Annotated in this window: 125 protein-coding genes, 1 tRNA gene and 1 other annotated feature (1 of these 127 only partly in view); of the genes, 25 read left to right on the top strand and 101 right to left on the bottom strand. The window is 36.5% G+C overall.

The window, feature by feature from the left end:
* The 3 genes from VF726_RS09215 to VF726_RS09205 all read right to left on the bottom strand — a co-directional run.
* Positions 1-143, bottom strand: the start of a protein-coding gene (locus VF726_RS09215) for an MFS transporter (RefSeq protein ID WP_440167548.1). 1135 nt of this gene lie to the left of the window's left edge; the window shows 143 of its 1278 coding nt (coding positions 1-143); the start codon lies at positions 141-143; the stop codon falls past the left edge of the window.
* 117 nt (positions 144-260) lie between these two features.
* Positions 261-872, bottom strand: coding sequence for a superoxide dismutase [Mn] (sodA, locus tag VF726_RS09210; protein ID WP_001052031.1), 612 nt, complete (start codon positions 870-872; stop codon positions 261-263).
* A 221-nt stretch (positions 873-1093) separates the two neighbouring features.
* Positions 1094-1167 (bottom strand) — tRNA-Ile (locus tag VF726_RS09205).
* Positions 1168-1409: 242 nt separating this feature from the next.
* Here VF726_RS09205 and VF726_RS09200 point away from each other — a divergent pair.
* The 3 genes from VF726_RS09200 to ispG all read left to right on the top strand — a co-directional run bounded on the left by VF726_RS09200 (position 1410) and on the right by ispG (position 3874).
* Positions 1410-2168: a DUF1189 domain-containing protein gene (locus tag VF726_RS09200; RefSeq protein WP_440167545.1), complete on the top strand. Its 759-nt coding sequence runs from the start codon at positions 1410-1412 to the stop codon at positions 2166-2168.
* A gap of 72 nt (positions 2169-2240) precedes the next feature.
* Positions 2241-2606 carry a hypothetical protein gene (locus VF726_RS09195; protein WP_440167543.1) on the top strand — a complete coding sequence of 122 codons (366 nt, stop codon included), beginning with the start codon at positions 2241-2243 and terminating at the stop codon, positions 2604-2606.
* 164 nt (positions 2607-2770) lie between these two features.
* Positions 2771-3874 (top strand): flavodoxin-dependent (E)-4-hydroxy-3-methylbut-2-enyl-diphosphate synthase, encoded by a 1104-nt coding sequence (gene ispG / locus VF726_RS09190; protein ID WP_075308387.1) that lies wholly within the window; start codon positions 2771-2773, stop codon positions 3872-3874.
* Between the two features lie 81 nt (positions 3875-3955).
* Here the strand turns inward: ispG and VF726_RS09185 are convergent, their stop codons facing one another.
* The 4 genes from VF726_RS09185 to VF726_RS09170 all read right to left on the bottom strand — a co-directional run bounded on the left by VF726_RS09185 (position 3956) and on the right by VF726_RS09170 (position 7109).
* Positions 3956-4369 carry a Fur family transcriptional regulator gene (locus tag VF726_RS09185; protein ID WP_001054512.1) on the bottom strand — a complete coding sequence of 138 codons (414 nt, stop codon included), beginning with the start codon at positions 4367-4369 and terminating at the stop codon, positions 3956-3958.
* A gap of 13 nt (positions 4370-4382) precedes the next feature.
* Entirely contained in the window at positions 4383-5216 is an 834-nt protein-coding gene (locus VF726_RS09180; protein WP_098667280.1) for a metal ABC transporter permease, read from the bottom strand.
* Complete coding sequence (locus tag VF726_RS09175; RefSeq protein WP_440167540.1) at positions 5216-5986, bottom strand: metal ABC transporter ATP-binding protein; 771 nt, start codon at positions 5984-5986, stop codon at positions 5216-5218. Before VF726_RS09175 ends, VF726_RS09180 begins: the two co-directional genes overlap by 1 nt.
* Positions 5987-6230: 244 nt before the next feature.
* Entirely contained in the window at positions 6231-7109 is an 879-nt protein-coding gene (locus tag VF726_RS09170) for a YitT family protein (protein WP_000435958.1), read from the bottom strand.
* Between the two features lie 150 nt (positions 7110-7259).
* Here VF726_RS09170 and VF726_RS09165 point away from each other — a divergent pair, with 150 nt between their 5' ends.
* Complete coding sequence (locus tag VF726_RS09165) at positions 7260-7514, top strand: DUF2624 domain-containing protein (protein WP_048531205.1); 255 nt, start codon at positions 7260-7262, stop codon at positions 7512-7514.
* Between the two features lie 26 nt (positions 7515-7540).
* Here the strand turns inward: VF726_RS09165 and VF726_RS09160 are convergent, their stop codons facing one another.
* Complete coding sequence (locus tag VF726_RS09160) at positions 7541-8437, bottom strand: deoxyribonuclease IV (protein ID WP_166701786.1); 897 nt, start codon at positions 8435-8437, stop codon at positions 7541-7543.
* 136 nt (positions 8438-8573) lie between these two features.
* On the bottom strand, positions 8574-9884 hold the full coding sequence (locus VF726_RS09155) for a DEAD/DEAH box helicase (RefSeq protein WP_048531209.1): 1311 nt from the start codon (positions 9882-9884) through the stop codon (positions 8574-8576).
* 180 nt (positions 9885-10064) lie between these two features.
* Between VF726_RS09155 and vrrA the strand changes: the two genes are divergently transcribed.
* Entirely contained in the window at positions 10065-10811 is a 747-nt protein-coding gene (vrrA, locus tag VF726_RS09150; protein ID WP_440168287.1) for a VrrA/YqfQ family protein, read from the top strand.
* A gap of 89 nt (positions 10812-10900) precedes the next feature.
* A complete protein-coding gene (locus tag VF726_RS09145) occupies positions 10901-11851 on the top strand; it encodes a 4-hydroxy-3-methylbut-2-enyl diphosphate reductase (RefSeq protein ID WP_078417927.1) in 951 nt (316 codons plus the stop codon).
* A gap of 40 nt (positions 11852-11891) precedes the next feature.
* On the opposite strand, the gene VF726_RS09140 is transcribed toward VF726_RS09145, so the two are convergent.
* From VF726_RS09140 to gpr, 32 genes are all read right to left on the bottom strand, one after another.
* Positions 11892-13013 carry a Nif3-like dinuclear metal center hexameric protein gene (locus VF726_RS09140; RefSeq protein WP_440167537.1) on the bottom strand — a complete coding sequence of 374 codons (1122 nt, stop codon included), beginning with the start codon at positions 13011-13013 and terminating at the stop codon, positions 11892-11894.
* Positions 13010-13717, bottom strand: coding sequence for a tRNA (adenine(22)-N(1))-methyltransferase (locus VF726_RS09135; protein WP_440167535.1), 708 nt, complete (start codon positions 13715-13717; stop codon positions 13010-13012). Before VF726_RS09135 ends, VF726_RS09140 begins: the two co-directional genes overlap by 4 nt.
* Positions 13718-13882: 165 nt before the next feature.
* A complete protein-coding gene (cccA, locus tag VF726_RS09130; RefSeq protein ID WP_048531220.1) occupies positions 13883-14239 on the bottom strand; it encodes a cytochrome c550 in 357 nt (118 codons plus the stop codon).
* A 385-nt stretch (positions 14240-14624) separates the two neighbouring features.
* The gene (gene rpoD / locus VF726_RS09125) at positions 14625-15752 is read right to left on the bottom strand and encodes an RNA polymerase sigma factor RpoD (protein ID WP_000764063.1); all 1128 of its coding nucleotides are present in this window, start codon (positions 15750-15752) and stop codon (positions 14625-14627) included.
* A gap of 59 nt (positions 15753-15811) precedes the next feature.
* The gene (gene dnaG / locus VF726_RS09120; RefSeq protein ID WP_440167532.1) at positions 15812-17608 is read right to left on the bottom strand and encodes a DNA primase; all 1797 of its coding nucleotides are present in this window, start codon (positions 17606-17608) and stop codon (positions 15812-15814) included.
* 82 nt (positions 17609-17690) lie between these two features.
* Positions 17691-17822, bottom strand: a complete 132-nt coding sequence (locus tag VF726_RS09115; protein WP_279588524.1) for a hypothetical protein — start codon at positions 17820-17822, stop codon at positions 17691-17693.
* A 637-nt stretch (positions 17823-18459) separates the two neighbouring features.
* Entirely contained in the window at positions 18460-19272 is an 813-nt protein-coding gene (locus tag VF726_RS09110) for a pyruvate, water dikinase regulatory protein (RefSeq protein WP_440167530.1), read from the bottom strand.
* Between the two features lie 29 nt (positions 19273-19301).
* Positions 19302-19934, bottom strand: coding sequence for a helix-turn-helix transcriptional regulator (locus tag VF726_RS09105; RefSeq protein ID WP_000583758.1), 633 nt, complete (start codon positions 19932-19934; stop codon positions 19302-19304).
* A gap of 106 nt (positions 19935-20040) precedes the next feature.
* The gene (gene recO, locus VF726_RS09100) at positions 20041-20787 is read right to left on the bottom strand and encodes a DNA repair protein RecO (RefSeq protein WP_000487010.1); all 747 of its coding nucleotides are present in this window, start codon (positions 20785-20787) and stop codon (positions 20041-20043) included.
* Between the two features lie 33 nt (positions 20788-20820).
* Positions 20821-20964 (bottom strand): YqzL family protein, encoded by a 144-nt coding sequence (locus VF726_RS09095; protein WP_000883923.1) that lies wholly within the window; start codon positions 20962-20964, stop codon positions 20821-20823.
* Positions 20965-21140: 176 nt separating this feature from the next.
* Positions 21141-22046, bottom strand: a complete 906-nt coding sequence (gene era / locus VF726_RS09090) for a GTPase Era (RefSeq protein ID WP_048531222.1) — start codon at positions 22044-22046, stop codon at positions 21141-21143.
* Positions 22039-22437, bottom strand: a complete 399-nt coding sequence (locus VF726_RS09085; protein WP_001086294.1) for a cytidine deaminase — start codon at positions 22435-22437, stop codon at positions 22039-22041. Before VF726_RS09085 ends, era begins: the two co-directional genes overlap by 8 nt.
* A gap of 100 nt (positions 22438-22537) precedes the next feature.
* Complete coding sequence (locus VF726_RS09080) at positions 22538-22891, bottom strand: diacylglycerol kinase family protein (RefSeq protein WP_048531224.1); 354 nt, start codon at positions 22889-22891, stop codon at positions 22538-22540.
* Entirely contained in the window at positions 22888-23358 is a 471-nt protein-coding gene (ybeY, locus tag VF726_RS09075; protein ID WP_048531226.1) for an rRNA maturation RNase YbeY, read from the bottom strand. Before ybeY ends, VF726_RS09080 begins: the two co-directional genes overlap by 4 nt.
* Positions 23355-25499 carry an HD family phosphohydrolase gene (locus VF726_RS09070; protein ID WP_440167526.1) on the bottom strand — a complete coding sequence of 715 codons (2145 nt, stop codon included), beginning with the start codon at positions 25497-25499 and terminating at the stop codon, positions 23355-23357. The genes ybeY and VF726_RS09070 overlap by 4 nt, the downstream gene beginning before the upstream one ends.
* 192 nt (positions 25500-25691) lie before the next feature.
* The gene (locus VF726_RS09065) at positions 25692-26651 is read right to left on the bottom strand and encodes a PhoH family protein (RefSeq protein WP_166701780.1); all 960 of its coding nucleotides are present in this window, start codon (positions 26649-26651) and stop codon (positions 25692-25694) included.
* 3 nt (positions 26652-26654) lie between these two features.
* A complete protein-coding gene (gene yqfD, locus VF726_RS09060) occupies positions 26655-27854 on the bottom strand; it encodes a sporulation protein YqfD (RefSeq protein WP_440167524.1) in 1200 nt (399 codons plus the stop codon).
* Positions 27855-28030: 176 nt separating this feature from the next.
* A complete protein-coding gene (gene yqfC / locus VF726_RS09055) occupies positions 28031-28324 on the bottom strand; it encodes a sporulation protein YqfC (protein WP_440167522.1) in 294 nt (97 codons plus the stop codon).
* 108 nt (positions 28325-28432) lie between these two features.
* Positions 28433-28876, bottom strand: a complete 444-nt coding sequence (locus VF726_RS09050) for a GatB/YqeY domain-containing protein (RefSeq protein ID WP_048531234.1) — start codon at positions 28874-28876, stop codon at positions 28433-28435.
* A 15-nt stretch (positions 28877-28891) separates the two neighbouring features.
* Positions 28892-29065, bottom strand: coding sequence for a 30S ribosomal protein S21 (rpsU, locus tag VF726_RS09045; protein WP_000048061.1), 174 nt, complete (start codon positions 29063-29065; stop codon positions 28892-28894).
* A gap of 413 nt (positions 29066-29478) precedes the next feature.
* A complete protein-coding gene (gene mtaB / locus VF726_RS09040; protein WP_000108686.1) occupies positions 29479-30831 on the bottom strand; it encodes a tRNA (N(6)-L-threonylcarbamoyladenosine(37)-C(2))-methylthiotransferase MtaB in 1353 nt (450 codons plus the stop codon).
* A 6-nt stretch (positions 30832-30837) separates the two neighbouring features.
* Positions 30838-31587 carry a 16S rRNA (uracil(1498)-N(3))-methyltransferase gene (locus VF726_RS09035; RefSeq protein ID WP_440167518.1) on the bottom strand — a complete coding sequence of 250 codons (750 nt, stop codon included), beginning with the start codon at positions 31585-31587 and terminating at the stop codon, positions 30838-30840.
* Positions 31588-31732: 145 nt separating this feature from the next.
* Complete coding sequence (gene prmA, locus VF726_RS09030) at positions 31733-32671, bottom strand: 50S ribosomal protein L11 methyltransferase (RefSeq protein WP_166701777.1); 939 nt, start codon at positions 32669-32671, stop codon at positions 31733-31735.
* 28 nt (positions 32672-32699) lie between these two features.
* Positions 32700-33815 (bottom strand): chaperone protein DnaJ, encoded by a 1116-nt coding sequence (dnaJ, locus tag VF726_RS09025; RefSeq protein WP_016086237.1) that lies wholly within the window; start codon positions 33813-33815, stop codon positions 32700-32702.
* Between the two features lie 193 nt (positions 33816-34008).
* Entirely contained in the window at positions 34009-35844 is a 1836-nt protein-coding gene (gene dnaK / locus VF726_RS09020) for a chaperone protein DnaK (RefSeq protein ID WP_073516545.1), read from the bottom strand.
* Positions 35845-35870: 26 nt separating this feature from the next.
* The gene (gene grpE / locus VF726_RS09015; protein ID WP_440167515.1) at positions 35871-36437 is read right to left on the bottom strand and encodes a nucleotide exchange factor GrpE; all 567 of its coding nucleotides are present in this window, start codon (positions 36435-36437) and stop codon (positions 35871-35873) included.
* A 114-nt stretch (positions 36438-36551) separates the two neighbouring features.
* Positions 36552-37568, bottom strand: coding sequence for a heat-inducible transcriptional repressor HrcA (gene hrcA / locus VF726_RS09010; protein ID WP_440167513.1), 1017 nt, complete (start codon positions 37566-37568; stop codon positions 36552-36554).
* Positions 37569-37701: 133 nt separating this feature from the next.
* Positions 37702-38841: a radical SAM family heme chaperone HemW gene (hemW, locus tag VF726_RS09005; protein ID WP_440167511.1), complete on the bottom strand. Its 1140-nt coding sequence runs from the start codon at positions 38839-38841 to the stop codon at positions 37702-37704.
* Between the two features lie 51 nt (positions 38842-38892).
* Positions 38893-39267 (bottom strand): winged helix-turn-helix transcriptional regulator, encoded by a 375-nt coding sequence (locus tag VF726_RS09000; RefSeq protein WP_001293536.1) that lies wholly within the window; start codon positions 39265-39267, stop codon positions 38893-38895.
* A gap of 150 nt (positions 39268-39417) precedes the next feature.
* Positions 39418-41241, bottom strand: coding sequence for an elongation factor 4 (gene lepA, locus VF726_RS08995; RefSeq protein WP_144612543.1), 1824 nt, complete (start codon positions 41239-41241; stop codon positions 39418-39420).
* 210 nt (positions 41242-41451) lie between these two features.
* Positions 41452-41814 (bottom strand): YqxA family protein, encoded by a 363-nt coding sequence (locus VF726_RS08990; RefSeq protein WP_440168284.1) that lies wholly within the window; start codon positions 41812-41814, stop codon positions 41452-41454.
* Positions 41814-42917, bottom strand: a complete 1104-nt coding sequence (gene gpr, locus VF726_RS08985) for a GPR endopeptidase (protein WP_440167509.1) — start codon at positions 42915-42917, stop codon at positions 41814-41816. Before gpr ends, VF726_RS08990 begins: the two co-directional genes overlap by 1 nt.
* Before the next feature lie 181 nt (positions 42918-43098).
* Here gpr and rpsT point away from each other — a divergent pair, with 181 nt between their 5' ends.
* A complete protein-coding gene (rpsT, locus tag VF726_RS08980; protein ID WP_001274011.1) occupies positions 43099-43356 on the top strand; it encodes a 30S ribosomal protein S20 in 258 nt (85 codons plus the stop codon).
* An 83-nt stretch (positions 43357-43439) separates the two neighbouring features.
* Here the strand turns inward: rpsT and holA are convergent, their stop codons facing one another.
* A complete protein-coding gene (gene holA, locus VF726_RS08975; RefSeq protein WP_087956985.1) occupies positions 43440-44450 on the bottom strand; it encodes a DNA polymerase III subunit delta in 1011 nt (336 codons plus the stop codon).
* 346 nt (positions 44451-44796) lie between these two features.
* On the opposite strand from holA, the gene VF726_RS08970 reads away from it, so the two are divergent.
* Positions 44797-44931: a YqzM family protein gene (locus VF726_RS08970; RefSeq protein ID WP_000997609.1), complete on the top strand. Its 135-nt coding sequence runs from the start codon at positions 44797-44799 to the stop codon at positions 44929-44931.
* A 30-nt stretch (positions 44932-44961) separates the two neighbouring features.
* Here VF726_RS08970 and VF726_RS08965 read toward each other — a convergent pair whose 3' ends face one another.
* The 3 genes from VF726_RS08965 to VF726_RS08955 form a co-directional block, all read right to left on the bottom strand.
* Entirely contained in the window at positions 44962-47283 is a 2322-nt protein-coding gene (locus tag VF726_RS08965) for a DNA internalization-related competence protein ComEC/Rec2 (RefSeq protein ID WP_440167504.1), read from the bottom strand.
* Positions 47284-47297: 14 nt separating this feature from the next.
* Positions 47298-47855: a ComE operon protein 2 gene (locus VF726_RS08960; RefSeq protein WP_440167502.1), complete on the bottom strand. Its 558-nt coding sequence runs from the start codon at positions 47853-47855 to the stop codon at positions 47298-47300.
* Between the two features lie 63 nt (positions 47856-47918).
* Positions 47919-48518: a helix-hairpin-helix domain-containing protein gene (locus VF726_RS08955; protein WP_440167500.1), complete on the bottom strand. Its 600-nt coding sequence runs from the start codon at positions 48516-48518 to the stop codon at positions 47919-47921.
* A gap of 77 nt (positions 48519-48595) precedes the next feature.
* Here VF726_RS08955 and comER point away from each other — a divergent pair, with 77 nt between their 5' ends.
* Positions 48596-49423, top strand: a complete 828-nt coding sequence (gene comER / locus VF726_RS08950; RefSeq protein ID WP_440167498.1) for a late competence protein ComER — start codon at positions 48596-48598, stop codon at positions 49421-49423.
* Positions 49424-49594: 171 nt separating this feature from the next.
* Here the strand turns inward: comER and VF726_RS08945 are convergent, their stop codons facing one another.
* The 8 genes from VF726_RS08945 to VF726_RS08910 form a co-directional block, all read right to left on the bottom strand.
* The gene (locus VF726_RS08945; protein WP_048531264.1) at positions 49595-50344 is read right to left on the bottom strand and encodes a class I SAM-dependent DNA methyltransferase; all 750 of its coding nucleotides are present in this window, start codon (positions 50342-50344) and stop codon (positions 49595-49597) included.
* Positions 50341-50697: a ribosome silencing factor gene (gene rsfS, locus VF726_RS08940; RefSeq protein WP_048531266.1), complete on the bottom strand. Its 357-nt coding sequence runs from the start codon at positions 50695-50697 to the stop codon at positions 50341-50343. Before rsfS ends, VF726_RS08945 begins: the two co-directional genes overlap by 4 nt.
* On the bottom strand, positions 50694-51263 hold the full coding sequence (gene yqeK / locus VF726_RS08935; protein WP_440167495.1) for a bis(5'-nucleosyl)-tetraphosphatase (symmetrical) YqeK: 570 nt from the start codon (positions 51261-51263) through the stop codon (positions 50694-50696). Before yqeK ends, rsfS begins: the two co-directional genes overlap by 4 nt.
* Entirely contained in the window at positions 51253-51822 is a 570-nt protein-coding gene (gene nadD / locus VF726_RS08930; protein WP_440167493.1) for a nicotinate-nucleotide adenylyltransferase, read from the bottom strand. Before nadD ends, yqeK begins: the two co-directional genes overlap by 11 nt.
* 137 nt (positions 51823-51959) lie before the next feature.
* Positions 51960-52253: a ribosome assembly RNA-binding protein YhbY gene (yhbY, locus tag VF726_RS08925; RefSeq protein ID WP_000955224.1), complete on the bottom strand. Its 294-nt coding sequence runs from the start codon at positions 52251-52253 to the stop codon at positions 51960-51962.
* 5 nt (positions 52254-52258) lie between these two features.
* Complete coding sequence (gene aroE / locus VF726_RS08920) at positions 52259-53092, bottom strand: shikimate dehydrogenase (protein ID WP_440167490.1); 834 nt, start codon at positions 53090-53092, stop codon at positions 52259-52261.
* Between the two features lie 15 nt (positions 53093-53107).
* Positions 53108-54214 carry a ribosome biogenesis GTPase YqeH gene (gene yqeH, locus VF726_RS08915; protein ID WP_098519996.1) on the bottom strand — a complete coding sequence of 369 codons (1107 nt, stop codon included), beginning with the start codon at positions 54212-54214 and terminating at the stop codon, positions 53108-53110.
* A gap of 3 nt (positions 54215-54217) precedes the next feature.
* Positions 54218-54730: a YqeG family HAD IIIA-type phosphatase gene (locus VF726_RS08910; RefSeq protein ID WP_000765309.1), complete on the bottom strand. Its 513-nt coding sequence runs from the start codon at positions 54728-54730 to the stop codon at positions 54218-54220.
* Between the two features lie 247 nt (positions 54731-54977).
* Between VF726_RS08910 and VF726_RS08905 the strand changes: the two genes are divergently transcribed.
* Complete coding sequence (locus tag VF726_RS08905) at positions 54978-55133, top strand: sporulation histidine kinase inhibitor Sda (protein ID WP_000850094.1); 156 nt, start codon at positions 54978-54980, stop codon at positions 55131-55133.
* A 148-nt stretch (positions 55134-55281) separates the two neighbouring features.
* Here the strand turns inward: VF726_RS08905 and VF726_RS08900 are convergent, their stop codons facing one another.
* A complete protein-coding gene (locus VF726_RS08900; protein WP_440167486.1) occupies positions 55282-56070 on the bottom strand; it encodes a phosphatidylserine decarboxylase in 789 nt (262 codons plus the stop codon).
* 290 nt (positions 56071-56360) lie between these two features.
* Positions 56361-57074 carry an RNA polymerase sporulation sigma factor SigK gene (gene sigK, locus VF726_RS08895; protein ID WP_000051382.1) on the bottom strand — a complete coding sequence of 238 codons (714 nt, stop codon included), beginning with the start codon at positions 57072-57074 and terminating at the stop codon, positions 56361-56363.
* A gap of 187 nt (positions 57075-57261) precedes the next feature.
* Between sigK and VF726_RS08890 the strand changes: the two genes are divergently transcribed.
* Entirely contained in the window at positions 57262-57894 is a 633-nt protein-coding gene (locus VF726_RS08890; RefSeq protein ID WP_440167483.1) for a hypothetical protein, read from the top strand.
* A 55-nt stretch (positions 57895-57949) separates the two neighbouring features.
* Here VF726_RS08890 and VF726_RS08885 read toward each other — a convergent pair whose 3' ends face one another.
* The 3 genes from VF726_RS08885 to VF726_RS08875 form a co-directional block, all read right to left on the bottom strand.
* Positions 57950-59446 carry a YcdB/YcdC domain-containing protein gene (locus tag VF726_RS08885; RefSeq protein WP_440167481.1) on the bottom strand — a complete coding sequence of 499 codons (1497 nt, stop codon included), beginning with the start codon at positions 59444-59446 and terminating at the stop codon, positions 57950-57952.
* Between the two features lie 90 nt (positions 59447-59536).
* Positions 59537-59686 carry a 50S ribosomal protein L33 gene (gene rpmG, locus VF726_RS08880; RefSeq protein ID WP_001265617.1) on the bottom strand — a complete coding sequence of 50 codons (150 nt, stop codon included), beginning with the start codon at positions 59684-59686 and terminating at the stop codon, positions 59537-59539.
* A gap of 139 nt (positions 59687-59825) precedes the next feature.
* On the bottom strand, positions 59826-60410 hold the full coding sequence (locus tag VF726_RS08875; RefSeq protein WP_429671598.1) for a nitroreductase family protein: 585 nt from the start codon (positions 60408-60410) through the stop codon (positions 59826-59828).
* Positions 60411-60800: 390 nt separating this feature from the next.
* Between VF726_RS08875 and VF726_RS08870 the strand changes: the two genes are divergently transcribed.
* The gene (locus VF726_RS08870; RefSeq protein WP_000456215.1) at positions 60801-61451 is read left to right on the top strand and encodes a GTP pyrophosphokinase; all 651 of its coding nucleotides are present in this window, start codon (positions 60801-60803) and stop codon (positions 61449-61451) included.
* A gap of 77 nt (positions 61452-61528) precedes the next feature.
* On the opposite strand, the gene VF726_RS08865 is transcribed toward VF726_RS08870, so the two are convergent.
* Entirely contained in the window at positions 61529-61996 is a 468-nt protein-coding gene (locus VF726_RS08865) for a hypothetical protein (RefSeq protein ID WP_440027613.1), read from the bottom strand.
* Positions 61997-62050: 54 nt separating this feature from the next.
* Positions 62051-63436 carry an alkaline phosphatase gene (locus tag VF726_RS08860; RefSeq protein ID WP_000714923.1) on the bottom strand — a complete coding sequence of 462 codons (1386 nt, stop codon included), beginning with the start codon at positions 63434-63436 and terminating at the stop codon, positions 62051-62053.
* A 261-nt stretch (positions 63437-63697) separates the two neighbouring features.
* Here VF726_RS08860 and VF726_RS08855 point away from each other — a divergent pair, with 261 nt between their 5' ends.
* Together VF726_RS08855 and VF726_RS08850 are read left to right on the top strand one after the other, a co-directional pair.
* Complete coding sequence (locus VF726_RS08855) at positions 63698-64531, top strand: GNAT family N-acetyltransferase (RefSeq protein WP_440167476.1); 834 nt, start codon at positions 63698-63700, stop codon at positions 64529-64531.
* A gap of 15 nt (positions 64532-64546) precedes the next feature.
* A complete protein-coding gene (locus VF726_RS08850) occupies positions 64547-65431 on the top strand; it encodes an alpha/beta fold hydrolase (protein ID WP_440167474.1) in 885 nt (294 codons plus the stop codon).
* A gap of 41 nt (positions 65432-65472) precedes the next feature.
* Here VF726_RS08850 and VF726_RS08845 read toward each other — a convergent pair whose 3' ends face one another.
* The 3 genes from VF726_RS08845 to VF726_RS08835 all read right to left on the bottom strand — a co-directional run bounded on the left by VF726_RS08845 (position 65473) and on the right by VF726_RS08835 (position 67394).
* On the bottom strand, positions 65473-65973 hold the full coding sequence (locus VF726_RS08845; protein WP_242295454.1) for a DoxX family protein: 501 nt from the start codon (positions 65971-65973) through the stop codon (positions 65473-65475).
* A gap of 263 nt (positions 65974-66236) precedes the next feature.
* Positions 66237-66773: a delta-aminolevulinic acid dehydratase gene (locus tag VF726_RS08840; protein ID WP_440168282.1), complete on the bottom strand. Its 537-nt coding sequence runs from the start codon at positions 66771-66773 to the stop codon at positions 66237-66239.
* An 18-nt stretch (positions 66774-66791) separates the two neighbouring features.
* The gene (locus VF726_RS08835) at positions 66792-67394 is read right to left on the bottom strand and encodes a histidine phosphatase family protein (RefSeq protein WP_440167472.1); all 603 of its coding nucleotides are present in this window, start codon (positions 67392-67394) and stop codon (positions 66792-66794) included.
* Positions 67395-67565: 171 nt separating this feature from the next.
* Here VF726_RS08835 and VF726_RS08830 point away from each other — a divergent pair, with 171 nt between their 5' ends.
* Positions 67566-67904 (top strand): phosphoglycerate mutase, encoded by a 339-nt coding sequence (locus VF726_RS08830; RefSeq protein WP_440167470.1) that lies wholly within the window; start codon positions 67566-67568, stop codon positions 67902-67904.
* Positions 67905-67973: 69 nt separating this feature from the next.
* Entirely contained in the window at positions 67974-68096 is a 123-nt protein-coding gene (locus VF726_RS08825) for a DUF4023 domain-containing protein (RefSeq protein ID WP_000071861.1), read from the top strand.
* A 290-nt stretch (positions 68097-68386) separates the two neighbouring features.
* Here the strand turns inward: VF726_RS08825 and VF726_RS08820 are convergent, their stop codons facing one another.
* Both VF726_RS08820 and VF726_RS08815 read right to left on the bottom strand, forming a co-directional pair.
* The gene (locus tag VF726_RS08820) at positions 68387-69742 is read right to left on the bottom strand and encodes an RNA-guided endonuclease TnpB family protein (protein WP_440167467.1); all 1356 of its coding nucleotides are present in this window, start codon (positions 69740-69742) and stop codon (positions 68387-68389) included.
* Between the two features lie 376 nt (positions 69743-70118).
* Positions 70119-71357, bottom strand: a complete 1239-nt coding sequence (locus VF726_RS08815) for a TolB family protein (RefSeq protein WP_440167466.1) — start codon at positions 71355-71357, stop codon at positions 70119-70121.
* A 229-nt stretch (positions 71358-71586) separates the two neighbouring features.
* Here VF726_RS08815 and VF726_RS08810 point away from each other — a divergent pair, with 229 nt between their 5' ends.
* The 3 genes from VF726_RS08810 (at position 71587) to VF726_RS08800 (ending at position 76579) form a co-directional block, all read left to right on the top strand.
* Complete coding sequence (locus VF726_RS08810; RefSeq protein ID WP_440167464.1) at positions 71587-74340, top strand: S8 family serine peptidase; 2754 nt, start codon at positions 71587-71589, stop codon at positions 74338-74340.
* Between the two features lie 189 nt (positions 74341-74529).
* The gene (locus VF726_RS08805) at positions 74530-76284 is read left to right on the top strand and encodes an aromatic amino acid hydroxylase (RefSeq protein WP_440167462.1); all 1755 of its coding nucleotides are present in this window, start codon (positions 74530-74532) and stop codon (positions 76282-76284) included.
* Entirely contained in the window at positions 76265-76579 is a 315-nt protein-coding gene (locus VF726_RS08800) for a 4a-hydroxytetrahydrobiopterin dehydratase (protein ID WP_440167460.1), read from the top strand. The genes VF726_RS08805 and VF726_RS08800 overlap by 20 nt, the downstream gene beginning before the upstream one ends.
* 17 nt (positions 76580-76596) lie before the next feature.
* Here VF726_RS08800 and VF726_RS08795 read toward each other — a convergent pair whose 3' ends face one another.
* Together VF726_RS08795 and VF726_RS08790 are read right to left on the bottom strand one after the other, a co-directional pair.
* Positions 76597-77454 carry a VOC family protein gene (locus tag VF726_RS08795; RefSeq protein WP_440167458.1) on the bottom strand — a complete coding sequence of 286 codons (858 nt, stop codon included), beginning with the start codon at positions 77452-77454 and terminating at the stop codon, positions 76597-76599.
* 21 nt (positions 77455-77475) lie between these two features.
* Positions 77476-77880 carry a DoxX family protein gene (locus VF726_RS08790; protein WP_063222888.1) on the bottom strand — a complete coding sequence of 135 codons (405 nt, stop codon included), beginning with the start codon at positions 77878-77880 and terminating at the stop codon, positions 77476-77478.
* Between the two features lie 156 nt (positions 77881-78036).
* Here VF726_RS08790 and VF726_RS08785 point away from each other — a divergent pair, with 156 nt between their 5' ends.
* Positions 78037-78582, top strand: a complete 546-nt coding sequence (locus tag VF726_RS08785; RefSeq protein ID WP_001020700.1) for a helix-turn-helix domain-containing protein — start codon at positions 78037-78039, stop codon at positions 78580-78582.
* A gap of 33 nt (positions 78583-78615) precedes the next feature.
* Here VF726_RS08785 and VF726_RS08780 read toward each other — a convergent pair whose 3' ends face one another.
* From VF726_RS08780 to VF726_RS08720, 13 genes are all read right to left on the bottom strand, one after another.
* A complete protein-coding gene (locus VF726_RS08780) occupies positions 78616-78993 on the bottom strand; it encodes a MaoC/PaaZ C-terminal domain-containing protein (RefSeq protein WP_048531311.1) in 378 nt (125 codons plus the stop codon).
* A gap of 111 nt (positions 78994-79104) precedes the next feature.
* The gene (locus tag VF726_RS08775) at positions 79105-79563 is read right to left on the bottom strand and encodes a GNAT family N-acetyltransferase (protein ID WP_048531313.1); all 459 of its coding nucleotides are present in this window, start codon (positions 79561-79563) and stop codon (positions 79105-79107) included.
* Positions 79564-79620: 57 nt separating this feature from the next.
* The gene (locus VF726_RS08770) at positions 79621-80127 is read right to left on the bottom strand and encodes a GNAT family N-acetyltransferase (RefSeq protein WP_000469127.1); all 507 of its coding nucleotides are present in this window, start codon (positions 80125-80127) and stop codon (positions 79621-79623) included.
* Between the two features lie 308 nt (positions 80128-80435).
* Positions 80436-80831 (bottom strand): ankyrin repeat domain-containing protein, encoded by a 396-nt coding sequence (locus VF726_RS08765; protein WP_001258431.1) that lies wholly within the window; start codon positions 80829-80831, stop codon positions 80436-80438.
* Positions 80798-81616 carry an ABC transporter ATP-binding protein gene (locus tag VF726_RS08760; protein ID WP_440167453.1) on the bottom strand — a complete coding sequence of 273 codons (819 nt, stop codon included), beginning with the start codon at positions 81614-81616 and terminating at the stop codon, positions 80798-80800. The genes VF726_RS08765 and VF726_RS08760 overlap by 34 nt, the downstream gene beginning before the upstream one ends.
* Positions 81603-82631: a FecCD family ABC transporter permease gene (locus VF726_RS08755; protein WP_440167451.1), complete on the bottom strand. Its 1029-nt coding sequence runs from the start codon at positions 82629-82631 to the stop codon at positions 81603-81605. Before VF726_RS08755 ends, VF726_RS08760 begins: the two co-directional genes overlap by 14 nt.
* A gap of 5 nt (positions 82632-82636) precedes the next feature.
* Positions 82637-83584 (bottom strand): ABC transporter substrate-binding protein, encoded by a 948-nt coding sequence (locus tag VF726_RS08750; RefSeq protein WP_440167449.1) that lies wholly within the window; start codon positions 83582-83584, stop codon positions 82637-82639.
* A 155-nt stretch (positions 83585-83739) separates the two neighbouring features.
* Positions 83740-83967, bottom strand: a complete 228-nt coding sequence (locus VF726_RS08745) for a YrhC family protein (protein ID WP_332279518.1) — start codon at positions 83965-83967, stop codon at positions 83740-83742.
* Positions 83968-84093: 126 nt separating this feature from the next.
* Positions 84094-86697, bottom strand: coding sequence for a bifunctional acetaldehyde-CoA/alcohol dehydrogenase (gene adhE / locus VF726_RS08740; protein WP_440167447.1), 2604 nt, complete (start codon positions 86695-86697; stop codon positions 84094-84096).
* 259 nt (positions 86698-86956) lie between these two features.
* Positions 86957-88090, bottom strand: a complete 1134-nt coding sequence (locus VF726_RS08735) for a bifunctional cystathionine gamma-lyase/homocysteine desulfhydrase (protein WP_440167445.1) — start codon at positions 88088-88090, stop codon at positions 86957-86959.
* 3 nt (positions 88091-88093) lie between these two features.
* A complete protein-coding gene (locus VF726_RS08730) occupies positions 88094-89017 on the bottom strand; it encodes an O-acetylserine dependent cystathionine beta-synthase (protein ID WP_440167443.1) in 924 nt (307 codons plus the stop codon).
* Between the two features lie 82 nt (positions 89018-89099).
* Complete coding sequence (mtnN, locus tag VF726_RS08725; protein ID WP_440167441.1) at positions 89100-89795, bottom strand: 5'-methylthioadenosine/S-adenosylhomocysteine nucleosidase; 696 nt, start codon at positions 89793-89795, stop codon at positions 89100-89102.
* A 14-nt stretch (positions 89796-89809) separates the two neighbouring features.
* Positions 89810-90448, bottom strand: a complete 639-nt coding sequence (locus tag VF726_RS08720) for a class I SAM-dependent DNA methyltransferase (protein WP_440167439.1) — start codon at positions 90446-90448, stop codon at positions 89810-89812.
* 136 nt (positions 90449-90584) lie between these two features.
* On the opposite strand from VF726_RS08720, the gene VF726_RS08715 reads away from it, so the two are divergent.
* Positions 90585-90800 carry a YrzA family protein gene (locus tag VF726_RS08715; RefSeq protein WP_000010984.1) on the top strand — a complete coding sequence of 72 codons (216 nt, stop codon included), beginning with the start codon at positions 90585-90587 and terminating at the stop codon, positions 90798-90800.
* 34 nt (positions 90801-90834) lie between these two features.
* On the opposite strand, the gene VF726_RS08710 is transcribed toward VF726_RS08715, so the two are convergent.
* The 12 genes from VF726_RS08710 to alaS form a co-directional block, all read right to left on the bottom strand.
* Positions 90835-91482, bottom strand: coding sequence for a YrrS family protein (locus VF726_RS08710; RefSeq protein WP_440167437.1), 648 nt, complete (start codon positions 91480-91482; stop codon positions 90835-90837).
* 116 nt (positions 91483-91598) lie between these two features.
* Positions 91599-93353 (bottom strand): peptidoglycan D,D-transpeptidase FtsI family protein, encoded by a 1755-nt coding sequence (locus VF726_RS08705; protein ID WP_440167435.1) that lies wholly within the window; start codon positions 93351-93353, stop codon positions 91599-91601.
* A gap of 92 nt (positions 93354-93445) precedes the next feature.
* Positions 93446-93922 carry a transcription elongation factor GreA gene (gene greA, locus VF726_RS08700; RefSeq protein ID WP_000179964.1) on the bottom strand — a complete coding sequence of 159 codons (477 nt, stop codon included), beginning with the start codon at positions 93920-93922 and terminating at the stop codon, positions 93446-93448.
* A gap of 277 nt (positions 93923-94199) precedes the next feature.
* Positions 94200-94838, bottom strand: a complete 639-nt coding sequence (udk, locus tag VF726_RS08695) for a uridine kinase (RefSeq protein ID WP_000537079.1) — start codon at positions 94836-94838, stop codon at positions 94200-94202.
* Between the two features lie 18 nt (positions 94839-94856).
* A complete protein-coding gene (locus tag VF726_RS08690; RefSeq protein ID WP_000217969.1) occupies positions 94857-96137 on the bottom strand; it encodes a peptidase U32 family protein in 1281 nt (426 codons plus the stop codon).
* Positions 96138-96155: 18 nt separating this feature from the next.
* Positions 96156-97085: a peptidase U32 family protein gene (locus VF726_RS08685; RefSeq protein WP_440167431.1), complete on the bottom strand. Its 930-nt coding sequence runs from the start codon at positions 97083-97085 to the stop codon at positions 96156-96158.
* A gap of 7 nt (positions 97086-97092) precedes the next feature.
* On the bottom strand, positions 97093-97734 hold the full coding sequence (locus VF726_RS08680) for an O-methyltransferase (RefSeq protein ID WP_088022460.1): 642 nt from the start codon (positions 97732-97734) through the stop codon (positions 97093-97095).
* Positions 97735-97939: 205 nt separating this feature from the next.
* The gene (mltG, locus tag VF726_RS08675; RefSeq protein ID WP_440167429.1) at positions 97940-99007 is read right to left on the bottom strand and encodes an endolytic transglycosylase MltG; all 1068 of its coding nucleotides are present in this window, start codon (positions 99005-99007) and stop codon (positions 97940-97942) included.
* A 217-nt stretch (positions 99008-99224) separates the two neighbouring features.
* On the bottom strand, positions 99225-99503 hold the full coding sequence (locus tag VF726_RS08670; RefSeq protein ID WP_000392246.1) for a DUF1292 domain-containing protein: 279 nt from the start codon (positions 99501-99503) through the stop codon (positions 99225-99227).
* Positions 99504-99515: 12 nt separating this feature from the next.
* Complete coding sequence (gene ruvX / locus VF726_RS08665; protein WP_001221193.1) at positions 99516-99929, bottom strand: Holliday junction resolvase RuvX; 414 nt, start codon at positions 99927-99929, stop codon at positions 99516-99518.
* Positions 99930-99932: 3 nt separating this feature from the next.
* Positions 99933-100199 carry an IreB family regulatory phosphoprotein gene (locus VF726_RS08660; RefSeq protein ID WP_000348590.1) on the bottom strand — a complete coding sequence of 89 codons (267 nt, stop codon included), beginning with the start codon at positions 100197-100199 and terminating at the stop codon, positions 99933-99935.
* 76 nt (positions 100200-100275) lie between these two features.
* The gene (gene alaS, locus VF726_RS08655; RefSeq protein ID WP_440167426.1) at positions 100276-102918 is read right to left on the bottom strand and encodes an alanine--tRNA ligase; all 2643 of its coding nucleotides are present in this window, start codon (positions 102916-102918) and stop codon (positions 100276-100278) included.
* 40 nt (positions 102919-102958) lie between these two features.
* Positions 102959-103175 (bottom strand) — a binding site (T-box leader).
* Positions 103176-103397: 222 nt separating this feature from the next.
* On the opposite strand from alaS, the gene VF726_RS08650 reads away from it, so the two are divergent.
* Positions 103398-103742: a PH domain-containing protein gene (locus VF726_RS08650; RefSeq protein WP_440167424.1), complete on the top strand. Its 345-nt coding sequence runs from the start codon at positions 103398-103400 to the stop codon at positions 103740-103742.
* A gap of 37 nt (positions 103743-103779) precedes the next feature.
* On the opposite strand, the gene VF726_RS08645 is transcribed toward VF726_RS08650, so the two are convergent.
* A complete protein-coding gene (locus VF726_RS08645) occupies positions 103780-104847 on the bottom strand; it encodes an AI-2E family transporter (RefSeq protein ID WP_440167422.1) in 1068 nt (355 codons plus the stop codon).
* 176 nt (positions 104848-105023) lie between these two features.
* Here VF726_RS08645 and VF726_RS08640 point away from each other — a divergent pair, with 176 nt between their 5' ends.
* Positions 105024-105236: a hypothetical protein gene (locus tag VF726_RS08640; RefSeq protein ID WP_427266041.1), complete on the top strand. Its 213-nt coding sequence runs from the start codon at positions 105024-105026 to the stop codon at positions 105234-105236.
* A gap of 35 nt (positions 105237-105271) precedes the next feature.
* Here the strand turns inward: VF726_RS08640 and VF726_RS08635 are convergent, their stop codons facing one another.
* The 7 genes from VF726_RS08635 to cymR form a co-directional block, all read right to left on the bottom strand.
* On the bottom strand, positions 105272-105400 hold the full coding sequence (locus VF726_RS08635) for a YrzQ family protein (RefSeq protein WP_001053553.1): 129 nt from the start codon (positions 105398-105400) through the stop codon (positions 105272-105274).
* Between the two features lie 18 nt (positions 105401-105418).
* A complete protein-coding gene (locus VF726_RS08630) occupies positions 105419-105607 on the bottom strand; it encodes a hypothetical protein (RefSeq protein WP_000469281.1) in 189 nt (62 codons plus the stop codon).
* 127 nt (positions 105608-105734) lie between these two features.
* A complete protein-coding gene (recD2, locus tag VF726_RS08625) occupies positions 105735-108071 on the bottom strand; it encodes an SF1B family DNA helicase RecD2 (RefSeq protein ID WP_440167417.1) in 2337 nt (778 codons plus the stop codon).
* A gap of 96 nt (positions 108072-108167) precedes the next feature.
* Positions 108168-108827 carry a tetratricopeptide repeat protein gene (locus VF726_RS08620; RefSeq protein ID WP_440167415.1) on the bottom strand — a complete coding sequence of 220 codons (660 nt, stop codon included), beginning with the start codon at positions 108825-108827 and terminating at the stop codon, positions 108168-108170.
* A 110-nt stretch (positions 108828-108937) separates the two neighbouring features.
* Positions 108938-110053, bottom strand: coding sequence for a tRNA 2-thiouridine(34) synthase MnmA (mnmA, locus tag VF726_RS08615; protein ID WP_001038006.1), 1116 nt, complete (start codon positions 110051-110053; stop codon positions 108938-108940).
* A 16-nt stretch (positions 110054-110069) separates the two neighbouring features.
* A complete protein-coding gene (locus VF726_RS08610) occupies positions 110070-111215 on the bottom strand; it encodes a cysteine desulfurase family protein (protein WP_440167412.1) in 1146 nt (381 codons plus the stop codon).
* Positions 111216-111250: 35 nt separating this feature from the next.
* Positions 111251-111667, bottom strand: coding sequence for a cysteine metabolism transcriptional regulator CymR (gene cymR, locus VF726_RS08605; RefSeq protein WP_000704116.1), 417 nt, complete (start codon positions 111665-111667; stop codon positions 111251-111253).
* A gap of 292 nt (positions 111668-111959) precedes the next feature.
* Between cymR and VF726_RS08600 the strand changes: the two genes are divergently transcribed.
* Together VF726_RS08600 and VF726_RS08595 are read left to right on the top strand one after the other, a co-directional pair.
* The gene (locus VF726_RS08600) at positions 111960-113246 is read left to right on the top strand and encodes a replication-associated recombination protein A (protein WP_440167408.1); all 1287 of its coding nucleotides are present in this window, start codon (positions 111960-111962) and stop codon (positions 113244-113246) included.
* A gap of 37 nt (positions 113247-113283) precedes the next feature.
* Positions 113284-113925, top strand: a complete 642-nt coding sequence (locus VF726_RS08595; protein ID WP_440167406.1) for an RsfA family transcriptional regulator — start codon at positions 113284-113286, stop codon at positions 113923-113925.
* A gap of 508 nt (positions 113926-114433) precedes the next feature.
* Here the strand turns inward: VF726_RS08595 and VF726_RS08590 are convergent.
* Positions 114434-115201 (bottom strand): tRNA threonylcarbamoyladenosine dehydratase, encoded by a 768-nt coding sequence (locus VF726_RS08590; protein ID WP_000903182.1) that lies wholly within the window; start codon positions 115199-115201, stop codon positions 114434-114436.
* Positions 115202-115343 lie beyond the last annotated feature (142 nt).

Genomic DNA, 115343 nt, shown 5'->3' with positions numbered 1-115343 from the left:
TAATTTTGCGTTTGTTTCCATAAATAAATGTTAACAAACGTATTCGATAAAGAAATTGCGAGCGTGTATAAACCTCCAATAAGGAGCAATAACACTAAATCCCGATTCACTTCAACATCACCAATTATATGTTTCCACTTCATACACAACTCTCCTTTACTTCATGTTCTAGTCTTCCAAAGACAAGCTCAATTATGTAAAAGGAGAGCATAGAAAAAAGCTAGGAGCATTCTCCTAGCTTTTTTCTATCGTTATTACAATTATTTTGCTTCTTGGTAACGTTTTTCAGCAGCGTTCCAATCTACAACATTCCAGAATGCACCGATGTAATCTGGACGACGGTTTTGGTAATTTAAGTAGTAAGCATGCTCCCAAACATCTAAACCGATAACTGGAGTTTTACCTTCAGTTAGAGGAGAATCTTGGTTTGGTGTGCTTGTTACTTCTAACTCACCATTATTTACTACTAACCAAGCCCAACCAGAACCAAAGCGAGTTGCGCCAGCTTTTGCGAATTCTTCTTTGAATGCATCGAAGCTACCGAATTTCGCTTCAATTGCAGTTGCAAGTTCGCCTACTGGTTGTCCGCCACCGTTTGGAGATAAGATTGTCCAGAAGAATGTGTGGTTAGCATGTCCGCCACCATTGTTACGTACTGCTGTACGGATTGCTTCTGGTACTTCGTTTAAGTTTGCAACTAATTCTTCTACGCTTTTGTCAGCTAATTCTGCATGACCTTCTAAAGCAGCGTTTAAGTTTGTAATGTACGTGTTATGATGTTTTGTATGATGGATGTTCATTGTTTCTTTGTCAAAGTGAGGCTCTAAAGCATCATACGCATAAGGTAAATTTGGTAATTCGTGTTTTGCCATTGTTATATTCCTCCCAGTTTATGTATTGCCACTTAAGTGACATACAACTTCATTCTACCCTAATTGCCATAGGGTGCAAACAAATAAATCACATTGTCTTGCTATCATTAAAGTAGCAAAATTCCCACTTCTTTTCAATTAAAATGCTCATATATTTCATAAAAAAAGCTCCCTTCTACAAGGAAGCTTCCTGCTGACATAATAAACATGTGAAATGGATATGGACCCTGTAGGACTCGAACCTACGACCGGACGGTTATGAGCCGTCTGCTCTAACCAGCTGAGCTAAGGGTCCAAAATTATGTATGTAACAATACATCAAATAAAGGAATTCCTATCGGATATATTCTTTAAGAAATGTAAGATAAATTTACCATATAGAAAAGAAAAGTGTCAATTGTATTTTTCTCATTTAAAAGAAGAAAATTAATAAAAAGAAATTTAGTTATCTCTACTATATGTAAATATAATATATCTTGAGATTCCCTAGATTCCTACGTTACAATGATTTTATACATACATAAAGGAAGTGAATCTATGTCCATATTTACCCAATTAGTCAAAAGCGTATATTCGCCTAAAGATATGGCGCTATTCCGTTTTCAAAAAATCGGAAAAACCATTTTGTATATTATGCTACTTTGTCTAATCACTACTATTCCAAGAACATTCTTTTACGGTAGCTTTATCCAAGAAAGTGTTACTATGGTAAATCAAGCAATTGAAAAAGATTTACCCGATTTTAAAATCGAAAACGGTGAACTAAAAGCTGATATTGAACAACCTATTCAAAAAGAAGAGGGAGATGCTCTTTTCGTATTTGATCCAAATACAACAGATATCGAAAAATATCAAAATAAAACTGGTTTATTTATTTTAAAAGATAAAGTAGTTTCTATAGGAAATGGCCAAACACAAACATACTCCTACGATGATTTATTAGGGACATCTCTTGAGAAGAAAGATTTGCAAGAATTCATTTCTGTATTCGATAGTATTTATCCAATTTTATTAGCTGTTATCGGCGTGTTAGTATACCTATTCCAACTGTTTATTACTTTCTTAGGAATTACTTTACTTGCATTTATAGGTTCTGCTATGAGTGGTCAACGTAAATTATCTTATAAGCAAGTATGGACGTTAACTGCTTACAGCTACACAATTCCAACCATCTTCTTTATGATTATGGATTCATTCCAAATTGTTGTACCTGGTTCAACATTCATTTATATCGCAGTTGTTTTAATTGTTCTATACTTAACGATTAAAGAAGTTCCAAAACCGAAAGAAAAATAATAACGAAAAAAATGCCTAAATAGGCATTTTTTTTTTGGACAAGCATATATTCCTAGCAAAGGAGTGAAGAATATGAAAAGATTAGGTGTATTCTTATTTTTGCTTGTTCTCGGTTATATATTTTATTACGATATAAAAATCGGCACTTTACCGATGTTAAGTTCATATAAAAAAACAACTGCAGCCCAAACGATAAAACAAGAAAGTACAGATACAAAACAAAAGAAAGAGAACAAAGTAGAAAAAGAAACAGATGTCTCTTATAAAACAATTGAAGTCAAAACAGGTGAGACAGTTCTTTCTATTACTGAACAAATTAACAAGAAAAAAATCCCTTCTATTGAAAAGGTAATTGATGACTTTAAACAACTGAACAAAAGCACATCTGCTACAAAAATACAAATTGGAAAATCTTATAAATTCCCGTTATATCAATAAGCAATCACTTAATCCTTGTCAATTACATAAAGGCGCTGATACAATAGTAAAAGTGAAACCGAGCACTTCGGTTTCTATAGCCCTATGTCACGTATACTATCCTTGATATAAGGGACTAAATAATAAACTTCTTTTATAAGGAGAGCGATCTATTCGTGAATGAAATGACTCATCGTACAAAAACACGTCCAGTTAAAGTCGGTAATTTAACAATTGGCGGTAATAATGAATTAATTATACAAAGTATGACAACAACAAAAACACATGATGTTGAAGCAACAGTTGCTGAAATTAAACGTTTAGAAGAAGCTGGCTGTCAAGTCGTGCGTGTTGCTGTTCCAGACGAACGTGCAGCAAATGCTATTGCTGATATTAAAAAACAAATCAACATTCCACTTGTTGCTGATATTCATTTTGATTATCGCCTTGCTTTAAAAGCAATTGAAGGTGGCATTGATAAAGTACGTATCAATCCAGGTAACATTGGTCGTCGCCATAAAGTAGAAGCTGTTGTAAATGCAGCAAAAGAACGCGGTATTCCAATCCGTATCGGTGTAAATGCAGGTTCATTAGAGCGTCACATTTTAGAAAAGTACGGATACCCAACTGCAGATGGTATGGTCGAGAGTGCCCTACATCACATTAAAATTTTAGAGGACTTAGATTTCCACGATATTATCGTATCTATGAAAGCCTCTGATGTTAACTTAGCAATTGAAGCATACGAAAAAGCTGCACGTGCTTTTGATTACCCATTACATTTAGGTATTACAGAATCTGGAACATTATTTGCTGGAACTGTAAAAAGTGCCGCTGGTCTTGGAGCAATCTTAAATAAAGGCATCGGAAATACATTACGTATTTCATTAAGTGCCGACCCAGTTGAAGAAGTAAAAGTTGCGCGTGAACTATTAAAGTCATTCGGCCTTGCATCTAATGCAGCAACACTTATTTCTTGTCCAACTTGTGGTCGTATTGAAATTGATTTAATTAGCATCGCTAACGAGGTCGAGGAATACATCTCTACACTGAAAGTACCAATTAAAGTTGCAGTACTTGGTTGCGCTGTAAACGGTCCTGGTGAAGCTCGTGAAGCTGATATCGGTATTGCTGGTGCACGTGGAGAAGGACTATTATTCCGTAAAGGGCAAGTCGTTCGTAAAGTACCAGAAGAAATAATGGTAGAAGAACTGAAAAAAGAAATCGACGTAATTGCTGCTGAAATGGCTGCTGAACGAGAAAAAGAAAAAGAAACACAAGAACAATAATAAGAAGGTTGCCCACAATATTTGTGAGCAACCTTTTTTTCTACATAAAAAAATCTCGTCAGTTATATAACTGACGAGATTTTACTTTGCACATTTTGGACAACGGCCGTATATTTCAAACTTATGACCTGTTACTTCATAACCGTTAAAATCTTTATTCATAAAATCCATCGGGCAGGAAGTAATCTCTTTCGTCCCTCCACAATCTAAACAAATAAAATGATGATGATGTTCCATAATAGAACATGTAAAACGAAAATGTTTTTCACCATTTAATTCTGTTTGTTCTAAAACACCGATTTCAGCAAACACCGTTAAGTTACGATAAATCGTATCAAAGCTAAGACCTGGATAATCATCCTTCATATGCTCTAAAACGTCTTTCGCCGTTAAATAACGATTGTGAGCTGCAAATAACCTGAGCATTTCTTCTCTTTTCCCCGTATGTTTGTATCCTTTATCTTTCATTAGGCGTAAAGCTTCTGTTAGATTCATATCTATCCCTACTTTATGCAGTTTTTTTCTTCTTCCATAAAATCGCACCAATTAAAATAAGAACTGCTATCATAACAATTGTACCACCTGGTGCTAGATCAAGTTGATATGAAGCAAACATTCCACCAATTACTGCAATTTCACCAAATAAAATGGAAAAGAAAATTGTTTGTTTAAATCCATTCGCAATACGGATACTTGCTGCAACTGGTAACGTCATTAATGATGATACGAGAAGAACCCCCACTACACGCATTGATACTGCAATGACAAGGGCAACCAATATAATGAAAATAAAATGAATCCACTTTGCACTCAAACCAGTTGATACAGCATATTCCTCATCAAACGATAGTAAAAATAACTCTTTATATAATAAAGTAATCGTTACAATAACAGCAATTGCTACAATACCAATAATGATTAAATCCGTACTTGTTACGGCACTTACACTACCAAATAAATAACTAAATAAATCTGTGTTAAATCCATTTGCAAGTGAAATAAAAATAACGCCAATCCCCATTCCTGCTGAAAGAATAATTGGAATTGCTAATTCTTGATAATGTTTATATACAGTACGTAGTTTTTCAATAAGTAACGCCCCGCCAATAGAAAAAATCATCCCCATATATAACGGATTTAAAAATCCCCCTGTGAAAATTGTTTTTTCTAGTAGTAAACTTGCAGCAATACCCGATAATGTCACGTGGCTTAATGCATCTGCAATAAGTGACATACGGCGAATGACAACAAATACACCGATAAGTGGCGCAACAAGTCCTATTAAAATCCCTGCATATAAAGAGTTACGTAAAAAGTCATATTGTAAAAAATCTTGTATCATTATACCCTCCCGTGATGCTCATGCTCGTGTTCTAAACGATGAACATGATGTCCATATAAGACGGACATTTCTGCATCTTCTAACTCTCGGAACGTCTCTACATTTCCATGGAAATGTAGATGTTGGTTTAGGCATGCAACATGTGTTACTTTCTCAGTAACAGCTCCCATATCATGCGTAACGAGAATTAATGTGATTCCTAATCTTTTGTTTAAATCCTCTAATATCTCATAAAAACTTTCTACATTCCTCACATCGATTCCAACAGTAGGCTCGTCCAAAATAAGTAATTCAGGATCACTAACGAGCGCACGAGCAATAAATACACGCTGTTGCTGTCCACCAGAAAGTTCTCCGATATTGCGGCCTTGAAACTCACTCATCCCTACATCCGCAATTGCTTTTTCTACCTTTTCCTTATCGCTTTTCGTGAAAAAGCGAAACAGCCCTTTTTTCGAAACGAGTCCCATTGACACCACTTCAAACACAGTTGCCGGAAAACCAGAATTAAAGCTATTTGCCTTTTGCGACACATAACCAACTTTGTTCCATTCTTTAAACTTCTTACTATCAACACCAAACAAACGAATATTTCCCTGTTTTGGCTTTAAAACACCTAATAAACATTTTAGCAACGTTGATTTCCCAGAACCATTTGGTCCAACTAAACCTAAAAAAGCTCCCTTCGGAACTTGCAAGTTAATATCTTCTAAAACATTTCGATCTTCATATCGAAATGACAATCCTTCTATTTCTAATATATTATTCATAGCATCTCACCTATTTTAATTCAGAATGATTCCGATTTATATCTATTTGAATTATAGTATAGCTTATTATAGTTGTAAACCAATCTGCCTAAAATATATCTATTTTTTCAAGAAACCTTATTATTATAACAAAAAGCAGAGAAAAATTCTCTGCTTTCAAAAAATATTCCTATAAAGTGAAGCTTTAATGAAATGAGAGTCCATCCCATTTCCGATCGGAAAAATCTGTTATTACATGCATTTTTTAGTGAATAGCCGATTTAAACTTGCCACCATTTGTCTCTTGTGTACTCATAATTGTAACAAATGCATTCGCATCAATTTCATACACAATTGATTTTAACTTTGTCACTTCTAGACGCGTTACAACTGCATAAATCACTTCTTTTTCTTTATCCGTGTAACCGCCTTTCGCTACAAGCTTTGTCGTTCCACGACCAAGACGATGCAAAATCGCATTTGATACTTCCTCATATTGATCTGATACAATTAAAACTGCTTTCGTTTCATCTAAACCTTGAATGACTGTATCAATTGTTTTGAATGCGATATAGTACGTCATAACAGAATACATAGCTTGTTCCACACCAAATACAAATGCTGCCCATGCAAAAATAAATAAGTTCACAAACATTACAAATTCGCCAACGGAGAAAGGTAATTTCTTCGTTAATAAAATACCCATAATTTCTGTTCCGTCCATTGATCCACCGTGACGAATAACGAGCCCTACACCAAGACCTAAAATAAGACCACCAAACACTGTCGCTAAAATCGGTTCTGTTGTAAATGGCGGAACAGCATGTAACGTTGATTCAATAAACGCTAAAGCTACAATACCGAATGCCGAAGATAACATGAACGTTTTTCCGATTTGTTTATAACCCGAATACATAAATGGGATATTAAGAATAACGACTAAAGTAGAGAAACTTAACCACCAAATATTAGGAGTAAGATAATCTAATATAAGAGAAATACCAATAATTCCACCATCAATAATTTTATTTGGCATTAAGAATAGTTCAATCGCTACCGCTGCGCATGCTGCCCCAAAAATAATCATAACTAAACGATAAATAAGATGGATAACACTTTCTTTTCGATGTTGCTTCTGCTCCATAAGTCCTCCTTATACTCTTTTTCTATAAGTTTTGTCCTTATATTATAACATACGCTTCTTTTTCTCATGAAAAAAGAAACTCTATACGAATATGTACAAGCTACGTACTCATATATTTCGATAGAAGAACGAGTGAAGGAGGATAACTCGATGAATCTCATTAAACAACTTGTAAATAAAAAATTAAATCATATTTCTACAAAAGAGTTATTGAAATATAGTAAAGAGTATGAGGTCTCTATTACGACTGCACAAGCTGATCAAATTGTTGGACTTATGAAAGGAAAGAATATTAATATTTATGATAATGACGAACGACTAGAGCTCTTAAAACAAATAGCAAAAGTAACCTCCCCTGCTACTGCCCAACAAGTAAATACTTTATTTCAGCAACTACTAAAATAAGGAGGGGAAAATCCCCTCCTTATTGCTTATTGCGCTTTAATTTTCTCAAGAATTCCTTCATCAAAAGTACCATTTTTCAGCATTTCGATTTCTAATTTATATGGCGGCTTCTTATCTTTTTTATCTTCACCTACATATGGCGTTTCAAGAATTTTTGGTACGTGCATTAACTGTGGATGATGTACAATATGATGCAACGCTTTATAACCGATATGACCGAAACCGATATTTTCATGACGGTCCTTTCCTGCGCCGCGTACATTTTTACTATCATTAATATGAAGTACTTGTAAACGATCAATACCAACAATCTTATCAAATTCATTTAATACACCGTCAAAGTCATTTACGATATCGTATCCTGCGTCGTGCGTATGGCACGTATCAAAACATACGGATAGTTTTTCATTATATTTTACACCGTCAATAATCTTTGCAATTTCTTCAAAGCTACGACCGCATTCTGTCCCTTTACCTGCCATCGTTTCTAACGCGATGTTAACCGTCTGATCTGGCGTTAATACTTCATTCAGCCCTTTAATAATTTGTTGAATACCAGCATCCGCTCCTGCCCCGACGTGCGCACCTGGGTGAAGAACAATTTGTTTCGCTACACCTAATGCCGATGTTCTTTCAATTTCCATGCGAAGGAAGTCTACACCTAATTGGAATGTTTCCGGCTTCGTCGTATTCCCGACATTAATAATATATGGTGCATGTACGATAATTTCCTCAATACCGTTTAGCTCCATATGCTTTCTTCCTGCTTCTATATTCAATTCTTCAATTGGTTTTCTTCTTGTATTTTGCGGTGCACCTGTATAAATCATAAACGTTGTTGCACCGTATGAAACAGCCTCTTCACTTGCTGCTAATAACATTTTCTTACCACTCATGGAAACATGAGATCCAATCTTTAACATACAATCACCTCTTCAATATACAATAGATATAATGATAGCATAATTTGTAGAAATATGTAGCGAATTGTTTTTTTCCATTCTCCACTGATTATTATCCCGCAAATAGCTGGATAAAAAAAAGATAAGGGAGCTCCCCTTATCTTTTTTTATTGCTATATTTTTTCTTCACTTTGTCACGTTCTGTTGCAAGTTTACGTTTATAGTTTGGTTTTACTTTTTTCGGCTTTTTAATAACTTTCGTTGCCATAACGTCAAGTTCATCATTTGGTTTCTTACGGCTCTTACGACGACGGCGTTCACCTAAATCCGCCCACTCATCTCCACGTAAATCTACATGTTTGAACTCAATATGACGTTGTTTTTCTAAACTATCTAACGCTTCTTCGTTTGCTGGATCATAAATCGTCACTGCAATACCTGAATGTCCTGCACGTGCCGTTCTTCCAACGCGGTGAACGAAGAAATCTAAATCTGATGGAAGTTCGTAGTTAATAACATGACTAATTCCTTCAATATCGATACCACGTGCTGCTAAATCAGTTGCAACAATATATTGGAATTCAAGATCACGAATTTGTTTCATCATTTTTTTACGATCACGTGGTGATAAATCACCGTGAATTCGTCCAACTTTTAAGCCACGTTCCATTAATCCGTCAGCAACCTGATCCGCCATCTTTTTCGTATTCGTGAAAACAACTGCTAAATACGGTTTAAATTGTAGCAACATTTTGTTCACTAAATCGATTTTGTTTCGATGTTTAGAAGGTACTAAATAATGCTCAATATTTCCAGCCGCAACTTGTTTTGGATTAATATGAATATGCTCTGGATTCTCCATATATTTCTTCAGAAACGGTTTTAGTTTTTGAGGAATTGTTGCAGAGAAAACTAGCATCTGCAAGTTTTTAGGCATGCGTGCTGCAATTTTGTCTACATCATGAATGAATCCCATATCAAGCATTAAGTCTGCTTCATCGACAATAATTGTATTTGCTTTATGAACAAATAGTGCTTGTTCTTCTACTAAGTCCTTAATACGTCCTGGTGTTCCAACTACAATATGAGGTTGCTTTTTCAACTTTTCAATTGAGCGTTGTTTGTCAGTTCCACCAATTAAACAACGTGCTGTAATCATTTGATCTTCCGCACAGAACTTTGTTAATTTCACGATTTCTTCGTAAATTTGTTGTGCTAACTCACGAGTAGGCGCTGTAATAACAAGTTGTACTTCTTCACGACTTGCATTAATTCTGTTCAATGTAGGAAGTAAGTATGCATGTGTTTTCCCAGAACCTGTTTGGGATTGTCCAATTACACTTACACCTTTTTTCACGACTGGGAAAATTTTCTGTTGAATTCCTGTCGGCTCTGTAAAGCGTAGTTCACGAACTGCATCTATTAAAAATGGTTTAAAATCATACTGTGTAAAAGTTTGTTGTGTCATAAGTTACACCTTCTTTCTAAATTTCTACTGCGCGCACAAATCAGTCAAGTCTACATTATATCGAAATCTACAAGTAAAATCCATCTTTAGTTTAGGTTTTTCCTTCAAAAACTAACCTTCTTCCCCCTTATTGCATATTGTATGTGTATATACCTAACTGAAGAAAGGAGGATTTCTCACATGTTCCCAAAATCTCCCGCAAGACAAATGTATCCGAATCAAGGACAGCAACCTTATACACCATATCCAATTCCACAACTACCACCGATGGCACAAAAAAAGAAAGGGTTCCTTGCTAAACTCTTTAAAAAACACGATCCAACCGAACCTTACATGCAAATGGTTCCGCCTTATCGACAAATGGAAGGAGCACCGCCAATGATGCACCAGCACCAGCAACAGCAACCACAATATCGACAGCACTATCCACCACAATACCAACAACAATACCCGCAGCAATACTCACAGCAATATCAACCATATATGCAGCAGCATCCAGAGCAAATGATCCCCCCTCAAATGTATGAATCAAATGAAACGCGCGGTGGTGCAGCAACTACAGCGGCATCAAGCAGTGGCATCGGTAGCTTTATTTCGAATTTGATTTCGAATCCAACTAATATGATAAACAATATCGAAAAAGTATCCCAAGTTGTTCAATCTGTAAGCCCTGTCGTCGAACAGTACGGTCCCATTATGCGTAACCTACCAAGCATTGTTAAAATCCTCACCTCTGGAAAAAGTACGGAAGAAGATCAAGCCGAAAATCAAACTAAAGACGTAGCAGAGAAGGTTGAGGTAGCGACTCCACCTCCTCCACGAAAAAAAAGAAAAAGAAAAAAAATAGTGATTGAGCCCGTCATAGAAAAAGAAGTACGAGAGGAGCCCGTTCAAAAAATAGCAACAAAACCAAAACTATATGTGTAACAATCCTTTGTTTTCTATCCACTCCTCCTTTATAATGTAAAAGACTATGCACAAAAGTATCCCTTGTTTAGAAGGAGAGGATTACTCATATGAAAATTGTTAAAATTTCCCCTCGTGGTTATTGCTACGGTGTTGTGGACGCGATGGTTATTGCACGTAACGCCGCATTAGATACATCATTACCAAGACCTATTTATATTTTAGGTATGATCGTTCACAACAAACATGTAACAGATGCATTCGAAGAAGATGGCATCATCACATTAGACGGGCCAAGTCGATTAGACATTTTAGATAAAATCGATTCTGGTACTGTTATTTTCACTGCACACGGTGTTTCTCCAGAAGTTAAACAACGTGCAAAAGAAAAAGGTTTAACGACAATCGATGCCACTTGTCCAGATGTTACAAAAACACATGACCTTATTGAAGCAAAGAAAGCTGAAGGTTACCATGTCATTTATATCGGCAAAAAAAATCATCCAGAACCAGAAGGCGCAGTTGGTATTGCACCTGATATCGTTCATCTTATTGAAAAAGCTGATGATTTAAAAACATTAGAAATTCCAACGGATAAAATTTTAGTTACAAATCAAACAACGATGAGCCAATGGGATGTTCAACATTTAATGGAAGACATTCAGAAGAAATTCCCAACAGCAGAATTCCATAAGGAAATTTGTTTAGCAACTCAAGTTCGCCAAGAAGCTGTTGCTAAGCAAGCTGATGTTGCAGACTTAACAATTGTTGTCGGTGATCCGAAAAGTAACAACTCAAACCGTTTAGCACAAGTATCACAAGAAATCGCTGGTACGAAAGCATATCGCGTTGCAGATGTAAGTGAAATCAAATTAGAATGGCTACAAGGCGTAGAAAACGTCGCTGTTACAGCAGGTGCTTCTACTCCAACGCCAATTACGAAAGAAGTTATCGCTTTCTTAGATCAATATGACCCAATGAATCCCGCTACATGGGAAAGGGTTCGAAAAGTACCGTTACAAAAAATATTACCTCGTGTAAAAGTGAAAAAAGAACAATAATAAAAACCGTTGCCTATATGAGCAACGGTTTTTACTTTTCTTATACAAATGTAAATGGATCTGTATGTAACTGCGAAGCATGGATATGTACATTCAGTTTCTTCGCATCTACTTTTTCTTGTAATTGCTTCTGTACACCTTGCTTCATTACCTTTTCAACGTTATGTCCTGGGTCGACTATATTTAAACCGAGCATCATCGCATCATGAGCAACATGATAATACATGTCACCTGTTACATATACATCCGCCCCTTTAAATTTAGCTTGATTGATGTATTTGTTACCATCACCGCCAAGTACAGCTACTTTGCGCACTTTATCATCTAATCTCCCAACAACTCGTGCACCCTTTACATCTAACGACTGTTTTACATGTTCTGCAAACTGTCCAAGTGTCATTTCTTCTTGTAAATAGCCTATTTTTCCAAGCCCTAATGTTTCACCTTTATTATCAAGTGGATACACATCATACGCTACTTCTTCATATGGATGTGCCGTTAATATCGCTTTAATCACTTTTCGCTGTAGTGAAGCTGGAATAATCGTTTCGATTCGTACTTCTTCCACGCGCTCTAACTGCCCAGTTTCCCCGATATAAGGATTTGTCCCCTCTTGAGGTACAAACGTCCCTGTACCCTCGCTATTAAACGTACAGTGGCTATAATTGCCGATATGACCCGCACCTGCATCTCCTAATGCTTTTCGTAATTCTTCTGCATGAGTTACTGGCACAAACACAACAACTTTTTTCATTTCTTCTGCATATGTCGGTGCCAAAACTTCTGTATTTTGCAATCCTAATGCCTCAGCAAGTAAATCATTCACCCCGCCCTTAGCAACATCCACATTTGTATGTGCTGCATAGATTGCGATATCATTTTTAATACACTTTTCAATAATTTTCCCATACACCTTATCTGTATGAATCGCTTTTAACGGATTAAAAATTAAAGGGTGATGTGCAATAATCACATTTGCTCCTAATTGAACCGCTTCATCTACCACTTCTTCCGTTACATCTAACGCAATTAATACGTGCTGCACGGGTTTATTAAGCGCTCCAATCTGCAGGCCAATCTTATCTCCTTCCATCGCCAAATGCTTTGGATACATACTTTCAAATAAAGAAATAATTTCATGGCCATTTGGAATTTTACTCATGATAAAACCTCCCCTATCATTTTCATTTTCGCTTCTACTTCCGCACGCTTCGCTTTTGTTTCTTCAGAATCAACCGCACGTTCTAACTGTTTTAAAATATTTTGGAAGTTTTTCAACTCTCCTTCCCATTTTTCAACGAAAGCTTCACTTTTTTCTTTTATTAAAAATGGTCCCATAAATAATTCAGCTTGTTTATTTTCCGAATAAGGCAACTCGATGTTTCCTCGCTCTCCTACTAAAATCTCGTAAATTTTCCCATCTTCTTTTACGATTTTTTCATGGATAAGCTCCCACCCATTCTCAATAAACCATTCACGAATGTGATGCGCTGCAATATTCGGCTGTAAAATTAAACGTGTTACACCTTCTAATTTCTCTTTACCACTTTCTAAAATGTCACGAATTAACGCTCCGCCCATTCCGGCAACCGTAATTACATCTACTTCTCCTGGCGCTATAACAGCTAATCCATTCCCTTTACGCACATCTACTTTATCTAGTAAGCCACTTTCAGCTACAGTTGCTTGTGCAGAGCGAAATGGCCCATCTACAACTTCTCCTGCAACTGCTTTTGTAGCAATATTATTTATAATTGTATAACATGGTAAATACGCATGATCCGATCCAATATCAGCAACTGTAGACCCCACTGGTATTTCACGCACAACTTCTTCTAATCGTTTTGAAAGCTTTACTTCATTCATGTATTTCCATTACTCCTTCTCTTGTCAGTCTGTCTCCATGATAATGAATTTATAGTAGTTGTTGCAAGCCCATAACAACAATTCACTTCTCTATCATTCATCGTATTTTAGAAAATATAGAAAAACAAGCCCTTTGCATAAGCAAAAGACTTGTCATACGGAACTTTATTTTTTCTTCGATAACCAATCAGCTACTTTAGCGGCTTGATCAGCTGGCACTAAATTAGGTGGCATGTTTCCTTTTCCTTTCGAAATAACTTCTTGAATCTCTTCTTTCGAAAGTTTTCCACCAATTTTTTGTAAATTAGGTCCTACTGCCCCTTGTAGCTGATCACCGTGGCAGCTCGTACAGCTTTGCTTCACAATATCCTCTGGCTTTGATGCTGTTTGCGTTGGCTTCCCGCCATTTTTTGCATCAGCTAACTCTTTAGATTTATTTAGCCCCTGAAATGAAAATACAAACATAACGATAATACCTAATGCTGCAATAAGAGCGAACGGAATCAGCGGATTACGTTTCATATCTCTTCTCCCCCCTCTATACCCCTAAATAGTTAGATGATTCAGTCATTTCCATTGTACTTGAAAACGCTCTATCAGAAAAGAGTAAACTACTAATCGTTAAAAATATTCCATAAATTCAGTTTATTGTTTTTTATTGTTATATCGCTTATTATTTCGATAATTATTAACGTTTCTCATCATATTTTTCACTTTTCTACATATATTTTTGTATAGAATAAACAAAATTAATCGAAAAATCGAAAAATGAGCATTTGCAAATCAAAAGACAATTCTGTAAAATAAATTACAAGAAATTGTAATCGTTGCTGACAGCTAAAGTTTAACAAAAATTAACAAAATAAAAAAGTTTACTTCACAAAGGTGAAGTAAACTTAAAAAGAACCTATTCTAAGAAATCCTTAAGACGCTTACTACGGCTTGGATGTCTTAATTTACGAAGTGCTTTTGCTTCAATTTGTCGGATACGTTCTCTCGTTACGCCGAATACTTTCCCAACTTCTTCAAGCGTACGAGTTCGTCCATCATCTAAACCAAAACGAAGACGTAGAACATTTTCTTCACGATCTGTTAGTGTGTCTAACACATCTTCTAATTGTTCTTTTAGCAATTCATACGCTGCATGGTCCGCAGGCGATGTTGCTTCTTGGTCTTCAATAAAATCACCTAAATGGGAGTCATCTTCTTCACCAATTGGTGTTTCAAGAGAAACTGGCTCCTGTGCAATTTTTAAGATTTCGCGTACTTTTTCTGGAGCAAGATCCATTTCTTCACCAATCTCTTCAGGAGATGGTTCGCGTCCTAAATCTTGTAATAATTGACGTTGTACACGAATTAACTTATTAATCGTTTCAACCATATGAACTGGGATACGAATAGTTCGTGCTTGGTCTGCAATCGCACGTGTAATCGCTTGGCGAATCCACCAAGTTGCATACGTACTGAATTTGAAACCTTTACGATAATCGAACTTTTCAACCGCTTTAATTAGACCCATGTTCCCTTCTTGGATTAAGTCTAAGAAAAGCATACCACGGCCCACGTAGCGCTTTGCAATACTTACCACAAGACGTAAGTTTGCTTCTGCAAGACGACGTTTCGCTTCTTCATCGCCGTCTTCAATACGAGTTGCAAGTCGAATTTCTTCTTCTGCAGATAGTAAATCTACACGACCAATTTCTTTTAAATACATACGAACTGGATCATTGATTTTAACCCCAGGTGGTACACTTAAATCGTTAAGGTCGAATTCTTCTTCCGTTTTTGAAATTTGGCGATTATTAGGACCTTCTTCGTTGTCATTGTCACCAACTAAGTCAATCCCTTGTTCACCTAAATATTCATAGTATTCATCCATTTGATCGGATTCAATTTCAAATCCATTCATGCGTTCTGCAATCTCTTCATATGTAAGAACGCCACGTTTTTTTCCGAGCTCAGTGAGTTGCTCTTTCACTTGCTCAAGGGTCATTTCAGTTTCAATTTGTTTAGAACGAGCTGGTTTGTCAGCCATCTGTTCCCCTCCTTACGCGAGATACAAACATTCATTATACTAAAAATTTATCAAAAAAGCTATTTTCTCGCTTTTTGACTTTGTAAATATGCTACATAATATTTAGCAGCCTCTACAGGATCTGTTTTTTCCATTTGTTTTATCTTAAAGATGATTTCCGTCTTTTCAAGTTTTTCTTGATGACGTCTAAGCGTCTCCAAATGGCCTTGCAACACTTCTTCTGTGTATTCTGGATTAATAAATTCATCCGTTGAAATATCAGTGATAATATTTTTCAACTTTTCATCAGAGAGCCAACTTAAAAATGTTCCGACTGAAGGTTCATTTCCCTTTTCATAATATGCGTATAGTTCATATAAAATCCCTTTATGTTCTTCTGTGTGAAAATCTTCTATATGGGATTCCATACGAACAGCCACTTCTGGACTTTGCAACATATGGTAAATAATTTCTCTTTCTGCCCTTTCAAAACCTGTTAACTTCGGTTTTGTTTGAACAATTTGAGACGGCTTAGAAACCTGTTTTACTTGTTTTTGCTGTACCTTTTGTTCTTTGCGATATTGGTGCAATTGATTCAAAAGTGTTTCCATTGAATACGAAAATTCTTGCGATAACGACTTCAAATATGATTCTGCCTGCATCGCATCTTGTAGCAACGATAACTCTTTTAAAACACTTTTCACATATTCTTCTTTGCCAGACTCATCTTGCAAATTTTTCCCTAAACGCAAATAATTTATTTTAAAACCAACAAAACTTATACTTGATTTCACAAGATTTTCAAAAGCAGTCGTCCCATATTGTTGCACATATTCATCAGGATCAAGCTTATCTGGCAAGGATGTAACTTTCACTTGGCAACCAACTTTTAGTAATAATTGCCCTGCTTTCATCGTTGCTTCTCGTCCTGCTTTATCACCATCATAGCAAAGAACAACAGTTTCAACGTTACGTCGCAGAAGTTTTGCTTGTTCTTCAGTTAAAGCTGTTCCCATTGTCGCAACAGCTTCTTCCACACCACTTTTTACCGCAGCTAGTACATCGGCATACCCTTCAAAAAGGACCACTTGCCCACGTTTTCTAATAAACGGCCTCGCTTGGTGGAAGTTATACAACAATTTACTTTTATGAAAAATCGGTGTTTCAGGGCTATTTAAATATTTCGGAGTGTCATCTCCTAGCGCCCTTCCACTAAACGCTATCACTTTACCTTGTAATGTATAGATTGGAAACATAACCCTTCCACGGAAGCGATCATAATGACTACCATCCTTCTCGCTTCTTATGAGAAGACCAGCTTGTTCCATACTAGACAGCGATAAACCTCTTTTTTGTAAAATTTTCGTTGCTGCATCCCAAGCAGGTGACGCATAACCAATTTCAAACTTCTCAATCATCTCTTTCGTAATACCACGTTTTAACAAATACGAAAGTGCTTCATTTCCTTCTTCTGTATTTACTAATAAATGATGATAATACTTTTTCAAAAGTTCATGAGCCTGTTGCATGATGACAGTGTCATCAGATATGTCTTCTTGTTGTCCTTGCCCTGATGTATACTCTGCAACCGCAATTCCATTTCTTTCACCTAGCTTTTGAACCGCCTCGGTAAAAGCCAGTCCTTCCATTTTCATTAGAAAGGAAAATACATTTCCACCTTCTCCACATCCGAAGCAATGAAAAATTTGCTTATCAGATGAAACAGAGAATGAAGGAGAATTCTCACCATGAAATGGACAAAGGCCGAAATAGTTACGCCCCTGTTTTCTAAGTTGAACGTATTCACCAATCACTTCTACAATATCCGATGATGTCCGAATCTGTTCAACAACTTCTTCGGGAATTCTGTTCCCCATAAATCCATCTCCGTGTCGTATTTTGTATTCGATATAAATTAAAAAATTCCTTTATAATTCGACAATATTTTTTCTAAACTTATTAGAAAGTGTTGTCGATTACGTTATCAAACGATTTTGCAGGCCATTTTCTGCGCCATTTCGCAGATACGTACCTACTATATAAAATTGTATCCATTTGCTCATCTGTTACAAATGTACCTCCTGGAGACAATACATATACACTTTTTTACAAGAAGACTAGCAAGCACCATATCCTATATGATCACGAGATCTGTTTTTTTGCATGTTGATACATATAAAAAAATCAACTTTAGCTTATTCAGCATCTACATAGATCCAATTTCCCTTGCTGCTTCCTTAAACGATGAGCATACGATGTGACAAACAAAATTTCGACATGAACTTTCGTTCCAACTTGCACAATTTTCAGCATTCACAGTATATGCATCTGCATCAACCAATACGATATTGATGTTTTGCATATTTCTGTATTCTACATCCCTTCTGCGAATCCTTCCATAATGTGCGTTTTCTTGTATAGATTTTGTCGATTTAACGTAATTACATGTCTTTTCGTAAATCCTATCCCTAGTTTATTCTGAAAAATTAAAGTCTAAACGTAAAATATAGGTTTTTATCACAATTTTTTATTATAATATATTTTCTTCAACTACGCTACATATCCCTTTATTTTTTCATCTTCTATTTCAGGATAACGAAACCATGCCTTTAACATAATAAAAACGAGAAGAATATAAGTATAACCACTTCGCTATCATCTATTACGAAATCAACAGGCATAGTGTTTCTCACGAGCGAAAAAAGCACATTCACCTTTGGTAAATGTGCTAAAACATTTTTTGGTTTTGCACTGCATTCACAATAATGTTAGCCGTTTCTTCAATCGCTTTGTTCGATACATCAATTACTTGACAATTTATTTTACTAACTACATTCTCAAAGTGATCAATTTCTTCTTTAATACGATTAATATTGGCATATGTTGCGCCGTCACTTAGTCCAAGTGATTTCAATCGCTCTTTTCGAATATGATTCAACTTATCTGGCGTAATTTTCAAACCGAAGCATTTTTCTTTAGCCACTTGATATAATTCTTCAGGCGGATCTACTTCTGGTACGAGTGGTACATTGGCAACTTTCAAACGTTTGTTATGAGCTAAATATTGAGAAAGTGGTGTCTTTGATGTGCGCGAAATGCCAATCAACACGATATCTGCTTTCAAAATACCACGTGCATCTCTACCATCATCATACTTTACAGCAAACTCAATCGCTTCAATCTTTTTAAAGTATTCTTCATCTAATCTACGAACAACACCTGGCTCATATCTCGGCACTTGCCCTGTAATTTCTTCGATTTGATCGATAAGAGGACCAATAATATCATATGCCTCTACGCCTTCTTTTGCAGCCTCTGTCACTAAATACCGACGCATGTCAGGCTTTACTAACGTAAAACAAATAAGCGCTTGATTGCTCTTAGCAATCGAAATCACTTCTTTTAATGTCCCTGTATCTTCAACATACGGTACACGTCTAATATCAGGAGCAAATGGGAATTGCCCCATTGCCGCTCGAACAACCAAATCAGCCGTTTCTCCAACAGAATCAGATACGACATATACGATTTTATTATCCATTACATTACCTCACTTTAAACAAATTACACTTACTCGTTATTTACTAAGTTTACAAACGCACGTGTAATATTTGTTTTTGTAATTCGTCCAATCACTTCTAAACCTTGTTTCGTATCTTTTACAACTGGCATCGCATCAATCTGTCTTTCTATTAATTCCATCGCAATATCATATAAAGAATCTTCTCTACGACACATCGCAATGTTTGGCATCCTTGTCATGATAATATTAACCGGAAGAGAGGTTAAATCCTGCTTTCCTAGGCTAGCTCGTAATAAATCTTTACGAGATACAACACCAACTAATAGAGTCGATTGATCTACAACGAATAATGTACCTACATCCTCTAAAAACATAGTACAAATCGCATCGTATACTGATACATTTTTATCAATTACAACTGGTCTAGATTGATAATCTTGTACTTTAATTTTCTTAACAGCTTCAGATAATAGCTGCCCCCCAGTTTTACCCGTATAAAAATAACCTACGCGTGGACGCGCTTCTAAATAACCAGCCATCGTTAAAATTGCTAAGTCTGGTCTTAGCGTTGCACGTGTTAATCCCAATTGCGCAGCAATTGACTCCCCTGTAATAGGACCGTGATCTTTTACAATCTGAATGATATGTTCTTGCCGTTTATTCAGCTCTATGATAATCACCACCTTTAATGCACAACGAAAAAAGTTATACTATCTCTTAAATATTATATACTAAATATGCTATTCGAAAAAGATAGGATGTAAAAAGGACCGTATACGGTCCAAATTATATTTGAAACTTATCAAGTTGTTCTAAGAAACGTCTTGATTTCAAATAAATCCCGCAATATTCATCATAATATGTATTCAATACTAAACGCATTTGTTTTTTTGTGCTATCCTTCACTGATACATTGCCAAGTCTATGTAAATCGAAGTGGTAAAAAAGACGCAATAATTTATGAACAGCTTCCCCCACTGGTATACGATACTGATCTTGCTCAGCATGACGCGAGCACAGAAAACCGCCTTCCCGGACAGAGAAGGCGACAAAATCTGTTTCTTGATGACAAATCGCACATGTATCAAAGTACGGGCGCATCCCTAATACCGGAAGCATTTTCGTTTGATAAATTAATGATAATACTTCTGGGTCAACACCCTCACACATATAATGCAACGTTTGATATAACATTTCAAATAAATATGGATTATGTTTTTTATCTTCTGTTGCTTTATCAGTTAACTCAACAATAAATGATGCATAAGCAGTTAAAAATATATCCTCGCGAATTTCTTTCATAGTTGAAATAATCTCGCCTTGTTGCAAAGTTCCAAGTCCAGATCCCATTTGAATAAGGAAATGCCCATGTGTCATAAGTTGCGAAACAGATGCTAACCGGCTTTTCGGTTTTTTCGCTCCTCTTGCCATTGCACTTACCTTACCCAATTCTCTTGAGAATATTGTAACAATCTTGTTCGTTTCTCCGTAATCTGTCGTACGGATAACGATGCCCTCAACTTTTTGAAACATGTTCGTCACCATCCAAGGTTTGAACAAAACGGGTCAAGAAATTGGAGAGTCTAGATGCGCTAGCTCCTCATCATGTTGATCCATCTCATCGTTTACGTCTTTTTCCATTTCTTTCAAAAGCAAGTACGTCTCAATGCTTCCTGTTTTGGAGAAAAACTTCCAGGTAAAATCTAGCATAAGAATCCACCTTTCTCAATAAGCGTAGCCTATAAACCAATTTCCTTTGTTGTTATTAAATTGACCCATTTTGTCCATTTTCATGTGAGAAAAATTTTTCCTAATTTATCAAAACTCATAAAAACCAATAATCAGCGGATGAACAAAACATCCGCTGATTACAGCTTTACTCTATTTTAATACTCGTCTTCGCGGAAACCAAGGTCACGAAGCTGAGACATTTTATTACGCCAATCTTTTTGCACTTTTACCCATACTTCTAAAAATACTTTAGAACCAAGTAATGCTTCAATATCAAAGCGAGCTCGCTTACCGACTTCTTTTAGCATCTTCCCTTGTTTCCCGATAATAATCCCTTTTTGCGACGGACGTTCCACAACAATCGTTGCATTGATATACACTGCCCCACCTTCGCGTTTTTGAATTGCATCGATAACAACAGCCACAGAATGCGGTACTTCTTCACGTGTTAAATGTAGCACCTTCTCACGAATAAGCTCTGCAATAATAAATCTCTCCGGATGATCCGTTACTTGATTATCTGGGTAGTATTGTGGTCCTTCTGGTAAATACTTTTTAATCGTTCCAATTAAAGCGTCCACATTATTACCGTCTAATGCAGAAATCGGTACAATCTCTGCAAACTCATGTAGTTTGCGGTATTGGTCAATTAACTCTAATAACTGCTCTGGATGCAATTGATCAATTTTATTAATGACTAAAAATACTGGTTGTTTCGTCTCTTTTAATTTCTCAATGATGAATTCCTCACCACGACCAAACCCTTCAACCGCATTAACCATAAACAGAACGATATCAACTTCTTTTAATGTCGTTTGCGCCATTTTTACCATGAAGTCGCCTAGCTTATGTTTCGGTTTATGTATTCCTGGTGTATCAATGAAAATTACTTGTGAATCATTTTCTGTATATACGCCTTGAATTTTATTACGAGTTGTTTGTGGTTTATCACTCATAATGGCAATTTTTTGGCCGATAATACGATTTAAAAATGTAGATTTCCCAACATTCGGTCTGCCAATAATAGAGACAAAACCTGATTTATAACCTTTTCTATTCATGTAAATCCTCCGCTAAAAATGCTCCTGGTAACAATTCTCCGACTGTCGTCTCTTGAACGTCACCATGTAAGTTTGATAGGTATACTTTCGTATCCTGTTTACATAATTCTACCATAACTTGTCGACATGCTCCACAAGGAGGTACTGGACGCTTTGTATCCGCCACAATCGCGATAGCTACAAACTCTTTATCTCCTTCAGAAACCGCCTTAAATAAGGCTGTTCTTTCTGCACAGTTACATAAGCCGTATGATGCATTCTCAACATTACATCCACGATACACTTTTCCATCCTGTGTTAATAATGCTGCACCTACTTGAAATTTAGAATATGGTACGTACGCTTGTTTACGCGCTTCGATTGCTTCTTGAATTAATTGTTTACTATTCATATTCCCGCATCCTTCCTGTTCACAGCTGTGAATAAGATACACTCTCTCATTAAAGGCCTTTACGGCACTTCCAAAGCTGAATAAAAGCTTTGGAATGCAACTATACCACATACGGTAAAAAGATAATAGCACCAATTATAACGGCTATTATCGCAAACAATAAAACCGCTCCCGCTGCGACATCCTTTGCAATTTTTGCAAACGGATGTATATCCGTAGTCGCTAAATCTACTGTTTTTTCCACAGCCGTATTTACCATCTCTAAACTCATTACAATTCCTATTACAATAAGTACTACCATCCACTCTACCTTCGTAATATGGAAATAAAAACCGCAGCATATAACAATGACTGCGGCTAAATAATGAATTTTCATATTTCGTTCATGACGAAGACAAAAGAATATACCTGCTATAGCATATCCAAAACTATTTATAAGTTTTCCTTTTTTCATCGTCCTAATCCAAATGCTTCTAAAATTTCTTTTTGTCTTCCGAACATTTCTTTTTCATCCTCTTCTGTCATGTGGTCATAACCAAGCAAATGTAAAAAGCCATGTAACGCTAAAAAGCCAAGTTCACGATCAAAAGAATGTCCATACTCTTCAGCTTGTTCTTTCGCTCTCGGAATAGAAATAATAAGGTCACCTAACATGCGCGGCATCTCTGCACCTACAATTTCCATTTCTCCTTCTCCCATTTCTTCCATAGCAAAGGAAATGACATCAGTAGGCTGATCCTTATCTCGGTAATCACGATTAATCTCGCGAATGCGTTCATTATCTACAAATGTCACGGATAACTCCGCACCATCCTCTATTTTTTCCATTTGAGCCGCTGTTCCTAATATCTCACGAATTAAATTCACATATTCTTCTTTCACTTCTTCTGTTTCATCAATGAAATCAATTAATAAACTCATTCTTTCTCCTTCTCTTCCGGTGGTTCCGGATATGTAATACGCGAATGGAAAATACCATTTAACGTTTCACATAACGTTTTTCCAACGATTTGTAGTTCCTTAAATGTCAAATCACATTCACTAAATTGCCCATCTTGCAGACGATCTTTAATAATACTTTGCACTAAATTATTAATTTGATCTGGTGTTGGGTGATTCATAGAACGTACCGCCGCTTCAACACTATCAGCAATACCAACAATTGCCGATTCTTTAGAAGTTGCTTTTGATCCCGGGTAACGGAACATCTCTTCTGTATATTTTTCTTTATCTTCTTTAATCGCTTTATAATAAAAATATTTAAGGAGCGTTGTACCATGATGTTGTCCAGCAATATTAATAATCTCTTGCGGAATATGGTATTCTTCGAGCATTTTCACTCCATCTGTTACATGAGCAATGATAATATCTTTACTCGTCACAGGATCTAATTTATCATGCGGATTTTCAATTCCCATCTGGTTTTCAATAAAGAATTGTGGTTGTACCGTTTTTCCTACATCATGATAATACGCCCCTACACGTGCTAATACACCATTTGCTCCAACTGCTTCACAAGCCGACTCAGAAAGATTCGCTACCATTACACTATGGTGGTATGTTCCTGGCGCTTCTAACAAAATTCTACGCAAGAGCGGATGATTCGGACTTGATAGTTCCATAAGTTTCATGCTTGATACAATTCCAAGTCCACTTTCTAAATATGGTAATATTCCCATAGCCAAAACAGATGAGATAATCCCTGAAACGGAAGCCATCAATAATTGCGTACCAATTTCAAGAGGTGAAAAATTCCCATTACGTAATAATAATAACGCCGCCAAGACGACTACATTTAAGATAGAAACGAGTATACCAGCTTGCAAAATCATCGTACGACGATTTTTTTCGCGCAAGAAAATACTTACTGATAATGAACTTAATAACACATAAATACCTACACTATAATTCAGTGTACTTGTTACCCCTTCATTAAACATAATACTTCCGCACACAGAAAAAATCATACTTGTTAAAAATACAAATCGATCGCCAATCATTAGTTTTACAAGTATTGTTCCCATCGCAACAGGGACAACATACGCAATTCCTGCATATTCAAGCTTTTGAAACAAACTAATAATTTTCATTAAAACAATCGTGATAGACAAAATTGTAATATACGCTAAAATGTACGGTCTGTCTTCTCTTTTCCGCTGTAAAAATACTTCAAACTGCTTATGCATAAAGTATAGTAACACGCCAATGAGCACCGCTAATCCAACATAAGGCTGAAAACTATTACCTTTCTCTAATAAACCGACTAATTTCAACTGATTATACATATCACTTGAAATCGTTTCACCTTCTCTAACAATAACTTGTCCTTGAAGAATATAAACAGGTGGAACTAAATCTTCTTCTGCTTTCTTCTTCTCTTTCGTTACAGCTGGATCATAAAAATAGTTTGCTGTAATCGCATAGGATCCTAGCGCATTCACAGCTTCCTTTAATCCGCTATTCACATTAAGGCTCTTCATTTCATTAACAAATCGCTCTTTCGCTGCCATTTCTTCGGACATTTTAATATTTCCACCCATAATAACACTAACAGACGTTAAAGCCGCATTCTTTGCTAATTCTAATTGATCCGGTTCCGCATTAATAAAGTACAATAAATTCTCATCCGATAATTCCTTTGTTAAATTAGATGGCAACTTCTTCTTCAATTTTTCTAATTTATTAGCATCGGTCATCTTTTTTTGCTCTTCAGGTCCAGCAGCTTTCATCTCCTGAATGACTTCATTTACCTTAGCAAAAACATCATTTACAATGTCTACTCTATTTTGTTTATATTCACTTCTATATGTATATTGATCCCCGACTTTTTGAGCGGCCTCTTGTTTTTTTCTGTCCGTTATAACCTTATCTTCAATTTTAATAGGAGAATGAATTGTTTTTTTCGCAATAGAATACATATCAACATCTAATTGCTCTGGTTTCACATTATTCATAAGTGCAAAAAACAGCACTGCTCCTAATAAAACGTAAGAAATCCAACTTAGTTTTTTCGAATGTTGTAAATTACGAAACCACTTAGAAATTTCTTGAGATCTTAACATGATTTCAATACCTTCTCCTCTCCAGAAATAAAGTGAAACTATTTATAGCTTTCATTTCTTTTAGCCAACGATACTTTTAGGTAACATTTTATACACCAGTACCTATAGTGTATTTCTCTTATCTTTTATGATATTAAAAAATATGCCGTTCGCCAACCTTAATACAAAAAGAAATGATCCTGACAAATAGGATCATTCCATTTTATCATATGCCTCAATAATACGTTGCACCAGTGGATGCCTTACAACGTCCGTTTGTTCTAATGTAATGAATGAAAGACCTGATACACCAGATAAAATGTTAGAAGCTAACGTAAGCCCTGACTTTACCCCTTTTGGTAAGTCTACTTGCGAAGGGTCTCCCGTAATAACCATTTTAGAACTAAAACCTAATCTAGTTAAAAACATTTTTATTTGTGCACCCGTTGTATTTTGCGCTTCATCTAAAATAACAAATGAATCATCGAGCGTACGTCCTCTCATATAAGCAAGAGGCGCGATTTCAATTACACCTCGTTCCATCATACGCTGCGTATATTCTTGTCCAAGAATATCGTGCAGGGCATCATACAATGGACGTAAGTACGGATCCACCTTCTCTTTCAAATCACCTGGTAAAAACCCTAAACTTTCTCCAGCTTCTACAGCTGGTCTCGTTAAAATGATTTTCTTTACATACCCTTGCTTTAAAGCTCTTACAGCCATTACTACAGCTAAATATGTTTTCCCAGTTCCGGCAGGCCCTATTCCAAATACAACATCATTTTTCTTCATTGCATGAATATATCTTCTTTGCCCCATTGTTTTTACACGAATGGATTTACCTTTTGCCGTTTTAAAGATTTCTTCTTCATATAACTCTTCAAATTGAGCAATTTTCCCTTGTTGTGCGAGCTGAATTGCATACGCAACATCTCTTTCTGTAATTGATACACCTTTTCGAATAACAACAAGTAATTGCTGTAAGATTTTTTCTACGAGTGTCACAGTTTCAACTGCTCCAGATGCATGAACAGTTTCACCTCTAGTTACAATCGATACATTCAGTTCCCGTTCAATTACTTTCAAATGAGCATCATTGACTCCAAAAAGAGCGATTGCTTCGTTAGTATTTTCCAATTGTTGGTTCATTTCTACTAATTGTTCTGCCATTACTCAGTCTCCTTGAATATCGGATTCGGATATTGGTTGTGACTCTGCAATATTTTCAATCACAGTATAATGCAATGTGACTTTTAGTTGATCCGCCTCAACCTCTTTACTCAAAATCTTATCACTTACAATCATAGCATGTTCATCCAATTTTTTCTTTAGTTCTTTTTCAGCCATCTCTTTCGCTACTTTCATTGCTTGTTTTTCTGTATATTCTCGATTTGCTTCTTCCTCTTCCCGTACTATATCTTTTTCATATGCAATCGGTAATGTAAAACCAAATAATTTCACATCATGCTTTACACTTTCCGTACGAGAGCGCTTATACTTATCATGTTGAAATCCCCATATTTTTATTTTCGTATTCCCAAATGTAAGGTAATGCTCATTATATGCATTGCCCGTATATACTTGAAATTGCGTCTTTAGCGGCACATTCACATTAGATGTATACCACGTTTCTCCATATACAATACCTTTCGCCGAAACAATCGTTGGACTCTCCTCATTACCGTATATCCCTGATACGAGAAGCTGCCCTTTTTCTACATGATCATTTTTTAGAACAACTGGTTTTCCTACTTCAACAAATGTTTTTGTAACAATCGCTTCTTTTTTTGCCACTAAATTTTGCGGCCTTTGTTCCTTTTCTTTTTTCGGCTCGTTTTTTTCAACTATTTTAAAATGGTACGTCGTACCTCTTATTTCGAGTCCCGCCCAAGTAATCGCATTAATATTATCAGTCAAATGGCGCTGTACATCTTCGACATTAGGCATTTGGAATTGTAATTTCCCTTTTTTAATACCCATTTTGTCCAATTCTTTCATCAATATATATTCTGTTTCAGGTTTCGCTCCTGTAATTTCAATTTTCCAAACCATATTCGATAATGCAATCATACCAAAAAAGAAAATTAGAAAACCAATTAAGAATCCACTATTTTTAATTAAACGCTTATTCCAAAAAGGAAAGCCATAGCGTCCAATAAAATATAATTTACATTCATTTTTTCTATAAATCGGCTTTATTTTTTTCACATCTCGTAATAGCATACAAAATACTAACGTTTCATCAGCGATTTTCTTAACGTCCCAAACTAATAAATTCCTACGCACACATTCGTTAACGAACCGTTCCGCTCCTCTACCTTCAATTCGTACCTTTACATATCCAAGCCACTTTATAAACCATTTATTTTTCATCTACCACCTTCACTACCTTTCCAAAAGTAGACACACTACTTTTCACTTTAATTAGCAAAATAGCTCGTACGAAAATGAAATAAAGAGCTTTATCTTCTATAAATAGCTGGACAAACTAAATAGTAGGTTCATATCATTAGAATAAAGAAGAAAAACTTCACATACGGAAGTTTCCCTTACTTCTCTTTCTGTTCGTCTTCTAAAAACGTCACTTGATCAATGATCCCTTCAAGCAAAAGTTCTTCCGGAAGGATTGTTTTAATAACAAAGGACTGCCCCTTAATTAATAACTGACCATGCTTCAACAACAATCTTACTTCTTTATCTGAAAACACTAATAAACCTCGATGATTTTCTATATAGATATGCACTTGCCCAACAAGCGTGATCCGAGGTAGATCCATTAGCACATCCACTGGTAGGTCTATTTGCTTCGTTAACCAATTCTTCATTTGTTCTAATTTTTTCATCCCAAAAGACCCCCTCTCATCCCATATGTATGAAAAAAGAGCTTGTAATATCACGTCCAAACTGAAAAAAAGCATAAAAAAACGTCTCATACGAAATGAGACGTTTTTTTATGCTAATAGCTGGACAACCAGCTTATTCACAAGTGATCCGTCTGTTTTACCTTTTACTTTCGGCATAACAGCAGTCATCACCTTACCCATATCTGCTTTCGAAGTTGCACCAACTTCAGAAATAACTTGCTTGATTATATCAGCTAGTTGTTCTTCCGTTAATTGCTCCGGCAAATATGCGCTTAAAATCTGAATTTCACTTTGCAGTTTATTAACAAGGTCTTCACGACCAGCTTTTTTAAATTCAAGGAGGGAGTCCTTATGCTGTTTTACTTCACGAGCTAAAACTGTTAGTTCCTCTTCTTCAGTAAGAGTATGCTGTAGTTTAATACCTTCATTTTGTAAAGCAGCCTTAACCATACGAATGACGGTTAATTTTTCTTTTTGTTTATTCTTCATCGCTTGTTTCATATCATCGTTTAAACGACCGAGAAGACTCATAACTTACACCCTCTCTTAGAATTTACGCTTTCTTGCCGCTTCAGATTTCTTCTTACGTTTTACACTTGGTTTTTCATAAAACTCGCGCTTTCTTGCTTCAGCAAGTGTACCAGTTTTAGAAACCGATCTTTTAAAACGGCGAAGTGCATCCTCCAAAGACTCGTTTTTACGAACGACTGTTTTTGACATTCTCTTTCCCTCCCTCCGAAACATCACACTTACATACTAACTTCAGCATGCAAAAAGAAACACTTCTTCAGCATGTCTTTTACGATTATAATACATTTTATCACTTCAGGTCAACTATTTGGCAGAATAAAAGAAGAATAGATGCTCTTCCTTTTTCAAAAACTATGCAGATAGCTGTTATCCTTTCCCTTGAAGCCAACTATATTTTTATCATTACACCTTTTTTCATGCAGGAATGTACGAAAAAAACTTCTCATTTCTCACATTTTCAGTACTTAACTTCTCCACTAAAAAAGAAAGCATGCAAATCATTTCCATTTGCATGCTTTTTTATCCCGCTATTTGCCCTGCAATCCGATTGCTGAAGACTAATAATCAGCGGGGATGAATCCCACGCTGATTAAAGTTTCATTTTATGCGCTTGCTGATTCCTTTTTCACATCATCTTCAAGAACACGAACAAATTGCGCTTCATTATATGGATAACCAGCTTTCGTAATTTTCACTTTCACTAGTTTACCAATTAATTCTTCTGATCCTTCAAATACAATTTTCAAGTAGTTATCTGTATAACCTACATATAACCCTTCGCGGTCGCCCTCTTTAAATTGCTCTTCTGGAATGATTTCAAGTACTTCGCCTTCAAACTGTGACGCATACTCTTTCGCTAATTGATTAGATAGTTCAATTAAACGGTGAACACGATCATTCTTCACATCTTCAGGAACTTGATCTTCCATACGCGCTGCAGGTGTTCCTGTACGTTTTGAGTACGGGAATACGTGTAATTCAGAGAAGCGATTCTCTTTAATGAAATTATATGTTTCCATGAATTCTTCCTCTGTTTCACCTGGGAAACCAACGATTACGTCCGATGTAATCGCAAGACCTGGTAACGCTTCTTTCAAACGATCTAAGCGCTCTTGGAAAAATTCCATCGTATACTTACGACGCATACGCTTTAATACAGTATTAGATCCAGATTGTAACGGAATGTGTAAGTGACGTACAACTACTTCAGACTTATCTAACACTTCAATTACTTCATCTGAAATCTGACTCGCTTCAATAGAAGAAATACGAAGACGTTTTAATCCGCCTACTTCCGCTTCCATATCACGAAGTAATCCAGCTAAGTTATAATCTTTAATATCTTCACCGTATCCACCTGTATGAATACCTGTTAATACGATTTCTTTATAACCTGCATCGACTAATTGCTGCGCTTGTTTAATAACTTCTTTCCCATCACGAGAACGCATTAAACCACGCGCCCAAGGAATAATACAGAATGTACAGAAATTATTACAACCTTCTTGTATTTTTAAAGATGCACGTGTACGGTCCGTGAAGTAAGGTACATCCAGTTCTTCGTATACACGTGTTTTCATAATATTGCGGACAGCATTAATTGGCTGACGCTCTTTACGGAACTCCTCGATGTATCCTAACATCTTTTCACGATCTTGTGTACCAACTACAATATCAACACCTGGAATCGCCATAATTTCCGCTGGAGATGTTTGTGCGTAACATCCTGTTACACAAATAACCGCATCCGGGTTTTGACGAACAGCACGTCTAATAACTTGACGACTTTTCTTATCTCCCGTATTCGTTACTGTACACGTATTAATTACATATACATCAGCTTTCTTTTCATATTCAGTTCTTTCATATCCACCTTGTTTAAACAATTGCCAAATGGCTTCTGTTTCATAGTGGTTTACTTTACAACCTAACGTATGGAACGCAACAGTTGACATTGATCATCACCCCATCAATTCAAAATGATACGAAGCAGCACTTAACGCGTATAACGGCGCCGTTTCTGTTCTTAAAATTCTTGGTCCTAAACTACATGGTACAAATTTATGTTCACGAAGCGCTGTAATCTCTTCCTCAGCTAAACCGCCTTCTGGGCCAAATACAATCAATAGCTTTTGACCTGGTTTCATCGTCGTTAAAGCTTTCGCAAAATTAGATTTCTCACCTTGTTTTGCTTCCTCTTCGTAAGCAACAAGGCAAACATCATACTCACCACTCATTGAAAGCAATTGTTTAAACGATGCTGGAGCATGTACTTCTGGAATTTCACTTCTATGTGATTGTTCCGCAGCTTCTTTCACAATTTTTCTTAAACGCTCAACTTTTTTATCAGCTTTTTTCGCATCCCATTTTACGATAGAGCGAGATGCTTGAAATGGTAAGAATGCAGCTGCCCCAAGCTCAGTTCCTTTTTGGAAAATTAACTCTAGCTTGTCTCCTTTCGGCAGTCCACTTGCAATCGTCACGAAAACAGGAAGTTCACTTGACACCTCTACCCATTCTACAATAGCCGTATTAATAAATTCACTGGTAATTTCATCAATTGAACATATAGCTGTTTTTCCGTTTACACAGCAATAAATTTGATCACCAGCTGACATACGCATCACTCTTGCGATATGATGTACGTCATCACCTACAATGCGAATACTTGTCTCATTTACATATTTCTCTTCTACAAAATAACGTTGCATATAATCACCTTAGTAGAGTTTCGTTCCTTTCGTAAGTCAACACTTACGAAAAGAACGAAACGTTATCATTTTTTCATATAACAAACGGCAAGTCCCTCACCTTATAGTGAGAGACTCCCCTTTTCATTATAGACTAAAATCTATATTACGCATTTCGTGCAATAATTGCTACCCAATCTTCCATTCGTAACACTTCTTCAATTGTAAATCCAGCTTTTTCTAGCGCCTCAGAAATTACTTTTTCCTTCGCAGCGATAATGCCCGATGTAATAAATAATCCACCTGATTTCACAACTCTTGCTGCATCTTCAGGGAATAATAAAATAATTTCTGCTAATAAGTTCGCTACGATTAAATCAACAGGACCTTCAATACCTTCTAAAAGACTATTTTGTCCAACAGACACGATATCATCTGTTTTATTTAAACGTACATTCATTTCTGCACTTTCAACTGCAACAGGATCTAAATCATATGCTTGAACAGAAGACGCACCTAATTTTGCCGCTGCAATACTAAGTACACCAGAACCTGTCCCTACATCAATGATAGTGTCACCTGGCTGAACAGTTTTCTCTAAAGCACGAATACACATCGTTGTTGTTGGATGAGTTCCTGTTCCAAACGCCATACCTGGATCTAATTCAATAATTTTTTCTTCCGGAGAAGATGGTGTATATTCTTCCCACGTCGGCACAATTGTGAATGTATCAGAAATTTGTACTGGATGGTAATATTTTTTCCAAGCAGTAGCCCAATCTTCTTCATTGACTTCGTTAACGGTAATATTTCCAGTACCAATTTCGATGTCGTAAGATGGAAGCACATCAATAGATGATTTTACACCTGCAATCGTTTCATGTAAAGAATCCGTTTGCGGGAAATATGCTTTTATTAATACACCTTCCTCCGGATATTCATCTGGGTTCAATGCATAAATCTCACCGTATTGTTGCTCGCGCTCTTTCGTCAACTCCGCTGGATCCTCAATCGCAACTCCACTAGCACCAGCTTCATGTAAAATATGAGAGACAGCTTCTACTGCTTCTTCTGTTGTATGAATACTAATTTCTGACCATTTCACAATTTACCAACTCCATTTTTTATTTCCATTATTCCCCTTTGAAAGCACGTTTAAGCTTTCCAAATAAACTATCATCCTGCTCTTCTTGTCCCGCAAATTCACGTAATAAATCTTTTTGGTGTGAAGTTAATTTCGTCGGTACAACAACACGGACTACTACATATTGATCTCCTTGACCGTATCCACGTACGTTCGGAGCACCTTTTCCTTTTAAGCGGAATTCTGTTCCTGTTTGTGTTCCTGCTGGAATTTTCAACTTCACTTTCCCATGAACTGTAGGAACTTCTACTTCAGCACCAAGTGCCATTTGCGCAAATGTTAATGGCATTTCGCAAATAATGTGATCTCCTTCACGCTCAAAGAATTCATGATTTCTTACATGAACAACAACATATAAATCTCCTGCCGGTCCGCCATTTACGCCCGCTTCACCTTTTCCAGATACACGGATTTGTTGACCATTATCGATACCTGCCGGAATTTTAACGTTGATTTTTTTACGTTTACGTACTTTACCAGAACCGTGACATGTCGTACATTTTTCTTTAATCATTTGACCAGTTCCTGAGCAATGACCACAAGCTTGACGGTTTACGATACGACCAAATGGTGTATTTTGTTCTACACTTACTTGCCCAGATCCTGAACAATGTTTACACGTTTCTTTTGAAGTTCCTGGTTTCGCTCCGCTACCTTTACAAGTATCACATGGATCTTCTACTGGAATCTCGACATTTAATTCTTTACCAAAAATAGCTTCTTCAAACTCTAAAGTAACTTGATATTGTAAATCAGCACCTTGACGCGGAGCATTTGGATCACGACGTCTGCCGCCACCGCCGCCGAAGAACGAACTAAAGATATCTTCAAAACCGAAACCACCGCCGAAGTCTCCTCCGCCACCAAAGCCACCGAAACCTTGATTTGCACCAGCATGACCAAATTGATCATATTGCGCACGCTTTTGATCGTCGCTTAATACTTCGTATGCTTCTTGTACTTCTTTAAACTTTTCAATCGCATTCTCTTCTTTACTTACGTCTGGATGGTATTTTTTAGCCAAACGACGATACGCTTTTTTTATTTCATCTTTTGAAGCACCCTTGCTAAGTCCAAGGACCTCGTAATAATCTCGTTTACTCATAAATTTACAACCCCCGAATCTTTCACATAAACGTAATTTTAACACCGAAAGAAAGTGCTTTGCAACAAAGTTTCCTCACTTACAGTATGCAAAGTTAAAAACTTAAGAACCTCACACTTTTCTTCTCATTCGTGAAAAAAGTCAAAGCCAAGGCACGCTTGACTTTGACTTTTTGTCATCTTACTTATTTATATTACTTATCTTCTTTTACTTCTTCAAACTCAGCGTCTACTACATTATCTTTCTTCGCGCCAGCATCTTGTGCTCCTTGTGCACCTTCTGCTTGCCCTGCAGCTGCTTGAGCTTGCTCATATAATTTAACACTTAATTGTTGTACGATTTCTTGTAAAGCGTCTTTTTTCGCACGGATGTCTTCAAGCTCGTTCTTCTCAATCGCAGCTTGTAGTGCTTCTTTCGCTTCTGTTGCTTTTGCAACTTCAGCTGCATCCACTTTACCTTCTAAATCTTTTACAACTTTATCCGTTTGGAATACAAGTTGGTCAGCTTCGTTACGAAGCTCAACTTCTTCCTTACGTTTTTGGTCAGCGTCAGCATTTGCTTCTGCTTCTTGTACCATACGATCTACTTCTTCATCAGAAAGACCTGAAGAAGATTGGATTGTAATAGCTTGCTCTTTGCTTGTTCCTAAGTCTTTTGCACGTACGTTAACGATACCGTTCGCATCAATATCGAATGTTACTTCGATTTGTGGAATACCACGTGGTGCTGGTGGAAGGTCTGTTAATTGGAAACGACCTAATGTTTTGTTGTCAGCTGACATTGGACGCTCACCTTGTAATACGTGAATGTCTACTGCTGGTTGGTTATCAGCAGCTGTCGAGAATACTTGTGACTTACTTGTTGGAATTGTAGTGTTACGCTCGATTAATTTCGTAAACACGCCACCCATAGTTTCAATACCTAAAGAAAGTGGAGTTACGTCTAATAATAGTACGCCTTCTACATCACCAGTAAGTACGCCACCTTGAACTGCAGCACCTAATGCTACAACTTCATCAGGGTTTACACCTTTATATGGTTCTTTACCAGTTTCACGTTTAATAGCTTCTTGTACAGCTGGGATACGAGTAGATCCACCAACAAGGATAACTTTATCTAATTCGCTTGGAGCAAAACCAGCGTCTTTTAATGCACGGCGAGTTGGCTCTAATGTTCTTTCAACAAGACCAGCTGAAAGCTCTTCGAATTTCGCTCTTGTTAATGTTAATTCTAAGTGTAATGGACCAGCAGCTCCAGCACTAATGAATGGTAATGAAATTTGTGTTTGTGTTACGCCAGAAAGATCTTTTTTCGCTTTTTCAGCTGCATCTTTCAAGCGTTGAAGTGCCATTTTATCTTGGCTTAAATCAATGTTATTTTCTTTTTTGAATTCAGCTACTAAGTGGTCAATAATAACTTGGTCAAAGTCATCTCCACCAAGACGATTGTCACCTGCAGTTGAAATAACTTCGAATGTTCCGTCTGCTAACTCAAGGATAGATACGTCAAATGTACCGCCACCTAAGTCATATACTAAGATTTTTTGCTCTTCATCTTGTTTTTCTAAACCGTAAGCAAGCGCTGCTGCTGTTGGTTCGTTGATAATACGTTCAACTTCTAAACCAGCGATACGACCAGCATCTTTTGTTGCTTGGCGCTCCGCATCGTTGAAGTATGCAGGTACTGTAATAACAGCTTTCGTTACTGTTTCACCTAAGTATGCTTCAGCAGAAGCTTTTAAGTTTTGTAAAATGATTGCAGAAATTTCTTGAGGTGTATAATCTTTACCTTCAACTTCTACTTTATAGTCTGTACCCATATGACGTTTAACAGACATGATTGTATTTGGGTTTGTAATTGCTTGACGTTTTGCAACTTCCCCAACTTGACGCTCTTCGTTTTTGAAAGCTACAACAGAAGGTGTTGTACGGTTTCCTTCTGGATTTGGGATAACCTTTGGTTCTCCACCTTCCATAACAGCTACACAAGAGTTTGTTGTACCTAAGTCAATACCGATAATTTTACTCATGGCGAATCCTCCTACTTTTATGTAAATTATTGATTTACTTTTACCATTGATGGGCGAATCACACGGTCTTTTAGTTTATAACCTTTTTGGAATTCTTCAACTACCGCGTTTGATTCAAATTCACTGTCTTCTACTTGCATAATAGCCTGGTGCTCATTAGGATCAAACTGTTTACCAACAGCTTCAATCGCCTCAACACCTTCTTTAGACAACGCTTCTAGCAATTGACGATGCACCATTTCCATACCTTGTAACAAGGATTTCGTTTGCTCATCAGCTGCTTCCACTTGCATCGCTCTTTCAAAATTATCAAGAGCTGGCAAAATATCTGAAACTAGGCTTTGTGCTCTATATTTTTCAGCAGCCTGTTTATCCATTTGGACACGGCGCTTATAATTTTCAAAATCAGCTTGTAGACGTAATGTGCGACCTTCCGTTTCCGTTAGTTTCGCTTGTAACTCATCTACTTTTTCTTGTAAAAGAGCAGCCTCACTTTTTTCTTCTACAGTTTTTTCACTGTTTTCTGTCGTGACAGCTTCTTCAACTTGCGCTTCTTTTACTTCTTCTACCACTTGTTCGTTACGCTCTTCCACAATATTCACCTCCTTAAAAGGTATTAGGTATTATGCATAGCACAATTACCTAAGCATTATATATTACACACAGCAATGAAAATTTCATCACTTGAGCGAATGTATTACTCTCATTTACTTTTTAAGTCCATCTGTAAATTGTCTCGTAAATAACTGTAACAAACTAATTACCCGAGAGTATTGCATTCTTGTCGGACCTAAAATAGCAATTGTTCCAAGTTGTTCTTCTCCAATCGAATATGTCGCAGAAATTAAACTACAATCTTCCATGGCTGTCGCAGAGTTTTCCCTACCAATTTTCACTTGAATACCTACTTGTTTATGACGCAAAATGTCATAGAACTCAGCTTCATTATCAATCATCGTCAGCAAGGATCTTACTTTGTGAATGTCATGGAACTCTGGTTGCGAAAGCATATTTGCTTTTCCTCCAAAGTATATCTTTTCCGATAAAGGAACTTGAAATGTACCATCTAACATTTTTATTGCACTATCGTAATTATGAACATACCCACGTAAAACTGTAACAATCTCTTTAAAGATTTTGTTATGGAGTTCCGCCATCGGTACGCCTGATAGCTTTTCATTTAAAATATTAACCATTTTTTCTAAATCTGATAAGTCAACAGATTCCGGAACGGTAATCGTTTTACTTTGTACATGCCCTGTATCCGTTACAATAATAGCGACTGCAGTTTGACGATCAAGCGGAACAATTTGTACGTTTTTCAGTTTATTTGTGCTTAACTTCGGCCCAAGAACAATGGCCGTATAATTTGTAAGCTCTGATAGAATTTGAGCCGATTGCTGTGCAATCTTTTCTGCTTCAAAAATTCTTTCAGCAAATAAATCTTTAATTTGTACAATTTCATCTTTCGGTAAGTTTTGCGGCGCTAAAAGATGGTCTACATAAAATCGGTATCCTTTCTCAGAAGGAACACGTCCAGAAGAACTATGCGTTTTCTCAATAAATCCTAGCTCCTCTAAATCAGCCATTTCATTTCGAATAGTAGCTGAACTAAACGTAATTTCATCTTTCTTAGCCAACGTCCTCGACCCAACAGGTTGCGCTGATCCAATAAAGTCATCAATAATTGTTTGTAAAATTAAGAGCTGACGTTCCGTAAGCATCTCATCATCACCTCTGTTAGCACTCTTTGTCTTCGAGTGCTAAATCTATTAATAACTTACCAAAATTGACATTCAATTGTCAACGGAAACGTCACGAAATAATGAAACTTTTTCACGTTAATGGAACATTTAATTAGTCAATCAAAAATGATTGGAATACTTCATTCCCTAATAATTTTCCTTTTCGCGTTAAACGAACATACCCATCGCTCTCTTCAAGCAACCCTTGTTCTTGGTTGTTTTTTAACTGCTTCGCGAAAACTTGATCCATCTCCATATTAAATTTCTTTTGAAACGCTATTTTAGATACACCTTTTGTTTTTCGAAGCCCTAAGAACAACTCTTCTTCCATTTTTTCTTTCGCCGTCACCACGTGAACATCTAAATACGGAAATCCGGTTTCATCGATTTTATTGAAATATTGCTTGAGTGGCCCTACATTTTGGATACGCTCTCCATTTACATAACTATGCGCTCCAGCTCCAAATCCATAATACTCTTCATTATTCCAGTATGTGAGATTATGTCTACTTTCATTATCACCTTTTGAGAAATTACTAATTTCATACTGACTATAGCCGTGTTTCTCCATTTCATCCATTACCATTTCGTACATTTTCGCTTCATGGTCTTCACCTGGAAGTCTTAATTTCCCTTTATTCATTAAGTTATAAAACACCGTTTTCGGTTCCACAATTAATGAATAGGCCGAGAAATGTTGTACACCAAGCGTAAAAGCAATATCTAACGTTTCTTTCACATCTTCTATCGTCTGCCCTGGCAGAGCATAAATAATATCTACATTTATATTTTTAAAGCCCACTTCCTGCGCTTCTCTAATTGCTACAAACGCATCTTCCCTCGTATGCTTACGTCCAATTTTCTCAAGCAATTCATCTCGAAATGTTTGCACACCAAAACTAATTCGGTTTACGCCACCTTCTAGCAACACATTTAACTTCTCTTTCGGCAAATCACCCGGATTCGCTTCAAATGTTAATTCACAATTCGGGGCAAACGGACGTAAACGACGATTTATAATATCTAATAATTTCTTTGTCTGCTCCATGTTTAATGCTGTCGGAGTTCCTCCACCAACAAAAATCGTTTTCATACTATCAAACGGTACCTTTTGAACTGTATTTATTATTTCTTTCTCTAAATACTCTAAATATTGATCGACCGGTTGGCGTTCAATAAACACTTTATTAAAATCACAATAGTGACAAATATGCTGACAAAACGGAATATGAATATATGCAGCTTGTACCAAAAATAACTCCTACCTTTCTAAAAAGAAAACCTCCGCGCTCGGGAGGCTTCTTCACTTCTCTAACGTATTACGAATTTGCTCCATTCGCATTTTCCCCCAATCATACATCATTTCAACGATTGGTAAAAGCGACATGCCTAACTCCGTCATATAATACTCCACTCGCGGAGGAATTTCTGGGTATACTGTTCGGTCAACAATCCCATCTTCCATTAACTCTTTTAATTGATTCGACAAAACTTTATGAGAAATGCTTGGGAATAATCGTTGTAATTCACTAAAACGATGAGGCCCTTCCACACCAAGATGCCACAGTATCACAACTTTCCACTTTCCGCTAATAATAGAAAGCGTCAATTCCTTTTCACAATTAAAATTGCCATTTTGTATTTTCTCGTGAATATCTTTTCGAATATTTTCGGACATTAACAAACTCCTAACTCTATATGAACTAAAAAGCTCTCTCACCATTGTAAATGAGAGAAGCTACGTTGTCTAAAAAGTAATGATATAAAAAAGAAGCCGTATAAACGACTTCTTTTTTTATATCGATTCGCATGAAATAACAATCAATTATTAATTATCATCCATTTTCAGTACAGCCATGAACGCTTCTTGCGGTACTTCTACAGAACCAACAGACTTCATACGTTTTTTACCTTCTTTTTGCTTATCAAGAAGTTTACGTTTACGAGAAATGTCACCACCGTAACATTTCGCAAGTACGTTTTTACGCATCGCCTTAATTGTAGAACGCGCTACAACTTTGTTTCCGATCGTCGCTTGAATTGGTACTTCGAACTGCTGTCTTGGAATTAAATCTTTTAATTTTTCTACAATCACTTTACCCCGGTCATACGCTGAATCACGGTGTACGATAAATGATAGAGCATCGACTTGTTCATTATTTAAAAGAATATCCATTTTCACAAGTTTAGATGGTTTGTAGCCAATTAACTCGTAATCAAATGATGCATATCCTTTTGTGTTTGATTTCAATTGATCGAAGAAATCATATACGATTTCTGATAACGGGATTTCATATGTTAATGTAACACGTGTTTCATCTAAATATTGCATATCAATAAACGTTCCACGTTTACCTTGGCAAATTTCCATTACAGCTCCAACATAGTCATTCGGAACCATAATTGAAGCCTTCACAAACGGCTCTTCTACACGATCGATAGACTGCGGATCTGGCATATTAGATGGATTATCAACAATAACATCTTCACCGTTTGTTAAATACACTTTATAAATAACGCTTGGCGCTGTTGTAATTAAGTCAATTTTAAATTCACGTTCAATACGTTCTTGAATGATTTCCATGTGAAGAAGTCCTAAGAAACCACAACGGAAACCAAATCCTAGCGCTTGAGATGTTTCTGGTTCAAACTCAAGAGCAGAATCGTTTAACTCTAATTTTTCTAACGCATCACGTAAATCGTTGTAACGTGCAGAATCAATTGGATATAAACCACAGAATACCATTGGGTTTAATTTACGATAACCTGCTAACGGTTCTGCAGCTGGACGTTTCGCATGTGTAATCGTATCACCAACGCGTGTGTCACCAACATTTTTAATCGATGCTGCTAAGAAACCTACATCACCTACTGTTAACTCGTCACGTTGCGTAGTCTTCGGTGTAAATACACCTACTTCTGTTACCTCAAATTCTTTACCAGTTGCCATCATACGTACTTTATCGCCAACTTTTACCGTTCCGTTAACAACACGAATATATGCAATTACACCGCGGTATGGATCATATAAAGAGTCAAAGATCATACATTGTAACGGCTCTTCTGAATCCCCTGTTGGTGCTGGTACTTTTTCAACGATTTGTTCTAAAATCTCTTCAATACCAATCCCAGCTTTTGCAGAAGCAAGTACAGCTTCTGATGCATCTAAACCAATTACATCTTCTACTTCTTGGCGTACACGTTCTGGGTCTGCACTTGGTAAGTCGATTTTATTAATAACTGGCAAAATCTCTAAATTGTTATCAAGCGCTAAGTATACGTTCGCTAACGTTTGCGCTTCAATACCTTGCGCCGCATCCACTACAAGAATTGCACCTTCACAAGCCGCTAAACTACGAGATACTTCGTACGTAAAATCGACGTGTCCTGGTGTATCAATTAAGTGAAGAATATACTCTTCACCGTCTTTTGCTTTATACGTTAACTGTACTGCGTTTAATTTAATTGTAATACCACGCTCACGCTCTAAATCCATAGAGTCAAGCAACTGCGCTTTCATTTCACGTTGTGTTAACGCGTTTGTTTTCTCTAAAATACGGTCTGCTAACGTTGATTTTCCGTGGTCAATATGAGCAATGATAGAGAAATTACGGATTTTGGACTGTCTTTTTGCTCTTTCTTCTTTGTTCATCTATGTTCTCAACTCCTAATAGTCTCGCCAATATACACTAGCACTGATTATATCAATAGAGCAGCAAAGATTCAATGAAAACTCGTGCTGCTTACAATACAAATCATTCTATCTATATCTTATGCGAACAAACCATAAGAGACAAACCTTTTTCAAATTAAAAAACGGCTGTCTTACAAATCTGTAAAACAGCCGTCCTCCGTTTGACTCTTAACTAAAAATTTCTTTTACTTTCCCGACAACTATATCTGTTCCAAACTTTGTTATTTCATAGGCAACACTTGCTATCGCCATACCCATTCCTTCTACAACATTAAAACTTCTTAAGCTTTCTAATTGTTTTTGTTTTTCAGTAGCGGAAAACGAGCCTTCCAAAATTTCTGATTCAGTAGCCTCACCTTTTGTTCCTGTCATATGAGCGATTTGTTCATACGACATCTGCTGATAACCTTTCATACTTTTCAAACCGTGATTAGCAAGTGCCACCCCCACTATCACCATAAGTAAGCATATGACCGCACTACATATACATAAAAGCGAAAAGCGGCTTAAATAATTATCCTCTCTTCCCATCAATGTGTATATGCTCCTGTATTATCTTGGTCAATTTGATGATGCAGTGCTGCATTTAAACCACTTGCTATTACATTTGCCATATCCTCTATAAAAGCATCCACTTCTTTCGGAGTCACCATTAAATTATGTCCAAGAGGAGATAACACTTCATAAATTAATTTTCTCTTCTCTTCATCTTCCAGTGTACCTACAGCACCTAAAAACATATTTCGGCTCTTTTCATCCGGCATATCTTCTTCTGTTAATTTTTTCTTTTCTCCAAATGTAAAGCCAGCTGGTAACAAAGATCTTGAAGGTTTGTTTCCTTCTTTCATCTCCCGGCCAAAATGTTTCAAAATAAAATCAATTGTATCGCTTGTAATCGAAACGGCATCCACCACAGTCGGAACACCAATCGCAATAACAGGTATACCCAATGTTTCTTTACTGAGTTCCTTACGTTTATTCCCAACACCTGATCCAGGATGAATCCCCGTATCAGAAATTTGTATCGTACTATTTACTCGTTCAATAGAACGGGCAGCTAATGCATCAATTGCTATAACAAAGTCCGGCTTCGTCTTCTCAATAATTCCATAAATGACATCGCTCGTTTCGATTCCTGTAATTCCCATTACCCCTGGCCGAATTGCACTAACAGGCCTAAACCCTTCTTCTACACTTTCAGGCTGCAATTGAAACAAATGTCTCGTTACCAATACATTTTCTACAACTATCGGCCCAAGCGCATCTGGCGTTACATTCCAATTCCCAAGACCAACAATTAAACAACTCGCTTCTTTCGTAACGCCAACCTCTTCTAAGAAATAAGAAAATTCTTTTGCAAAAATGCGCTCTACTTTTTGTTGCAGTTCTGTATCTTGTTGACGTATACCTTGTACTTCAAGCGTTAAATAACTTCCAGGTTTTTTTCCCATCGATTCAGAGGCAACTTCATCAATTGTTACTTTCGTAATAGTAACACCTTCTTCTTCCCTCTCTTTTACAATAACTCCTTGTATCCCTTGTTGCTCTTCTTGGCGCTCTTGCAACATTTGATGTGCCTCTACAGCAAGGTCCGTTCTAACACTATATTTACTTAAATCTAATGGTTCTTTCATCGTATCTCCTCCGTAATTCATAGTAAATATCGTTAGATTTCCCAAAGTTATATAAGGTCATTCTTTCCTTTACGTGAAATTTCATGGATATACTATTGCAATTCTCTTCACCGTTTGATAGAATATCACTTGTTCTATGTTAAGAATCGAGTCATTCGATTGCACCAGGGAGGTGAAAAGTATGGCAAACATCAAATCTGCTATCAAACGCGCTAAACTTAGCGAAGAGCGTCGTGCACATAACGCTTCTATCAAGTCTGACATGCGTTCTGCTGTTAAAACTGTAGAAGCTTTAGTTACTAATAACGATCTTGAAAATGCTAAAGAAGCTTTCAAAACTGCTTCTAAAAAACTTGACAAAGCAGCTCGTAAAGGTCTTATCCACCAAAACGCTGCAGCTCGTCAAAAATCTCGCTTAGCGAAACAAGTAAACGCGTAAGGCGTTTAAAAAACGATCCATTTGGATCGTTTTTTTATATACAAAAAAGTTCACGCGCTAAGCACGTGAACTTTTTTGTTTCATTACATATGATTTAACCGCATTAAGAAAAACTCAAGCACAAGTTTCTTATCCATTTTTCCTGTCTTCATACTATAATCAGCTTCCGCTAACTCTATAATCACTTTTTTTAATTCTTCAAAAGAGAAAAACTTCGTTTGATTCATCGCTAACTTTACACGATAGGGATGCACACCAATATGAGACGCAATTTGATTCTGTCCATAACCACGTTGCTGTAACTCTTTTACTTGATGCAGCAAACGGAATTGACTTACTAATAACGCAAGTAGTTTAATCGGTTCCTCTTGCTGCGTAAATAATCCATCCAAAATTTGCATCGCACCTGCAATATCTTTTTTTACCACCTTTTCTGTCAAAGCAAACACATTTTGTTCAACTGATTTTGGCACAAGCTCCGCAACAAGTTTCGGGGTAACCTCTCCGCCCATACCAACGTATAACGTTAACTTGTCCATTTCTTTCGCCAACATCGTTACATTACTTCCCACAAGCTCTAGCAACAAACTAACAGCCGCATTATCAATATGTACATGCACTTCATCCGCACGAGCCACAATCCACTTCTGAACATCCTGCACTTGCATCGCATTCGCTTCTACTACATCCGCTGTTTTCTTTAATAGTTTTGTAATTTTTTTTCGTTCATCAAGCTTTTCGTAAGGCGCAACAAAAACAAGAATAGAAAACGGAGAAGGCTCCCCAATATATTCTTCTAAAATTTTTATATTTTGTTCTAACTTTTCTTTTTGTGAAGTTAGAAATAGTGGTGATTTTATTAATAGCACTTTACGTTCTCCAAAAAAAGGAAGTGTACGTGCATCTTCAACCACATCTTCTAAATACGCTTCTTCTAAATCATATGTCACAACATTAAACTCGCGATCTTCCTCTTCAAGCGCTTCTGTTGTAATAAGCTTTATCGTTTCATTTATAAAAAACGCTTCCGTTCCATACAATAAATACAACGGAGAAAACTGCTTCTTTTTAATCTTTTTATGTATATCACTCATACTTTTTCCTACTCCCTAACTTGGCAATATATATTTATACTAATACCCTAGCTTTTGTTTTACAAGTACAAAGGAACAGGCTGTATAACCCGTCCCTTTATTTATATTAAACGCCACGCAATAAGCCCCGGGTTTCTTATTGGTGTGCGGTAATCACCTTCCCTTTATTATTCACAATAAAAATTCGAGTATAAGTGCCAACTGTTAACATGCTTGGAAACAAAAAACTCACGTTACTTCATGATCTAAAAGTAGTAAAAACGCTCTATTTCTCTTCCTATATAAATTGTAGATTTTTTTCTGACAATATTTTATACTAAAGTGGAATGTTGGGGAGGGATTCTAAATGAATGATTTTGAACAAAATGTTCAAAGTAAACGCAATGACGCTATTGATTCAGGGGTAGGATTTATCGTCTCATTTGGTTTTTTCGCAACACTTTTCATCATTGCAACTGTTATTAAATTTATCGGTTCTTAAAGACTGCTGCTTACTTGGCAGTCTTCTTTTTTATCTATTATGTGTTTCATCATATGTGATTTTACTACGAAAGGTTCCGCTTTCCCCTTTAAAAACATAGGAAACAGCACCTTGCTTATCCGTGCGCCATATTTCAATCCCCATCTTCTCCAAACGCTCTATAACTTCTTTATGAGGGTGTCCATACCTATTACGCTCACCGGCAGAAATAATCGCCATATTAGGCTGTACAGCGCTCAAAAAAGGCGTTATAGATGACGTGTTACTCCCATGATGAGCAACCTTTAAAACATCCGCCCGTAATTCTGAATACGTAGCTACTAAAAGCCTCTCTCCTTCTTCTTCTAAATCACCCGTAAATAACCACGTTAATCCTCCTAATTTTGCCCACACTACAATTGAAGCGTTATTTTCACTTCTTTCCTTTCCTGTTGGGGCTAATACGAAAAATTCCGCTCCATTTATGCTCCAACTCTCTCCTTCTCCCACTTCTCTTATTTTCACTTCCTTTTCTAACGCCTGTTTCTTTACTACTTTTTCTAATTCCGCATCTTGTTCCTTTCGGCCAAACACGACTTCTTTTACGATTATATTTGATAATAACTCTTGCGCAGCACCTATATGATCCGCATCGCCATGTGTTACGATTAATTTATCGATTTTTTTAATACCTTCCTTTTGTAAATATGGAATCAAAATATCATTTCCGACAGAAAATTCATGCTTTTTCTGTTGCCATTCTTCTTTGTTTACACGAATTGTTCCACCAGTATCGATGAGATAAACCTCTTTATCGTACGGGAGACGAATTAATATCGCATCTCCCTGTCCAACATCAAGAAATGTAACACTTCCGCTTTCCCGAAAATACGGATATATATAATGACATGTACTAATAAATAGAAATACACCCAAAGCTATACACATAATCCCTTTCGACATTCGCCTTTCCCAAACCATTAATATACTAATAATACTCACGCAATATAGAGTTACAAGAAGTATAGGTGTTTGCCCGAAATTAAGACGGGTAAATGGCAAATTTTCACAATAACTTAAAAAATCATTAGAAAGATTCAAACCTATTGATAGTACATTCGCAAGTCCTTTTGCAAGAAACGGGATGATCGGTATACATATCAAAATAACAATGCTACACGGCAATACAATAAGAGATAAAAACGGAACGTATAGGATATTTAGAAAAATACTATATGGAGAAAAATAACCGAAGTGATATAACAAAATTGGGGTACTAACGAGCTGTGAAATAAAAGAAATATAAATAGAATTTCGGATTACTCCCTTACTACTCTCTAGCAAAAGCGGGGCAGATAAAAGTAGAGCAAAACTACCAACGAAAGAAAACTGAAAACCAATATTAAACACGAGATATGGATCAAATATAAGCATACATATAGCTGTTACACTTAAAGCATCTAAGCTAGATAAACGAATAGAACACATAAAAGCAATCAACATTAAAACTCCTGTTATAGAAGCTCTTATAACAGACGGTGACGCTCCTGCTAAAATCATATATAGAGGAATACAGAAGATAAGACATACTGTTGCTACCTCCCTCGTCACACCACTTCTTAGCAAAATAAAATACACGATCACCATTAACAATACGATATGCGATCCTGAAATCGCCAACAAATGTACAAGACCAAATTGTTGATATTGCTCTTCAACTTCATATATCATTTGTTGCCTATCACCAAATACTAATGCATTCATAAAAGCACCTGATTGCTCCGGGAACATTTCTGTAACTCCCAAGATTGCTTGCTGCCTTAAAAGAAGAATCCATTGCACAGGTGACAATGATGTTTTATAGCATTCAGAAATATGTGTAGCTTCCAATATGAAATGAATATTTTGCTTATACAAATAATCACGATAATTAAAACCATGAAAATTCCGAGCTATCGGTGGTTCTTTCCTCTCAACTTCGAATACACATGATGCTCCTGCATGTAATTGTCGCAGTTGTTTCTTTTCCGAGGCTGATTTAATTTTGTAACTTAACTGCACTATATTTTTATACTGATCTTCAACTTGGAATGATAGGCGATCCCCGTTAATAAGAGGTGTATTGTATATCACTCCTCTTGTAGCTTCGTAGGACTCTCCCAGAGGCTTGTTTTGCCCTTGAACATACGCAGTGTACATAGCGCCACTAAAACACGCTATCATACAATAAAGGAAGGTTTTACGCGAAGTACGATACAAACAAAAGATAACATATAGAACGAGACAACTAATCAGCAATAAAACCGAAGAGGAGAAGGCAGTTGCAATCCCTATTATAAATGAGATTGCAACATAGCCCCATTGTCCATGCAACTTATACTCACTCCTTATAGCATCATTTTTGCTTTCGTGAATACATGCTGTAATTCTTCCATCGATAAGTTCTCTTTTTCTAAAGATGCAAATAGTTCTTTTAACTCCGTATGACGCTTTTGATCCTCTAATGCTGCAATATCATATTCTAGCGGAACGTGTTTCACCATTACATTCGCTTTTTCAAATAACTCTACGGCATATGGATGATTTTTATAATCCTGTGCATAATAAACCGCTGTAATACCACTTTGAATAATCGCCTTACAACATTGTAAACAAGGGAAATGCGTAACATAAATTTCCGCTTCCTCCGTTTTCACGCCAAACTTTGCACATTGTAATAAAGCATTCATTTCTGCGTGAATCGTACGAACACAATGATTATCAATAACATAGCATCCGTCATCTATACAATGTACGCCGCCTTTAATTGAACCATTATATCCACCAGCAATAATTCGTTTATCACGAACGATTGTCGCGCCTACCGCAAGCCTTGTGCATGTACTACGTAAAGATAATAAATGGCTTTGCGTCATAAAATATTGATCCCATGAGATTCGTTCCATATTCTTCACCTACTTTTTTGTCTACTTGTAGTGTAGCGAATGAAGAAAAACTTCGTCAATCTTTTACGGAATAATAATTTGATCTTTTATTTTTTCCAAAGACTTCGCACCAATCCCATCAATCTCTAACAAATCTTCTATTTTTTGAAATGGACCATGCTCCTCTCTATATTTCAAAATACTTTCCGCTTTCCGAGAGCCGATACCTGTAATTTTTTCAAGTTGTTCTTTAGAAGCTGCATTTATTTGAACTTTCCCCTCTCCCTTTGAAACAGCAGCTACTTCTTTCGCTTGTTCGTTTTTATTCGGTACGTAAAGAATCATTTGGTCTTGTACCATTTGCGCTAAATTTACCTTCATCCTATCTGCCTCAGGCAAAAAACCACCTGCCTTCTCAATGGCATCCTTCACCCGGTCCCCTTCTTTCATTTCATACACTCCCTCTTTAACAACAGCTCCCTTCATATCAATTACAATTATTTTTTTCTGCTGCTTTGTATCCGATATTTTCGGTTTACTTTTTTTCTCTATCTCTTTCGCTTGAACATCCGTTGCAATGATTGATCGCTCTGTATGACCGTTCGTTTTCCAGAAAAGAAGAAAAAGTACAGTTCCAATAATAGCTACTAATCCTAACCATTTCTTTGGAAAATCCCACATCATTTTTCACCTCTAATCATAAATTTATAACATCATTCATATTGTTTAGGAGAAAGCTGTTACGAAGGAGGTATGAAACATTGAACATAGGAATTATAGGGACAGGGAACATGGGGAATATACTAATCGATGCATTTTTAGAAACCCGTGCTGTCAAACCTTCGTGCCTTACAATCATTAATCGAACGCCCGCCAAAGCATATCATATAAAGGAAAAATACCCTTCTGTTCATATAGCCAAAACTATTGATAAGGTAATCGAACGATCACATCTTATTTTTATTTGTGTAAAGCCGATAGATATATACCCGATCCTACAAAAATACGCTGAATATTTTTCTGATGAAAAGTGCTTAGTTTCTATCACAAGTCCAATATCTCCATCACAATTAGAAACACTTGTACCTTGCCACGTCGCCCGTATTATTCCAAGCATTACAAACCGCGCTCTGTCTGGTGCATCACTATTTACGTTTGGAAGTAAATGCTCTGAAGAGTGGCAACAAAAACTATTTCGCCTATTCAAAAACATTTCTACTCCCCTTGTAATAGAAGAAGATATAACGCGCGTTTCATCTGATATAGCAAGCTGTGGCCCTGCATTCTTTAGTTATTTATTACAATGTTTCATTAATGCTGCTGTAGATAAAACAAATATTACACATGAAGAGGCCACTACTTTAGTAAGTGAAATGGTCGTTGGAATGGGGAAATTACTTGAAAAAGGGATTTTCACATTGCCTACTTTACAAGAAAAAGTATGTGTTAAAGGCGGCGTTACAGGAGAAGGCATTCGGGTTTTAGAAGAACATGTTGGGGATATGTTCCATAAATTAATCGAGCGGACACACGAGAAATTTGATGAAGATTTAAAATGCGTTGATCAGCAATTCAATAAACACACATAATAAATACGTCATCGTCATTCCAAATCCTTTTTATAAATACTTACTTTTTTACATTACATTTTCACTTAAACTAGCATTTTTACACTTTACGTATATAATCTTCTTATTATCCTAGAACTAAAATTACAACTTCTTTACAAAACAAAAGCAACCTTCTCGGTTGCTTTTGTTTTATCCGTTTTTCTTCGCCATGAAGAAAATACGCTCTGTTTGTTCTGTAACTTCAAGTCTCTCAAAGTCACCAGTTACGCGAAGCACTGTAAAACCAGCTGCTTCAAGCCATTTCGTTAACTCTTCAACCGGATATGCACGTTGCACGTGACATTCGTCAAAGCGATGGTACACATCTTCTTCTGGATCTTGAACAAAAAACGTTAAATCATGTTCTACACTATTTGATTCTTCACCAGGGAAGCAATTCCAAATAAGAGATATTTCTTCTCCATTTACTGTGTATGTTTCATTTTGAAATACATGATGTATTTTATATAAAGAATGTACATCAAATAAAAACAAACCATCTTGACGTAAATGGTGAAACACTCTTCGAAATGTTTCTTGCACTCCATCTTCTTGCAATACATAATTTAATGAATCACAAAAAATCGTTACACAGTCAAACTCACCCGGAACATCAAGCTCTCGCATATCTTGTTGATAAAAAGGAATAAAATATCCTTCCCCGCCTAGTTTTTGCTGAGCAACTGCTAACATTTCTTCTGAAAGATCGACACCGATTACATCGTAACCCTTTTGTACAAGCGGAAGTGTTACATTACCAGTACCGCATGCTACATCAAGAATTTTCGCCTCTTTCATATCCGCTTGCTGTAAGCTTTCCTCTGTGAATTCTACCCATTTATCATAAGGGACATCATTCATTAGTTCGTCGTACAGCAATGCAAATTGTTCGTAATTCATTGGCCTAGCTCTTCTGTAATATCTTCACGTGGCACATCGCCCCATAGACGCTCTAAATTATAGTGATTACGCTCATCTTTATGGAATACATGAGCAACTACATCTCCAAGGTCAACTAATACCCAGCGTGCTTCGTCAAAACCTTCCATACGTTGTACGTCGATTTGGAACTCGTGTGCTTTTGCTTTAATTTCACGAGCAATTGCTTGCACTTGCTTATCTGAGTTACCGTGACAAATAATGAAATAATCTGCAATCGGTGAAATACCTTGCATATTTAGGACAACCATATCTTCTGCTCTCTTATCATCAGCTGCTTTTGCCGCTAATACTAACAAATCTTTATCGTTCATTTACTAATTTCCTCCTTGATAACTGCGTTGTATGTTTGGAATGTTAATGGATAAATCGTTTGATTTTTTTCCATTAAAAATTGAATTGTTCTCTTTAATGCAAATAATAAAGCTTGATTTATATCCGCATATGCGAGTTTACGAGCTTCCTCCACTCCTGGAAACTTTCGACCAGGCTCAATGTAATCAGCTACATAAATTACTTTATCTAACATCGTCATTTTCTCATGACCACTTGTATGATATGTAATAGCTTGCAGGATTTCAGGATCCGTAATGCCTACTTCTTTTTCTACTAAGTATGCCCCAACAGGTGCATGCCATAACTCTTTGTTATAACAAAGTAAATCTTTCGGCAAATCTTCACGTTTAATAATCTCTTCCATCTCTGGAATCGCTCTACACTTCGCATAATCATGGAATATAGCTGCAACTTCAGCCTTTTTTTCATCCACACCGTATAACTTAGCAAGTTCAATTGCTGTTTCCATTACACCAATTGTGTGTACATAACGTTTTTCATGCATTTGTTGTTTGACAATATGAAGTGCTTTCTCACGATTCATACAACCCATTCCTCTCAATATATACCTGTACTTTTTCAGGAAGTAAATATTTGCACGTTTTCTTCTCTTTATATCTCTCACGTAATAAAGATGAAGAAACTGCAAACTCCGGAATTTCCACAGTGGTGATAGGATAAGGTGTATGCAATGTATAACCAGGTCTTGCAACCCCAACAAACGTTACAAGATCAAGCAACGCGTCAATGTTATACCACTTCGGTAAATACTCAACCATATCTCCACCAATAATAAAGTGAAACTGCACATCCGGATGCTTCTTCGTCAATTGTAGCATAGTGTCATACGTATAAGATGGGCCCTTCCTGCTTAGCTCTTCTAAACAAATAGAAAAATGTTCCTCTGCCTCAGTCGCAAGCTCTAACATTTGTAAGCGATTTTCTACACTTGTAATATTTCGCCCTTGTTTATGCGGCGGAATTTGGTTCGGTAAGAACCATACTTCTTCTAAATTCAAAGCATGATATACTTCATTTGCAATGAGCAAATGTCCATAATGCGGCGGATCAAATGTACCGCCAATGATGCCAATTTTCCTCAAAAGAAACGCCCCTTCCTTTTACGTATAGCAACTCTCTTCGCTTAGGAATGAAGAGAGTTGCTATTAATAAAAGTTCAATTGGTTTCGCTCTCTACATCATTACGCATCTGCGATAAAAATAGCTCGTGCTAATCTTTTTATCGAGGAAGCTTAATTTGTTTATTTTCTCTTGATTCTTTGTATAAAACGATTGTGCTTCCAATTACTTGAACGATTTCAGCACGTGCGCCTTTTGCAAGTTCTTCTGCAACTTCACGGCGATCGAATTCACAGTTCTGTAGCACACTTACTTTAAATAGCTCACGAGCTTCTAAAGTATCTGCGATTTGTTTAATCATATTTTCATTTACTCCGCCTTTTCCTACTTGAAAAATTGGTGTTAAATGATGTGCTTGCGCACGTAAAAATCTTTTTTGTTTTCCTGTTAACATATATGTTAGCCTCCAAGCTTTCTTATAACTAATTGTTTCATTCTTTCGATATTTGGCGCGCGCCCTGTCCACATTTCAAATGCAAGTGCACCTTGATAAACAAACATATCAATACCATTTTGAATGATTGCACCTTGCTCTTTCGCCTCACATAAAATTTTCGTTTCAAATGGGTTATAAATTATATCTGATACAATCGTCCCTTTTTTTAACGAAGAAATTTGTAATGGCGTATGTTCAACGCGTGGATGCATACCTATCGTTGTCGTCTGAATGATAATATCATAATTCCCTTGTTCTTCTGTTGCTTTTTCTAAAGATAAAGGAACAGAATGAACAGTAGCCGTACATGCAGCAATAAGTTCTTTCGCCTTATCTACTGTACGATTAGCTACATCAATCTCTTTGACACCTACATCAGCAAGAGAAAAATAAATCGCTCGACTAGCACCACCTGCGCCAAGCAATAAAATACGTTTCTCTTGAAGTGGTTCACTACTAATGGACTGCAATGCTCGGACAAAGCCAATTCCATCTGTATTGTAGCCAATCAACTTTCCATCCTTATGAACCACTGTATTTACCGCACCAATTTGTTTTGCTAGCGGGTCAATCTCATCCAAACAATCCATGATCGCAACTTTGTGCGGAGTTGTTACATTAAATCCTGAAATACCTAATGCTTTTAAACCTCTTACTGCTTCCCCAAGCTCCTCCTCTTTAACAAGAAAGGCATGATAATGGGCATCCATATTCAAGTGTTCAAATGCATCGTTATGCATAACGGGTGATAATGAATGTCCAATTGGATTTCCGATTACACCATATAATTGTTTCATAAATCCCTCTCCATATTAAATTAAAGATTTACGCAATGAAACACTTACTCCTTTTGGTACGTGTGCAACAATTTTTGCTCCCGGTTCGTTCACAGTAACCCATCCTAATCCAGAGAATACAACATCCGTTTTTGGTTCACGAATATTAAACTCGTATTTCACTAGCTCTGGCATATTTTCTAATTCTTCTGGTGTTGGCGGGCTTAGTAAATCTCCAGCATGATTTTTATACAATTCATCTGCTTTCTCAAGCTTTGTACGATGGATTGTTAAACGATTCGAGAAGTGACAAGTAAACGCACGACGACCGCCACTTACATAATCAAAACGTGCCAGTCCACTAAAGAACAATGTTTGTTCTTCATTTAATTGGAACACCATTGGCTTAATTTCTTTTGTTGGTGTAATAAGCTTTAAGCTTTGTTTTCCAACATAATGAGCCATTTGGTGGTGGTTAATAATACCTGGCGTATCATATAAAGAAGATTCTTCGTCTAACGGAATATCAATTAAATCAAGCGTTGTTCCTGGGAAATGAGATGTTGTAATTACATTTTCAGTCTCATCACTAAACTCTTTAATCATACGATTAATAAATGTTGATTTCCCTACATTTGTACATCCAACAACGTAAACATCTTTTCCGCCGCGGTAATACTCAATCGCATCTGCCAGCTCAGCAATTCCCTGTCCCTTCGCTGCACTAATTAAAAAGACATCTTCTGGCTTTAATCCTAGCTGTTTTGCACTATAGCGCATCCAATGCTTTACTTTATCATGTTTTACTGACTTAGGAATTAAATCAGCTTTATTTCCAACAAGTAATACTTTATTATTTCCTACGAAACGATGTAAGCCAGGTAACCAGCTACCATTAAAATCAAAAATATCTACAATCTTAACTACTAACGCATCCGATTTTCCAATTCCGTTTAGAATACGTAGGAAATCATCATCTGTTAATGATACATCTTGAATTTCGTTATAATGTTTCAAGCGAAAACAGCGTTGGCAAATTACTTGTTCTTTTTCTAAAGATGAGGTAGGAGCATATCCCACTTCATTTTTATCTTCTGTTTGAATTTCTACACCGCAACCAATACATTTAATTGTTTCAGTCAAACTTTATTCCTCCCAGTTAATTAAACCTTTTTTCTTCATATTCCTCATAATTCTTCGTTCAATTTTTCGATTAAAGCGCGTTACTAATCCGTCCGTTTGTGCTACCGGTACAACTAAAATTGTATGAAGTCCCACTCGGTTTCCACCTAAAACATCCGTTAGTAACTGATCCCCAATTACTACAACTTCATCTGGCTGCAACTGCATCTCTTGTATCGCACGCTTAAACGCACGAACAAATGGCTTACGCGCACTATGAATAAATGGAATGCCTAATGGATCAGCAAAGTCTTTCACTCGTTGCTCATTATTATTTGAAACGACCGTTACTTGAATGCCTTGCTCTTTCATTTTCAAAAACCATTCTTCAAGTTGTGGCGTTGCATTTGGACGATCCCATTCAATTAAAGTGTTATCTAAATCAGTAATAACACCTTTAATTCCACGCTTTTTCAAATCTTCTGGTTGAACATGATATACATTTTTCACATATTCATTTGGTAAAAATAGTTTCAATTTCTTTCACCTCTTTGAGGAGTTTTCATAAAAATTTTTCGACAACATATTTCGATATATGACCTGTGGATAAAATTGTACACATTTTCCACATTAATTTTTCAGTCAATTTGGAATTTACTAACAATCTATACACATTTTATCCACCTAGGTATGTGGATAACCACTCGTTTGTGACTGTCATATTTTTTTGGTACATTAAATGCATCAACGAATCAATCCTTATATTATTAGGAGGTGACTCACCTTGAAAACAAAACATATGGAACAGTTATCTACTGAGTTACTCACTGAGTCTTATTATAAAGCAAAAGAACTAAAATTAAATCCCGACTTCATTTTACTTATAAAACAAGAAATTATTAGACGCTCATTAGAGGACAAGCTTGTCAAATCGTCTTGATTACATATAAAACGAAATTTTAACTAGCTAACTTGTAAAAAGAGCCATCCTGCGATGGCTCTCGAATAAACAAGTACTCCCATCTAGGGAATTTCATCATTAAGCATCTTTGTCCATAACTCTTGCTTACAGTTATAAAATCTTTTCTTTACTTATGAGCCAATCGAGTAGCAATTTTTTCACCAAGGCGAAGCTCTTGTCCACTCTTCAATTCCTGCACTACTCTTATCATATCTTTTTCAAACAATAACACAACTGTTGAACCGAATGTAAAGTATGCCATTTCTTCACCTTTTTGAACAACGTCTCTTTCATGCAGCAGCTCAATACTATTTACAAACATTGCTCCTACTTTTACAAGCGCCATATGTTCACCGTCACTATTCACTTCTGTAACAGAGCGATAATTTTTTGACAACGGTTCTTTCCCGTATTCCATACCAGCTGCATTTACCGGATATGATTTTCTACCGAGTACAAATCTTTCAGTCACAGAACCAGAAAGCGGACTATGAATACGATGATAATGACTTGGGCTTAAATAAATAACCATGTATGTACCACCTGCATATCGCTGTGCACGTTCTTCATTAGCTAGCATATCCACAATCGAATAACGCTTGCCTTTAATATCAAATGTTTTTGTGTCCTCAATAGGACCGTGATCAGCAAAAACACCATCAACAGGACTAACGATACTCGATGCATCTGTATCAATACTACGCTTTCCTTCTTTTAGCTTACGCGTAAATAATTCATGCAATGTTCTATATTCCTTCAAACCCTTTTCCATCTCATCTTGATTAATTTGAAAAACTTTCGCATACGATGGAATAATGATAGAGCTCAAACGAGATTGTGCAAATTTACGTAATATATAAGAAGTAAAACGACCATTTGTAAGTTCGATCATAAGTCGATATAATGTACGTCGCAAATTGCGAAACCTCCTAATCAGTCTATAACTTTAGCTTCCCCTTCTTTTCCTTCTATATCATATGTAAAATTGGTTCTTATTCCCACATATCATATAGAACCACCATATTATACATGCAGAAAACTAAGTATGGTATTATTCTTAAATTGTTTAGCACCCTCTAATATTACAGATAGAATCCGTCATTTTCAACAGTGAACATGTATTTCTTCTGAACAGAACTCTTTTTCTTTCCTTATTTCCAAAAAGAAAAGCAGCCCATTTTAAAATACGGCTGCTTGCAATGTACATTATTCTTTCGCTTTTTTCTCTTTCTCTGCTCTCACAAATTCATGGAACATTTTCATTAAAGCACGCTTTTCAATTCTTGATACGTAGCTTCTGGAAATACCGAGTGCCTTTGCGATCTCTCGTTGCGTTTTCTCCTTATCAAGTCCCAGTCCAAAACGCTTCACGATTACTTCTTTCTCCCGTTCGTCTAAAATATCGATATACTCTTTAATCTTTTCTAACTCCATACTAAGCTGAATCATATCAATTACATCTTCAGACTCTGATTTTAATATATCAATAAGCGATATTTCATTTCCCTCTTTATCTTGCCCAATCGGGTCATGAAGTGAAACGTCCTTTTTCGTTTTTTTTAGTACACGTAAATGCATCAAAATTTCATTTTCAATACAGCGCGCTGCATACGTCGCCAGTTTTGTGCCTTTTCCTGCCGAATAGCTCTCAATCGCTTTAATAAGCCCGATTGTACCAATTGAAATTAAATCTTCTGCATCTTCCCCTGTGTTTTCAAACTTCTTAACGATATGAGCTACAAGCCGTAAATTATGTTCAATTAATAAATTCCTCGCTTGAGCATCACCTTGCTCCATTAACTCTAAGTACTTTCTCTCATCGTCTGATGATAACGGTTGTGGAAACGCATTGTTCTTTACATAAGAAACAAAGACAAACACTTCTCGAACCATATATCCAATTGCGGCGAATAGACTCAAACCTTTCACCTCCGCCAAAATAGTGGTCTTTACTATGTGTATGTGGGCGTGAGGTTGTTTGTGTCTGTACGATATAAATATGGAATCCTTAGCTTTTTGTCGAACGAAATAAGTCTTTCATACCTTGAATAAATTTTCCAATGTATTACAATATGTAAAGTTCCAAAATTTTGAAAGAGGTGTTTTCATGCGATACTTTACTTCACAAATAACAAAATTAGTAGTACTCACACTATCTTTTTTCTTACTTTCAGCTTGTGGACAAGAAACTTCGCCCACAAAAACTGAGACGACTAAACAGGATACTGCCGCATCAAAAGATAGCACAACAACTGAAGATAACCAAAAAGATGCAGACAATGTAAAAACTGAAAACAATACAAAGACTGAGAACAACGCAACACCTAAAACTAATACAAAATCCGAAAACAACACAACTACTGAAAACAACAAAAAAAATGAAAATAATGAAACAGCTAAAAATAATACAAAACCTGAAGCAGAATCTAAAAACACACAAAAAGAGCAACAACCAGCTAAGCAACCAAATAAACAAACTGATACTATTACATTCACAAGTGAAGATGCTGTAAAAGTTCTAGAAAAAAGAATGGGAGCTCGATCAGCTGACATTCATTACGTCTCAGCGGAAGACCAACTAATCGGTACAATAAATGGCATTAAGCTATATGACGTTTTATACACACGTGGTGATGGTGAACATCAACGTGCTCTAAATTTCGCAGTAGGTTCAGATGGGAATTTATATGAGTGGTCAAAAGCTCAAGATGGTATTCTGCAACCACTTAACGGCAATTAATAAATGATTCTACGAACATAGTAAAAGCCAATCGATACGTATCGATTGGCTTTTATTAATATTCACTCCAAATTTTCTTCCCTGTGTCGGCATCAATATAACGAATTTCTCGACTACGGTCGAAGGGTTCTTTATAATTTTCATCCGTTGTTTGTTTATACAGTAGTTCGTAGCTTGTTTCCTCTACATCATTCTCCAAAAACCATTCTAAATGAACTCGCATGGCCCCTCTGTATATTTCTAACGCTTTTTCTTTTGTTACTTTTGGTGTTGTTTCATATGTAAGCAATTCTTTTATAAAGTTGCTAGATTCTCCTGAATAATGCATCACAGCACCATTCTCTGTATTAATGTTGATCATAATATTTTTTCCCTCTACATGAATGTCATTTACATATATTGAAAAGGAAAACCTCTCAATTCCATCTTCCGCTTCTTCACGTTCTTCCCAAAGACGTAAATATTGTGTAACATTTGGAATAACTCCTTCTAAAAATTGAAGTGCTTTTTGTAAACATTTCTCTCTAGACAGTATTTGCTTTACTTCTTTATCGTCTGTCAATTTTATAAAGCCAGTTAATTCATTCGTAGATTTATCAATCATAATGCAAACAAAATTATTATATTTTAACATCGGTAAATGCTTCTTAAAAAATTCATTCATTAAATATGGATTTTTTTCTTCTTTCTGTTTCTGTAATTCCTCTTTCGGAACAAATTTCATCCTTATTTCATCATCATCTTCTGTCTCAGCTACTTTTGTAAAACTTTCTTTATCCCAGTCAAGCAAATCGAATATATCATCTTGTTGGCTACCTTTTTTCGGTTTTTCAACAGCTATAGTTGGAGGCCACTTATAGTGATCGGGTCCAAATAAATCTTCTCCTGTACTTGCATTAATAAACGCATGGCTAGGTTCTGGTTCATATACAAGATGGTACCCTTTTACTTCTTCTCCATTTTCATACTCACATGAAGAATGTGTTAAATCTACAAATACAAGTCTCATATCTTGTCTAGCTTTCAAATTTTCTAAGATGACGTTCTCTTCAACAATTTCACTTGGCCATAACGGTTTTTTCTCGATAGCTTTTTGTCCATTATACCGAAAATGCACAACATTACCTGAAGGATGAACTTGCACGATACCCCCTGTATTCGGCAATGGATAGCCATTCACTTCTTGCATATAATTTACTTCTTTCCAACCACGCCTGTCGTCCTTAACAGTTACATATGTATAAAATTCATATCCTTCTTTTGTATATTTTGTTAAAAATATATTTGCAATCTCTCTCGCTTGATTTTCCTCTAGAGCTTCCTTATCGTCCGAAAAAGAATTTTCATCATCTATACTAAATTCAATTAAATTACCAGTATGTCTATTCAGCGTAATTTGTATCGTTCTCTCTTCATCCTCTTTATGCTCCCACCATAATAGATGATACGGGTCATCTACGCCTTCTTGATCGTCTACAACAAGTCTATAATCATCTGGAATGTTGATCATATGAGCCACTTGCTCTTTTCTTTCTATATCTTTTTGATTCATCATACCGCCCCCTTGTTACAATTTAAGGTAATTATAACAAACAAAACCAAAGGATAATAAACAAAAAAGACTAGAGATATCTCTAGTCTTCTACTTCGTTTCACGATGTAACGTTACCCGTTTTAATCGTGGACAATATTTTTTTAGTTCGATACGCTCTGGATTGTTTCGTTTATTCTTTTTAGAAATATAATTACGATCACCACACTCCGTACAAGCTAATGTAATATTTACACGCATATGTAATTCTCCTTTCTTTTAAAGATCGCAAACTAAAACGTAATGATTACGATTTATATGTTATATAACTTCATTCTATTTGTCAATTGCAAAAAAGGGATCTAAATAGAACCCTTTTTTAAGTAATCTATGCCTTGTATTAAAATGTTTCGTATGTAACAAACTCACTAATCGGCTTTCGGTATCCTCGTGGGCGAATTTTAGTAGTATCACTTTTTCCTATCGTAATCATTAAAACAGGTACTATATGCTCCGGCATATTTAGTTCACTTTGCACTGCTTTTTCATCGAAACCGATCATTGGACACGTATCATAGCCGTAATGTTTAGCTGCGTACATAAAAGTCATCGCACTTAACGAAGCATTTCTAATCGCTTCCTCTTCCATGAAGCGTTCTCCTTTTCCTTCATATAGCCCTTTCGTTTGCTTAATTGTATCTTCATACTCACATTCATCAATCATCTTTAAAACCTTCATACCGAAATAAATATTTTCGACATTTTGGTATGCTCTCTTATCACCACAAACAAGTATTACCGCAGATGCACTCGATACTTTATATTGCCTAAAAGCTAACTCTTTTAATCTTTCTTTTCGCTCTTGATCACGAATTACAACATAATGCGTATGTTGCAAATTGTAACAAGATGGAGAAAGCTTTGTTAGCTCAAATATTTTTTTAAAATCCTCATCTGGGATTTCTATTCCTTGTACAAATTTCATTGCGGAACGTCTAGCAATTGCTAATTCTTCAAAGTTCACTGTACAGCCTCCTTAATAACCATAAATTCAAATATACATTAATCCATACAAATGAATAATTCAAATGAAAACACTTTAAATTATCGATAATAGTGATGCTTCACAAAAAAAGACAAAAAGCTGAAACAATTAGTTCATACGAAATTCACACGAATCTATTACTATAGGAATTGTACATAGTGAACTTATTAACAATCACGTTTATTTATATAGAATTTTATTTGAAAGGAGTTGAAAGTATGAAAACTAAATATCGTTTTATGATCTCATCATTTGCTGCTTGCGCCTACATGATTTGGTGTTTAGTATAATAACAACCTCACTTGTAAATTGGAAAAGGTGTGTATATAAATGGAATATAATCAATCAACAGTTAACTACTGGAAAGCTTTTGTACTACCATATACATTTGCTTTAGAAGAGTTAAAAACTAAATTTGAAATTATGAACCGGGAAGCCCAATTTTTAGAGGATTACAACCCGTTTGAACATATAAAAACAAGATTAAAACAACCTGAAAGTATTATTAAAAAGCTTGAACGTAAAAATTTATTACCGACAGTTGAAAATGCTCAAACGCATTTACAAGACATCATCGGCATTCGTATTACATGTTGCTTCGTAGAAGATATCTATCATTTGAAAGAAGTCATTCAAAAGCGTGAAGATATGGAAATCATAGAGGTAAAAGATTATATCGCCAATCCAAAGGGAAATGGCTATAAAAGTTTACACATGATTATTAAATATCCTTTATCACTGAATTCTGGTACAAAAGAAGTCTTTGCAGAAATTCAGTTACGTACGCTCGCAATGGACTTCTGGGCAAGTTTAGAACATAAACTTTACTATAAGTATGAAGGGAAAATACCTGAGTATTTAAAAGATGAACTTCATGACGCGGCAATGAAGGCTGAAGATCTTGATAATAAAATGGCAACCATTCGCCAAGATATTGATGATATCGAAGCATGTTCAAATCAAATTATGTTACCACTATAAAAAAAGGTTCTCGCCAATGAGAACCTTTTTTATTTCACTATTTACAGGCAGTAAAAATTCCTAATTAAAGTTTCACTTTATTTCTTCCCTATCGTGCGAACTTCTTCAATTTTCCAGCCACCCTCTTCTTTTCCAAGCGCATACTGTACTTTCTTCTGAAGAGTGACCTCTCCATCTATTTCCTTTTCCTTTGTTTCCACAACAACATACCCTGCTTTACTAGCTTTCATATCTATATGTTCCAATTCAATTTTCTTATTTCCTTTTTGAAAAGCTGCTTCTTTTTGTGTTTTTAAATCCTCAGCACTAGGCATCTTTTTTGAAAATAACTCCATATGTTCAGCAAGATTTTTTTCATTTGTCGTCAGTACAAATTTCTCCATAACATCTTGAATCAATTTTTCTTCTTCTTTCGTTATTTGTACCTTTTCCTCAGTTTTTGTAGTAGTAGATTTTTGTTCTATATGACCCTCCTTGGATTGGCATCCAACTAGCAATAATACACCTATTAGAAGGGATCCTATTCCCATGAAAAAAGCCCTCATCTTACCATCTCCTAAAAAGAAAAGTGAGGCATTTCGCCTCACTTTCATTTATAATTAGCGTCTTCCTTTATTCGGATCACCGCCGCCAACAATATCAAAGACACGTTTAGCGATATTTGTATTCTCTTGAACGCCAGAGAACAAGTATTTACCTGGGCCAAATGCATATACGTTTACATCTTCCCCTGTATGTCCACCTGTTGTCCAGCCTGTAACTGAACGCTTATTGAAAATATCCTCAATCGCGTTATCAATCTTTGTTACATCTTTTGAAGGAGCAATATCATTTACCGCTTTAATTTCTTCTGGTGTTAATTGTAAATCAATATATTTTTTCAATGTTTCTTCTACATTTGCACCTTTTGCAATCTCGTTTGCCATGAAGTCTGGTGTGCGTTTTGCAGCTTTAATTGGATCTACTTTAAAGTTATACTCACCATTCGCACCTAAAGATAATCCACCAGTAGCGTGGTCTGCCGTTGCAACGACTAACGTATTTTTATCTTTTTTCGCAAACTCAATCGCTGCTTTAAATGCTTTTTCAAAGTCTTCCATTTCACTCATTGCACCAACAATATCATTATCGTGTCCAGCCCAGTCGATTTGACTTCCTTCAACCATTAAGAAGAAACCATTTTTATTTTTGTTCAAACGCTCAATTGCTGCATTTGTCATTTCTTCTAATGAAGGTGTTTTATCAGTACGGTCAATCATTTTATCTAAACCGCCTGGTGCGAATAAACCTAGAATTTGATCGTTTTTATCATTTAACAATTGATTGCGATCCGTTACATAGCTATAACCAGATTTCTTAAATTCTTCTGTAAGATTGCGATCTTTTCTAACAAAGTTATTTACTCCGCCGCCAAGCATAACGTCTACTTTATGCTTCCCTTTAATTTTTTCATCAAAATAATCATTTGCAATTGCGTCCATATTTTTACGACTAATGTCATGCGCACCGAAAGCAGCTGGTGTTGCATGTGTAATTTCAGAAGTAGCAACGAGTCCCGTTGATTTCCCTTTTTCTTTCGCTTGTTCAAGAACAGTTTTCACTTCTGCTTTATCATTATCAACTGCAATTGCCGCATTATATGTTTTAATTCCTGCTGACATAGCTGTTGCCGCTGATGCAGAGTCTGTGATATTTTCATGTTCATCTTCCGGATATGTCTTTTGTGTTCCTACAAGATGCTTATCAAACTCTGTAGATTCCATCTCGAATGTTTTTGGATTATCTTTCATATAACGATGAGCCGTCATGTATGAAGGGCCCATACCATCTCCAATTAACACAATAACATTTTTAATCTTTGCATTGCTTCCGCTCTCATCTGCATTTACTTCACTAGAACGTGTAAAATTCCATGTTGCCACTGAAGTAACTGCTAACGACGCCACAACTGCAAATGGCCATGCTTTTTTCACAAACTTTTTCACTGTCTTGTCCCCCTAATTAGGTTATTCATTTCCCACTATCAAATTTAATAGAAGACTATTAAGAGAAAATTAGTTATATGTAAATTTTTTGTTAACTTATGTAAATATCAGTTATAATTTGTATAACTTTGTCTGTTCATACCAACCATCTTCCCCTTTACAATTAAAATATAAACAAGTTGGATTTCATCTAACGTAAATCTCTTATTTAACATTTTCAATCTACTTTTATGAAAATTATTAGAAATGTGGTGAACATGTATGGAAATAATAAAGCTAGATGAATCTTCTATTTTTGATTTACTCGATCTTTGTAAAGCTATTGGATGGTTACAAGATAAAGCATTTATGAAGAAACAATTCGAAATGTATCTTTCTCTTGGCACACTTATCGGTTATATGCATGAAAATAAACTGATTGCAGCTGGAGGGGTATTTCCTTTTAAAGATAGTTTTTCTACTATTGGCATGTTAATCGTCCATCCTAATTTTCAAGGGCAGGGCATCGGGCGCACTTTGCTGAATCATTGCTTAGCACACACTCATCCAAAACAACCAATTGCACTTATTGCAACAAAAGCTGGCGAGCCTCTTTATACATCTTGCGGATTTCAAACAGTAACGACGATTCATCGTTTTGAGAAACAAACTACTAAAACACATATTACTCATACGCAACAAGTGAAAGAACAAGATCTTGTATCACTTATTTCTCTCGATCAAATTACAACTGGTACTAACCGTTCTTTCCTTTATTCATCGCTATTACCAAGAACTAGCCACTCTTTTAAAATTGAGAGAAATAATTGTATAGAAGCTTTTTCCTTATGTATACAAAAAGATAGTATATTATGCGTCAATCCACTTATCGCAAAGCAAGAGAAGGATGCTATTCAATTATTCAAGAAAATCTGTGAAGGTTGGAGTGGCACAGTAAGAATTGATGTCCCCCATTCACAATTTTCATTTCGTAAATTTCTTCAAACAGAAAATTTCCAAGAAACGCTCCTTTCACCTCTTATGATAAAAAATGGTAGCCAACTTCCTGGAAATCGTAATATGCTATTTGCTATGATAGATACAGCGTTATGTTAGAAAGGAGACACCTCATTGAGGCGATTTAGCTATTTTATGGTAAGTTGTCTTACTCTTACACTATTAGTAGGATGTAGTGCAGCAGAAAAGCCAGTAGAACAAGTAAAACAAGTGAAAAATACAATTACAGCGAAACTAGCTACCGAGGAAAAAATGGTAGAAATAGATGGTCAAACCATTTACTTTAAAAAGATTGGTAATGAAAAACCACCTTTACTTATGATCCATGGATTTGGAGGATCGTCAAATGGTTTTCAAAAGATTTACTCAGACCTAGCAAAAGATCATACAATTATTTCTGTAGATGCTTTAGGATTCGGACGCTCATCTAAGCCGATGGATTTTCATTATTCTTTCCCTACTCATGCAAATTTGTATTATAAATTAATGAAAAAACTAGGTTATGATTCATTCGCAATACTGGGACACTCAATGGGTGGAGAAATTTCCCTTAATTTAACGTATTTATATCCCGAAGCCGTTACTCACCTTATTTTAACTGATGCTACAGGCGGTCCGCATACACTCGTTAATAAACAAGGTTCACCAAAACCACAGTTGTCGACTGATTTAAATACCGTTTCTTCTATTGCAGATTATGATGAGAGCAAAGTGAAATTTAAACGTAATGATGAAGAGCATTACAATAAAATGAAATTATGGCCTAGACGTCTTCAAATCAATGCAAATGAATTGAATCAACCAACCTTAATTATATGGGGAAGAAATGATAGTAGCGTTTCTTGGAAAGAAGGAGAAACATATCATCAATTCTTAAGAAATAGTACTTTCCATATTATCGAAAAAGGTTATCATGCACCATTTCGTCAAGAACCACAAGAATTTGTAGGCTATGTAAAAGAATTCTTTAAGAACAATCCAATAAAAGTTGAAAAATAACATAAGCGGGTATCTCATTTTGAGATACCCGCTTTCATATATTAAGCAGCTTGCTTTTGGCGTTTTTGAGTTTTTGAACCTAATACTTTTGGAATAATGAAACCATCTATTCCAAATTTACCAGCATTCATACCAGAAACTAGAACGAACATTGATAGAATAACCATTTCAGGATTCACACCAATTGACCCACTAAACATATAGGAAAAGTTCATTACAAGACCGAAAAAGACCGCTGTTTTTGTTAAACAGCCTACAATTAAACCAATTCCAACTAAAATTTCTCCCCACGTTACAAGTGTATTAAATAGATCAACGTTTGGAATTGCGAAATCTTGTAAAAATGATGCCCACCAAGATTGAACAGCCGGTTGTGCTCCTTTAGATTTTTCAATTGCACCTTGTAAATAACCAGTTGCATCGAATCCTTTTCCTTGTAGTTTACCGATTCCAGCCATTAACCATGTGTAACCAAGATACACTCGAATTACTGCTAACACAAAAGAAACTGCTTTGTTTTCTCTTAAAAATTGAATAACCATATCTTCCTCCTAAAGTTGTAATTAAGTTAGTTACAGTTAACATAATAACATTAGTTACTTATTTTACAAACGTTAATTATGAATAATTCATGACATGTGTATGAAACATCAAAAACTAACGTTTATATAGTAACTTCTATTATCCGTAAAAACTTGAACATATCATACCATAAGTGATAATGGTTTTCATTGAAGAAAATGTAAAAAAAATGTGAGTTAAATGTGAAACACGTTTATTCGAATATAGAATAAACGTGTTTTTCCTATTTATAGAATTGAAATGTACATGTCTCCTCATCGATTAATTTCGCCTCTTGAAAAGCATCTTCTAACGTTTTTTCATGGCTAATAAGCCCATAAAATAAGCGTATTGTAAACATAAGTGCTGCATTCCCATCTACATAATCTATCGGTCCAATATACGATTTCGCCCCACTACGCAAAAAAGATTCTGCTAGTTTTTGCTCCCCTAACGTACACCCGCTATTTACAATATTTGTATTATGCAATTTTGCATATTTATAAATTTCTGCTGCACCAAAGTATCCTCTCGGTTCATCTTGTTCATATATATCTTCATCTAACTCCTCCATGACAAACTTTCCTTCCTCACCATGAAAGCAAAAAATAATATAATTGATATCATTAAATAAATTCTCCCCGGAAATAACTTCCATGAAATCTTTCGGTCTACCAATCCAATATGTTATAACTCTTGCTCCAAAATATTCAAGAGAGGCTCGGATTGATTGCGCCTCTAAATCAGAATTAAAACCAACTACTAGTGCAACATTCAATATACACCCTCCATCCTATAATTAGATCTCATCAATCAAACTTTTAAGGGATAGATTCATTTCATATATACCCGTTTCTTGCAAAAAATCATATCTAGTTAACACGACTTTCTGCAAATATTGCCTATACGCAGTAATTGTCCCGTCGTGAGATACAATACAAATTCTTTCCGTACCCAGCTCATAACACCAAAGAAGAAATTCATCTACTATTTGCTGAAAGCTATGCTCTGAAATAGTATTTATACCTTCCGTCCATAACTGCTGATTTGTGTTTTTCTCTATCGAAAAATGTGGAAATAAATTTTTTATTATTCCCTGATCTACTATGTGATCACATGGTAATGTTTTCGCTCCTTCTCGATAAGGAAAAATACGCGGGGATACGTATGGATGGACGATTTTTTGACAAGCTACCTTCTCACTCCATATTGTCGCCGTTTGTAAAGTTCTAAGTGTAGGACTAGCAATTAATATATCCGTTTCTTGCAATGGTACATCACGTTGAAGTAATTTAGCCTGATTCCTTCCCTCATCCGTTAATGGGGGATGCAACACTTGTAAACTTGATGGCAAGTCCTTTGTATGTTCTCCTTTACCGTGCCGAACAAAGACGAGTTTCATACCCATCCTCCTCTCTCTATGAAATCCTTCAACATAATTTCTTCCCTATCTCATCCATTATTCCTGCTATATAAAAAAACGATATGTAAAAAAGATTTGACACAACTAATTGGAAAACATTACAATTCTATATGTAAAACACTTTTTACAAGAGAGAGGGGAATCATAAATATGAAATGGATAACCATCTTAATTGGAACGATCATATGGGGATATATAAACGGATTTTTGAGTAGTGATAAAACTGCTAATCCTTGGATTACAGATGATGAACGGGAAGCCAAAATTAAGCAGAAAGCAATTATTGCAAGCTGGTCTGGTGTTTTTATGTTTTGTACCATTAACCTCTTAAACAAATGGTTAGGTGTAGAAACGAGCAATGCGTCACCTTACTTACCACCTTCTGTCGCAACTATTTTAAAAGAAAATGTAGAGCTACAAATCTTATTTATGCTATTTATTACGTATGGCATATTTTACGTATACTATCGAAGAAAACTAAGTGCTTAACTTTTATCTCATGATTATTCTCCTAAATGGTTATAGTAATTAGGACGAAATGAAAGGAGCGATATAAAAATGAGTAACTCGAATGATTTTTTAGATACACTGCATGAAAAACAAGCAAAAGATGAACAAAATAGAAAGCGCCAAGGAAACGGAAACCCAGCGAAAAAAAAGCCAAATAAAACGCATAAATAACAGTCAACTACCCCCACTGAGATAAAGCCTTTCAGTGGGGGCTTGAGTTCGAACACTAGGTCTTTTCGTCTATCGCTAGACAGTTTGACGCTTTAGCATTCATGCTACCTTATGGTAACACCCCAAGTCTGTTTTTGGTTGGTACTGACAACGAACGATTGTTTTCCCACTTGCACCACCCTTTCGAAAAAGAGCAGTTCTCCCTTTTGGAAGAAGCCACCACTCAGATGAATCCGGCGTGTGCTACAAGCCCCGACAAGTCGCGTACACATGGATGGTTGACGCACCCACTAAGCTATGCGTGAAGTAACAGCCTTACGTTTTTGCACTTCTAATAGAATCGGCGTTTTCACTTTCAGATTTTCATCCAGTTCTACAATTTTTGATTTTTTCAATGTATTCAACGCACCATTAATATCAGCATGGATACATTTTCCTGCTTTACTTTGGTACAGGCCACGAGTAATTCGTTTGCCGCTAAAGCGATACTGCGTCCTATCATCCTTAGACCAAACTGGAACCGGATCCTTATCAAGAAAACTAGCTTTTGAAGTATAGCTTTCTTCTTGTTTGAAAAATCGGATGCCTTCTTTTACACATTTATTCTCAATCGCAGCAATCAATTTTTGAAATGGGATTTGAACAAACTTTTGATTATTCTTTTTCCCCCTATGAGATTTTTGTTCCCAACCAGCGTTATACCCTATAACAATCGTATCTATATCGAATTCTTTCACTTTTTTGAACAATAGGCCTACCGTTTGTGCAATGTAACCGTTTATTTGTCTTTCTCGTTTATGCCAAAGTGCAGCCATTCTATTCGTTACAACACGTTTTGAAATTCCATTCTCCATATTTTTCTGCCCTAGATTACGTATCGTTTTGTTGAAGTATTGATTTATAGATTTTAATTTTTTTCCATCAATTAAGAAGGCATCACCTGTATTTGTCACGCAACTTACTAATCTGTCTACACCTAAATCGTAACTCAAAGCGTTACTCGTAGTCGTGGATGGTTTCTTCATTTGAGAAACGTGCATTTCATATGTGTAATGCACCTCAAAGAACCGACCTTTTTGCTTCGGTACAATCTCAATGTAGGAGATGTTTTTATGTCTTAAGTTTTTCGGCATACGTATTTGAATGGAACCGAATTTTTTCCTGAATGCCACATTCATCGGAACCATCCAATACCCGTTCTCATCCACTTTTGGAACTTGATAGATTTCAATAATTCGTTTGTCTGTGGAACGAGAATAATTTGGAAACTTCGGACGACCTGTGAACTTCTCGGGATTATTCTTCCACTGTTCCAATGCCTTAAAAAAGCTCTTCACTTCTGTAAATAAGGCTCTGCGAATCGCTTGAACAGAGTTTGATTGAACGCCCCAATAATTCGTATCAGCTTGCATGGCAGTATCCACTTCTTTTACAGTAGCTATCCTGTTATTGTTCAAGTAACTTTGTTTCATCGTGTACAAGCCAACATTTCGCAACGCTTTGGCGCTATATGACATGCGCTGAATTAAACGAAATTCTTTTGCAGTCAGGCAAGCTCGTCCGATATTCTGTTTCTGCGTGAATCGTTGCATGTTTTCTCTTTTCTTTTGTTTCCGTAATACTTTCACTGCTTTCTTTCTAGCCATTGTTTTCACCACCTTTCTTAGAGAGTTCATTACTTTTGACAAATCAATATTTGGAACGAAATGGAACAACATGCGAACATGTTCTTCATCGTAATTCCTTTTGACTCAAGTAGCATAATGATAATCATTATCACTATCTAATTTCGTTGTCTTACAATCTATTCCCTCTTTATCTACATGATATCGTAAGAAAAAAAGAAACAAACATTCGCCCTCAAACATTATTATGAGCGAAACAACAGAGTTCGGCCTACCTTCTGATAGCAATTCATCTCCATCTGAATTGTTGGGTTTCACCCGTAACACAAATCAGATGGAGTCTTCTTGCCGAAAAGGATAAAAAAATGTGCCTAAAATTATCTTTTAGGCACATTTTTTATTCTTCTTTTACCGAGATAACATTTCCCCAATTCCATTTCTCATAATACCACTCTGGTACATCTATATTTTCAATCCACTTCATTTCATGCTTTCCATCTCTATGAGCAAGCCATACATCTGCTTTCTTACGGTCTGAACGTATCCATATCAATTGATTGTTCTTCTTCATAAAGATCGGATGATAGTCGCCTTGCTTATGAGGTGGCTTTGTGATTTGATATTGTTTATCGCTTGTACTATCGATTTCGTATAAAGATGGCAGGGGCCTTTTTTCTATCGGTGTTTCTATCCCTGCCTCTTTCGCGCGTGAAACGATAATTACTTTATCATTTTTCCACGCAAAATCCCAATCGACATATCCTTTCGGCGTAAAAGTGTTCTGCTGAAGTGCCGGCAGTTCTTTTACTTTTAAATGTTTATTTTCTAATGCAACTCTCCCGCTTCCTTCAATATAAGCTAATATATTCTTGCCCGGCGCCCATTTGAACCATTGTGTGTTTAATAACATTTGATCTATCTTTTCAAACCGGCTGCCATCTGCTCGAACTAAGCAAAGCGTATTACTATCAGCTGACCATGAAGCTGTCGGTACTGCTAAAAATGAAATCCACTTTCGATCTGGTGACCACTTAAAGCCACTTGCAACTAGCGCTAGGAAATCATCATGTTCATTTGGCAATGCATACAAATGTTTCATTTTATGAGGGTTCATATGGGCATCTTTTTGCACTTCATATAGCTGTGCTCCTGTCCATCCTGTTGGAAGTAAGTGTGCTTCAGAGGATACAAAAAACTTCTTTCCATCAGGATACCATGCATAATCTCCTACACCTGCCGATACATTTTCAAAATCTGTATTCTTTTTTTCTACATCAAATGTATGTAATGTACCTGTAAATATAAATGCAATTATATTTTCTGTTGGTGACCATTGATAATTCGATGCTTCTGAGTGAAACGGCGTAACTTTCTTTCCATCTTTCAGCCGATATAACTCAAGACTACCTTGTTTCTTTCCTTTTACATATGCCAGCCACTCTCCATCATGAGACCACTTTGGCCCTGTTATATACTCTCCTTTTGTAAGTTGTTTTTCTTTTCCATCAACTTTAATCCAGAGGTCATGATGACGAATAAAAGCAATTTTCGCTTCATTATTTTCTGCGCTACTATTAATGGTTGAACATAAAAATACGACTAACATTGTACCAACGCTTACTATGAACCGTTCCATAACACCCCTCCATTTCCCTCATAGCATTCCTCAATGTCCACCTACAATATGTAAAAAATACCTATTCGACATAATCAGAAAAAATTTCCCAAGAAATTTTTAATTCAAAGAGGATTGGTATGAATTATGTCGAAAATATAGTTTAGCTAACATCCAATTATGTAATTTGAAATAAGTTTGTAAGATAATTTTTCGGAATATTAGCACTTTTTTATTAGGGGGAGTTTCAATGAAAAAAACTACATCTACACTATTAAGTATGGCGCTCGTCTTTTCAAGTTTTGGAGCTTTAAGCGCTCATGCTGAATCACTGCAAAAGGAGAAGCAATTTAGTCCACAACTGAAAACAACAATTGAGCAGTGGGGCGAAAATAAAATTGCTCAAAGTGTTGAAACAAAAACAGCAAAAGAAATTTCAGTCATTGTAGAATTGCAACATGCACCTCTCGCAGCACAAGGTAATATTCAGCATGCTCCAGATTTACAAAATAGTAACGCGCAGTCTTATCATGCTGAGCTAAAAAAAGCACAAGAAGATACGACTAAGAAAATAAAAGAAAAAGCACCTGGTGCAAAAATTAAAGAAGTTTATAATACGTTATTTTCTGGATTCTCTATTTCAGTTCCTGGAGATCAAATTACCGCTCTCGCTTCTTTACCTGAAGTAAAAGCAGTCTATCCGAACTTAACATATAAACTACATGAAACATCAAAAAGTGCTACTAACGAAGAAGCACCAAATATCGGTGGACCGACAATCGGTGCGCCTGAAGCGTGGAATTTTAAAGATCCATCTGGCAAACCACTTGATGGAAAAGGAATGAAAGTAGCGATTATCGATTCTGGCGTAGACTATACGCATCCTGACTTAAAAGCAAATTATATCGGTGGATATGACACAGTCGATGAAGATAACGATCCGATGGATGGTAACGTACATGGTACTCATGTAGCTGGAATTATTGCTGGTAACGGAAAAATTAAAGGCGTTGCTCCAAATGCTTCTATTCTAGCTTACCGCGTAATGAATGATGGTGGGACTGGTACAACAGAAGATATTATTCAAGGTATTGAACGAGCAATCCAAGACGGTGCTGACGTTTTAAATTTATCTCTTGGACAAAGTTTAAATACACCTGATCAGCCTGTAACATTAACGCTTGAGCGTGCGGCAAAGCTTGGAGTTACTGCAGTTGTTTCAAATGGAAATGATGGACCACACCCTTGGTCTGTTGATGCACCTGGTAATGCAAGTAGTGTTATATCAGTTGGAGCATCTACTGTTTCTATCCCATTCCCAACATTCCAAGTAGCCGGTTCTAGCAAAACATATCAAGGGTTACCATTATCAAAATCTGATTTCCCAATAGGAAATGATTCGCCTCTTGTATATGTTGGATATGGTTCGCCAAGTGATTACGCAAAACAAGATGTAAAAGGAAAATTCGCCCTTGTCCTACAAGGAACTTCTAGTACGCTAGTAAAAGCAGAACAAGCGAAGCAAGCTGGTGCACTTGGTGTACTATTAATTTCTAATGAAAAAGAAATCAATATTATGCCTGAATACTTTGCACGAGAAAATCTAGCTCTTCCAGTTATGCAATTATCAAATGCAAATGGCGAAGAGTTAAAAAACTTAATTACAAAGCGTAAGAAAAATATAAAAATTGGACAACCAGCTCCAACTGAATTAATTGGTAACTTTAGTTCCAGAGGACCTTCACAAGGAAGTTGGCTTATAAAACCAGATATCGTTGCACCTGGCGTACAAATTACAAGTACCGTACCGAGAGGCGGCTATGAATCTCATAATGGGACAAGTATGGCTGCGCCTCAAGTAGCTGGAGCGGTTGCACTCTTGCGTCAAATGCACCCTGATTGGACGACAGAGCAATTAAAAGCATCCCTTGCCAATACCGCAAAAACTTTAAAAGATGTGAATGAAAATACATATCCTGTTATGACGCAAGGATCTGGTCTAATTAACATCCCGAAAGCAGCTCAAACAGATGTATTAGTCAACCCTAACAATGTCAGCTTCGGTCTTATTAAGCCAAATAGTGGCAAAGTAAAACTGACGCAAAATATTACATTACAAAATCTATCTAGTAAAAAGAAAAGTTTTTCAACTCGTGTGGAATTGCTAGATGCAAATACAAAAACAAAAGTAAAAACTTCTGTACCTTCATCGATTAGCATACAGCCGAATAGTAGTACCGAAAAACCATTTACTATCACTGTCGATAGCTCATTGCCCCAAGGTGTATATACTGGGAATGTGTATGTAAAAGAACAAGGTAAGAAGGAAGAAACTCGCATTCCATTTACATTTAGTATCGATCCTAAAGATTACAAACGTATAGATGGACTCGAAATTATTAATTCTACGTTTAGTCCAAATGGTGACCAAATATTAGACGATAATCTCATCAACTACTATTTAGTTGCACCTGTGGATGATGTAACATTGCATGCAAATTTAGTTACAAAAGAACGTGTAACATACCAAGGGATTATCCATCAAGCTAAAAATGAAACAGCTGGATACAAACCTTTCAAATGGAATGGTACAAAAGCAGATGGTACTCCGTTAGCTGACGGTCTATACCAAATTGAAGCAGTTGCTTCTAATTCTGGTGGGGAAACAAAACAAACAGCTGCTGTATTTGTTGATAGAACTGCGCCTAAATTAACATACGAAGTTGACCAAGAAAACCTTGTAATTACAGGAAAAGTGGAGGATATCCTACTAGATTGGATGACAGAATCTGGTTGGGTAGCACCTGGTATTCCAGTGAGAATGCAATATGAAATTAACGGAAATGGTGTATGGGAAAGTGCATTCTTAAATCCTTGGGAAAAAAATTACAGCATTTATTTCGATCGTAGTCAATTACAAGAAGGAAAGAATACAATTCATATTGTAGCAACTGATGCAGCTGGAAATACATCTAAGTTAAATGTTGATTTAGAAGTGAAATAAGGTATTACCCCGATTCTTCCGCCCCTACCGGATGTTCCGATAGGGGCTTTTTCTATTTCTCACGCAAACAAATATTATATAATTCAGAATTTTATGATAAAATTATAAGCGCTTACAATTTTAAAAGGGGTTAGTACGAGCTATACAAATCAGATATTCAATTTTATAGAAAAAAAGGAGGATGTCTAAATGACAAAGAAAACAAAAATTCCATCACATTTAAAACCATTCGTATCCACGCAACATTACGATCAATACACACCGGTGAATCATGCTGTTTGGCGTTACATTATGAGACAAAATCATAGCTTCTTAAAAGACGTTGCTCACCCATCCTATGTGAATGGACTGCAATCATCTGGTATTAATATAGATGCGATTCCAAAGGTAGAAGAAATGAATGAATGTTTAGCACCAAGTGGCTGGGGCGCTGTAACGATTGATGGGCTTATTCCGGGCGTAGCATTCTTTGATTTTCAAGGGCACGGATTATTACCAATTGCAACAGATATTCGCAAAATAGAAAATATCGAGTATACACCGGCTCCTGATATCGTTCATGAAGCTGCAGGACACGCACCAATTCTACTTGATCCTACATATGCACAATATGTAAAACGCTTTGGACAAATTGGGGCAAAAGCTTTCTCTACAAAAGAAGAGCATGACGCATTTGAAGCCGTTCGTACATTAACGATTGTAAAAGAAAGCCCTACTTCTACTCCTGAAGAAGTTGAAGCTGCTGAAAATATGGTAATCGAAAAACAAAAATTAGTTTCTGGCTTATCAGAAGCGGAGCAAATTTCACGCCTTTTCTGGTGGACAGTAGAATACGGGTTAATTGGAAATATAGATGCTCCAAAAATCTACGGTGCTGGCCTCCTTTCTTCTGTTGGTGAAAGTAAACATTGCTTAACAGGCGCTGTAGAAAAAGTTCCTTTTTCCATTGAAGCTTGTACAGGAACAACTTATGACGTAACAAAAATGCAACCTCAACTATTTGTTTGTGACTCCTTTGAAGAGTTGACTGAAGCACTTGAGAAGTTCTCTGAAACGATGGCCTTTAAAACAGGTGGTAAAGAAGGTTTAGAAAAAGCGATTCGCTCTGAAAACTATGCAACTGCTGAGCTAAATAGCGGACTACAAATTACAGGTACATTTAATGAAACAATTGAAAACGATGCAGGTGAAGTCATTTACATGCGTACAAATTCACCAACTGCATTATCCATTCATAATAAACAACTAGTGGATCATTCTACCGCTGTACACAGTGACGGATTTGGAACACCAATTGGATTACTTACTGAAAATATTGCATTAGAAAACTGTACAGATGAACAATTACAATCATTAGGAATTACAACTGGAAATAAAGCATCCTTTACTTTTGCAAGTGGCATCCATGTAAATGGAACGGTAACAGCAATTGAAAAAAATGATAAAAAGATCATTCTTATCTCCTTTATCGATTGCACCGTTACTTATAAAGACCGTTTATTATTTGATGCTTCATGGGGTGCTTTTGATATGGCTGTTGGTTCAAAAATCACTTCTGTATTCCCAGGAGCGGCAGATGCGGCATCGTTCTTCCCAGCTGAAGAAGAACTAGAAACAAATCCAGCACCTCTTACATTAACTGAGCTAGATCGTATGTATCAAACGGTTCGTGATATTCGAAATGAAAGTATTTTACACGAAGCTCATATCGAACAGCTAGTAGCAATTCAAGAAGTATTAAATAAATTTTATGCAAAAGAATGGCTCCTTCGCCTTGAAATATTAGAATTACTTTTAGAGCATAACAAAGGGCATGAAACATCCGCAGCATTATTACAACAACTTTCCACTTTTACAACTGATGAATCTGTAGCACGTCTTATTAACAATGGTCTTGCACTACTACATATAAAGGATGTGAAAAATGATGCTACGATTAACTGAGGAAGAAGTTCAAGAGGAATTATTGAAGGTAAATAAATGGATGAGAAAAGATGAGAAATGGATTGAACGAAAATATATGTTTTCCGACTACTTAAAAGGAGTCGAATTTGTCTCTGAAGCCGCCAAACTATCAGAAGAACATAATCACCATCCCTTTATCCTTATCCAATATAAAGCAGTCATTATTACTTTGTCATCATGGAATGCAAAAGGTTTAACGAAACTCGATTTTGAGCTTGCCAAACAATTTGATGAACTATTTTTCCAAAATGAAAAAGCGATTATAAGAAAGTAAAAAAAGAGAAGCCTTTATTAGGCTTCTCCTTTTATTTTGAAATGAATACTATGTCCAAATGGATCCTCGACCTGTAATATTCCATCCTTGTACGTAGCAATCTTACCAATATTTTTTAAGCTTTCACATACTTGCTCTTTTTGTTTTTCATCCGCTAGTACAATTGTAAAACATTTCAATCCGACAGAATTTGGCATTTGCGGTGGTATCCCTTCACCTTGCCACGTATTTAAACCGATATGGTGATGATAGCCGCCTGCTGATACGAACAACGCACCATTGCGAGCTGGGATTGTTACTTCAAAACCAAGACCATCCACATAGAAACGTTTCGCTTCTTCTAAATCAGCTACGTGGAAATGAACATGCCCCATCACAGTACCAGCTGGGAAACCATTCCATACACTTCCTTGCTGTAATAATTCTTCACCAGCTAACGGGTTACTAACAAATGGTAGTTCTCCATTCTCATTACGCCAAACTTCTTTTTGGCGATCATGATAAATTTCAATCCCGTTTCCATCTGGATCAGCTAAATAAAGGGCCTCACTAAAGTAATGGTCGGCTCCGCCGTGCAGTGGATATACCATTTCTACAAGATGACGAAGGACATTCGCTAAATCCTGTCTGCTTGGTAATAAAATTGCATAATGATATAACCCCGTTCTCCCTCTTTGCTTTGGTAAGGCTTCTTTCTTTTCTTCAATGATAAGGAGTGGTTCGTTATTTTCATTCCCAAATGTAACGACCATTTCATCTTCTTTTAGTACTTTCATACTTAGTACTTCTGTATAAAACTCTAGTGATTTCTTTATATTTGATACATATAAATGAACAACATCAAGTGTTGTATCGGGATGAAGTTGAAAACTCATCTTGTTAGCCCCCCATTTAAATTAGTTCTTCTTTGACATTTTCTCTTTTAAGAAATTATCCACAAAACCATCCGCTTTCGCAACAAATAAGTACGCACCCATTGCTAATAATGCAAGTTCTAATTCGAAGCCAGGATTCTTTCCATCTCCTAATAAACCAGCTGACCATTTTACTTTTACAATTGCTCCAACCATAACAAGTGCAAATAATAATCCAATATATCTTACACCTAAACCTAGAATTAACAATATACCACCAACTAATTCTACTGTTGCTACACCGTATGCCAGTCCTCCTGGTAAACCAATGCTTGTGAACCACCCTGCAATATTGTCAATTCCTGATTGGAATTTTGTTAAACCGTGCATAAAGAACGTTACCCCTAACACGATACGAATAATTAAGTTACCAATATGTTGATTCATTTCTTTCTCTCCTTTATAGTTTTCTTATACAAAACTTTTATTTACATTACAAAACATACACTAATTTTTTTTATTCGTCAATTCATTTTCACTGGGAAAAAATATATTTTTTTTGCTATGATACAAATAGTTGTTTACAAAAAGGAGCTTGATTTTATGAATATTGGTTCTGCAATACGTGAAATTCGTCAACGTAGAGGCATAACAATCGCACAAATTTGTGAGGGAACAGGTCTTTCTAAAGGATTTATGAGTCAGGTTGAAAATAATAAAACATCACCTTCTATCTCAACTTTAGAAACGATTTCCAATTTCTTAAATGTTCCTCTTCCCTACTTATTGTTAGAACAAAAAGATCGGTTGAAAGTTGTCAAAAAGGTAGAGCGTAAATACAGTGTATACGGAAAAGATGAACAGAGAATTGAGCATGTTGCAGAGCAGGGTGGCCTTCGCCTAAATCTCGTAGAAATTCCTGCTGGATTTCCGAAAGAAAATACACCAAATGCACATGAAGGGGAAGAATGTCACCTTGTATTACGCGGCAAACTAGAAGTTCAACATGGAGAAGATATTGCAATTGTAGAAGAAGGTGATTCTTTCTCCTGGAATGCATGTGTTCCTCATATCGTTCGTAATATAGGGGAAGAAACTGCATTATTACTCATCTCTAGCCATGCAGAAAATCGAAAACGTGTTTATTAAATAAAAAAGAAGCCTGCAAATCAGGCTTCTTTTTTATCCCCTTATAACTCCATAGCTTGTCCCAACTAGTACGGTTTTTTCGTCTTGATTGCGATAAACTGACTCGATTGAAACCTTTTTGTATCCTTCCATCTGTTCAATATTAGTTAAAGTTAATTCACAAGTGATCGTATCTCCTGTAAAAACTGGTCTAATAAACTCACTTACTAATTCTCTTGCTATGTAATGTAATTCTTCGCCTACTTTCGTTCCAATGCTAGCAGTCAATAAACCATGAACCATTAAACGTCCATTTTCATCATATTCCATATGATGTCTACCTTTATCTCCTGTAATATTTGCAAATTCAAAAACCTCTTCTTCAGTAAATCTTCTTTCGTATTTAAATACATCCCCAATTTTTATGCTCATTTTTATCCCCCTAATAATAAACAGAATTTTCTTTCATTTTACCATAAAATGAGTCTTAGTTCAGTTTATATTATTAAAATATCGAGCCTTTTTCCATGCTACTTTTTCTCTTTAGCGATGCCCATCTTTTTTTGCTATTTGATACCCATAATACGCACATGTTCCATTTCTCGATAGCTCTCTCACCTCAAAACCACAACTTCTATAAAAATCAAAATTACTCGCGGATGTATGTGCAAACCAGTCGCCATGTGGTAGCTTTTGCAAACAAAGAGCGACAAGTTTCTTGCCTAATCCCTTCCCTCTATATTCATATTTCACAACTAAATTTACTATGTTCGCGACCATGATTCCATCAGAAATGACTCTAACCATCGCAACCATCTCTTCTTCATCCCATATTGTGAATGCCCATGTTGAATTTTCAAATGCTATCGTAAATTTTTCAATTTGCCAAGAAGGGATATTATCATTGCTCCAACCGGCATCTTCGAATAAGGTTTTAATTGCATATGCAGGTACACCATTCGTTCCCTCACGAATAATAAGTCCATTATGATAAATGTACATGTAATCCCCCCCTTTATTTTTATATACCATTCTTCAAAAGATGCAATTTACCTTTTTTCACCCCACTCGCTTAATGGAATAAACGAGAACATCCATCCCATGAAATGAAGTTGTCTTCTCATAACTAAGCCCAGTTTTTCTAGCAACAAATATTGAGGCGGGGTGGTCTGGATTAATAAGAGAAATTAACTTATTCATTCGTAATGCTTGGAAGCCATAGTCTCGAAATGCTGCCGCAGCTTCTTTCGCATACCCTTTCCCCCAATACTGAGGCAATAACCAATAACCAATTTCAATTTCCTCTTTTCCATCTATTTGCTGCTTTACTAATCCTGCATGACCAATTCGTATTCCCGTTTCCTTTTCAATTAATACAAATAAACCGAGACCGTTTTTATAACTAGGAATCACCCATTCCTCCAAACTTTTTTTACATTGCATATATGTTTTTAACGTCCCATTTCCAATATAGCGCATTACCTTCTCATTTCCCCATAGTGAAGCGTAGAACTGTAAATCATCCATTGTATATTTGCGAATTTGTAAACGATCTGTATGAAACATTTCTGCACTCCTTCCCACGAATTTGTACTTAACTACACGATCATGTTTTGGATATATACTAAATGTTACTATCTATTATAAAGGAACTAAAAACAAAATACAGAATATTCAATCTCAAAAGAATTAAAAAAGACAGTAGACAAATGTTGTCTACTGCATCCATATCATAACTAGCATAAAGAAAACTACAATTGAGGGGGGTGTAGGATTTTCAATTATACTAGATACTTATCCCGTTCTAACGGGCGGTAAACTTTTCAATTATATGAAAGTGAAAAGTTTACCGCACATAAGAACCTTTGCGGTTATTAAGAGAGCACCGTTAAGTACTCAAATACACGCTGTGCTTTTTCTCCACCCATTCGTGCATGCTGAAGAAGGGAAATACCATGTGGACCAGATGCACGTAATGCTTCTGGTTGTGCTACTAAAATAGCTTGTACAACTTCTAATTCACCAAGCATAGCGGCCGCGAAAATATCCATTCGAGCGCCCTTTTCTAATAAATAAAGAGCAATATCTTTACGACCTACATGTGCCGCTGCTCCTAACGCACTTTCCCAATCTGAGCCTCCCCAATTGTAAGAGGCATGAAGCAAGCTTGGCGATTCAGCCAACAGTTCTTGTACTTTTTCTAAATCTCCGTGAGCTGCCATAACAAATTCCCTTACTAACTCAGTGGTAATACATTCTTCTGTTCGCATCTTGCTCCTCCTCTTTTAGAAATTCGTTTCGGTGTAAAAAATGGCTTGTCGCTTCCTTGAAAAATATCTACCTCGATGCCGAACACACGTTGAAACATTTCATGACATAACACTTCTTCTGGTATACCGTCATACTGAAGCTTCCCTCGCTTTAATACGAGTAAACGATCACTATATTGAGCCGCTTGGTTAATATCATGTAAAACCATTATAATTGTCATGCCAAACTCCTCATTTAATCGTTTCACAAGTTCCATTACTTCCAACTGATGCACGATATCTAAAAAGGTTGTTGGCTCATCCAATAACAAGACATTTGTACGTTGTGCTAGCGTCATTGCAATCCAGGCACGTTGTCTTTCTCCTCCTGATAATGATTGTAAAAGACGATATTCATACCCTTCAAGATTTGTAACAGACAATGCCCAATCAACAATTTCTTCATCTTCTTTATTTAAGTGACCTCTCCATGATTTATGAGGGCCTCTTCCAAATTCGATTAATTCTTTCACCGTTAAATCTAATTGATGATCATGCATTTGCGGTAACATCGCTAATTGCTTCGCTACATCGGCACTTTTCATCGTATGAATACTTTTTCCATCTAAAATAATATCTCCTTCGCTTTGTTTAAGTAGTCTTGCCATTAAACGAAGCAAAGTAGATTTCCCCGATCCATTCGGTCCAATTAAACTAACGACCTCTCCAGCTTTAATATGTACATTCATATTTTGCATTTGAAATCTTTCAGAATGTGCGTAAAACACTTTGTTAACGGAAATCACTTCGTTTTCCTCCTCTATGAATCAAATATAAGAAGAACGGACCGCCTAAGAAGGATAATAGAATACCAACAGGCAATTCAATTGGATCGAACCAACTTCGAGCTATCGCATCCGCGAAAACAAGTAATATCCCCCCGCCAAGGCATGATAATGGCAGTAAATATTTATAGTCATTTCCAACTAATAAACGTAACATATGTGGTACGACAAGACCGACAAATCCAATAAGACCAGAAACACTAACTGCAATTCCAGCTAGTAATGTACTTACTACTATTAAATAAAACCGGCTTCTCTCCACGTTATGACCTAATAACTTCGCCATTTCATCTCCAAGCATTAATACTCGAATATGCTTTATACCAAAGAAGGCTAATATAATAGCGAATATTGCATAATAAATAATCATGTTTAAATGTGCCCAACTTACACCACCAATGCCGCCCGCTAACCACGGTAACACGGATTGTACTTTATCACTATGTAATAACATTAACGCTGACGTCGCTGCACCAATTAATGCATTGATTGATACACCTACTAAGACAATTCTTGAAGGAGGGGCCCCTTTTTGCCATGATAAAGCATAAATGACCATCGCCGTTATGAAAGCTCCTAAAAACGCCCCGAGCGGTAAGAAAGCCATATGCTGAGGAAATAAAATCATAATTACAATTGCTACAAGACCTGCTCCAGATGAAACTCCGATAATACCAGGGTCTGCAAGAGGATTTCTCATAACCCCTTGCAGCAGTGCACCAGATGCTGCTAAACATGTTCCTACTATAAATCCAACGAGCACTCTCGGTATACGAAGGTCCCATACAATTCGATGAACCGTCGAACCTTCATCTTGTATCCCTGTTAGAATATCTCGTAAAGAAAAGGAGAGGCTTCCTGCGAAAAGACCATAAAAAAGACCTAAAATCGTTAATACCACTAAAGTAACTGCTATTACCCACCTTTTTTTCGCAAAAGGATGTTCCTTTTCTCTTACTACTTCACTACTATCCATACTTATCATTTCCTTACATCTTGTATACTTTTATACATAAAGTCCATCGCTTCTGTAACCTTTGTTCCAGGATTGGATCCAAATAAGTCTGGTGGCAAAATAACGACCCGATTTTGCTTTACTGCATCTAAATTTTTCCACGCCTCATTTTTCATCATTTCGCCTTCAAATGCTTTTTTAACGCTATTTGGATCTCCATGTGTAATTAAATAAATCACATCTGGATTCGCCTCAATAATGCGTTCTACGCTTAGCTGCGCATATTGCGGATATTCCTTCATTTCTGGAAAGTCAGCTGCAATATTTTTCCCGCCTGTTTTTTCTAAAATATCACCTGATAAAGATGTTGGTAATGCTGCTAAATAAGTACCTGGTGCTCCATACACTAGCAATGCTTTCACATCGCTTTTTTTCTCATATGTCTTCATTTGATCATTAATTTTTTGGTTAAGTTCTTTTGCTTTATCTTCTTTCTTCATAATCGTTCCATATATTTCAATATTCTTTTGAATATCTTGTACAGAATTCGCAGAAGAAATCATTACTTTCGTTCCTTGTCCTTCAACCGTTGGAATGTTCTTTTGGAATCCATTGTTAACAATAAGTACATCTGGCTTTAAGCTAGCAATTTGCTCAAAATTTGGCTGATGCGCATTCCCAATTACTTGAACTTTCTTTATATCCTCTGGAAGAGTTATTTTTGCATCCGGACGACCTACTATTTTTCCGCCTAAAGCATGAATAATATTCATGTCTCCCATACTTAATGTTGCAAAAGTCTCTGGTACTTTATCGAACGTTACCTTTCTTCCTGACAGGTCGGTAACTTCGATTTTCTCTTTTCCTTTTTCTGTTTTTGTTGCAGATGCTTTTTCGTCTCCTTTTGCACTGCAACCTATTAATAAGAAAAAAATAGATAAAATCGCTGTGAATAGCGTAATAGATTTTTTCATTCTTTCACCTCTAACTGATAATGATAATCATTAACTACTATTCTACTTTAATTGATAAGGATTATCATTGTCAATATAAACCGCATACATTTTCTAGAAAAAACAAAAAGCGTTACAAAAGATCCCTTCTTTTTGTAACGCTTTATTTATCTATATTATTCACATTCGTTTCCCTCTAACTCGTCTCGCATCACTTTCACACGCTGAAAGAAAAAGAAAGATAAACTTAAAAATATAACGATGCTCCCCATCATAACAAAAGGTTGTAACGTTTCTTTTGCTCCATTCGGAATCAATAAGCCAACCATTAATAATGTACTTACAGCGAGAAGAATTTGTCCGAACCGAGTATAATCTTCTATTTTTTCTTGTAATTCTTTCATTATATTCTCACTCCTCCATTTCACTGTATCATATTTTATTACACTTAAAGACAAGTAAATACAGCCATTCTGGGAGATGTTTTCCAAAAGAAAAAGAGCCGCTTTATGGCGACTCTTTCATAACGATTACTCACCTTTATATGCTTCCATATAAATTTCTTTCAGCTCTGAAATGAGAGGGAGTTTTGGATTAGCTGTTGTACATTGATCTTCAAAAGCTCTTTCTGCTAATAATCCAACAACCTCTTCAAATTGATCTTTAGCAACCCCTTGTCCAGCAATACTCATATTTATATTTAAATTTTTTCCAAGTTCAATAATTGCTTGAACGAGTGATTCCACACCTTCTGCCGCCGAACTTGCTGGAAGCCCGAGCACTCTCGCAATATGTGCATAGCGTTCATCAGCTACAAAGTGTTCATATTTTGGGAACAATGCGTGTTTTCTTGGCTTAATAGCATTATAGCGAACTACGTGCGGCATAAGTATTGCATTCGCACGCCCATGCGGAATGTGGAATTCCGGTCCAATTTTATGTGCTAAACTGTGATTAATACCTAGAAAAGCATTGGCAAATGCCATTCCTGCGATTGCAGAAGCATTATGCATTTTTTCTCGTGCTTCTTCATCATTTCCATCTTTAAATGCTCTTGGTAAATATTTAAATACGAGATCAATGGCCTTTAATGCTAACCCATCTGTATAGTCATTTGCTAGAACAGACACATACGCCTCAATTGCATGCGTTAATACGTCCATCCCAGTGTCTGCTGTTACATGTGGTGGTACTGTCATTACAAATTGCGGATCAACAATTGCTACATCTGGCGTTAATTCATAATCTGCAAGTGGATACTTTATATTATTTTTCTTATCTGTAATAACTGCGAATGGTGTCACTTCTGATCCTGTTCCTGATGTTGTTGGAATGGCAACAAACTGCGCTTTACTCCCTAATTCCGGATATTTACATGTACGTTTTCTTATATCTAAAAACTTCTGTTTAATTCCATAGAATGTTGTTTCTGGATACTCATAGAAAAGCCACATGCCTTTCGCTGCATCCATCGCTGAACCACCACCAAGTGCGATAATTACATCTGGCTGAAAACTTCTCATCATTTCCGCACCTTTAAACACAGTTTCATCTGATGGATCTGGCTCAACCTCAAAGAAAACTTCCACTTTCACATCATTTGCATGTTTACGTAAATAATGCGAGACCGTATCTACATATCCATGCTCAACCATTCCTGGATCCGTTACAATAAATGCTCTTGAAATGTTAGGCATATTTGCTAAATATGCTGTCGCATGTTTTTCAAAATAAATTTTTGGTGGTAATTTGAACCACTGCATATTCTTTTTTCTATTTGCCAACCTTTTTATATTTAATAAATGCGTCGCTGTTACGTTTTGAGATACTGAGTTTTTCCCATACGATCCGCAGCCAAGCGTAAGTGATGGAATAAATCCATTATATATGTCACCGATTCCACCTTGTGATGAAGGAGCATTTACAATAAGGCGGCAAGCTTTCATACGTAATCCAAATTGCTTTTGCACTTCCTTATTTACAGAATGGATGACTGCTGAATGTCCTAAACCACCGAGGTTTAACATTTCTTCGCAATATGTAAATCCTTCTTCTAATGAATTTGCTTTTACACAAGCTAATACTGGACTCAGTTTCTCACGAGATAGTGGATACGCTGCTCCGATACCTTGTATTTCAGCTACAAGCATTTTTGTATTTTCAGGCACAGTAATTCCAACTAATTCGGCAATATACTGCGCTGGCTTCCCTACAATATCACTATTTACTGCACATGTATTTTCATTAATAACAAGCTTTTCTAATTTTCTTCTCTCTTCCTCTGTTACAAAGTAACAATGATTTGCAATCATTTCTGTTTTCACATCATCATAAATTTCCTTATCTACAATGATTGCTTGTTCTGATGCACAAATCATGCCGTTATCAAATGTTTTTGATAAAATTAAATCATTAACTGCTCTTTTTATATGCGCTGATTTCTCTATATAACATGGTACATTACCAGGACCTACACCTAGCGCTGGTTTTCCAGTAGAATAAGCTGATTTCACCATACCTGCTCCTCCAGTGGCCAAAACAAGCGCAACCCCTTCATGGTTCATTAATTGTTTCGTTGCTTCAACAGAAGGTTTTTCAATCCACTGAATACAATGTTTTGGCGCCCCCGCCTTCACTGCTGCATCATATACTGTTTTCGCTGCTGCAATGGAACATTTTTGTGCGGAAGGATGAAATGCGAAAATAATTGGATTTCTCGTTTTTATCGCGATTAATGCTTTAAACATCGTCGTCGATGTTGGATTCGTTACTGGCGTTACCCCAGCTACTACACCGACCGGTTCCGCAATTTCTATTATTTCTTCATGAGGATCTTCGTGAATAATCCCTACTGTTTTATCTTTCTTTATGCTATGCCAAATATATTCAGTAGCAAAAATATTTTTAATGCATTTATCTTCGTATACACCACGACCCGTTTCTTCAACAGCCAACTTTGCAAGTGGCATATGTTGATCCACACCTGCTAATGCCATTTCATGAACAATGTTGTCAATTTGCTCTTGTGTAAAACTTTCTAATGCTTGTAAAGCCTTTTGACCGTTATTCACTAACGCATCAATCATCTCTTTTACTTCCTGCATTTCATTTACAATTTTCTCTTTGACTACCATGTAAATTCCTCCTATTCTGCTATCATGGACTGAATAAGACCCTATAGGCCATAATTAGTCCCGATTAGCGCAAAAAAAATAGAGTTGCTTCCCTACATGAACCTCATTGTTTGTGAAATATTTCACAAGTTTGTTCGTGAGTAACATTTCATGAACTTAATATACATGAAATTATTTCATTTGTGTATGTCTATTTTGTGAATTTTTTCACAAAATAATGTAATAAAAATGCACCGCCTATATGAGCAGTGCATTTTTATTATGCTAACGCTTGTGCTAAATCTTCAATTAAATCTTCACCGTCTTCAATACCGACAGAAATTCGAATTAATGTATCTGTAATTCCTAACTCTTTACGACGATTTGCTGGGATTGATGCATGTGTCATTTGAGATGGAATAGAAATTAAACTTTCTACTGCTCCTAAACTTTCAGCAAGTATAAAGTATTGTAATTTCTCAAGTACTTTATTTAATGTTTCTTCGCTATCTACATCAAATGAGATAATAGCACCAAATCCATTTGCTTGTTCTGTTGCAAGTTCATGGTTTGGATGTGACTCAAGGCCTGGGTAATATACTTTATTTACTTTTGGATGGTTATTTAAAAACTCAGCAATAGCGCGTGAATTCGTTTCATGCTCTTCCATTCGAATTCCTAATGTTTTTAAACCACGAAGTAGTAAGAAGCTATCTTGTGGGCCAAGAATGCCTCCTGTTGAATTTTGTACAAAGTGAAGGTCTTCTGCTAATTGCGGGCTATTTACAACTACTAAACCTGCAACTACATCACTATGACCTCCTAAATATTTCGTTGCACTATGAAGTACAATGTCTGCTCCTAAAGAAATCGGTGACTGCCAATATGGCGTCATGAATGTGTTATCAATAATTGTTAATAAATCTTTCTCTTTAGCAAGAGTAGATATTTTTTTAATATCAGTAATTTTCAGTAATGGATTCGTTGGTGTTTCCACATAAACCGCTTTCGTATTTGGACGAATCGCTTCTGCAACTTCCGCTAAGTTTGTTGTATCTACAAATGTATGCTCAATACCGAAGCGGTTTAATACTTTCGTAATAACGCGGTACGTTCCACCGTACACATCATCTGTTAAAATAACGTGATCACCTTTTGAGAACAACATAATTGTAGCTGTAATAGCAGCCATTCCTGAACCGAATGCAAAACCAGCATGACCGTTTTCTAATACAGCAATCATTTCTTCTAAAGCTGCACGTGTTGGGTTGCCTGTACGTGAATATTCATATCCTTGATGCTTACCAACTGCTTCTTGTTTGTACGTACTTGTTTGATAGATCGGTACATTTACAGATCCAGTTGAAGGTTCTCCTATGCGAATACCATGAATTAACTTTGTCTTTGCTCTCATTTTTTATTCCCATCCTTTGTATATGTCTTTACTTAAATAGCGCTCACTACTATCAGGAAAAATCGTTACAATATTTGTACCGGGCGCCGCTTTCTCAGCTTCAAGTAAACTTGCATGAAACGCTGCTCCTGAAGAGCTCCCAACGAGCAGTCCTTCTTTTTGTGCTAATTCCTTCACTCTTAAAAAAGCATTTCGATCAGAAATTGTATGAATGTCATCAAAATAAGATGTTTTCAAAAATGGCGGGATAAATTCAAGGCCAATCCCTTCTGTTTCATGCGATCCAGCTTTACCACCATTTAAAATGGATCCTTCTGGTTCTACAATAACCGTTTTTATATCTATATTTTTTTCTTTCAAATAAGATGCAGTCCCCATGAATGTACCACCAGTTCCTGCTCCTGCAACAAATATGTTAATCTCTCCGTTAAGTGCCGACCAAAGTTCAGGACCTAGTGTTTTGAAATAAGCACGCGGGTTTGCTTCATTCGCAAACTGACTTGGAGAGTATGAATTCGGTATTTCATTTACTAACTCTTTTGCTTTTGCAATTGCACCGGTCATTCCTTGCTCAGTCGGTGTATGCACAACCGTTGCGCCCAGTGCTTTCATTAGTTCTTGCTTTTCTATACTAAATTTCTCTGGTACACAAACAATAACGTGTAAATCATGTTGTAACGCTGCAAGTGCCAGTCCAATACCAGTATTCCCAGCAGTCGGTTCAACAATTGTTCCACCTTGGGTAACAAGCCCTTTTTCTAGCGCATCTTCGATTAATTCTCTTCCTAAACGGTCCTTAACGCTTCCACCTGGGTTATAAAATTCAAGCTTTGCAAATAAACGGACCCCTTCTGGAAGTGAAAAACGAGTAATTTCTACAATTGGCGTATGACCAATTAACTCATGAACTCCACGATATACATTCATCGTGTTCTCCCCCTTATTTGCCAATAAAGAAAAGGCAACTGTATGTATTTTCTTTATATGAGACAGTTGCCTTTTTGTTACATTACTTTAACTCTTCTAGTACTTTTACGATAAAGTTTGTAGAATGAAGAGCTGCTTGATCTAAAAATTGATCAAATGAAACATTTGATTCTTTACCAGCAATATCAGAAAGTGCACGAATAATAACAAACGGAACTTCATATTGGTGGCATACTTGTGCAACAGCTGCTGCTTCCATTTCTACTGCATAAAGGTCTTCAAATTTATCACGAATGGCTGCAACGCGGTTCGGATCACTCATAAATGAATCACCTGTTGCAATCATACCTTTTACAACTTGAATATTTTCTTCTGCCTGCATACATTTCTCAGCTAATGCAACTAATGCTTCATCAGCTTTGAATCCAGGAGGCATTCCTGGTACTTGACCATACTCATAGTTAAATGCTGTTACATCTACGTCATGATGACGAACTTCTGTTGAAATAACTACATCTCCAACATTTAGAGAATGATGGAAGCCACCAGCTGAACCAGTATTAATTACTTTTTCAGGCTTATATCTTTCTAATAAAATTGTCGTTGACATCGCTGCATTTACTTTACCAATACCAGACTTTAGCAAGATTACTTCATGTCCTGCTAATTTTCCTTTCGTAAATTCACAACCTGCAACCGTTTCTGTTTCTGCTTGTTCTAATTTGTCACGTAAAATACGTACTTCTTCTTCCATTGCTCCAATTACAGCAATTCTCAATCTAATCCCTCTTTCTATTGCTTAGTTGCCTCCATTACCCAAACGAAATGATTTAATCTCGTAAACGTTACATGGAAGCCATTGTTTTCAAAAATAGACTGCATGACTGGAATACGTGTATAGTATTCCGTTTGCAAATCGTTTGCTAACTGATGAAAACCTCTTTGTTTTGCTGTTTCAACAGTTTTATCATATGCATCTTGATCTGCAAATATCGTATCAGCAAACACTATTTTACCACCTTTGTTTAGCAATTGACTATACTTCGCAATCGCTACATTTTTTTCATCATCTGTTAAATGATGAAATGCATAGGTGCTTACTATGGTATCAATTGAATTTGGGACTTTAAATGAAAGAAAATCACCTTCTGTAATAGATAGCTCTTGCGGCAATTTTTCTTTTGCAATCATGCGCATTTCACGTGACGGCTCTATACCGTAAACTGTGCGGCCAGCAAGTAATAATTTATTTGTTAAATTACCAGTACCAACACCAAATTCTAATACATTACCAAATGACTTGTTAACTACATCCTCTAGAATGTCCTCATAATGGGCGAAAACTTCTTTATATTGTATATCTTCGCCTTGTACAAATGAGTCGTACGTATGAGCCCACTCATCAAATAAACCATTAAATTCTGTACCCATAAAAATTCCCCTTTTTCTTATCGGTTTTATCAGTATGATATTCCCTCTTTCGAAAAATGTCAATTGAAATGTACATGGTATTTCCTTCTTTTCTTTGTTACACTATAGTTGATTACATAGGAGAGGGGCCGTCTTCATGTCATTTACCTTTGAAATGTTAGAAGATAAAGTAGAATTTTTTGAAGCGGGAGACTTAGCTTCTTTAGAACGAAAAATTAGTGAACAAATCGATAATAATAAAGCACTTATGCTTGAAGTTCATCACATCTCGCATCAAATGGTTATGGATCCTGAAAGCAAAAGACCGTATTATAGCGCGGTTGTTCATTTTAAATTAAAGAAATTACGCTAATAAAAAAGAGAAGCTCCTGAGGAGCTTCTCTTTTTTAGTTTAGAGTTTGAACAAGCACTGGTTTCCAGCCCTCATTGTCTACCCAATCAATATTTACATAATATCTTTTACCTGATTGTTTATCTTGTACGTTACCGTAAGCTTTATTTTTACCGTTATTTCCGATTCGATGAATAACTAATTGCTCTACTGGAACGTCAATTGCAGCTGAAATTGCTTGGTTCATCTCATTCCAATCTGCTGTACCTTTTTTAAACGTCATCGCAGGTGTTGCACCTTGCTCTGTACCTACTGGCTTCCAAGAAGATTTCGTATAAGCGTCAGTTGCCTTTGGCTGTGTTTTTTCAGCTGGTACTTTCTCGTTAGCTTTCGCTTCTTCCTCAGCTTTTTTCTGTTCTTCTTCAGCCTTTAGCTTCTCTTCTTCTTTCTCCTTAGCCTCTGCCTTCTCTTGCTCGTTCTTCTTCGTCTCTTCTTTGCCCTTAGTTTTCTCAGACTTATTCTCTTTCGTTGTTTGCTGAGCTACTTTTTTGTCACTAGAAGACGCTTGTTCTTTTCTTTCAGGAACAAACAATTGATATGATACAATAGCTACTAATATTAATACAATTGCGATTGCAATATTTAAAACACCGTTTTGACGACGTTTTTGTTGTTTCTGTTGGAATCTAGATCCTCCTGCCATTCTCCAAACCTCCATGCAGTTTTTCATACTTGCTATTGTAACATTAAATCTAGAAAGGTTGAACATTTACAATAATATTTTCACGAAATGAAAACATTTCACTATGAATTGCAAGATTACTTTTCCTTCTCTAATCGATAGATTGATTCTACGATAGCTTTAAAAATAGGTGTAACTGCATTTACATTGCTATTCGTTTCTATATCCACGACAACTAAAGCATATCTTGGATTTTCATATGGAAAGTAACCTGCAAACCAACGATTCTCTTTCATTCCTTTTCCTGTTTGCGCTGTCCCCGATTTTCCGGCGACACTTAGTGGTAACGACCTGAATGCTGCTCCTGTTCCTTTCTCCGTTGTTACAACGCTCCTTAATAACTGTTGTAATGTTTTCACTGTTTCATACGGAAGCTGTTTTCCACCTAATGCATGGTTTTCAAATGTATAAAAGTCCGTTCCATTTTTATACACTATCTTTTCAACAGCTTTCACTTCCATCTTTTCTCCATCTCTAGCAATTGTCGCCATCATATTTGCAATCGCTAGAGGTGATATACGTACATCTTTCTGTCCAATTGCTGTTTGTGCTACCGCCTTTTTACTATTCTTGCTTCCTTCATTCCCCCAAATCGTAACACTCTTCTCCTCTGGCATTTGCTCAAAATGAGTTGTATGAAATACAGAACCTCTCCATCCAACCTTATCAGCGGCTCCTAAAGCTGCTACGTAACTTTCTAACACCATCTTATCCTTTTGCATTAACTCGTTACCTAACTCCGAAAATGTCCTGTTACAGCTTCTAGCAAAGCTCTCTTTAAAACTAAGTTTCCCCATCATAACTTGCGGGTGGTCTTCACCATATAAATCTTTATTACAATTAAACGTGCGATTAAAAACATTTTCAATATGATCAATTGCTGCCGCTGCAACTATTGTTTTAAACACAGAGCCAGGAAAATGTGATATTAACATTTGATTTTCAAGTGTAGTTTTATATAACCTCTCATCTTTCACCTGTACAGATGGTTTACTGACCATCGCTAAAATTTCATTTTTCTTTACATCAAGTAACACTAATCCTCCCTTCTTTACTTCGCTCGCTTCAACCACTTCTTCTGCTTTTTGCTGTAATTCGTTATGTAAAGTAGTTTGAATCGTCACTGGGTAAAACGGATTTCCAGGCGACGTATATTTCGCCTGTTTCCCAAAAATCGGTTCTCCTTGTCGGTCCACTTGATACAATACTTTTGCCTCTCCATCAGTCAAAAGAAATTCATCAAATGATTGCTGCAATCCTGAAATGCCAATTGGCGTTTGCTTTGAAATTTTTCTTATCTCACCGTATCGTTTTTGAAATTCTCGTTCATTCTCACCCACATTACCAACTAAATGATTCATCGTGCCAGTTTGCCGTAAACGAACTTCAGCTGCTACAATACCTAATACATTTAATTGATTTACCTTCTCCATCTGCTCTCGTGTCAATCGAAATGGACCATTTCCCCTTTGCATGATAAATGCACTTTTCTTATCTTTCATTTGACTTTCAATCTCTTGTCTCGACACACCAATGATATGCGCAATTTTCTCTAACATGTCATTTTTTATTTGTAGAAATGGAAAAACAATTAAAACAGGATACTTTTTCTCTCCTATTTTCTTACCGTTTCGGTCTATAAAATGGCCTCGTCCATCATCTATCGTAATAGATTGCGTCCGTTGTGTAACACTTTTTTCAAGTAAATTAATCTTACGATCCGTAAATGATTCCGTATCTATAATTTGTATTTGAATTAAACGACAAAGTAATATAAACATGAAACTTAGAAAACAAATTAAAACAATTATAATTCTCCGGTTTATTTTCATCCAAAAACACCTCGTCTACTATAGTTTGGACGGAGTGTTTCATCTTTTATACAAATAAAAAAATCACTCGCTTTTACACGAGTGATTTTTAATTATTTTACAGAGATAATCTCTACTTGCATTTCTCCACCTGGAGTTTGGATTGCTACCTTCTCACCAATTTGCTTACCTAATAAGCTTTTTGCGATTGGAGAATCGTTAGAAATTCTTCCTTCAAATGGGTCTGCTTCTGCGCTACCTACGATTGTGTAAGATTCTTCATCTCCACCTGGTAACTCTTTAAATGTTACTGTTTTACCTAATGTAACAACTGTAGATTCTTCACCGTTATCTGTGATGATAACTGCGTTACGAATCATGTTTTCTAATTGTGTAATACGTCCTTCTACGAATGCTTGCTCATCTTTTGCTGCATCGTACTCAGAGTTCTCAGAAAGATCTCCGAAGCTACGTGCAATCTTAATGCGCTCTACAACCTCTTTACGTTTTACCGTTTTTAAATCCTCAAGTTCGTTCTCTAGCTTTTGCTTACCCTCTTGCGTCATAGGGTATGTTTTTTCTGTTGCCATATTTTCCACTCCTTTTATATACCAATCCCCCGAAAAAAGAGGAGTTCCATATGAAAACTCCCCCGCTTATATGTAGAGCGGAGGTTTCTAGCACGCCTGTACTAGCGGAGTTGTCACATACAACCCCGTATTCCCAATTCTTCTTTATATAAAGAAGATATGTATGGAAAGTTGATATAAATATGCCCTCACCTATATATAGATGAGGTTGCATGTTTCATTGTATTCGATAGGAAGGGAAAAAATCCCTTCCTATCGTATATCTTTTACTATGCTATTACAAATTTACTTTTTGTTCAAGAATTGTTGCAATTTTTGTGACCATAATATCAATTGCAACATGGTTTTGTCCACCTTCTGGGATAATAATATCCGCAAATTTCTTAGAAGGCTCAATAAATTGATTGTGCATTGGACGTACAACACTTACGTATTGATCAATAACTGAATCCATCGTACGACCGCGTTCTTTAATATCACGCTGCATGCGACGTAAAATACGAAGATCTGCATCTGTATCAACAAATAGTTTAATGTCCATTAACTCACAAAGACGTGGGTCTTCTAAAATAAGAATTCCTTCTAAAATGATTACATCTTTCGGCTCAACTGGAATAATTTCTTCTGAACGCGTATGCAATGTATAGTCATATACAGGCTTATCAATTTGCTCATATGCAAGCAACTGCTGCAAATGTTCAATTAACAGATCATTATCAAACGCAAGCGGATGATCATAATTTGTTTTTAAACGCTCTTCCATTGGTAAATGGCTTTGATCTTTGTAATAATAATCTTGCTCTAAGATTAAAATGGAATGACCTTTAAAATGGTCAAAAATCGCTTTCGTTACACTCGTCTTACCTGATCCTGAACCACCAGCAATTCCAATTACAACAGGCTTATTCGTCCCCATTCGACTATCAACTCTTTCTTATTGAAGTATGCTTTTGCGCATCATATTATTCACATACACTGGTTGATCCACTTTGAATTTCACGATTTGCAACGGATGTCTCGCTGCATCTAATTCGTTTCCATCCTCATCCCAAATTTTCTCCACCGTTTGCGTAAAGTTTTCTATTTCTGGTCCAAAGAACTCCACTTCATGTCCTGGTTTGAAATGATTACGTTGCTCAATCGTTACGATGCCCGTTTCTTCATTATAATCTAACACTAAACCAGCGAAATCATACGTTGTTTTCTTACTATGATTTCCAAACATTTGCTCTTGATGTCCTGGAACCCCTTCAAAGAATGCAGGAGCTGTATCACGATTTGCACATTTATCAAGCTCATCTAACCATTCTTGTTTAAACTCAAAGTTATCAGGATCCGCACAATACGCATCAATTACTTTACGGTATACTGTCGCTACAGTCGCTACGTAATGGATTGATTTCATACGACCTTCAACTTTTAAGCTATCAATGCCAATTTCAATCATTTTCGGAATTGATAAAATTAAATTTAAGTCTTTTGGACTCATTGCAAAGTGAGCATCTTCTTCTTGGAATAGAGGAAGCTCTTTTGCATCTTTATGTTGTGATACTGTTTGAACTAAATCATAGTCCCAGCGGCAAGATTGACAACAACCACCACGGTTAGAGTCACGCGCCGTCATATGGTTACTTAACGTACATCTTCCTGAATAGGCGATACACATTGCACCATGGACGAATGCTTCAATTTCAATATCCACTTTTTCTTTAATTTCTTTCATTTCTTCATAGCTTGCTTCACGAGCTAATACAAGACGATGTAAACCTTCTTCTTTCCAATACTGTGCTGCTTTCCAGTTGGATAGTGATTGCTGTGTACTTAAATGCACCTCAACAGAAGGCGCCACACGTTTACAAGTCTCAATAATAAGCGGATCAGCAACGATAATTCCCGTTACGCCAGCTTTTTCAATCCCTTTTAAATATTCCTCTAGCCCGTCCATATTTTCATTATGTGCAAAGATATTTGTTGTTACATATATTTTTGCTCCATATTTCTTTGCAAATTCCACACCTTCTGCCATTTCTTCCAGTGTAAAGTTACCTGCATTCGAACGAAGACCAAATTCTTGTCCACCTAAATATACAGCATCTGCCCCATAATGGATAGCTACTTTTAATTTTTCTAAGTTACCCGCAGGGATTAACAGTTCAGGTTTCTTCACAATAACGCGTTTGCCATCGATCACTCGTGAAATTTCTTGTACAGTCATTTCCTACACCCTCCTCGTTTAGTAAACCGTCTCTTTAAAGAAGAATCCCGTATCTAACGGACGATTTACTGGTTGCATTTCTTCTATCTCTTTATATAAATCGTCTTTCACATCATAATACGCATCACGATCTTCTACACATAAATCAATTGCTTTACGATATTTCTTCGTTACCTCAATAATGTATGCAGAGCTTTTTAGTACACCATCAACTTTTAAGCTATCGACTTCACCATCAATTAGCTCTTCTAACTCATCAATGAAACAAATATCGTTTGGACTCATAATGTGAGTACCATTTTCATCTTCATAAATTGGATATTTGTTGTTACGCTCTGGGTCATATAAGAACATATTCTCTTCATATTTTTTCTTTTCAATGTCAAGATTACGTCCTTGATATTCAAAGTAGTTTCCTACTAGTGAACGCTTCGATTGGAACATACAAGTCATACCGTGAATTTGCACTTCAAGTTCCACTTCAGCATTTTCTTTTAATTCAACAATTTCATCTAAGCTAAGCTCACGAGCTAATACAGCACGTTTTGCTCCTCTTTGTCCCCAGTAGTTACAAGTAAACCAGTTTGTTGCTGTCGTTTCTGTATTCCAGTGCAATTGCATATTTGGCGCTACTTCACGAACCGCCATTAATACTGCTGGATCTCCGAAAACAATTGCATCTACATGTACTTCGTTTAAAAATGCAACATAATCTGTTAATTCTTCTACTTTATCATTGTGGAACATAGCGTTCATTGCTACGTATACTTTTACACCATTTTCATGTGCAATCTTCACAGCCTGCTTCACATCTTCACGTGAAAATTCCCCTGCTAAACGTAAACCAAACTTTTGCTCACCGATCATTACCGCATCTGCTCCTGCTTTCGCCAGAGGTTCGATATCCGCCACTGCTTTTGGCGTTACTAACAATTCAGGTTTCTTCATACCTTGGTCACCCTCTCTTTTTACTAACAGCTACTCCATCACCAATTGGGAAAATCGTTGTATCATATCCTTCATGATTCATAAGCCATTCATTGTACGTCTTAATACGACGGATTAAACCACGTGTACGTCTGTTTTCAATTTTCTCTTTAGTCGTTACAAGGCCATGGTACATAACATTATCTGAAATAATTACGCCACCAGGATTTAATAACGGTTCATATAAGTCAAAAAAGCGACGATATTGTCCTTTTGCTGCATCAATAAAAATAACATCAAATGTTCCATGTTCTTCTACTTGCTCACCTGTTTCTAACGCATCACCGTAAATAACGGAAATACGCTCTTTAACTGGTGAACGTTCTATATATTCAAGTGCTTTTTCATATCGCTCACGATTGCGTTCAACTGTCACAATGCGAGAATCTGGAATAGCTTGCATCATACGAATACTAGAATAGCCAATTGCTGTACCAAGCTCTAAAATGCTTTTTGGTCCAATTAAACGTAAAAATTGCAACATAAATTCCATTCCAAGTCGATCCATAATCGGCACATGATTTTCTTTCGCATAGTCTTCCATTTCAAGAATTAATTTATCTTTCGGATCAATAAATGATAATAGGTACTCGTTAACTGCATCCTCCATAATGGTCCTCCTTATTTACATGGAGAAGTGCCTCTATGACGTCTTTTCACACATAGAATGCAATAAAAATACAAGCCAGCTTTACCCTTAGCTTGTACGTCCCGTTTTGATATTAAAAACGATTCTTCTGCCAGTTTTTAACCCGATATATTTTACCACAAAAAAGAGGGATGTGCGACATTTTTCGCTATCCCTCCCCATTTCACTATTTTTTCGTAATATATTTTTGCTTTAGTGCATTATGCTCTTCCAATGTTTTCGCATAGTACACTTCACCAGTTGGCGCAGCTAAGAAATAATAATAATCTGTTTGCGCAGGTTCTAACGCTGCTTCCACTGAATGTTTACCAGAGTTTGCAATTGGACCAACTGGCAATCCTTTTACAACATACGTATTGTACGGTGAATTTATCTTTAAATCTTCGTATAATACACGTTGCTTATGCTTTCCAAGTGCGTATAATACCGTTGGATCAGTTTGCAGAGGCATACCTTTTGCTAAACGATTATAAAAGACACTAGAGATCTTTTGACGATCCGTAAAGCCTGTTGCCTCTTCTTCAATAAGTGAAGACAATGTTAGAAGCTGATGAACATCCCAGTTCTTTGCTTTCATTTTTGCCTCGTTTTGAACAATGATTGCATTCGTTTTCTCAAGCATCGGAATTACAATTTCTTCTAACGTCGTATCTTTTTTATAGAAAGAGTACGTCGCAGGATATAAATAACCTTCTAATGGATATTTAATATTGCTATCAAAGATTTTATCCGTTAATAACTTCGGATACTTTTGCTGCATTTTCTGAATAAATGCTTTATCGTTCAATTGACGTACAACATCATCTTTATTCCACTTTAATTCGTTCGCAACCGTTTCTGCAATTTCAGTTACTTGTGCACCTTCTTTTATCGTCACTTTATAAAGAGCTGGACGATGAACGTTACCAGATGACATTTGTTCGATAACATCTGAGGCACTCATTGAAGGATTTAATAAATATGTACCCGCTTGTAAGCTTTTTGACTTAGCCTTCGTATAAAAACTAAAAACTGTACCGTTTTTCACAGCACCTTTTTCTTCTAAAATCTCACCAATTTTACTAGTAGATGATCCCTTTGGAATTTCTACTTCAATCTCTTTTTTATTCCCGCTATTAACTGGTCCTAATGCGGATGAAATATACGCATAGACTGAACCACAAACTAAAAGCAGTGCAATAATCGAAAATAAAAAAATGCGTCTACGCTTCTTTTTCACTTGATTCTCTACCAAAACTCTTCCTCCTTATTCAATTGTAGGCCATATGTACATCTTTCTATACAACACGATGAAAAATCACAATAAACTTACCTATCATTTTTGACAGATACTTTATTTTTCTACAATCCGTCTCATTATACTACAAAGGATTGCGCAGTTTCGACAAAAAATCTTTCATTTTACATATAAAAAAAGGTGGACTATATATCGTCCACCTTTTCAGTACTTATTATTCAGCTTCTTGCTCATCAGCTAGAGTGTTGAACATTTCTTGTACCATTTCCCACTCTTCTTCAGATTCGATTGGAAGTAAACTTCCGCCCTCTTCTTCATTTTGCTCATAAGCCATTGCATCATAAATTTGGTCTCCATCTTCGTCTACTTCACCGATTGGAGAGAAGACTACGTATGATTTTTTGCCAAATTTTTCAGCATCAAAAGTGAAAATAATTTCACATAAATGTTCGTTACCTTTTTCGTCTACAATTGTAATTTGATTTTCTTCCATTTTGGTCACCTCTTATTTACTATCTAAAAATCCTTGTAAGATTACGACTGCTGCCATCTTATCGATTACTTGCTTTCGCTTCTTACGACTTACATCAGCTGAAATGAGCAGACGTTCCGCTGCCATCGTTGACAAACGCTCGTCCCACATTACAACGTCTAATTGTAACAGCTCTCGTAGGTTTTCTGCAAATTGTTGGCACGCTTCACCACGTGGGCCAATTGTGCCATTCATATTTTTAGGCAAACCTACTACTATTTTGTCCACATTGTACTGCTTTACTAATTCAGAAATACGGTCAAAACCAAAGTGACCTCGTTCTTCGTTAATCTTGATGGTTTCAAGTCCTTGCGCTGTCCAGCCCATTTCGTCGCTAATTGCAACTCCGACTGTTTTTGTACCTACATCTAAACCTAATATCCGCATAAATTACTCCTCACGATGATGTTTCAAGTAAGACTTCACAAGCTCTTCAATTAATTCATCACGTTCAAGCTTGCGAATGATGCTTCGTGCATCTTTATGGCGAGGTATGTATGCTGGGTCTCCACTTAATAAATAACCGACGATTTGGTTAATCGGATTATAGCCTTTTTCTTGAAGTGCATCATACACAGTTAAAAGTACATCATTAACATGGACACTCTGTTTTTCATCTTGAATGCTAAACTTCATTGTTTTATCAAAACCGTCCATTTCAAGCACCTCACTTATATAGTAAGTATAGGGAGAAGAACTTCTCCTCTCCCTACCATTGTACACTACTATCTCTTTATTTTGAAACAGATTTAACGTACTCTTGTACAAATGCTAAAGCTTCCTCAACTTGCGCTGGGTTTTTACCACCCGCTTGTGCCATATCAGGACGGCCGCCACCGCCACCGCCACAACGAGAAGCTACTTCTTTCACAAGTTTACCAGCATGGTATCCTTGGCTAATTAAATCTTTCGTTACGCCAGCTAAGATGTTTACTTTGTCATCATTTACAGACGCTAATACGACAACTGCAGATTCTAATTTATTTTTCAGATCATCCATCATCGTACGTAAGTTGTTCATATCTGCAACATTTACTTTTGCTGCTAATACGTTCACGCCATCAACTGTCATTACTGAATCAGTTAAGTTTCCAGCTTCAATATTACTTAATTTCGCTGCAAGAGATTCGTTTTCTTTTTGAAGTTGTTTTACTTCAGCAAACAAACCATCTACTCTTGTTAAAATGTCTTTCGGATTTGTTTTCATTTTTCCTGCTGCTTCTTTTAATAAACCTACTTGGTCGTTCATTAATTCATAAGCAGACTTACCAGTTACCGCCTCAATACGACGAGTTCCTGCACCGATACCAGACTCAGCAACGATTTTGAAAATACCGATAGAAGCTGTGTTATCAACGTGACAACCACCACAAAGCTCTAAGCTGTAATCGCCAACTTGTACAACGCGTACAACATCACCGTATTTTTCACCGAATAATGCCATTGCACCCATTTCTTTCGCTTCTTCGATTGCTTTTTGAGAAATCTCAACATCAATACTTTCCCAAATTTTCTCGTTTACGATACGCTCAATTTTTTCTAATTCGTCAGCTTGCACTTGACCGAAGTGAGAGAAGTCAAAGCGTAAACGTTCAGAAGTTACAAGAGAACCCGCTTGGTTAACGTGCGTTCCAAGTACATCTTTTAATGCTTGGTGTAATAAGTGAGTTGCTGTATGGTTTTTCACAACGCTACTACGGTTTTTCGTATCGATAATAGCTTTCACAGCTGCATCTTTCGTTAATGTACCTTCTTCCACAACAACTTTGTGCAAGTTTTGACCGTTTGGTGCTTTTTGTACGTCTTTTACAAGAACTTTCACACCGTCAGCTAGAAGGTAACCACGGTCTGCAATTTGTCCGCCGCTCTCAGCATAGAATGGTGTTACATCAAGCATTAATTGTCCTTCTTCACCAGCTTGTAAGCTGTCTGTATATTCGCCGTTTTTCACAAGTGCAACAACATTACTTTCTGTCGCAACTGTACCGTAACCAACGAACTCGCTCGCTACTTTCACTTCTCCAAGGACACCGCCTTGAACTTGCATAGAATCAACGTCTTGACGAGCAGCACGCGCGCGCTCACGTTGTTTTTCCATTTCATTTTCAAAGCCTTCTTGATCAACTGTCATACCAGCTTCTTCTGCATATTCTTCTGTTAATTCAATTGGGAAACCGTATGTGTCATATAGACGGAACGCATCTACTCCAGAAATAACAGTTGTTTTTTCTTCTTTTGCTTTTGCGATAACTTCAGCTAAAATTGCTTCTCCATCATGAAGTGTTTCGTGGAAACGCTCTTCTTCATTTTTCACAACTTTTGCGATGAAATCTTTCTTCTCAAGTACTTCTGGATAGAAGTCTTTCATTACTTCTCCAACAACCGGCACTAATTCAAACATAAATGGACGATTGATGTTTAATTTCTTAGAGTAACGAACAGCGCGGCGTAATAAACGACGTAATACATAACCACGGCCTTCGTTAGATGGAAGAGCGCCGTCACCAACAGCGAATGTTACTGTACGGATATGGTCAGCGATTACTTTAAACGCCATATCTTTTTCTAAGTCACCATTGCGATACTTCTCGCCAGAAATTGATTCTGTTGCGCCAATCATTGGCATGAATAAGTCTGTGTCAAAGTTTGTAGGTACATCTTGAACGATAGATGTCATACGCTCTAGACCCATCCCTGTATCGATGTTTTTCTTAGGAAGCGGTGTATATGAACCGTCTGGATTATGGTTAAATTGAGAGAATACAAGGTTCCATACTTCTAAGTAACGCTCGTTTTCTCCGCCTGGATATAATTCTGGGTCACTAAAGTCATTACCGTAAGCTTCTCCGCGGTCATAGAAAATCTCTGTATTCGGTCCACTTGGTCCTTCACCGATATCCCAGAAGTTTTCTTCTAAACGGATGATGCGCTCTTTCGGAACTCCCATTTTCTCATTCCAAATTTTGAATGCTTCTTCATCTTCTGGATGGATTGTAACCGATAGTAATTCTTTATCGAATCCGATCCATTTGTCGCTCGTTAAGAATTCCCAAGCCCAAGTAATTGCTTCTTCTTTAAAGTAATCACCGATTGAGAAGTTTCCTAACATTTCAAAGAATGTATGGTGACGAGCTGTTTTCCCTACGTTTTCAATATCGTTTGTACGAATTGATTTTTGAGCATTTGTAATACGTGGATTTTGCGGAATTACACGTCCATCAAAATATTTTTTTAATGTTGCTACACCACTGTTAATCCATAAAAGAGATGGATCTTCGTGCGGCACTAGTGATGCACTAGGTTCTACTGCATGTCCTTTTTCTTGGAAAAAGTCTAAAAACATTTGACGAATTTGTGCGCCTGTTAGTTGTTTCATTGTATTTTCCTCCTTAAATATAAAAAACCCCCGCCCCTATAAAAGGGACGAGAGTTAACTCGCGATACCACCCTAATTATGAATTGATTATAACAATCAATTCATCACCTCATGGTGCCGTAACGTGGCAAGACGGCAGTGATTAGCTGCTCTCAGGATTAGCTTTCTGTTACCCTTCATTTAAAGCTTCTTTCAGCCATATGGAAGCTTCTCTCTATAAATGGGCTGTAACGTACTTGTTCCGTCATTGATTTAATGTATTATATGACTAAATATAATAGAATTCTCTTAAGTTTGTCAATGTAGATAATCATTTATATTATATCAATTGCTTATTATTCATAGCTATTCTACTATTCATTCTTAACAGCCTTTTCATATATTATGCATGTATTACTAAATTGTACTACCTCTACGTACTTTTCTAAATATTAATTTTTCTCTATAATTGAATTATCAATAATAAAGGAGCGATTGTAATGACAACCTTATTGAACAAAGCTAAAAATATGTTAACGACTGACGAAACGATATTATTTTACATAGCATGTTCGTTAAATATATTTATTTATCGTTCCGTCGCAAAACCAGGACTATTAATTTTAACGAACAAACGACTCTTCTTTTACGGACCAGATGTAAGTAAGAACCCATTATTTGAAGAGTACTCGTTCGCAAACATTTCTAATCTAAAAGAGCAGAAGCGTCTTTTCAGCAATCAAATTATATTTATGTACGATAATGAATGGAAAAAAATAAAACATATTCAAACAAATGATGTAAGCTCTCTCGTTCAACAAATACACGAGCAACTCTCAAAATAATGAAAGCCCTCTACTTTATAAGTAGAGGGCTTTTCTATTACACATTTTCTTTTTTCCAAAGAGGCCTTACATGAACGATCACTGTACGAATGACCGCTAAAATTGGAACTGATATGAGTAATCCTACAATCCCTGCCACTTCCCCCCCAACTAGTAATGCAAGCATAATAATGACAGGATGCATGCGAAGTGACTTACCAACGATGTAAGGAGATAAAATGTTACTTTCCAAAAATTGCAAAATAGCAATCGTAATTCCCGCCTTAATAAGTAAACTCGTTGATACCGTTGCCGCAATCATCAATGTCGGGATTGCTCCTAAAATAGGACCGAAGTACGGGATTATATCCGTTACCCCAATAATAATACCGAGTAATAATGGATATTTCATACCGATAAACCAAAAAGAAAGAACAGATACGCCCCCTAATACTAAGCAAACAAACAACTGTCCTCGAATATAACTTCCGAGTGACTTATCAATTTCTTTCGCTAGCATTTGCCCCGTACTACGCCACTTACTCGGGACTAGTTTCCAAAAGATATGATAAAACTCACCGTAATCTTTTAATATGTAAAATACAATGAACGGAATTAAGAAAATAATGAGTAACGAATCCAGTACACCACGAGCAGTGCTCATCACTTTATTTAAAAGTGCTTGTATTTTCGTTTCTACCCCGCCAAAAATTTGTTTCACCTTTTCATGAATAAAGGACGGGAAATTTGCTGTTTGTTCCGTAACGCCATCCATCCAAGAATCATACATTTTTGTAAACTGCGGGAATTGTTCATTGATTTCTTGTAATTGCTTAATCACAACTGGCGTTCCTTTATAAATGCCATAACCAATTCCACCAAAGAAAAGGATATAAATGAGCAAAATGGCGAGTGTGCGCGGCATCCCTTCCTTATGAATTTTTTCAATTAATGGATGCAATAAATACGCAATAAAACACGCAATAAGAAACGGTGTAATGGCCACTTTAAATACAAAAATAATCGGTGCCCATAGTGGCTTAATTTTTAAAAAGACGAGCAAGCAAAGAAATACGAGTAACAATAACCCTAAACGATATATCCAAATGATTTTAAGATTCTTCACACGAAAAACCTCCTCCACCTTTATTTTGAAAATAAATAGGGTAGGTTATGTGCAAAAGTTTTAAAATCTTTTCATGCAGACCATACTGTTTTGTAAAGACGTACATATACATAACATAATAAGGACAACCACCCCTGAGAATGCAGCGTGAAACAATATAATCAGGAGGGCTCATAATGGTTTTATTTATGCTCGTATTATCAGCACTTTTTATGATTCTTGAATGGGTTTGTATCGGGTTTGGTATTTGGAAAGGTTTCTTTATTCGTTCCTCACGAAAAGAAAGAGCGAAGCAATTATTTCATTACGGAATGCTTGGCGTTGGATGTTACGGCCTATCTTATCTCTTTTCTGAAATTGGACTTTTATATTTGCATACAAGCACATAAAAAAACTCCCTTGCGATAAAGGGAGTTTTTTACGCTTATAAATAAGATTTAATCATCTTACGTGCTTTTTTCATATTGCGTTTTGAAAATACATCTTGTTTGCGCGCATATTGATACGCTGCCGCTCCAACACCTAATGCGATTAATGAATTGCGTAGATTCAAAGTAAATCCCCCTTTTCGTTATCCGATCGTTCTTTCGTTCTCATCAAATAAATCATCAAGTGAGCTTAATGAACCGTCTTCCTCTACTTGATGCGTATGGATTTTCCCCTTTGAAACCGATAATTCGATATAACAATTCCAGCAATAAAATTGGTTGACACCTATTTTTCCAATGTCTTTCCCTTTGCAATTTGGACAAATGAACATATGGCTTTCATCTCCTTACAGTCTCCCAGATTCTATTCGCCATTATGTCCAAACCGCATTCATTTATACATCGCTGGAGCCTTTCAACGTTATACGTTTGAAAGTTTCACTATATAATTTCACCTTGTTACATGAAATCATACGGTGAAATGTTTTCCACGTCCATTTCTTCGCCATTAACTGTTACCATCTGTACTTCTCCTTGTGATTCTTGCAAGCGACTCGCTAAAGTCGTTTGACGCATTGCATCATCAAGGCGATTTACACCAGACTGGAAAGCTGTTTCCTCCCCGCAAATAATGAGGAACTTTTTACTTCTTGTAATGCCAGTGTAAATTAAATTACGACGTAACATACGATTGTAACTTTTTACTATCGGCATAATCACGATCGGGAACTCACTACCTTGCGACTTATGAATCGAACAGCAATAAGCATGTGTAATTTGATTTAAGTCTGGCTTTGTATATGTTACCTCAATTCCATCAAATGAAACGATAATCATATCTTGTTGCTCAACGTTTTCTTTCGCATAAAACACCGAAACAATTTCTCCGATATCACCATTAAACACTTGGCTCTCTGGCTGATTAACGAGCTGTAATACTTTATCGCCTCGTCTATATACGACATCACCGTAAGCAATTTCTTTACTCTTTTCCCTTTTCGGATTAAACACTTCTTGCAACGCTTCGTTTAGTACGTTAATACCGGCAGGGCCACGATACATCGGGGCCAATACTTGTACATCTCTTGCGCTAAACCCTTTTGTCTTAGCATTCTCACAAACCTTCTTAACAACCTCAACAATTTGAGCTCCTGTGCAGCCGATAAATGAACGATCTTTTTGATTTTGCGCTAAATCTGGTGGAAGCGTTCCATTTTTTATCGCATGGGCGAGTTGAATAACTGATGAGCCTTCCGCTTGACGATAAATTTCAGTAAGTTTTACCGTTGGAACTGCACCTGCATTCAATAAATCTTTCAGCACTTGTCCAGGCCCTACAGATGGTAATTGATCTTCATCGCCTACAACGATAACTTGAATGTTAGTCGGCAATGATTTAAACAACTGATTGGCAAGCCAAATGTCAACCATTGAAAATTCATCAATAATGAGCAATTTCCCTTGTACTGGATCCGTTTCATTACGCTGGAAAGACCCTTCTGGCGTCCAGCCAAGTAAACGGTGAATTGTACAAGCTGGAAGCCCTGTTGATTCACTCATTCGCTTCGCTGCTCTTCCTGTTGGAGCCGTTAATAATATCGGAAATGGATTATCATCACTGTATTCATTCGGATTTAATGATAGCCCGTGAAGTGACGCATACATTTCAACAATTCCTTTAATAACTGTTGTTTTCCCTGTTCCTGGTCCCCCTGTCAATAACATCATCGGTTTATGAAGTGCCGTTTGAATTGCTTCTTGCTGAAATGGTGCATACTGTACATTCAGTTGTTCTTCAATTTCACCTAACGTCTTTAACACTTCTGCTTCAGGAAATGAAGGTGTTTCCTCTTGATTCATAAGCCTACGAATAGACTTTACAACACCTTTTTCAGAGTAGAATAACGATGCTAAATATATCCGTTCTTCTTCTATGATGACTTTCCCTTCACTTTGCATCATTTCAACGCAACCTACAATGTCTTCCTCCGTCACTCTTCCTTCTTGATTATTTAAAAGTGACATCGTTTCTCTTACAAGTTGATCTTTTCCCATATAAACGTGACCAAGTTGTAATGATACATTTTCTAGCGTATAAAAACATCCCGCACGTACACGGTCGTCGTGATTACCCGATATCCCTAGTGCACGTCCTATATCATCTGCTCTTCCAAAACCAATCCCGTCCACTTCTTCAATAAGCTGATATGGATTATTACGAATCACTTCTAACGTCATCTCTTTATATTGTTGGTAAATCTTAATAGAAAGCTTCGTTCCAAAACCGTAACCATTTAAAAAACTCATTACTTTCTCTAGTCCTTGATGTTCAACAATTGTCTCATATATTTCTTGTGCTTTTTGCTTGTTGACAACACCATGTAACGCCTCAGGATCATCCATAATTTTAGAAATAGCATGTTCCCCGAGATGATCTACAATTTTTTCAGCTGTGCGCTTCCCTATCCCTTTAAATAAATCACTCGCTAAATATTGCACCATACCAGCTTTTGTTTGCGGCAATTCTTTCTTAAACGTTTCTACTAAATATTGTTTCCCATACTTTGGGTGGTCTTTAAAATGTCCAGTCAATGTAAACACTTCATCTTCATGCATGCGGGGAAAATGACCGTTTATCATTACTTTTTTTTCGTCGTACGTTTCATTTGTTTCAATGACTTTCATACTAACAACGGAATAGAGGTTTTCTTCGTTGTGGAAAATGGTATGAAGAACTTGCGCTTTTATAAATTTTTTCTCTTCTTCAAACAAATCCATTGCATGTTGATTTCCCATCTTTCCTCTCCTTTCCGGTTTCATTTCACTTTAATGAGCAGTACATCCCCCACCTCTTTAGATGAGGGATAACTACCCATTAACTATATTTTCATCTTATTCAGCTTCTTGCTCTAATAAACGAACACCATTACCAGCTAAAAAGTGATCTGGTTGAATTTCAGTTGCTTTCTTAAATAAAGCAAGAGCCTTGTCGTTATTTTCTTCAAATACGTACGCAACGCCTAAATTATAATACGCATCTGCATGCTCTTCATCCATTTCTAATACCTTTTCAAAATAAGGTTTCGCCTCTTGAATATGTTCTAGTCGTGCAAAGCAAAGTCCGCACTGGAACACAGCTTCTACATCGTTTTCATCTAATTCTGTTGCTCTTTGTAAAAACGGCAGTGCAAGACGATCATTCCCAAGTTGTACATGTGTAATACCTAGCATAAATGTTACATCAGCTGATTGTAATCCAGCTTGCATCGCCTGTTCAAATACAGCTTTAGCCTCTGCAAATTGCTCTTGACCGTAATATACGTTTCCTAAACCATAATAAGCAGCCGCAGATTTATCATCTAACTCTAATGCACGTTTATAAAATAAAATAGCTCTCTCACTGTCACCTAGTACATCTAATAAGTTTGCAAAATTAATGTATCCAAGCGCATCTTTCGGATTTTCTTCGATTGCTTCTGTGAAATTTTTAGCAGCTTCTTCCCAGTTTCCTTCTTGCATATATTGAATACCTGTTTCAAGTTTATTTGACATGTCCTTCACCTCTACAACAAATTATAACAAAGAATGTATTTTCCAAGCGAACGAAAATTCGCTTTATGTAAAAGAAACCTCTAACCGCGAATCGGCAGAGGCTTCTCGTTTTATCCTAAATAATCCAATTTCTTACCGCTACGGTACACTTCATCAATTGTAGCACCGCCTAAGCACTCATCTCCATCATAGAAAACGACTGCTTGTCCTGGTGTAATTGCACGAATTGGTTCGTCACAAAGAATACGAACTGTATTTTCATCAACGATTTGAACCGTTACTTTATTGTCCTCTTGACGATAACGGAATTTCGCTGTGCATTTAAATTCTTTTTCTTTCGCTTCATTACTTACCCAACCAACATTCGTAGCAATAACTTCATCACCATATAGAAGTTCGTTATGGAATCCTTGATCCACATATAGAATGTTTTCTTTCAAGTTTTTCCCAACAGCAAACCACGGATCACCGTTACCACCAATACCAAGGCCATGACGTTGTCCAATTGTATAGTACATTAAACCGTCATGTTTCCCTTTCACTTCACCAGATAATGTTTGCATCACACCTGGTTGTGCTGGTAAATAGTTACTTAAGAAATCTTTAAAGTTACGCTCACCAATGAAGCAAATACCAGTACTATCTTTTTTCGCTGCTGTCGCTAAACCGGCTTCTTTCGCCATTTCACGAATTTGTGGTTTCTTCAGTTCACCAAGAGGGAACATTGTTTTTGATAATTGCTCTTGGCTTAATTGATTTAAGAAATACGTTTGGTCCTTATTATCATCAACGCCGCGAAGCATTTTATATTCGCCGTCCATATAAGCAACGCGTGCATAATGACCTGTTGCTACATAATCAGCACCAAGCGCAATGGCATGCTCTAAAAATGCTTTAAATTTAATTTCTTTATTACACATTACATCTGGGTTTGGTGTACGACCAGCTCGGTACTCATCTAGGAAGTACGTAAATACTTTATCCCAGTATTGTTTTTCAAAGTTTACTGCATAATATGGAATGCCAATTTGGTTACACACTTCAATTACATCATTGTAATCTTCAGTTGCTGTACAGACACCATTCTCATCTGTATCATCCCAGTTTTTCATAAAAATTCCGATTACATCATAACCTTGCTCTTTTAATAAAAGAGCCGCTACAGATGAATCGACGCCACCGGACATCCCGATGACAACGCGTGTTTCGTGAGGTAGTTTGTTCATCATGTCACCTCCCATGCTAATTTTGTGTTAATCGCTTCACGATTTTCACTGTTTCGTACGCCGCTTTCTCAATTTGCTCTTTCGTATTTCCAAGTCCGAAACTAAAGCGTACGGATGAACGTATTTGATCGGAATCTTTCCCGAACATCGCTACTAATACATGTGATGGATCAATCGAACCAGCTGTACAAGCCGAACCACTTGATACTGCAATGCCAGCTAAGTCTAAGTTCACAAGAAATGGTTCAATGTTCATTCCTGTAAAACTAATATTAAGCACATGTGGTAAGCGATATTCTAAGTTTCCGTTTACCTCGAAAGTAATGTCTTCATTTTTGAAGACAGATACCATTATATCTTTAAACTCTTCATATTGGGCATTTTTTTGCTCACGAGTTTTTTCAGCTAACAAAATAGCATGCTGGAGCCCGGCGATACTCGGTACATTTTCAGTACCAGCACGGCGTTTTCTTTCTTGCTCCCCGCCTATTAATAACGGTTCAAATTTCACATCTGCACCAGCGTATAAGAACCCGACACCTTTTGGCCCATTAATTTTATGAGCTGAAATCGATAATAAATCAATGCCGAATTCTTTCACATCTATTTCTACTAAACCGTAAGCTTGTACCGCATCTGTATGGAAATAAGCTTGATGCTCTTTTAACAGCTTACCTATTTCCGCAATTGGCTGCATCGTCCCAACTTCATTATTCCCAAACATAACAGATACGAGAATTGTCTCTTCTGTTAATGCCTTGTGTATGTCAGAAACTTGAACGCGTCCTGTTTCATCGACAGGTAAATATGTCACTTCAAATCCTTCACGCTCTAACAATTCACACGTATGCAAAATCGCATGATGTTCAATTTGCGTCGTTATAATATGGTTACCTTTATGACGGTTCGCACGCGCTACACCGATAAGCGCTAAATTATCAGCTTCTGTACCGCCACTCGTAAATATAATTTCATTCGGATTCGCATGAATGCTACGTGCACACGCGCGTCTCGCCTCATCTACTGCATGGCGCGTTTGACGTCCATAAAAGTGAATACTAGACGGGTTCCCGAATGTTTCTGTCATATATGGAATCATCTTTTCGACCACTTCTGGGTGAGTCGGAGATGTCGCAGCATGATCTAAGTAAATGCGTTCCATTAAATCTCCTTCTTTCCAAATCGTTTCACAAGGAATTAAATGTAAAACATATAGCCCCCGTGATTTTCTTCCTCATAACGTACTAAATCTTCTAAAGTTGTACTATCTAACACTTCTTGCACCGCATCACGAACACGCATCCATAATTGGCGTTGTGCTGGTTCTTCTTCTTCTATCATTTCTACAACACTAATTGGACCTTCTAATACACGGATTACATCCCCAGCTGTAATGTTAGCTGGCTGATCTGATAATACATATCCGCCGTATGCCCCGCGCGTACTCTTTACTAGACGAGCGTTACGGAGTGGTGAAATTAATTGCTCTAAGTAATGTTCCGATAAATCATGTGCCTGCGCAATTGATTTTAAGGAAATTGGACCTTCACCAAACTTTTTTGCAAGATCGATCATAATTGTTAAGCCGTAACGGCCTTTCGTTGAAATCTTCATCTATTTTGCACCTCTTTTCAAATTTTCACTTCTATTAGTTATATCTTATTTATAAAAGAACACAATTTAAAATCCTATGAAATTATAGCATAATATAGTATTATAAGAAATTTCAACTTGTGTATCAAAATGATAACATAAAATCACATTGAAAAACTCGGAAATTATTACAATTGAAAGAAAAATGAAAATATTCATATTCATTTTTCCCACAAAATAGCATCCTATTTCAAATTCCACTAAAAAAAATGATACGATAGAAAGAGATTATACTTTAAGGGAGACGGTAATAATGAAACAACCACTCGCACATCGAATGCGCCCTACAAATATTCAAGAAATTATCGGACAACAACATTTAGTTGGCGAAGGAAAGATTTTATGGCGAATGGTCCAAGCAAATCATTTTCAATCTATGATTTTATATGGTCCTCCAGGTACTGGGAAAACATCCATTGCGAGCGCAATTGCAGGAAGTACTGGAACCCCTTTTCGCTTATTAAATGCTGTTACTCATAATAAAAAAGATATGGAAGTTGTCGTACAAGAAGCAAAGATGCATCGACACCTCGTTTTAATTTTAGATGAAGTACACCGTCTAGATAAAGCAAAACAGGATTTTCTATTACCTCATTTAGAAAGCGGACTTCTTACTTTAATTGGTGCAACGACGAGTAATCCATTCCATGCTATTAATTCTGCTATTCGAAGTCGTTGTCAAATCTTCGAATTACACGCATTAACAGAAGATGATCTTTTAATCGGCTTAAAACGAGCACTTGAAGATAAAGAAAAAGGTCTTGGAGAATATGATGTAACCGTTACACCTGAAGCATTACATCACTTTGCAAACGCATCAGGCGGAGATATGCGTTCCGCTTATAATGCACTTGAACTAGCTGTTTTATCTAGCTTTACAACGGATGACAAAGCTGCGGAAATTACGCTAGAAATCGCAGAAGAATGCTTACAAAAAAAGAGCTTCGTTCACGACAAAGGTGGCGATGCTCATTATGACGTATTATCAGCATTTCAAAAATCAGTACGCGGAAGCGATGTAAATGCAGCACTTCACTATTTAGCACGTCTTATTGAAGCTGGTGATTTACAAAGTATTGGTAGACGTCTTCTTATTATGGCATATGAAGATATCGGACTTGCTAGCCCGCAAGCCGGACCGCGTACGCTAGCAGCTATAGAATCCGCTGAACGAGTTGGGTTCCCAGAGGCACGCATACCACTTGCAAATGCTGTTATCGAGCTTTGCCTATCACCAAAATCAAACTCAGCTTATAAAGCACTTGATGCTGCATTACACGATTTACGTAATGGTCAAACAGGCGACATCCCAAGTCATTTAAAAGATAGTCATTACAAAGGCGCCGAATCACTTGGAAGAGGCATTGGATACTTATACCCACACGATCAACCAAATGGTTGGGTACAACAACAATACTTACCTGATAAAATAATAAACAAACAATATTATAAACCGAAAACGACAGGGAAATTTGAGCAAGCACTTTCTACTGTATATGAAAGATTACAAAGTTCGAATAAAACGAAAAATAAAGGGTAACCTAAGCGAAAACGTCACCATTATGGAGGCTTCGCTTATGAAAACACGTCAAGATGCATGGACAAAAGAAGACGATCTCCTTTTAGCAGAAACCGTTTTACGACATATTCGCAGCGGCAGTACACAAATAAAAGCATTCGATGAAGTCGGCGATACATTAAACCGCACTTCAGCAGCTTGCGGATTTAGATGGAATGCTGAAGTAAGGCCGAATTACGAAGATGCGGTGCAACTTGCAAAAAAACAACGTAAAGAATTAAAACGCTCTGAAGCTAAAATAGAAAAAGAGCATTTCACGAAAACGAAACAACTTGTAATTGATGCCGAGTTTTCAGAAGATATTATGCCAAACAAGCAGGATCTTACAATGCAACATGTCATCTCGTTTTTGCAAAACTTAGAGCATACCAACCCTTCACTCGCAAAGTTACAAACTGAAAATGAAGTATTACAAGCTCAGCTCACGACTTTGAAAAAAACGAATCATGAAATGGAAGCAAAATTAGCGGTACTCTCAAAAAAACAACAAGCAATCGAAGAAGATTATGCAATGCTCGTTAGAATTATGGACCGCGCTCGAAAACTTGTTTCGGTTGAAGAACAAGAAGAACAGATTGCTCCTATTTTCAAAACCGATCAAAATGGAAATTTAGATATTATATATTCTGCAGAGAATTAAAAAGGATGTCACCTAGCACAATTTTCCGGCTAAGTGACATCCTTTTTTTCTTCGGTGGATAGCGTATTGCTAAATGAAATTATATCTTCGATTTTTCGAATATATCTATCGTAACTTACAATATATCAACGATTTTTTAATTATATCGACTATTCGACAAGGAATATCGATTTACCGACAAATATTTACAAAATAAACAAACCTGCTATACAAAGAACTCACTGCATCAACTGGATATTTTTCACTTAAATGTTACTATACACATATACGATTGAAAGGAGCTGATTGCCATTTCATTAGTAGTCTTCAAAATAACACTCGGTATTCTCGTTCTAACGTTAGGCCTTTTTACCATTCATAGTTTAAAAAAGACCTCAGGTTATAAATCAGATAAATATGATCATTACTTACTAGCCTTACTTACATTTGAACTAGTAGTAATGCAAATATCCCTATTTCTTTAATACATAAAAAAAAGCATATATCCGAAATGGATATATGCTTTCTTTTATTCTTGCCCTACGCGTTTCACTTCTACATTTTTAATGCGTTCACGTACAACGTGACTTGCCATAATTAAGCCTGCCACAGATGGTACAAATGCATTTGATGAAGGCGGTAATTTCGCTTTACGAATTTTTGCATTTTCGTCTGGTACGATTTCTTTACGTACTTCTTCACGAATTACGATTGGGTTTTCGTCAGAGAAGACAACTTTTACACCTTTTTTAATACCCTCTTTACGAAGCTTCGTACGAATGACTTTCGCAATTGGATCTGTATGTGTTTTAGAGATGTCCGCAATACGGAAACGAGTTGGGTCCATTTTATTTGCTGCACCCATACATGAGATAATTTTAATTTTACGACGTAAACATTGTTTAATTAAATGAATTTTGAACGTAATCGTATCAGATGCATCTACTACGAAGTCCAAGCCATGTTTGAAGAACTCTTCATATGTTTCATCAGTATAAAACATTTCTAGTCCAATTACTTCACACTCTGGGTTAATATCTGCGATACGCTCTTTCATTAATTCTACTTTTGAACGTCCTACAGTAGATACTAAAGCGTGAATTTGACGGTTTACGTTTGTAATATCTACAACGTCTTTATCAACTAATACGAGACGCCCAACGCCAGAACGCGCTAACGCCTCTGCCGAAAATGACCCTACGCCTCCAATTCCTAAAATACCGACTGTACTATTTTTTAATATTTCAAGTCCTTCTTTACCGAAGGCTAATTCATTACGTGAAAATTGATGTAACATTCAGCTCTACACTCCTATTACAAAAATGGTCTACCATGTATTCTAGCGTTTTTCCGACTATTTGTATAGAAAAAGTTATAGAATTCCTAAAAATACATATTTCGAAAATGAAGACATAGTGTAAACCGACTTTTATTTCTTC

The organism is Bacillus sp. Brlt_9 (genome assembly GCF_051948935.1).
GTDB lineage: Bacteria > Bacillota > Bacilli > Bacillales > Bacillaceae_G > Bacillus_A.
The sequence above is the reverse complement of the archived record's forward strand: the minus strand, read 5'-3'. Positions and strand labels throughout refer to the sequence as shown.

What these genes read in the sequence shown, in the direction of transcription:
- VF726_RS08590 (WP_000903182.1), bottom strand. Translation starts at nt 115,201, where the DNA reads ATGTTACATCAATTTTCACGTAATGAATTAGCCTTCGGTAAAGAAGGA.
- cymR (WP_000704116.1), bottom strand. Translation starts at nt 111,667, where the DNA reads ATGAAGATTTCAACGAAAGGCCGTTACGGCTTAACAATTATGATCGAT.
- udk (WP_000537079.1), bottom strand. Translation starts at nt 94,838, where the DNA reads ATGGGGACGAATAAGCCTGTTGTAATTGGAATTGCTGGTGGTTCAGGA.
- VF726_RS09170 (WP_000435958.1), bottom strand. Translation starts at nt 7,109, where the DNA reads ATGGAGCAGAAGCAACATCGAAAAGAAAGTGTTATCCATCTTATTTAT.
- VF726_RS08715 (WP_000010984.1), top strand. Translation starts at nt 90,585, where the DNA reads ATGTCATTTACCTTTGAAATGTTAGAAGATAAAGTAGAATTTTTTGAA.
- rpsU (WP_000048061.1), bottom strand. Translation starts at nt 29,065, where the DNA reads ATGTCAAAAACAGTCGTTCGTAAAAACGAGTCTTTGGAGGATGCACTT.
- VF726_RS08810 (WP_440167464.1), top strand. Translation starts at nt 71,587, where the DNA reads ATGAAAAAAACTACATCTACACTATTAAGTATGGCGCTCGTCTTTTCA.
- ruvX (WP_001221193.1), bottom strand. Translation starts at nt 99,929, where the DNA reads ATGCGGATATTAGGTTTAGATGTAGGTACAAAAACAGTCGGAGTTGCA.
- VF726_RS09065 (WP_166701780.1), bottom strand. Translation starts at nt 26,651, where the DNA reads ATGGCAGAACAATTAGTAGAAATGAACCAACAATTGGAAAATACTAAC.
- VF726_RS08855 (WP_440167476.1), top strand. Translation starts at nt 63,698, where the DNA reads ATGGAAATAATAAAGCTAGATGAATCTTCTATTTTTGATTTACTCGAT.
- VF726_RS08755 (WP_440167451.1), bottom strand. Translation starts at nt 82,631, where the DNA reads ATGGATAGTAGTGAAGTAGTAAGAGAAAAGGAACATCCTTTTGCGAAA.
- VF726_RS08990 (WP_440168284.1), bottom strand. Translation starts at nt 41,814, where the DNA reads ATGGGAAGAGAGGATAATTATTTAAGCCGCTTTTCGCTTTTATGTATA.
- VF726_RS08735 (WP_440167445.1), bottom strand. Translation starts at nt 88,090, where the DNA reads ATGAGAGCAAAGACAAAGTTAATTCATGGTATTCGCATAGGAGAACCT.
- VF726_RS08690 (WP_000217969.1), bottom strand. Translation starts at nt 96,137, where the DNA reads ATGACTGTACAAGAAATTTCACGAGTGATCGATGGCAAACGCGTTATT.
- VF726_RS08595 (WP_440167406.1), top strand. Translation starts at nt 113,284, where the DNA reads ATGAAAACACGTCAAGATGCATGGACAAAAGAAGACGATCTCCTTTTA.
- VF726_RS09200 (WP_440167545.1), top strand. Translation starts at nt 1,410, where the DNA reads ATGTCCATATTTACCCAATTAGTCAAAAGCGTATATTCGCCTAAAGAT.
- VF726_RS09180 (WP_098667280.1), bottom strand. Translation starts at nt 5,216, where the DNA reads ATGATACAAGATTTTTTACAATATGACTTTTTACGTAACTCTTTATAT.
- VF726_RS08945 (WP_048531264.1), bottom strand. Translation starts at nt 50,344, where the DNA reads ATGAATTACGAACAATTTGCATTGCTGTACGACGAACTAATGAATGAT.
- VF726_RS09080 (WP_048531224.1), bottom strand. Translation starts at nt 22,891, where the DNA reads ATGAAAAAAGGAAAACTTATAAATAGTTTTGGATATGCTATAGCAGGT.
- VF726_RS09070 (WP_440167526.1), bottom strand. Translation starts at nt 25,499, where the DNA reads ATGTTAAGATCTCAAGAAATTTCTAAGTGGTTTCGTAATTTACAACAT.
- dnaG (WP_440167532.1), bottom strand. Translation starts at nt 17,608, where the DNA reads ATGGGGAACAGAATTCCCGAAGAAGTTGTTGAACAGATTCGGACATCA.
- VF726_RS08775 (WP_048531313.1), bottom strand. Translation starts at nt 79,563, where the DNA reads ATGTACATTTATCATAATGGACTTATTATTCGTGAGGGAACGAATGGT.
- VF726_RS08790 (WP_063222888.1), bottom strand. Translation starts at nt 77,880, where the DNA reads ATGAATCAACATATTGGTAACTTAATTATTCGTATCGTGTTAGGGGTA.
- recO (WP_000487010.1), bottom strand. Translation starts at nt 20,787, where the DNA reads ATGTTTCAAAAAGTTGAGGGCATCGTTATCCGTACGACAGATTACGGA.
- VF726_RS08825 (WP_000071861.1), top strand. Translation starts at nt 67,974, where the DNA reads ATGAGTAACTCGAATGATTTTTTAGATACACTGCATGAAAAACAAGCA.
- VF726_RS09110 (WP_440167530.1), bottom strand. Translation starts at nt 19,272, where the DNA reads ATGGATAATAAAATCGTATATGTCGTATCTGATTCTGTTGGAGAAACG.
- VF726_RS09175 (WP_440167540.1), bottom strand. Translation starts at nt 5,986, where the DNA reads ATGAATAATATATTAGAAATAGAAGGATTGTCATTTCGATATGAAGAT.
- vrrA (WP_440168287.1), top strand. Translation starts at nt 10,065, where the DNA reads ATGTTCCCAAAATCTCCCGCAAGACAAATGTATCCGAATCAAGGACAG.
- VF726_RS08830 (WP_440167470.1), top strand. Translation starts at nt 67,566, where the DNA reads ATGAAATGGATAACCATCTTAATTGGAACGATCATATGGGGATATATA.
- VF726_RS08640 (WP_427266041.1), top strand. Translation starts at nt 105,024, where the DNA reads ATGGTTTTATTTATGCTCGTATTATCAGCACTTTTTATGATTCTTGAA.
- yqfC (WP_440167522.1), bottom strand. Translation starts at nt 28,324, where the DNA reads ATGAAAAAATTAGAACAAATGAAGAATTGGTTAACGAAGCAAATAGAC.
- VF726_RS08955 (WP_440167500.1), bottom strand. Translation starts at nt 48,518, where the DNA reads ATGATGTGGGATTTTCCAAAGAAATGGTTAGGATTAGTAGCTATTATT.
- mtaB (WP_000108686.1), bottom strand. Translation starts at nt 30,831, where the DNA reads ATGTCAACTGTTGCGTTCCATACGTTAGGTTGTAAAGTAAACCACTAT.
- rsfS (WP_048531266.1), bottom strand. Translation starts at nt 50,697, where the DNA reads ATGAACGATAAAGATTTGTTAGTATTAGCGGCAAAAGCAGCTGATGAT.
- VF726_RS08785 (WP_001020700.1), top strand. Translation starts at nt 78,037, where the DNA reads ATGAATATTGGTTCTGCAATACGTGAAATTCGTCAACGTAGAGGCATA.
- VF726_RS09135 (WP_440167535.1), bottom strand. Translation starts at nt 13,717, where the DNA reads ATGAATGAAGTAAAGCTTTCAAAACGATTAGAAGAAGTTGTGCGTGAA.
- VF726_RS08865 (WP_440027613.1), bottom strand. Translation starts at nt 61,996, where the DNA reads ATGAGGGCTTTTTTCATGGGAATAGGATCCCTTCTAATAGGTGTATTA.
- VF726_RS08670 (WP_000392246.1), bottom strand. Translation starts at nt 99,503, where the DNA reads ATGGAAGAAAATCAAATTACAATTGTAGACGAAAAAGGTAACGAACAT.
- rpoD (WP_000764063.1), bottom strand. Translation starts at nt 15,752, where the DNA reads ATGGCTGACAAACCAGCTCGTTCTAAACAAATTGAAACTGAAATGACC.
- recD2 (WP_440167417.1), bottom strand. Translation starts at nt 108,071, where the DNA reads ATGGGAAATCAACATGCAATGGATTTGTTTGAAGAAGAGAAAAAATTT.
- alaS (WP_440167426.1), bottom strand. Translation starts at nt 102,918, where the DNA reads ATGAAACAACTAACAGGCGCACAAATTCGTCAAATGTTTTTAGACTTT.
- VF726_RS09050 (WP_048531234.1), bottom strand. Translation starts at nt 28,876, where the DNA reads ATGAGTCTTCTCGGTCGTTTAAACGATGATATGAAACAAGCGATGAAG.
- yhbY (WP_000955224.1), bottom strand. Translation starts at nt 52,253, where the DNA reads ATGTTAACAGGAAAACAAAAAAGATTTTTACGTGCGCAAGCACATCAT.
- VF726_RS08960 (WP_440167502.1), bottom strand. Translation starts at nt 47,855, where the DNA reads ATGGAACGAATCTCATGGGATCAATATTTTATGACGCAAAGCCATTTA.
- VF726_RS08890 (WP_440167483.1), top strand. Translation starts at nt 57,262, where the DNA reads ATGCGATACTTTACTTCACAAATAACAAAATTAGTAGTACTCACACTA.
- VF726_RS08685 (WP_440167431.1), bottom strand. Translation starts at nt 97,085, where the DNA reads ATGAAGAAACCTGAATTGTTAGTAACGCCAAAAGCAGTGGCGGATATC.
- VF726_RS09035 (WP_440167518.1), bottom strand. Translation starts at nt 31,587, where the DNA reads ATGCAACGTTATTTTGTAGAAGAGAAATATGTAAATGAGACAAGTATT.
- gpr (WP_440167509.1), bottom strand. Translation starts at nt 42,917, where the DNA reads ATGAAAGAACCATTAGATTTAAGTAAATATAGTGTTAGAACGGACCTT.
- yqfD (WP_440167524.1), bottom strand. Translation starts at nt 27,854, where the DNA reads ATGAAAAATAAATGGTTTATAAAGTGGCTTGGATATGTAAAGGTACGA.
- era (WP_048531222.1), bottom strand. Translation starts at nt 22,046, where the DNA reads ATGAATAGAAAAGGTTATAAATCAGGTTTTGTCTCTATTATTGGCAGA.
- VF726_RS08745 (WP_332279518.1), bottom strand. Translation starts at nt 83,967, where the DNA reads ATGAAAGAATTACAAGAAAAAATAGAAGATTATACTCGGTTCGGACAA.
- VF726_RS08750 (WP_440167449.1), bottom strand. Translation starts at nt 83,584, where the DNA reads ATGAAAAAATCTATTACGCTATTCACAGCGATTTTATCTATTTTTTTC.
- VF726_RS08765 (WP_001258431.1), bottom strand. Translation starts at nt 80,831, where the DNA reads ATGCGAACAGAAGAATGTATTACCACTGAGTTAGTAAGGGAATTTGTT.
- rpmG (WP_001265617.1), bottom strand. Translation starts at nt 59,686, where the DNA reads ATGCGTGTAAATATTACATTAGCTTGTACGGAGTGTGGTGATCGTAAT.
- dnaK (WP_073516545.1), bottom strand. Translation starts at nt 35,844, where the DNA reads ATGAGTAAAATTATCGGTATTGACTTAGGTACAACAAACTCTTGTGTA.
- VF726_RS09095 (WP_000883923.1), bottom strand. Translation starts at nt 20,964, where the DNA reads ATGCTAGATTTTACCTGGAAGTTTTTCTCCAAAACAGGAAGCATTGAG.
- hrcA (WP_440167513.1), bottom strand. Translation starts at nt 37,568, where the DNA reads ATGCTTACGGAACGTCAGCTCTTAATTTTACAAACAATTATTGATGAC.
- VF726_RS08660 (WP_000348590.1), bottom strand. Translation starts at nt 100,199, where the DNA reads ATGGACGGTTTTGATAAAACAATGAAGTTTAGCATTCAAGATGAAAAA.
- VF726_RS08600 (WP_440167408.1), top strand. Translation starts at nt 111,960, where the DNA reads ATGAAACAACCACTCGCACATCGAATGCGCCCTACAAATATTCAAGAA.
- VF726_RS09185 (WP_001054512.1), bottom strand. Translation starts at nt 4,369, where the DNA reads ATGAATCTAACAGAAGCTTTACGCCTAATGAAAGATAAAGGATACAAA.
- VF726_RS08795 (WP_440167458.1), bottom strand. Translation starts at nt 77,454, where the DNA reads ATGAGTTTTCAACTTCATCCCGATACAACACTTGATGTTGTTCATTTA.
- VF726_RS09000 (WP_001293536.1), bottom strand. Translation starts at nt 39,267, where the DNA reads ATGTCCGAAAATATTCGAAAAGATATTCACGAGAAAATACAAAATGGC.
- VF726_RS08885 (WP_440167481.1), bottom strand. Translation starts at nt 59,446, where the DNA reads ATGAATCAAAAAGATATAGAAAGAAAAGAGCAAGTGGCTCATATGATC.
- VF726_RS08780 (WP_048531311.1), bottom strand. Translation starts at nt 78,993, where the DNA reads ATGAGCATAAAAATTGGGGATGTATTTAAATACGAAAGAAGATTTACT.
- VF726_RS08705 (WP_440167435.1), bottom strand. Translation starts at nt 93,353, where the DNA reads ATGAAAATAAACCGGAGAATTATAATTGTTTTAATTTGTTTTCTAAGT.
- VF726_RS08970 (WP_000997609.1), top strand. Translation starts at nt 44,797, where the DNA reads ATGAATGATTTTGAACAAAATGTTCAAAGTAAACGCAATGACGCTATT.
- aroE (WP_440167490.1), bottom strand. Translation starts at nt 53,092, where the DNA reads ATGAAACAATTATATGGTGTAATCGGAAATCCAATTGGACATTCATTA.
- VF726_RS08820 (WP_440167467.1), bottom strand. Translation starts at nt 69,742, where the DNA reads ATGGCTAGAAAGAAAGCAGTGAAAGTATTACGGAAACAAAAGAAAAGA.
- VF726_RS08650 (WP_440167424.1), top strand. Translation starts at nt 103,398, where the DNA reads ATGACAACCTTATTGAACAAAGCTAAAAATATGTTAACGACTGACGAA.
- sodA (WP_001052031.1), bottom strand. Translation starts at nt 872, where the DNA reads ATGGCAAAACACGAATTACCAAATTTACCTTATGCGTATGATGCTTTA.
- VF726_RS08610 (WP_440167412.1), bottom strand. Translation starts at nt 111,215, where the DNA reads ATGGAACGCATTTACTTAGATCATGCTGCGACATCTCCGACTCACCCA.
- adhE (WP_440167447.1), bottom strand. Translation starts at nt 86,697, where the DNA reads ATGGTAGTCAAAGAGAAAATTGTAAATGAAATGCAGGAAGTAAAAGAG.
- VF726_RS09160 (WP_166701786.1), bottom strand. Translation starts at nt 8,437, where the DNA reads ATGTTAAAGATTGGATCTCATGTTTCCATGAGTGGTAAGAAAATGTTA.
- ispG (WP_075308387.1), top strand. Translation starts at nt 2,771, where the DNA reads ATGACTCATCGTACAAAAACACGTCCAGTTAAAGTCGGTAATTTAACA.
- rpsT (WP_001274011.1), top strand. Translation starts at nt 43,099, where the DNA reads ATGGCAAACATCAAATCTGCTATCAAACGCGCTAAACTTAGCGAAGAG.
- yqeK (WP_440167495.1), bottom strand. Translation starts at nt 51,263, where the DNA reads ATGAATCGTGAGAAAGCACTTCATATTGTCAAACAACAAATGCATGAA.
- mnmA (WP_001038006.1), bottom strand. Translation starts at nt 110,053, where the DNA reads ATGAACAAACTACCTCACGAAACACGCGTTGTCATCGGGATGTCCGGT.
- VF726_RS08815 (WP_440167466.1), bottom strand. Translation starts at nt 71,357, where the DNA reads ATGGAACGGTTCATAGTAAGCGTTGGTACAATGTTAGTCGTATTTTTA.
- VF726_RS09140 (WP_440167537.1), bottom strand. Translation starts at nt 13,013, where the DNA reads ATGAGTAAAATTCCAAATGGCCATGAAATTATTTCTTTATTTGAAAGT.
- VF726_RS08720 (WP_440167439.1), bottom strand. Translation starts at nt 90,448, where the DNA reads ATGGGTACAGAATTTAATGGTTTATTTGATGAGTGGGCTCATACGTAC.
- VF726_RS09085 (WP_001086294.1), bottom strand. Translation starts at nt 22,437, where the DNA reads ATGAATAGTAAACAATTAATTCAAGAAGCAATCGAAGCGCGTAAACAA.
- VF726_RS08770 (WP_000469127.1), bottom strand. Translation starts at nt 80,127, where the DNA reads ATGTTTCATACAGATCGTTTACAAATTCGCAAATATACAATGGATGAT.
- VF726_RS08730 (WP_440167443.1), bottom strand. Translation starts at nt 89,017, where the DNA reads ATGAATGTATATCGTGGAGTTCATGAGTTAATTGGTCATACGCCAATT.
- VF726_RS08710 (WP_440167437.1), bottom strand. Translation starts at nt 91,482, where the DNA reads ATGGCAGGAGGATCTAGATTCCAACAGAAACAACAAAAACGTCGTCAA.
- VF726_RS08620 (WP_440167415.1), bottom strand. Translation starts at nt 108,827, where the DNA reads ATGTCAAATAAACTTGAAACAGGTATTCAATATATGCAAGAAGGAAAC.
- VF726_RS08680 (WP_088022460.1), bottom strand. Translation starts at nt 97,734, where the DNA reads ATGGAGGATGCAGTTAACGAGTACCTATTATCATTTATTGATCCGAAA.
- lepA (WP_144612543.1), bottom strand. Translation starts at nt 41,241, where the DNA reads ATGAACAAAGAAGAAAGAGCAAAAAGACAGTCCAAAATCCGTAATTTC.
- greA (WP_000179964.1), bottom strand. Translation starts at nt 93,922, where the DNA reads ATGGCAACAGAAAAAACATACCCTATGACGCAAGAGGGTAAGCAAAAG.
- VF726_RS08870 (WP_000456215.1), top strand. Translation starts at nt 60,801, where the DNA reads ATGGAATATAATCAATCAACAGTTAACTACTGGAAAGCTTTTGTACTA.
- VF726_RS09145 (WP_078417927.1), top strand. Translation starts at nt 10,901, where the DNA reads ATGAAAATTGTTAAAATTTCCCCTCGTGGTTATTGCTACGGTGTTGTG.
- VF726_RS09195 (WP_440167543.1), top strand. Translation starts at nt 2,241, where the DNA reads ATGAAAAGATTAGGTGTATTCTTATTTTTGCTTGTTCTCGGTTATATA.
- VF726_RS08845 (WP_242295454.1), bottom strand. Translation starts at nt 65,973, where the DNA reads ATGGTTATTCAATTTTTAAGAGAAAACAAAGCAGTTTCTTTTGTGTTA.
- VF726_RS08800 (WP_440167460.1), top strand. Translation starts at nt 76,265, where the DNA reads ATGATGCTACGATTAACTGAGGAAGAAGTTCAAGAGGAATTATTGAAG.
- cccA (WP_048531220.1), bottom strand. Translation starts at nt 14,239, where the DNA reads ATGAAACGTAATCCGCTGATTCCGTTCGCTCTTATTGCAGCATTAGGT.
- VF726_RS08875 (WP_429671598.1), bottom strand. Translation starts at nt 60,410, where the DNA reads ATGAAATTTGTACAAGGAATAGAAATCCCAGATGAGGATTTTAAAAAA.
- VF726_RS08835 (WP_440167472.1), bottom strand. Translation starts at nt 67,394, where the DNA reads ATGAAACTCGTCTTTGTTCGGCACGGTAAAGGAGAACATACAAAGGAC.
- dnaJ (WP_016086237.1), bottom strand. Translation starts at nt 33,815, where the DNA reads ATGAGTAAACGAGATTATTACGAGGTCCTTGGACTTAGCAAGGGTGCT.
- VF726_RS09165 (WP_048531205.1), top strand. Translation starts at nt 7,260, where the DNA reads ATGAATCTCATTAAACAACTTGTAAATAAAAAATTAAATCATATTTCT.
- VF726_RS08630 (WP_000469281.1), bottom strand. Translation starts at nt 105,607, where the DNA reads ATGTTCATTTGTCCAAATTGCAAAGGGAAAGACATTGGAAAAATAGGT.
- holA (WP_087956985.1), bottom strand. Translation starts at nt 44,450, where the DNA reads ATGAGTGATATACATAAAAAGATTAAAAAGAAGCAGTTTTCTCCGTTG.
- VF726_RS09155 (WP_048531209.1), bottom strand. Translation starts at nt 9,884, where the DNA reads ATGACACAACAAACTTTTACACAGTATGATTTTAAACCATTTTTAATA.
- VF726_RS08805 (WP_440167462.1), top strand. Translation starts at nt 74,530, where the DNA reads ATGACAAAGAAAACAAAAATTCCATCACATTTAAAACCATTCGTATCC.
- ybeY (WP_048531226.1), bottom strand. Translation starts at nt 23,358, where the DNA reads ATGAGTTTATTAATTGATTTCATTGATGAAACAGAAGAAGTGAAAGAA.